This window comes from Bacillus sp. ok061 (genome assembly GCF_900108285.1).
Classification (GTDB): Bacteria; Bacillota; Bacilli; order Bacillales; family Bacillaceae_G; genus Bacillus_A; species Bacillus_A thuringiensis_S.
In genome coordinates this window covers 1-115,343 of record NZ_FNUW01000002.1, presented here as the reverse complement: position 1 = coordinate 115,343, position 115,343 = coordinate 1, and the positions used below count along the sequence as shown (strand labels likewise).

Here is a 115,343-nt window from a genome sequence, read left to right as displayed (position 1 = left end):
TTGAAAAGTAGATATGAAATTCCCTATCAAGAAACACCCTATCGCAATAATAATGCAAACCCAGAATACTCCTAACTTAATTTTTCTGGATAATATAGAATACAGTAGTGAGATAAATACAGTAGTTTCAACAACTAAAGATGATAGTCGGATATTAAAATCTGATACGAAATAAAGACTTGGAAAAACAAATATAAATATAAAGCAAAAGCTTATATAAGCTATTAAAGCCAATATCAATACATAAAATTGCATATATGCATGTTTGCGCAATGGACTCACCTTCTTGAGTTTTTTCTATACTTTTATTAAAAAATGTCTTGATAGTGGCACAACTCCTACTAAATTTAAATGTGTGCTACCTATTATCCATATTATGACCTTTTTAAAAGATTTCTTTCTACATACAACAGTCTTGTTAACTTTTTGTAGATGTTTACAATTATCAATACTGAGGATTCCAAAAAGGGTAAGCTGAAAAATGTAGTTTTTTAAGTATTTGCGCATCGTAAATTTGGCGGGTACAACTTATCTACTCTTTAAATATGAGATATAATCTAATCCTCTATTGGATTATAGTTAGTTGCTACCTGTCACACTTAAAAAGGAATGAAAATATACTATCATTAACATAGCAATTCGAATTAGTTTACGGAACCAACTGTAACTATTATAGTTACGACAAAGGTTGATGTCAATTTCATATCCTCCCTTTTTAACGGACAAAAGACATGACCTATTGAACAAAAATTTAATGTTTATAAAAAGAGAGGTAAAATTTTATCTCCTTACTCAAAGAATTATAAATGATCTAGGATTAGATGAAATTGAAGCTAATATTGCATCTCCCTAAAAAGAATGTTACTCTAAAAATAGAATTATGAAAGGAATGATGGATGAATAATGATTAACTAATTTATATTTTAAGTTGAATTTTATAACTTCAAACTACAAAATATAGGGTTAGTCTATCCATTTTTAAAATTCAGTTCATACTTTATTTGTCATGATTCAAATGATTAATAAGTACTTATTAAGTATAGACGAAAGACTAATCCTTCCGATTACAAATTGGGGGATTTTTTTATTCCCGTTTAGCTTAGTTGAAACTTACTAATTGTTAAATGTACTTCACAAATAAAGGAGCGAGAAAAATCAGTACTTCAGACACTATTGTTACACATGTAATGCTCTATATAAGTCGTTAATATCCATCAAACTTATATAGAGGAATTAAAAAATGGATGGATGTTCCGACTTTATATGAAACGTTTCGATATATAAAGGAGGAATTATTATGTCAATGATAAAGGTCCAAGACTTAACTTTTTCATACCCAGGTAGCTTTGATAATATTTTTAAAAGTGTAAACTTCCAAATAGATACGGATTGGAAGCTAGGATTTATTGGTAGAAACGGACGAGGTAAAACGACATTCTTTAATTTATTGTTAGGGAATTATGAGTATAGCGGGAAAATCCTTGCTTCGGTAGAATTCAATTACTTCCCCTACTCTGTTTCAGATAGGAACAAATTCACTCATGAAATCCTTGAAGAAATTTGCCCCCAAGCCGCAGATTGGGAATTTCTACGTGAGATATCCTATTTAAATGTTGATGCTGAGGTCATGTACAGACCATTTAAAACATTATCAAATGGGGAACAAACAAAGGTGTTGCTTGCTGCACTGTTTTTAAATGCGGGTCAATTCCTATTAATTGATGAACCAACAAATCACTTAGATACAGATGCACGAAAGATAGTCTCTAATTATCTAAGGAAGAAAAAAGGATTTATTTTAATTTCACATGACAGAATCTTTTTAGATGGGTGCGTTGACCATATCCTATCTATTAATAGAGCAAATATTGAAATTCAAAGTGGTAACTATTCTTCTTGGAAGTTAAATTTTGATAGACAGCAAGAGCACGAGAAGGCTACAAATGAGCGTCTACAAAAGGACATAGGGAGATTAAAACAGTCTTCCAAGCGTTCAGCAAGTTGGTCTCATGACGTGGAAGCTTCAAAAAATGGAACGAGGAATTCAGGCTCTAAGTTGGATAAGGGGTTTGTAGGACATAAAGCAGCCAAGATGATGAAAAGAGCAAAAAACCTTGAATCAAGGCAACAAAAAGCTATTGAGGAAAAGTCAAAATTACTAAAAAATGTGGAAAAAACTGAGTCATTAAAATTGGAACAATTGCAATTTAAATCAAATGAATTGGTTACTTTGGTTGACGTGTCCGTTAAGTACAATGACCAAATTGTGAATGAGCCGATTAGCTTCATAGTTGAACAAGGTAACCGAATTGTACTTGATGGAACGAATGGGAGCGGAAAAAGTAGTATCCTAAAACTAATTCTAGGACATCCGATACAGCATACAGGCTTAGTTACTTTAGGTACAGGACTCATCATTTCCTATGTTCAACAAGATACTTCTCATTTGAAGGGGTCGCTATCAGACTTCATTGAAGAGCACAAGATTGATGAAACCTTATTTAAATCCATCCTAAGTAAGATGGACTTTGACCGAATTCAATTTGAGAAAGATATATCTCATTATTCTGGTGGACAAAAGAAAAAACTGCTTATCGCTAAAAGTTTATGTGAAAAAGCCCATATATATATATGGGACGAACCACTAAATTTTATAGATATCTATTCCCGTATGCAGATTGAAGAACTTATTCAACAATTTAATCCCACAATGGTTATTGTTGAGCATGATAAAGCATTTCAACAAACAGTTGCAACAAAAACTATATCTATGTAGCTCAAAACGAATACTTGAAAATATAATCATTAACCTGAGTCCTTGAACTATAAAAACCTTAATAACGTGTTGAAAAAAGCCTAATTTCTCTACAATACATTGAGAAATTAGGCTTTAAATAGTAATAATAGAATTCGTAAATACTGAATAATTTACACGTTAGGTTTATCTGTTAATGCAGTAACAATTCTGTCCACTAAGTCTTCTGGCATCCATTCATGATTTGTATCGTTCGTTTCATTTGGCCCTAAAGAATCAATAAACTTTTTAAACTTGGGAAATAAAACAATAGAAGTGATCCAATGTATCGTATGATTTATAGAGAAGAAATGAAAAACTCCTTGCTTTTCACCCTCCTGTAATATTTCTTTTAACTGTTCAAAATTACCTATGAAATACGGTTTAATCTTTTCTAATCGTGCACTTTCCTTAATAATCTCCTCATATGCCAATGATCCAATTTCAGGGTTCTCTTTTATATGTGTAGTAAAAACCGTTAAATATTCTCTAAGGGCATCGATAGGTTTAAATTGATTCTTCTCAAGAAAATTGGGTAGCTCATTAGCAAGACCATATTTCTTAAATACCTCATAATATAGGTTTTCTTTCCCATTAAAATAGTAAGAAGCCATAGCAACATTCACTTTCGCTTCTTTTGCGATTTCTTGTATGCTCGTACCTTCGTAGCCACGCTCTCCAAATTTTTTCTTAGCAGCCTTTAAGATATTTTCCATCGTCTGCTCTCGAGATTTCCCCATTTCACACACCTCAAATAGTATATATTTCACTTCAAAAACCCAATAAGGACTTTGAATAGAGTATCTTTTTAATGAAATTTAATTATATATTTAAAGTGGTAACTTAACAACCGATGAAGTTCTGATTACTTTAAACAATATCCCCTTGTGTAGCATCAATAGCTTTCAAATACTTTACGCTCTTTTCTAATTGAGTAAAAGAATAGACAAAAAACATCTAATTTCATCTTAATTTCGTGTGCGAATAAAAACATAATAAGGACCAAAGTTTATCCATTTTATAGATAAACTTTGGTCCTTTCATTACATTATATAGATTTAAAATAAAGTGAAACTTTAATCAGTGGGGGTTTTGTTCATCACCCACTGATTATTAGTTGAACCAATCGGGCTGCCCGTTAATGCGGGATAAACTAGTATACTCGTATCTTGATGAGATAATTATCCATCAATCGTCCATCATTTTCTGACTAGATCTGTTTAATCTCGATATAAGGTCCTTTAATGTTTAATTTGTTAATATCATTAGATATATTGCCTACAGTTGATTTTTCATTAAAAGTATAGACCTTTTCACCATTTACAAAGATACCCCAATTTTTATCTTCATAACTGATACCATAACCAGCATTGCTAGACGTAGCTTTGAGTTGATTTCCATTCATTGAAAGAGATAATTTCCCTTTTCCTTTGTTAAGTTTATCATTCACGCTGTTGATACTATTCATTTGTTCTTCAAGGGCTTTTTGGTTATCAAGAGTAACTTGATGGTTTTTCCAGTCTAATTTATAGTGGTTCGTAAAGAATTCATTATATGTATCTTTATTATTTGTTCCCCACCATTTTGAACTTACCCACTCAATATTGTACTGATCTGAAATTCTACGATTTGTTATTTTTAAATCTGATGTAGTTTCTGTTTTATCAGCAGTAATAACCGCTACTACGTTTGGAGAAAAACCATATCCTGTTAAAGCTGGTACTGTATCTTTTGAAACAAAATTATTCGTTCCTTCATTATAACTACGTGATTTCATAAATAGTTGATTACCATAGAAAGTATTGAATGAATCACGATTATAAATTCCCCACTCTGGGAAATTAAATGATTGGAATCCTACTTTCCAATTTAATTTTTTATCTGTGTGAGTCTCTAATACCGTTTTATAATCTACTTGATCATAAGATACACTTTCTTTCCAAGCAAAGCTACCTGTGATACTTGCATCGGCATTTGGCCCTTTATCATTTACTCCTACTTTAACACTTCCACCAAGTGTATACCCTACCTCAGAAGTGACCTTTGCTGAAGTCATTGTATTAACTGGGGCAGCTTTATGGAATTGAGCACTATCACCACTTGTTATTTCTGCTTCAGTATGATAAGCTGATGGCCATTTTAAGCCTGCGTTATAGTACCCGCTATTAACTGTATATTTAGCATCTATATTACTACCATCAGTGGTAACAATTGCAATCTTTTTATCTGCGTAAGGATCCTCAATAAAAGAAACCTTTATCGAATTTTTGATATTCTGCTTCATGTCATAAGTAGTTTTAAAACTATTATAGACCTTCCCACCATTTTGAAGATTTTCTACAGTTCCTTTAGAATCTGCAAATGCAGATGTTGCTTGTAAACTAAATGATCCAGACATAATAACGGACGCTACCGCAACGCATTTAGCTATTTCTTTTGCTTTTTTCATACAGACAGCCACTCCTTCTTAAACATTTAAAAGATATAAATATATTATTTCTAGTTCACAAAAATAGAGATAGATTCATAGCCATACAATATAGAAATTCATTAACTTTTATGACACTAACTAAAAACACCTGTTTCACTAATCTTCCTCTCACTATTATTGATAACTATTATCAACATTATTTAAACATAAAATAACGATTTAAACAACAATTTTAAATACAAATTTAAAATTGTTGTTTAAAAAAACACAAAAAAATTATAGAATTCTTCATTTCGAGAATTACTATATTTTCAATTACTTATTACAGCCTATATTCAGATACATTATTTCCTTTCCATTCATAATAATCTAAAATTCCTTCATAAATGGCTTCTGCTGCAATTTGTCTGCCATCTTCCGTAGATAATTTACTGTAATCAATACCATTATCTATAAACGCCAGTTCCGTCAACACAGCTGGCATGTCATTTTCCCTTATTACATGAAGGTCTCCATGTTTAACTCCTCTGTCTCGTGTTTGAAGTGCCTCTACTAAACGTGTTTGAATTTTTTCTGCTAAAACACGACTTTCTTCCACATGAGGATTTGTTTTTTCGGATTTAGAAGATTTATAGTAATATGTTTCTGTCCCTTTTGCATTACCATTAAAAGCATTTGCATGTACGCTTATAAAGATATCACCCTGATTTTTCTTAGCAAATTTAACACGTTCCTGTAAAGAACTTTTTTGATCATGTCCTGGTCTATTATCAGATTGACGAGTTAATAAAACTGTAAATGGTGTATGCTTTTCAAGTAATTGTTGTAGACGTAAAGAAGTGTCTAGTACAATCTTACTTTCAGGTAATCCCTTTGTGGATTTCCCAGGATCTTCGCCACCATGTCCAGGATCAATAATGATTGTTTTACTTTCTAATGGATTTTTGGAACGATGTTGCATCATATCTGTTTTTGCAGTAAGTTGAGCAGCTTCAGCACGTGTTATAAATCTATTTGGTTGCCAACCGTTCTCAGTACCATTGGAAATTTTCAAACTGATTAAAATATTGGCATATTTTTCTCCCCAATGCCCTTTTAAATCTTCAAATTTAACCTGCTCATTATGATTTGCTGCGCTTTGTAGTTTATATGCATTTACTAGCATCGTAGCCATAGCAGCGCGAGTTACTTTTCCGGATGGATTGAAGATCCCATTGCCCTCACCTTTAACAATACCAGCTTTTTCAGCAGCAGCAATATACGGAGTAGCCCAGTGGTTTTGTGAATCTGTAAATGATGGTTTTGCATTAGAGTCAATTTGTATACCTAAAACTTTTGTCATAATTTTTGTAGCCGAAGCTCTGTCTAATGAGTCATTTGAACCGAACGTTCCGTCTGGATAGCCATTCAATACCTGTTTATTAACTAAATAATTAACGGATTTGTCCGCCCATGCAGGAACATCTGGGAACTTATGAGTATTTGCAAATGTATTAGATGAGTAGGATAATAGACTTCCAGCAAGAATTCCTGTAGCAATTAATTTGTATTTCAAAATGTAACACCTCTATCAAGTTATTACAATTTGGTAAATATATCATTTATAATTAATCTTTAAATAATACGACCTTGAATAAAGAATAGATTAAGTTGTTTATATTACTATATAGCAGATAATCAATTTAAAATCGGACTATTGCTCCAAAAATAATCCTCGGACATACACTTATAGATAAAGATTATTAAATATACTCACCAACATTGTGTAACCAGTATAGTTACTTATACATACGAGTGTCAATTAAAATAACCTTACAATTTTGTAAGATAACCACCTTAATAGTAAATCAAGTAATTATTAAATAATATAAATAGTTACTAGATATAATAAAATAACAATCTTAAATTTTGAACAAAGACTAATTGTTTTGATAGGAAAATAACTTATAACAACCACATTTTTAACAATGCTTTTGAATCCTACTTTACTCTATAATTCTCTGTTATAACCCAACGTGAATGCTCCTATAATATAGTCAATTGCTGCAATGAATACTACAACTTATAATATTGGATTCCCTCAAAAACATCTCTAGAAACCACCGAAAGTAGCCTTTATTAATACACCCACACAATCCATCTTTTCACTCTCTTAAGACATCCTCAAATTTTACAAGGAATGAAAAAAGAAGAGGGATACCTTCCCTCTTCACCAAAAAAATTTAAAAACACCTTAATTTATATCCCTGCCTTTTACAATCTCACGTCTATTGATAGCCCGTTTAATTCTTCAATTCTATTTTCATAGATTCATGTATTCTTCTAAAGTCTGCTTTTGTTCATATATATTTTCAGCAATATCTCCTACATAGCGAATATGCCAAGGTTCATATGCATAACCTGTAATACTTTCCTTCCCCTTAGGATAACGAATGATAAACCCTGCACGATGCGCGTTTTCTTTCAGCCATTTTCCTTCCTTCGTATTAGCAAAGGATAGCTCTAATTCATTGTTCGCACTTTTAGAAGAAACATCCATTGTTAACCCTGTTTGATGTTCGCTATGTCCTGGTTTTGCCGAGAAGCGATCTGCATGCTCTTGTCCTTTTCTTTTCACATTGTTTGCATACAGTCGTTGTTGATAGTCATAGGAACGAAATCCCGAAACAGCATTTAACTGAATCCCCTCCTGCTTTGCTAAATCAAATAACTTTTCCAGTGCTTCTGCCGCCTCTTTACGGAGGTGGCTCTTTTCTACCGTTCCACTAAATGCGAATGGTACATTTGGTACAACTAAATCCTCTGGTTTATAGTCTTCGGGTAATCCATATTCCTTATTAACTACAGCCTGTATACTAGCAAAAGAACTTTCATTGTATTTTGATTGCCCTTTTCCTCTACTATCTTTCTCTTTATTTATGGAGTTTTCACGAGATTCATAGTTCGTCTTATCTGGTTCTTTACCAATAGATTGATTGGTGTAAATTATAAAAATACCTAACATCATAATTACACAACTGAAAATCCCTACTAATTTAAGTCTCATTATTCATTTCCTTCCTGCAAATCTTACGGTTTCTCGTTCATAATATCTCAACCATATCAAATTCATATTAATTTGAAGTGAACTTTTGTTCTTAACATATTTCCTAATAGAAAGACTGTATATCCTTCTATTTGTTTGACATCATTAAGATGCTCACAAATATAAATAAATTCTATTCCTACATATAGATAAAAAATCTAAAAATTTATATAATAAGATTAAAAGTGTAGCATATTATTATTGAAGGGTCTTGGTATAATGCTAGGCATTAATGTAAAAAAAACAAATGAAGAGTTAATTATTTCATGGCAATTGGCGGAGATTACAATTCCATTACGTGATGTGATTGAGGTTACCGAAGATGCTACCTATGCTGGTGTTGAAGACGTAGATGTAATACGTATTGGAACAGCTTATGGGACAACAGACCGTATTTTAATTAAAACAGTAAAACAAAATTATGTATTATTTACTACAAATAAATTTGCTATTTTAAATGCCATTCAGACTTAAATATAGGAGTCTTCTTGGCTAAAATGATAAAAATAAGCACATCTTGTTATAAAAACAGATGTGCTTATTTTTAATTTCTATGCATTTTTACGTTTTAAGAAAATAACTCCACCCACAATTAACAGTAATGCGCCTGCAGCCATAGAGATCCAACTTGTAAGATTAGTACCTGTTTGCGGTAACCACCCAATTTGAGATTGAATTTCTTTCTTAGGTTGTGGTTGTTCCTTTACTTGCTCGTTAGGTTGCTCTGGTGTTGGAGTATTTTCATCCGAATTCGGCTGTTCTGGTTTAGGTTGTTCCGGCTTTACCTCCTTAAATTTCACTGTTTGTCCCTTATCTTCAATTTCAGCGTGAATAGCTACTAATATATTATCTTGATACAGTTCTTCAAATACTACTACTTCTTTACCTTGTAATGCAGAAGCATTACATGTGAAATCTAGTGTGATAGAACCATTCTTCTCTTTAGCAGTAAACTTAGATTCTACTGTTACTTCTTTACCATCAACTAATAATGGCTTGTTTGTTGCTTTATCCATTAGTTTACCTTTTACAACGTACTCTTTACCCACGATTAAGTCTTTGTATTCCACTTTATCTTGGATTGTTACAGATTTAGAAGCGTCTAACTCTTTAGAACCATCAGCTTTATTTGTAGCTGTCGTTTTAATAGAAGGTTCTACAAATCGAACTGTTTGACCTACATCGTTAATGTCAGCATGAGTTGCAATTACTTGCCCTTCATGTAATAAGTCTTCAAACACGACTACTTCTCTTCCTTGCTGTTCAGCACCAACAAAAGTAAAGTCTAATGTTACAAAACCGTTCTTTTCTTTTGCAGTAAACTTCGTTTCAGCTGTTACTTCTTTTCCATCAATTAATAATGGTTTGTTAATAGCTTTGTTCATAAGTTTACCTTTTACAGTGTACTCTTTACCTACAACTAAGTTAGTATACTCCACTTTGTCTTGAATAGTGATAGAATCCTTTGAATGAATCTCTTTTCCACCATCAGCTTTGTTTGTAGCCTTCGTTTTTACTGATGGCTTAACGAACTTAACTGTTTGACCTTTATCATTGATATCAGCATGTGTCGTAACAACTTTTCCGTCTTTCAGTAACTCTTCGAATACTACTACTTCTTTTTCTTCTAAACCAGTTGCATCAAAAGTGAAATCTAGTGTAATAGAACCATTTGCTTCTTTTGGTGTAAACTTCGTTTCAGCAGTTACTTCTTTACCATTTACAACTAATGGTTTATTAGTCTCTTTATTCATTAATTTCCCTTTTAAAGTGTACTCTTTACCTACTTGTAGATCTTTGTATTCCACTTTATCTTGGATTGTTACAGACTTAGACGTGTGCATTTCTTTTGTACCATCTGTTTTATCAGTAGCTGTTGTTTTTATTGAAGGAATCTTTTCATCTTTGACAATGTGTTTAATGATTTGACCATTCTCTTTAATTTCAAAAGAGAACGTTTCTTCATTTAATACATAACCTTTTGGTGCAACAGTTTCTTTATATGTGTATTTTCCAAATGGTAACTTTTCAAATTTAGCGATTCCTTTATCGTCTGTTTTTCCTTTTACTACTTCTTTTCCTGCTTCGTTATAAATCGTAAATTCTGCATTTGGAAGCTTGTTATTTCCATCAGCTACATCTACCTTTGTAATTTCTAGTTCACCTTTGATAAGATGATTAACTGCCAATAACTCAATAATCTTTCCATGCTCCTTTATTTCGAACATAATCGGTTCTTTAACAAGAACATAACCATTTGGAGAAGCCTTTTCTACAAATGAATATTTACCATACGCTAAATCTTTGACGTTAATTTCACCATTTTTATCTGTTTTATATTCACCAATTACTTTTCCACTTGCATCTTTTAGCTCGAATTCTGCACCTTCTAATTTTTTACTAATATCTTCATTATCTACTTTAAGTAATTTTACACTACCTTTTACTTCTGTATTTTCCACTGTAAAAGTAAGTGTTTTATTGTGCTCTTTAATTTCAAAAGGATACTTTGTTTTATTTCCAATATATCCATTAGGTGTTTGTGTCTCTAAGAAATAATATTTACCATACGTAAGACCTTCAACGTTTGCAATTCCATTTTCTTTTGTTACTACTTTTTTCACTTCTTTACCATCTTCAGTGAAGACTGTGAATTCAACATTTGGTAAAACCTTTCCTGAATCACTAAGCTTTTTAATTTCGATGTTACCTTTTACTTTGTTATTTACTATTTGGACAGCTCCTGTTTCTCCTGTCTTAACTTCAATAGTTTGTGGTTTATCATCTGAAACATAGCCTGTTGGTGCTTTAATTTCTTTTAATGTGTAAGTACCAATTGGTAAGTTGTTTAATTCTGCCATACCATCAGCACCAGTCGTGATTTTTCCAACTGATTCATTATTTGCATTAAAGACCTCAAATACTGCACCAGCTAAAACTTCTCCATTTTCTCCAACCTTTTTAATTTTTAAAGAACCAGCTGCTTCCCAGTTTACTGCAAGATCACTACTAAGCTTTTCTTCATTTCTTTCTAATAGTACTGTAGCATTCTGAACAGTATCCGTACCACGGTAAGCAATTGCTTGAACTTTAGTTAAATTAGCAGCAACACTTAAATTAAATTCACCCGTTTTTGTATTCTTAGGAATTTGGATACGAAATTTTTCTCCAACTGAAAGCTGATCTTTCACTTCTCCATTTTCACTAACAATTCTAACTCCATTAGGTGCATTTTTCGCTACTACCTTATAAGAACCACTCTTAGCATTTGTTTGTACTGTATATAGATTTGTTTCGAAGAATTCACCCTTTAATTCTGCTTGTTGCTTTTCAGCAGGAATCACATTCATAAAAACATCTTGAGTCTCTTCACTATTGTTAGCATTACTAATAATAGCCTTAGCTGCTTTTTCAACATTTTTATTCTCATGTTTTAATTCATTTACATCGAGTTGACCTAATGCATTCCAAACCGCAAGTTGCGTTGCATAATGCGCCTCATTTTTATTAGCTACTCCCAGCTGTTCTATACTTTTTTGCGGGAAACCATTTAATAAGACTCTATATACTACATTATCTGTTTCCCCCATTTCAGGAAGATCTTCACCATTTGGTGATTTTAATCCAAGAGTTAAGCAATAAGCAATTTGACCACTTGAATTTTTAATAAATTCAGTTCGAATGTACTTACCTAGACTATTACTATAACTCCAGTCCATTGAATATTTCTCATGCGTCATAACCTCTGCACTAGCCCTAGGTAAAAATACATTAAGGAATAATGCCAGTACTGATAATAATGTAAAAACTCTTATAATGACTCTCTTACCCAATTTTGTAACCTCCCTAGAATAAATTAATCCGAGTATATATCGCAATATCTAAAACATTCACGATCGACCCGATTATCATTATAAAACAATAAATTACAAATATTAAATAATTTTAATGAAATAGTCAAAAAATTTACACATTTTATTATTTATCAAGTTTTTTAACGAATTTACTATATACAAATTCTAAAACACGCCTACAATTTAAAATACAAATATGTATGTTAAATATATAAATAGCAATTCCTTTGCTCCAGTTATTAATCTTCTATTAAGCTTTCCCCTATTAAAAATAGCCTTTTCATTTTCTTGTTAATCTGCGTAATTTATACACCTCTTTTAATCTATTAATTCTCTATTACGCTCCTTCATTTAGATATAAGGGTGACTCTTCATTCAAAGAATAAAGTAAAACTTTATTCAGCCCGATCCCCACCTAACTTCTCTGCTTTCATTGATTTTTTTTTGGAGTCTTACTGCCCACAAATAGCGGGATACATTATGCAACATTGCATTTGATAATCATTTTCAATGTAACTATAATGATTACATGATTACTATTAACCCAATATTCTACATGGAGGTTTTATTATGTTCAAAAAAATTATTGTATCTTCTATGGCGCTTACTATGTTCGGTGGAGCTGCAACTATGCTAGAGGCACCTACTGCTCAAGCAGCTTCTTATAACTCGACATCATCCTCTTACTTTGATGTCACTCCTGAAGAGGCCGTGACTTTCTATCAATCTCAAGACTATAAAAAATTAAAAGTATTTTTAGATGACTTTGAAGCTAGAAACCCTTATACTCCAGGTGGAGGCTACGCTCAAGGTAGTGTACGTATGCAAAAATTCAACGATGCTCTTAGAGATGCCAAATTAACAAATGTCTACCAAGAATTTATTAGAATCTCATACTACAATCATTATCCAGAACCAAAATAATAACAACGGATAAAGTGAAACTTTAATCAGTGGGGGTTTTGTTCATCCCCCACTGATTATTAGTTGAACCAATCGGGCGTTTACTGGCAGTTGATCCCCACCTAACTTCTTTGCTTCCGCTAAATTTTGAGGTGGGGGTCTTACTGCCAGTTAATGCGGGATTAAATGTTTATTATTTCTATAACTTAGCCTAATTTTAAATGTATAACCTAAAAATAATTACTAAAAACCACTCATATAAGGGGGGTTTTTCTATTCCCCATATAATTTAGCTGAATGTTACATCATCTTTATTTTAATATCTTTTATAGTAGACATTCTCTCGTTAATACAAACTAGTAGATTAGCGATGGAAATATCAAAATATATTTAAAGGTGGTTGGAAGTAATTGTTTTCTGTTTAATAACAAAAAACGAGCACCCTCTCAAATTAGATAAGGTGCTCGTTTTCATTTTTATCGGTAATTCTCAATTCAATTTAGCTTCTTTCCGATAAGTAAAGATTAAATTAACTTAAAAGCAAAGCGTTTTAATTTTAATTCATAGCTCTTACTGAAACTTGGAATTTCCCCTTAGAACCATCATCATTTGAAACGTAAATTTTATATGTTCCAATCGGTAATGGAGATAAAGCATTCCGTACATTTGTAACATTAATTTGTTGTTCTCCAGGTTTTATATAACCACCAACAATTAGCTCTGTATTTGGACCTTTTACACTATATCCCATTGTATTTTGACCATTATTTTTCATAGAGAAGCTTAAGTCAGTACTCCCATCATATACGAAAGAAGTTACAGCCTCTCCACTATAATCCATTGTTTGGGTTAATAATAAGTCTGCAGAAACATGTTCAACTACATGAATTGGATCATTCGTTTTGTGTACTTCTTCAGCATAAGTATTATTCCCTAACACACCCAGTGTTAATGCTGAAACTACTCCACAACTAAGCACTAGTTTATTTAACTTCATTTTAAGTTCCCCCTTGATGTTTGTATTCTATTACAATCATACATCCTTTTTTAAGTGCGTTTTTATGTAATAATTCATATCTATAAATCTATATATCTTACCTTTCCACCTTAATGGTTATTGAGAAACCCACATAGATAAAGCTACAATATTACGCTTCATAAAAAAAATGTAAATTTTAAAGTCTTTTTCTAACAAAGTTTTATACGATTAAGTACCAAAATCCTCAAATAAATAGCATTTCTATTTCAGATAAAATGTACTAATAAAATTTTTCTAAAATTTCACTTTGTAATTTGATATATTCCATGTTAATATAACGAAGGCTACAAAACAGGAGTCACCACGCATATCATTTTCACAGAATATTCATACTTAAAAAAATCTTATATTATCAGTAACTAAATCCAAATTTCACCTATTAAAAAGTTAGTTTATAATTTCATATGTACATAAATTTAAATAGATTTTTTCTATTTTCCTTATCAATTTTAATACAAGTAATATAACAACACTTTTCAAGTACCCTTCCTTTTTAGATAAAAAGTCTACTAATACTAAACATCTATGTCCAACTCATACATAATTTTACTTACAAACTATCGGAGATGCAAAACTATGGGAATTTCTACTCTTTTATTAAATACCTTTATTATAATAATTTGTATCCTTAGCTATCACGTATTTTGGCTAGAATTTAAAGAAAAAACAACATGTAATAATATGTTATTTTCTATCCTTTCCTCCATTGCTATTATTTTTTGTATGACTTTTCCTTTTCATTTACATGTGGGATTTATTTATGATTTACGTTTTATTCCTATAATATTAGTTTTTCTATATGGAAATACAAAAAACATTGTTTTTATAGGAATTTTATATCTTTCTTATCGGTTTTACTTAGGCGGAAATGGCGTTCTTCCATCATTTATTATCTTTACTATTATTTTTGGTATAACAATGCTCTTTCGTTACTTATTACCTATGTATGTTAAAGAAAAAAAAGTATTATTAAGCTTACTCCTTATTTTAGTATGTACAGCTTCACTTTCTATTTGCGGTATTGTAACTCAAATAAATACAGGAGGGAAAATAGACTCTACTCTCATAGAATTTTTATTAAATTACATAATCATTAATATTTTCACAGTATTATTAGCAGTTTATTTAATAGAGGGAATGATCGAGAAATATAAAATGAAAGAAAAGCTACAACGGGCTGAAAAATTTTATATAGCTAGCGAACTAGCAGCGTCAATTGCACACGAAATCCACAATCCACTAACCACGGTACATGGATTCACTCAATTATTAAATGAAAAACATGCCTCTAAGCCATCTCAGGATCAGTACTTAGAAATCATGTTAATTGAAATGCAGCAAATACAATCTACTATTAATAACTATTTATCTTTAACCAAATCACAGAACACCCTAAAAGAGAAAATAGATATTAATCACATTTTAAATCAGGTGAAAGATACTATTTCACCACTCGCTCTATCATACAAAGTTGAAATCAAACAAAATAGTACAGATTCCTTTTATATAAATGGGGACCCCGAAAAATTCAAACTCTGTCTAAACAACATCATCCAAAACGGAATTGAGGCTATGAAAAATGGTGGATTATTACAAATAAATATACAAAAAGTAAAAGAAAATATCATAATTGATATTATTGATTCAGGAATTGGGATGTCATCTCAACAAATAAAACGAATTGCTTTGCCATTCTATTCAACAACAGAAAAAGGAACCGGGCTTGGTACTATGATTGCTTATAGTATTATTAAAGAATTAAACGGAGATATAGAGATAGAGAGTGAATTAGGTAAAGGGACACGCTTTTCTATTAGTATCCCTTGCTAATGTGATAAAAATTTTCTGTTTAGTTAATTACATAAATGAATTTTAAGAATCCCGCTAGTTAGCTTACTTATTAATTATCTTAAATTCATGTGCGTTAATTAAAAATAATAAGGATCAGAGCTTATCTATTGTTACAGATACACTCTGATCCTTTAGTTTAATTACATGAAACGCACTTAATATTTATAACTTTTCTTACATCGTGATGAAATAATAGTTCATCGATCTTATCTCATTTACTGATTAGATTGGTTTAATGTAAATATAATATCTCTCGATACTTAATTTGTTATTATCATTAGGGACATTTCCTGCAGTTGTTTTTTCATTAAAGTACAGACCTTGTGCCATTTATTGAAAAAGGCAACTCCCTTTTTACTACTTCACTTCCACCGTATAGTTCCCTGTCCCCCCACCATACTGATACACATGTAAATAATACTTACCTGGATACGTGTAGTAACTACCTACTAGTTTATTCCCTTGTTGCTGAGCATACGTAACATAATTATTTAAATCTGCTTCAGAATAAAGTATCCAGTTCATTCCGATATTATTTTCATTCGTTACGTTAATTTGAAGGTTTTTAGCAGTCTCCACATTAATTTCAAAGAAATCACTTGTATCGCCATTTCCTAAACTAGCACGTAAAACTTGATTTAACTGCAGTTTGTTTGCTGTTTGGAATGAGTTATTCGGTTCTTTTTCTACACTGTTATCTTCTTTCTTTTGAACAGTTACAGTCGCTGTAGCAGTATTAGTTGCTCCTTTATCGTCTGTTACTGTTAATTTCGCTGTATACGCTCCTTCTTTTGTATATACGTGAGTTGGATTTTGCTCATTACTTACAGTACCGTCTCCAAACTCCCATTTATATGAAGTAATTTTCCCGTCTTCATCTTTTGATCCGTCGCTTTTAAATGAAATTGCTTCATTTACATTTCCACTATACGGACCGTTTATAAACGCAACTGGTGCTTTATTCTCTGCACCTTCTTCTGTATTAATACCGTGGAACACAACATCATATTCAAATTGTCCTGATGCATTCACGCGATAATTTACGAAGTATGCTGTTACCGTTTTATAGCCTGTCCATTCTTTTGCACTTAAACGTTTTAACGTATCATTAACGTTTTGTGTAATTGTTTTCCAATCTTCATATTCTCCTTTTGCTGCAGTTCCTGTATATGTTCCTTGTAGTGTGAATGTGTTAAAGAACTGTGATTTATTTTTCTTCACTGATACATTTTTCAATTTTGCTTCCGTCGTTATTTCTGCCGCAATATCTGAAACTGGTTTCGATGAATGATTTGCTAAATAATCGTCTGATACTAATGGCACGTTATATTTCTCACGATTATCAACTAGCATTTGCATATAATCTTGATATTCTTTATTTAAATTCGCATCTTTACTTAATGTAGAGCGATATGCATCATATGCTGTTACATCATTTTTCCTAATAAGATCATGTATTTTATCAAACATATCATATCTCTTATTGTACATATACGATTGTAAAGCAAAGGAATAATTATAGAAATCCCATGTTCCATACTTTGCATTTAACGTTCGCTCTGCTGTATAACGCTCTACTGGATTTGAAGATAATCCTCCTATAATACTCTTTCTCGGTACAACATTATCCGTTCTCGTTGCCCCTGCAAAAAATTCAGCATTCCCTTCTTCAAACCAAGATAATCTTTCATTTTCATATATTTTCCCTTGTCCCCAAAGCCCTGGTACTTCATATCTACCTTGCAAGTAATGCGTGAACTCGTGTCGGAACAATTCTTCTAAACTATAAATACTTTCTTCTGGCGTACGTTCATAAGTAAAGAACGTACCTGTTCCTTCTATATAAAGACCACCGTTATTCGTTTCATATCCGTACAATTGACGATTAAATTGATATTCTGCTGGGCTATTATAAATAACCATCGTTAATACATCATCAGGATTTCCTTTTTCTAAAGGTTGATCACTTTCAACCGTACGATGGAATTGTGCCTTCACTTCTTTTGCCGCCCAATATAAACGTTTTACTTTTTCTTCTGTCACTTTATCTCCAGCTTTTAAAACAATTGCCCCATCATCAAACGTATACGTTTTTGGCAAATATTTTTTCTTTCCATCTTCTCTTATTTGATCTAAATTCACCACTTTACCATTTGCATCTTTTCCGCCATAATTCGTCGCGATTTGCTCAGCAGCTACGAAATATTGCTCCCCTAAATACGGATACATTTTCATCGCATCTGTTACAACTTGTAACCCTTTCGTTCCTGTACTATGGAACGTACCGAGTCTACCTGTATAATAAATGCCATTATTAATAAGCCAACCGTTTTTTGCTGTAATCGTTCCCATTAATGCAAAACGACTTAATTCATTAATATAACTATCTATTTTCTGATACCATACTGTATCTTTCGGTGCTTTCCTCGTATCGTACAAATACGATTGAATGTCGTAATCAACACCTTGCATAATATCGTAAATAGCATTTCCAGCTGAAACATTATCTACTAATGTAGAAAAATTATCATTATATTGTTTAAAAATCTTTGCAGCCGATGTTATCGTTTCCACATCACTCGAAGCGTTTCCTATTAACTTTCCGTATGATGATACCACTCTATTTTGCTCTAATGTACCCAGCTTGAAATTTGAATTGTTAGCTATCGCTTTTAATGCAGGTAAGCATTTATCATGATAATTCCGTTCATTTAATTTACTAAGTTCCGAATTATAAAATCCTAAATAAAATCCTGAACGTAATACCTCTACTAATGTCTCAATCCCTTTTGAATCATCCTTCGTATAGGCTTGTCCTTGCTGCTTCAATTTATCAATAATCGCCTGCACCCTATCATCATTTTGATAGAATGCCAGACTGTCTGTATTAAACTGAAATAGCCCCGTAATTTGCTCCCAATCAATTGTTACAAGTAAATCTACTAACTGCTGATTGCTTAATTGATTTAATTCAGCCATTGTATAAGTTTTCGCTACAGCTAATTGCTTACTTTCCTTTTTTACCTCAGGTGGTCTTTGTGATAAATCAGAGAATTGTAGCCTTTTCTCAAAAGACTTGCTTTCGAGCACTTTCGATGAATGAGCTAATTCTTGTACTGGTAGTTGCACACCGACTGGCTCCATTTTGAGCACATTTCGATAAGAAACTTGCTCTCCCTTAGTATCTTCTGCCAAACTTCCCCCTTGAAAACTCCCTAACATTAAACTAGCAAAACTTACCCCTACTAACATTTTTTTTGAATAGCCTTTCATGCTCTCCCCTACCTTACATTTTTAGTGTCCCGCTCCATTATTTTACTATTTTTACTTTTTGTCCTGTATTGAGAAAAAATAAGGGAACGTTCACATATGTATCCTTGCTGCGCAAAATTCGCACTTGACTTTATGTGCGTTTTATATCAAAAAAAAGATAGATAATAGCGAATTTCCTGCTACATCTATCCTCGTTTTCAACACTATGATTTTAACTTTATAAACGTAACTTCCGGTAATGTTTGTATATGCTGAATAAACGCATTCTTTTCTTCTGACGATATATTTTTCAGCTGCATCCTTACCTTATAAACAGTTTCTGTACCTTGCTGTGAAGCTTCCACCTCATATGAGAGTATTGGGATGCCTTTCACTTGTAGTGTTTCTAATATTTGTTGTACCGCTTCATGTTTATTTACAAACATTTGCACTGTTATATTTTGTGGAAATAAAAATTGCACCTTAAAAATACGACTTACAATTTCTAAACCAATTAAAACGAGAATCGTCGCTCCAATGCCTACTACATACATTCCCGCTCCAATTGCTAATCCTATGCCGGCAGTAGCCCATAAACCCGCCGCGGTCGTTAATCCTTTCACCACCTGCTTTTGAATAATAATTGTGCCTGCACCTAAAAAACCAACTCCACTAACGACTTGTGCTGCAATCCGACTTGGGTCTAGAGACGTATGCTCTTCAAACACAATATCTGAAAAGGCATATTTTGAAACAACCATTATTAACGCACTTCCTACCGCTACGAGAAAATGAGTCTTTAATCCAGCTTCTTTCGATCGAATTTCTCTTTCAATACCAATCATTGCTCCTAACAAGCCAGCAACACCGATTCGTATAATAAAATCAAAATCTACACTCACGGGCACTTCCCCCTTTCATTCATTATAGATAGATAAAACAAAAATTATCACAAACATCCATTTATCGATACGAAAGAATACCACTGAAATAAACTTAATAATCCGACCGTTTTATGTTAATATTTTAAATATTAACATAAAATAAATAACTTCTAATTTTAAACCTCCACTAGTTTTCTAAAAAAACAAAGGTGAATTACATAAAATTAGGTTGAGAAATTTAGAAAACGCTTTCATTTTGTGTCATAATTTTTATAAAAACTACATAACTAAAGGAGCTTACTAACAATGAACGTCTCATTACTTACACCTACTACTGATTTACAAGAAGAATACTTAGATTTCTATAACGAATGGAAAGATAGCGGTGAAACAATGATCCCGTGGGTTATCACAAAAAATCCTGCCAACTTCCCAGCTATGGTTCAAGAACTTCTCGATGCGCATAACGGAATAAATATCCCTGAAACTTGGGTACCAGATTCTACATATTGGCTCGTTACAGATAATAATAGAATTGTCGGCGCTGTTAATATACGTCATCGTTTAACTGAACATCTATTTAACGCTGGCGGTCATATCGGTTATGGAATTCGCCCTTCTGAAAGAAGAAAAGGTTATGCTACGAAATTACTAGCATTATCATTAGAAAAAACGAAGGAATTAGACATCACGAAAGTACTTGTCGTTTGCGACGCAGTGAATACCGCTTCTGAAAAAACGATTTTACATAACGGCGGGCTTCGTGATGATGATTTCACTGAGGAAGATGGGAATGTAGTAAGAAGATATTGGATTGAGCTATGAATGATCACAAAGAAGCGAGAAAGTGATTATACACTTTCTCGCTTCTTTTACACTGTTTCTATTTCAAACTGCACTGTAATACCACTTGGATCTACTACCGCAAACCCATTTGTAGTTTCATTTATTTCATGTTGTTTTTCTATTAATCTTTCTTTCACTTCATCTAACGCTTCTTTATGCGGTAATACAATCGCATATACCTTTAGTCCAGTTGCATGTACTGGTGGGTGTGGATTATTTACTCCGTTCCACGTATTTGCACCGATATGGTGATGATATCCTCCTGCAGAAATGAATAAGCAGTCATCTTCACGTTGTTGCACTTCAAACCCTACTGTCTCTACATAAAACTCGTGTGATTTCTCTACATCAGCTATTCGTAAATGTACGTGCCCAACGACAGTATTAGCAGGTAATCCATCAGCCTCATAATCAACGAGTGTTGCCAGCTCTTTTAAATCTAGTGGCGTACTTCCTCCTGGTCCTTCTCCCCATTGATCACGCGGACGGTCTGCATAAATTTCAATACCATTCCCCTCTAAATCTTGTAAATAAAACGCTTCGCTATATGTATGATCACTTGCACTATTAAACCTTGAAATTGGTAAAATTTCATTTGAATATGTATAACGCTCTTCTTGTTCAGCCGGGCTGTCAATTACATTCTTATTACGAAGAACCCCAAATAGCGCAGAAGCAAAAGCTTCACGAGTCGGAACTAAAAAGGCTACATGATATATACCAGTCGTACGCGGTTCTTGCAGTACCCCGTCCTCTAACTTTTCAAGAACAAGTAATGTATTCTTACTACCTTTTCCTGCTAAATATGCTTTATTCCCCTCTTGCTTAATTACCTCTAATCCTACAACATTCTCATAAAAAGCAATTTGACGCTCTAAATCTTTCACTTTAAATTCAACATGACCAATACGTGTTTTCGGATGAATTTGTACCATGAATAACTTCCTCTCTAGTTTTCTCTAATTTTTTATATCAGTTGATAGGCGATAACTCCATTCAACGAATACACCTTAATTTTGTTTTTTCGTAGCATCAACTTTTAGCCATTTTTTCGATATGTCACTTAATGTGCCATCTTGCTCTAATTCTTTCAATGCTTTATTTATATCTTCTAACTTTTCACTCTTTTTTGCAAATGGAAATGCAATCTCTCCCCATTCAAGTGGACCAAATCCTATTTTGACGTTGTCTAATTTCGCCTTTGTTATAGTTGTTTCCACTTGAACTTTATCATTATAATAGGCATCGACGCGTCCAAGTCCTACTTCATTCAATTCTGCTGTCGGATCCTCTGAGAACGTTTTAATTGTAAAAGCATTATTTTTATTTAATGCTTTTAATTCTTGCTCTCCAGCTGTACCAAGCCCAACACCTACAGTCTTACCTTTTAAATCTTCTAGCGATTTAATGGTATGATTATCTTTCTTCACCGCGAATACAGAGCCAGAATACACGTACGGAATTGAAAAATCATATTTCTTTTTTCTTTCCGGAGAAACTGATAGTTCATTTGCAATTGTATCAATTCGTCCTGAATCTAATAAGCCAAATAAGCCCTCAAAATCAGAAACATTCCATTCTACTTTATACCCAGCCTTTTTAGCAGCCGCTTCAATAATTTCAGCATCAAAGCCTTTTACTTTCTCACCCTCTTTAAAAATAAATGGACTACGACCGGCAGATGTCCCAACTTTTACTACTTTTTCATTTGTTTTTTCGCTTGCTGTATTTGAACCACAAGCTGATAAAAGTCCAACTGATACTGTTAATGCTAATGTTAGTAATAATGATGATTTCCTCACAATTCTTCCTCCTAAATAACGAAATGATTGCCTTCTTCTGAAGCATTCAATTGTCGTAAAAACTTTTTCGTACGTTCATTTTGTGGATTTCGGAAAATTTCTTCTGGCGTTCCCTGATCTACAATAATGCCATCAGCCATAAATATAACGCGATCCGCCACCTCTTTTGCAAAATTCATTTCATGTGTAACAACAACCATCGTTATGTGCTGTCTTGCCAAGTCTTTAATAACTTGCAATACCTCATTCACTAATTCTGGATCAAGTGCGGAAGTCGGTTCATCAAACAATAATACTGCGGGATTTAAAGCCATTGCCCTAGCAATCCCTATCCTTTGCTGTTGCCCTCCTGATAACATTGTTGGATAAAAATCTTCTTTATCAGCTAAGCCTACTTGTTTTAATATTTCTCTCGCTATTCCCTTTGCCTCTTCTTCACTTTTTTTCTGTACAACCGTTAATGCCGTTGTAATATTTTGCAATGCTGTTTTATTTTTAAATAAATTATAATTTTGAAAAACCATTGCCGTTTTTTGACGCAATTGTATTATTTCTTTTTTGTAAAGTTTCTTTGCATGAATCTCTAAATCTTCAATTCTAATACTGCCATCATTCGGTTGTTCTAATAAGTTTAAACACCTTAATAATGTCGATTTCCCCGAACCAGAAGGTCCAATAATGACTACTACTTCTCCTTTATTTACAGTTAGTGAAATTCCTTTTAGTACTTCATTATGTTTGTAAGACTTATACAAATCTCTTATCTCAATCATATATATCACCTCATTTCTGTTACAAATATGGTGCATCAAGTTTCTTTTCTAACTTTTTCTGTCCCCAGCTAATTACGATTGTAATAATCCAATATACTATCGCTACCGCTAAATAACTTTCCATATAACGATATGATTGTGCCGCTAGCATTTTCGCTTGTGCTAAGATTTCAGCCACCCCAAGTGCAAAAGATAACGAAGATTCTTTTAACAATCCAACAAAATTATTTCCAAGTGACGGTACTGCGACACGAATAGCTTGCGGAAAAATAATTTGTCGCATCGCTTGCGCCTTTGTCATTCCAACTGATAAACAGGCATCCATTTGCCCTGATTCCACAGCATTTAATGAACCTCGAATAATCTCTGATAAATAAGCAGCATTATTTAAACTTAGGCCAATTAAAGTTGCTTGCATAGCTGTAAGCACTGTAAATGTCGGAAAGATTTGTGGTAATCCGAAATATAAAACAAACAATTGAACTAATAACGGGGTTCCTCTAAAGAAAGAGATATACACTCTTGCAATTGAATATAAATATTTCGTTTTATTTTTCGTTATGATCGCCAAGCCGATGCCTATAAAGAAGGAAATAATCATTGAAACTACAGTAATCCCTAAAGTTATGTATACATATTTAAATAATTGCGGAAAACTTTCTAAAAAATACGTTAGATCAAACTTCACTCTATCCCCCCTCTCTAAACAAAAAACTCTTCTTACGCATATAAGAAGAGTTAAATGTGAATCCATTTCTCCTCATCTTTCAAACGCCTATTGCGTTCGCTGGAGTTAGCACAGTACTTTGATATAGCCTGTTGCTGAGATTTCATCGGGCCAGCCCCTCCATCTCTCTTGATAAGAAAACCAATAAATTTTTCCATTTATTTAGTTGTTATTATGAAGAATACACCTCATTACTAATAATGTCAATAAGAAAACTACGAATTAAATTCAATGCTTTTTTTAGACTGTCTTACTCCTATTCATTATATCTTGAGGTGTAATATTGATTGCACAAAAAAGCCATTAATTCTATCAAACTTAGAAATAATGGCTTTTTTATAAAGGTATTATACTTATCTCATTTTATGTACTTCAGCAACTAGCTTTCCACCCTGAATGCCCATATAAAGCTTCACAGGTGCATCATTCGTATTTTCAAATACTAAATCTAAATATGGATATGCAATTGTAGCATCTCTTCCTTGAGGAACATAACCTACCGTTTTAGAATGTGTAGTTCTCTCCACCATTTTCAGGCCAGCTTGATCTGCTGCATTGTATAAAGTTGAAGATGTTTGGCAAACACCACCACCGTATCCATCTACTAATTTACCATCAACTATTTCTTTCCCTAATTGATATCCTTTGTCTGGTGTTGTATCACCGATTAATGAATTAAAAGAGAAACGGTCTCCTTTTGCTAACACAACTCCATTTATGCTCGCTGCTGACAAACGAATATTCTCAATACGGCCACCTGTTGAACCGCCTAAGTTCGTTTCATATCTACCAATTACCGTACCATTTCCTTGCGCATCACTTAATGTTGCGACTGGTTTTTTCTCCACGATCGGCAACTGATACGTAGCATCCCACATACCAACATTTAACAATTTATCTACTAATTCTTTTTCCATTAATTCATAAGAAGGTTTTCCTTCTTGCCAACTTCCATCAGGTGCTATACGTGAAGGAACCATTTTTTTGTCGACGCTTTTTCCAACCTCACCAACAACCTTTGTTACAGACTTTTTAAATTTCGCTTCATCTTCAAAATAGCCTAAACCAGATAAATCTAATTTTTTCACTTCAGTACCAGTTCGACCATCAACTAAACTAATAGTATCCTGTACTTCTGCTTTAGCCTCTACAGTGTGCCCACCAATATCACTTACCAATGCAACATCACTTACTTTTGTACCACAGCCACTCACTACAGCTACACATAACACCCCAACTAATATACCCTTTACTTTACGGAACAATATACTCTCTCCCTTTCCCCAACATCACTATTATGTATTTATTTCATTTTTATGTATGTTTTGTTACAATCATTTTACAATATGTTTATAAAATGTTACAAGTTATTTTTCACTCTATATAAATTACTCTTTTCTTTTACAAATGTCTATACATATTTACATAAAAGTTTGAGTTTGATAGAATTGTAACTTTTATGTAAACTCTCCCTTTTATCCAGTATATACCATTAAGCAAAAGAAATACAAATCAAAAACCCTCAAGCTATTTTTTATAAAATGAAACTTTAATCAGTGGGGGTCTTACTGCCCGTTAATGCGGGATAAAGAGAAATCCCATCAACATAAATAGGTATTTGCCGTGCCACCGCTCCGCTTTTGCACATACATTATGGTGAATTCAACCTATTTTAAAGAAATGGAGGATGTTATTATGTATCCCTACAATCCATATGATCCATATAATCAATATGCGTACCAACAACCACAGTATGACTTACAAGCACAATATCAATCTTATATAGATCAAGCAGAGCAAACGAATCCATATGACCAAAATAGACAATTCCAACTTCCAATCTCTTTTCCTGGCACTGGAAATCGTCAATTAGAAAGACGCGTAAATGAGCTTGAACAAAGAGTACGTCAACTAGAAAATACAGTTGAGCGCCATACACGTAGACTAAACCGCTTAAACCAACGTTTACGCACAGTAGAAAACAGACTAAACATTCCATTCGCAGCATTAGAAGACGGATTTTAATCGAGAAAATAAAATTTATATAAGGAAGGGGCTCCCCCTTCCTTATATAAATTGACGAAAGTTTTTTCCATCTCTATACTGATAAGAGTTAATGAAATGAAACAAGGTGATAAATATGGATTTTGAAATAAATTATCTTTCCTTTTATGTTGTACAAGTAGAAGGAAAAGGTGAAGCAGTTGATAAACGCTACAAACATTTTCAAACTTTAGACGCTGAAGAATATGAAGATAGCTCCTTAAAAGAATTTTTGAATGGTGAGTTATTAAAAATATCGAAGCGAAAAGTAGAACGTCATGCAAAAACAGAACAAGCCCCAACAAAAATTGGTCGCTTTATTGTAGAGGAAGGGCACGAACTTGATTCAAACCCTCATTACAACCTTTTTAATCGTATTCGCTTTGCAGAAACAAAAGAAAACTTCAAAGATATGAGCGAACCTCTCGTTTATACATATCTTGACACAAGCGCTGTACGCGGTGGTGTATTTTTAATTGCTCAGGCAAAACTACGCAAATACTTTGATGATCCATTCGTATTCGTAATGAAATGCGACTTCGAGCCCAAGGTTGCTTCTATTTCTGATGAATCAACACTGATTCGTAACGTTGAAATGGCCATCACAACAAAGAATATGAAATCTATCCAATATCCGTACATGCCTGAAGAAGGTATGGTTGAAGTAGGCGAACTAAAAATACACCAAGCATCACATGCCCGCTACTTTGAAGACTTCTTAAAATTCGTCGAATATGAACGCTCTATTCCTGAAATTATGAAAACACAAGTAATGGACATGGTATACGACCAAATTGAAGATGTATTTGAAGAAGGTACGGAAGAACGCGAACAATTCGACCAAGCGATGGAAGTATGGGCTGCCAGTCCGAAACGCGAAATTATGGAACAATTTTCAACCGAAGAAGTAATGGAAGCAACCGCTCAAATCGTCGAGCACGCTCCTGAAGTGGAATTAAAACTAAAAGCAGATCATATCTCTGTGAAGGCCCTGCTTGCTGATTTCGGGGATCAAATACATATTGCGAAGGTAAATGACCGATATGTACTTATGATTGAAGCAGACACACTTACGTTTGAAAAAGGCTTCTCTCCTATTGAGTTTCTGAAGCCAGATGAGCTGCAAGATGTGATTGAGCGGATTGAGAATAAGCAGCAGTATAGCTATAGTCCAGAGGGAATTGAATAGAACAACTGCAAAAAAACCTACCTCTTTTATAGAGGTAGGGTTTTTCACATTAATCACGTATTTTCCTATTGCTATCATAAGACAACTTTCTAATGCTATATATTTGATTTAAGGAGGTAAATACATATGATCATTTACCATAATCCTCATTCTTTAACTGAAGTTAGCATGATTCCTATTGAAAAAATAAGTCTATTGTATAATCCACACATTACAAAATCTTATTCTAAAAAAATGAACAGTACTATTGAATATCTTGATATATTTGATTTACTCTTACCAGTCGAAAAGCATCCTCTAAAAGATGAATACATTTTAGTTGGAAAATACGATTGTTACAATTTCATAACTAATAATCCACATATAAAACAAATCCCCTGTATTATTGAAGATTTTACAGAAAAACCTTCACAATACCTCAAAATACTTCGTAGACTTCATAACAAAGGCGATTCTAATAAAACCAATAGACAATTTATTTTAAATAAACTTGAGGAAAATCATTTCCCTCTATTACAAGTTTTAAAACAGACAGGTTTTACTAAAAACGATTTACGGGATTACAATTATAGAGTAACCGTTCCAAAAAACTACATAAACAGCCATACCACTGAAAAAACTATGAATTGGATTAGTGATTTAAAGTTAAAAAGTAATACTAAACAATTTTTATATAAATGCGCAGGTCTTCCAATAGGAAATCATAAAAGATTAACTGAAGAGAAGAAAAAATTCCTACAACATTTCTTTGCACATGCAAAAGGATTTGAAAAATTAACTACTCCTCAACAGATTAACATTCTAACTAACGCCCTAAATTTCAAAGCAATAATGACTGCTCAATTACAGCAACAAATTAATTGCTATTTAATACGATGAATTTAAATTTATGTAGTTAGAAATAGAGGAGAATGTCATTTAACCTCTACATTCTCCTCCATCTCAGCCAAATACTTAATCTGCCGTTCTGCTTTTCGCACTGCCGTACGAAAATGTTTTTTCAGCAGTTCTACTGTATTTTCACTTATATAATATCTTTCCGTAATACTTTCCCACGTGTCACTACTTTCAAATGTACTCCATTCAAAAGAGCGTTCTGTATTTTTCTTTAGTTCTTTAAACACCCATTTTCGCATCTTTTTTTTCGCTTTTTCCGTTAGTTTCCCGTCCTTTACAAGTTCCAGTTCGCCATGTCTTTTGTATCGTTTATGAATATCTCTCTCGCTATATACTTTAAGAAGTATATTTGCTGTATTCTCAGCATCTGCTAGAGCACGGTGCTGTTTCCCTTCCCATGTTAAACCGAGCTGTTCTACTGCAAATTGTAAACTTGGCGTATGTTCAAATAATTCTTCATACGCTTGGAAAACAAATTTTTGCAAATCAATTCTATTTTCTTTTTCTATACTTGGGCATTCAACACCATGTAATGCACAATCATGAGATAGAAAGCGATAATCTTCTTTTCCCCATGAAACAAATATACAATCTTCGCCGATGAACTGAATAAATTTCTCTATAATTTGAGGGAATTTTTCTACACCAATTAAATCTTCCTTTGTAATTCCAGTCAATTTTGTCGTATGACGAGTTAATCGTGCACTTGGTTTTACTAACTCCGAAAACTCTTCAATTATCTTCATTGTACCTATTTCTATTTTTACAGCTCCGATATCAACTATTTCTGACGGATCTTCTGATTTATACGGTCTGAAATTCCTCTCAATATCAAACACAATAAAATGTGTAGCGTTTTTCAATTTATTTACCTCTTTCTAAATTCCTTTTCACACAAACACTCTATTTTCAGTATTTATTTATTCATGTACTTTATACAAAAATACTCCGAATAAATAAATGAAAATTCAGTCTTGTTATGATATGTAAGTAGGAGGACATCTATAAAAATGCAAAAAAAAGAAGGGCGAGCCCTTCTTTTTTCAAAAATTACTTCTTGTTTACGTTAGTAGCTTGAGGTCCACGGTTACCTTGTTCTACTTCGAAAGTAACTTCTTGACCTTCTTCTAAAGTTTTGAAGCCTTCGCCTTGGATAGCTGAGAAATGAACGAATACATCTTCTCCGCCTTCAACTTCGATGAAACCGAAACCTTTTTCTGAGTTAAACCATTTTACTTTACCGTTTTGCATGAAAAAAATCCTCCTACAATGTACCTATATGTACATATTCATTTTCAACCACCTTACAATAATAAGCCAGATATTAAAAAACTGCAACCCCTGAGGAGATTTAACATTGCTATCCTCCTCGGAAGTTACAGCTCATTTAAATCTCTATATTATTAAAAGTAAAATGGTTTAAACATACTATATCATATCAATATAATAAAAGTAAAGTTTTTTTCTTAAATTATTTTTTGTTCCCACTGCATTGCTTTTAATTCGCCTGATCCGGCTACTACATAACCATCTTTTTGATTAACAATGCGCCATCCGTGCCCTTTAACTGAATCACATACTGTAACAATACCTTCGTCAAGAAGCACACGGCACACACTACTAATACCCGCCTTATTTTGTGTTGAAGTTGTATATAAAACATGTTGATCTACACTTAAGTCTAAATAACTACTTGCTTTCTGCTCACTTTGACATGTATGCCAATATATTTTTTCACTCGCAATACTTTCATCTATTTTACAATAAGAAATATTCCCGCTAACTCCCTTGCACGATCCACTTGCCGCTACTAAATAAGAATTGTGTAAAGTCAACGCGGAGATCATTTGATTCATCGTAATTTTAATCCTCTTTAATTTACGTGTCTTCAAATCAAAGAGCCAAACACCACCATATTTAGCATGTATTTTCGTACCAATAAATAAGTAATGCTTATATAAAAATAACGATCGAATAGACGGTGCCGCACTGCCATACTCAAGAAACGGATGAATAGTCTCCCATGTCGAACCGAAATTATTAGAAAGATACAGCGTTTTTTCTCCATGAGCAATGACAGTTCCTTGTACATTGCTACATACATTCCAACTCGTTGCTTTTGTTGGAAAACGCTGAATTGTCCAGTTCTCTCCACCATTCATACTACGAATAAAAATCCCTTCGTCACCTACACCATAAACTACATTATCTTCGCTATGTAAATCCCTAATTCGTTTTTGAAAACCATTTAAAATTCGTTTCCATTCTCCGTCTTGTTCAATAAATAAGCCATTATATGTAGTAGCTAACAACAGTTTTCCATCTCTTAACTTTGTAATAGCAGTTGCACTTAACATTGTCTCCACGTTGACACTCCCATTCTTAGAACTTCTCAGCAAATGCAATTGCAAAATTACTGCATTTTTCAACATCCTCTTCATCTTCTGGAGCTAATTCAATTTTCAGCCCTTCTTGTACAAGCTCTGCACCGCGTTCTACAAGACGCTCTTCAAATATCGTTACCGCTTCACAAAATAGTTCATACGCCGTATCACCTGATCCGAATACCGCTACCTTTTTCCCAGCTAAATCTATATTTTCTAAGTCCTCATGAAAATCTTCCGCTTCAAATGGTAATTCACCATCGCCCCACGTATAAGATCCTAAAATGATTCCATCATAAGCTAATAATTCTTCAGCATCCATGCCTTCCATTTCTTGCAATACTACTTCATGATCAAAAGCATCTAAACTAACTTTAATTAAATCAGCAATACTCTCTGTATTTCCTGACATACTTGCATAAGCGATTAAAATTTTTGCCACTTTGGCATCCCCCTCTAACAATGAATGATTCTCATTCTCATTATATTAATAATGATAATCAATTTCAATTGATTTTTTCTACTTTTATTTACATTTCACATTACTTATTTCAAATAAAGTGAAACTTTAATGAGTGGGAGGTTTGTTCATCCCCCACTCATTATTAGTTGAACCAATCGGACTTTTACGGGCAGCAGGGCCCCCACCTAACTTCTTTGCTTCCGCTGAATTTTGAGGTGGGGGTCTTACTGCTCGGCAAATAGCGGGATAAATAAAAAAGCACAGATGACTATACAATCATCTGTGCTTTTTTATTACTTTTTAAAAATACCAAAAGGCTTTCCTACTGGTAAAACAACTTTTCCGAAGTGTGTATTTAACACTGCTGCTGCTGAACCATAGAACGATAATAATGAAATAAGAAGTTCAGAATATGCTGCTAAATTATGCATTGCGTGCGGCATAACACCTAAAGTACTTAATGAAAGACCAATAAATAAGAAATCAATAAGGACGAAGATCATAAATAATACTTTATGTGTTTCCATTGCACCAATCGTCATAAAGATTGTGAAAATCAAATATCCGATAAAGGCTACACCAAGCTGTTTTGAATCTGCAGCTTGTGCTAATTTTTCGCCAAATACTCCAAGTTGAATTAACCAAGTCATTCCAACACCTAACCAAAATAGGCCGTACGCACCAAATGCTGTCGTACCGAATGTATTGTTATGCTTTGCATCGTGAATGCAAGCAAAGATTTGTGCAAATCCTCCTAAAAAGATTGCCCATGGTAATACAAGTGAAACGCCATCTGTTAAGCCTAACTTTTGAGATGATGCTACAAGTGTTACCATCGCTAATCCAAATAGACCAATTCCAGATGGATCCGCTGTTGTCATTTTCACATGATGTGTAGTAGTTTGATTGCTCATATAAACCTCCTGATTATAAACATACTCGAATACAATACTTAAATCAGAAGCCTATGTCAATGGTTTTTTTTGTATGTTGTCAGACGTTATATTTTATAATGATTAAATATATTTCCGACTACTTCATAAGGTTTTATATTCACTTTTTCCAACTCTTTTATCGGTATCCATAACGGAATATAACTTCCTCTACCTTCCCGCTGAAATTCCTCAGCTGTTCCGTTTCCGAACACTCCGCCTGTAATATAGGCAGCATAATAATATTCATTTCCTTTATATTTTACCTTTGCAATAAGGTGCTCCACTTTTATATGTACCCCTAATTCTTCGTATACCTCTCTTTTCGTTGCTTCTTCAGGCGTTTCACCTTCCTCAATCCCTCCTCCAGGAAAAACATAATATGTTTCCTCTTCTCGAATACGTTTTATAAGAGCGATTTTTCCTTCCTGTACAATGATAGCCGCCCCGCGATTTCTTATCATGTTATTACCTCAATTCGAATCGCGACTGTTTCCCACTCTTTTTCTTGTTCTTTCGTATATATTTTGTATGTACTTTCTAACATTTCCTCTAAACTATCATTTTCACAATCCAATAATTTTTTATCGATTTGTTCATACATAGCTTTAAAGCTCTCGTATCGCTTTATTTCCGTTACTTTTACCGTCATCATTTCTGTTGTCGTAAGATTCGTAAATACGATTTCATCGCCTTTGTTTATTAGTTGACGTTTTTCATCGTATAGGCGTACTTCATATACTTTTTTTCCTGATTGAATTGACTGAAACGGTTTATTATATAAACCCATTTCGTATCGCATACATCCCACTCCCTTTTGTTCATTTCACCTATAAATACAGTTCACATTACTACATCTTGCATATAATATTCCATACGTATCGCTTAATTGAGAAAGGAGGCTGAAGAAGCGTGTTATATTTAAATCAAAAACCTGAATATAATAAATATGATATTGGTGATTATACTTATAGTAAAGTAGGGCCAACCATTTTTTCTTGGAACGATGAAACAAAATTAAAAATAGGTAAGTTTTGTTCATTAGCAGAAGAAGTCGTTTTCATACTTGGCGGTGAACATCGCGCAGACTGGATAACAACTTATCCATTTAATGCACTTTTTGATGAAGGAGCACATATTACTGGTCACCCTTCTTCAAAAGGTGATATCGTAGTCGGCAATGATGTATGGATTGGTTATCAATCCTGCATTTTATCTGGTGTTACAATTGGTAACGGGGCCATTATCGGCGCCAGAAGCGTTGTTACAAAAGACGTACCCCCGTATGCAATTGTAGCTGGTAATCCTGCAAAATTTGTTCGATATCGTTTCCCGCAAGAAACGATTGACAAACTAGAGAATCTCGCATGGTGGGACTGGGACATTTCTGTTATAAAAGGAGCCATTCCATTACTACTCTCCGACAAAATCGACGAATTTTTCACCTCGCCCGAAAAAGAATCTACATGATAAATACAGAAAGAGCATCCGGAAAAAAGGATGCTCTTTCTGTATTTATTTTTTATTTATTTTTTATTTATTTGCAAATGATTACACGGAGAACATTGAAATGGAATTTTATCTAAGCAATTAAAGTTTGTTTCGCAAATTTGTTCAATCGTTGGAACAAATGGAATGACAACTATGTTACTTTCTACTATTTGTGTAACAGGTGGCAATACTGTGCCTACTTGATGTTCAAAACGAATACTCGCTTGATTTATATAATTTCCTGAACCATTTGGCGCGCTCTGTACTGCTACTTGGAACGAAACTGTCCTTGCTTCACCAGGATTTAAACTTCCGATAAGAAACCCTACTGCCGGGCTTACATTCGGCACTGGCGTATTATCAACCGTTACACTTCCAGGAACAAATCGAACACTACTATCTAACATATCTTGAAAACGAATATTTTGCATTACAGTATCACCCGTATTTGTGATGACTGTCGTAAACGTAATGACATCTCCAATTGTTGCTGCCTGTAAATCTGCCGTTTTTACGACTGTCGTTGAGACATTTTGAGGAATAAACGGGATAACAACTGTATTACTATCACCTTCAACTACTACTGGCGGCTCATTCGGATTTACAGTTGCGAGCCCATTCGCTGTAGCAGTATTTGTAACTAAATTATTTACTTGCCCTCCTGTTATTACAACTTGGAAATTAATAATTGCTGCATCATTTGGCTGAAAATCACCTAACGGAATACCAGTATTCGGATTAGCAAATGGAAGAGGTACATCATTTACCGTTACCGTACCATTTATAAATAGCGTATTCGGATCAATGATATCTGTTAACACAATATTGGTCACAGGAACTGTACTATCATTTATAACAGCGATTCCGTAAGTGACAACATCCCCTATCATTGCTACTTCAAAGTTTGCTCCTTTTGCAACAAATAAGATTGCAGTATTTACCGTTACAATAACTGTATTGCTCGTGTCCATCACTGTAACTGGCGGCTCTCCTGGTACTAAAATATATTCTGCTAACGCTCCAGCAACGTTTACTACTGTTCCACCATCCGGAAAACTTGTAATCGTAGCTTCATATGTTACAAGTGCCGTCTCACCAACTGGTATATCAGGTATCGTAAATCCAATCTGCGGATTTAACCCCGGTTGCGGAACCCCATTTATCGTTACACTATTTGGGACGAAATCAGCTTCCTGAGATAGCACATCGATAAATTGAACATTCATTGCATCAGCAGTACCAGTATTTAATATACGAACAGTATACGTTACCTTTTCTCCTACGCCAACAACTGAATGATCTACTTCTTTTAGCATATCTAAGCTGCCTCTATTTACCGGCGTAACCGTCGTATTACTTGAATTTGTAATTGTAGACGGAGGTTCTCCTGGAATCAATTCGAAATCACCCGTTACTCTTGCTGTATTCATAATGCTACTAGAAGGCGGAACTGCGATTACATTTACTTCAAATGTAATTAATACGCTATCCCCTACTGCAAGATCAGGCAATGCAAAGCCTACAAATGGATCTAAACCTACTTGCGGAATCCCATTTATTTGTACACTTCCAGGAACGAATTCTAAACTAGGTGATGGAACATCGATAAACTGAACATTCGTTGCTGTTACCGTTCCCGTATTTGTAACTTGCACACTATACGTTAACGTATCTCCTAATCGTGTCGCTTCTTTATTTACAGATTTTATAACGCTGAATCGTCCTCTATTCACTCTAGTTATCGTCGTATTACTCGGCTCTGTTACTACAACCGGTGGCTCTCCTGGCACTAAAGTAAAGCTTCCTGTTATATTTGCAACGTTCGTAATTGTTCCTGATGACGGGATGTTTGTAACTGTCGCTTGAAACGTCACTATAACTGTTTCACCTACCGGTATATCTCCAACTCCAAATCCAGTAATCGGATTTAAGTTTGGTTGCGGGGCTCCATTTATCGTTACACTATTTGGTACAAATGACGCCCCTGCTGAAATGGTATCAACAAACTGAACATCATTAGCTGTTACTGTTCCTGTATTCGTTATTTGAATCGTATACGTTAATATATCTCCAACGAGAGTAGCAACCCTATTTACTTGTTTAATAACATTAAATTGCCCTCTATTTACAGTTGTAAGCGTTGTATTACTCGGTTGGTTTACTATAACTGGTGGTTCTCCTGGTACTAATACAAAACTTCCCGTTACATTTGCCGTATTGGCAATTGTTCCGTTTGTTGGCACACTAACAACAGTTACTTGGAATGTGACTTCTACACTTTCACCTGGATTTATATCTGGAAGCGGGAATCCATTATTCGGATTGAATCCAGGTTGTAACACACCGTCTATCGTTACACTGTTCGGCACGAATGCTATAGAGGAAGGTAATACATCACTATATTGAACATTCGTTGCTGGCACTGTCCCTGTATTTTGAACAACTGTTGTATATGTGATTGTATCGCCTACTGCAACAACCGGCTGACTTACTGATTTTAAAACATTCAAACCAGGCTCATTGATTTCTGTTAATGTCGTATTACTTGTCGTTGTTTCCGTAATAGGCGGTTCTGTTTCACTTACAGAAAAAGTAGCTGTAACGTCTACAAAGTTAACAATCGTTCCACCTTCTGGTATGCTTGTAACCACTTCCTGATATGTGACGAGTACAAAATCATCTACAGGTATATCTGGAACTGTAAAACCAATGAAAGGATCTAATCCTGGTGCTGGTACCCCGTTTATGCTCACGCTTCCTGGTACAAATGCTACACCGGTGGAAGTAGTATCGATAAATTGAACATTCATCGCTGGCACTGTTCCGAAATTAAAAATCAATACATCATACGTTAATATTTCTCCTACAGTCGCTACTTCTTTATCTACTAGTTTCAATGGAAAAATCGAAGCTATATTAATTGTCGTAACGACTAAATTCGTTAATATCGTTTCCGTAATCGGTGGTTCCTGCGGATTTGGTTGTGAAGTAAATGTAACGTCTGCATCATTTAATATGACTTCATTATCTGGAATTTCTGTAATCGTCACTTGGAATGTTACCTCAATACTTCCACCAGCAATTAATAATGGCGTAACTGCAAATCCTATTTCTGGATTTAAACCAAGTTGCTGCACTCCACCTATCGTTACACTATTTGCGACAAATGTTGTTCCTTCTGGAATGACATCTTGGAAGAACACATCTGTAACAGGGATAATCCCTACATTCGTTATTAGCACAGTATACGTTAATACATCCCCAACAGCCCCAGTTGCAACATCAACTGTTTTTGTTGCTGTTACTTCACCAGGAGGAGGTAATGGGATTGTAACTACCGTTGTATTACTTGAGTTCGTTGTTGTTACAGGTGGTTGTAAAGGATTTAATAAGAAAGTGGCTGTAGCAGATGCTGTATTTAATACTGCTCCACGTGTAGACGGTGCAACTACCGTAACTTGGAACGTTACTGTCAAGGATGTTCCAGCTACAATATTAGGAAGTGGGAAACCAACATTTGGGTCAAATCCAGGTTGTGGCGTTCCATTTATCGTTACACTATTTGCTACAAATGTTGTTTCTAACGCAATTGGATCAATAAAAGAGACATTCGTTGCTGTTACTGTACCGTTATTTCGAATGGCAACAGAATACGTGTAAGTTTCTCCAAGTGCTGCTTGTTGTACAGATGAAGATTTTTGTATATTTAACTGTGCTGTGTTTACTTGCGTCACTACAAAATTACTATTTGTAACAGTCGTTATTGGAGGGTTTGCTGGATTTATAAGAAAACTTGCAGTAACGTTCGATTGGTTTCTTATATTTCCACCGCTCGGAACACTCGTCACTGTAACTTGAAACGTAATCGTAGCCGTTTGCCCGACCGGAATATTTGGTACCGGGAAACCTGCCATAGGATCCGCGCCTTGCTGTACGACTCCATTTATCGTCACACTATTTGCTACAAAGGCAGTACCAGACGGAATTGGATCTTGAAAAACAATATTCGTTGCAGAAACAGTTCCTGTATTTTGAATAAGAATCATATACGTTAACGTATCTCCTACACCTGCTTGTGGTGTATTTACACTTTTTATTACATTAATTGATCCTACATTCACTCGTGTCACAACGGTATTACTAATTGTTACAATTGTAATTGGCGGCTGCAACGGGCTTACTTGAAAATCGGCAGTGACATTTGCATTATTCGGAAGCGCCCTATTTGGTGGTACACTCGTGATTGTCACTTGAAAAGTGACCGTCACCATACCTCCTACTGGAATATTAGCAAGTGGAAATCCAGTTGTTGGGTTTAAACCTGGTTGAGGTGTCCCGTTTATTGTTACACTATTCGCTACAAACGTTGTTCCAGATGGAATCGGATCAAGGAATGATACATTTGTCGCTACTACCGTTCCACTATTTTGTATAGCAACTGTATATGTTAGTGTATCTCCTACACCTGCTTCAGTAGCACTTACACTCTTCATTACATTTAGCCCTGAGGAATTCACAACTGTCATAACAGTATTACTTGGAACCGTCACAGTAATTGGTGGCTCTGTTGGATTTACAAGGAAATCTCCAGTGACATTCGCATTATTTACAACATTATTTCCTTGGGGAATTTCATCAATTAACACTTCAAACGTAACAATTAGATTCGTGCCAGTAGGCAAATCATTTAATGGGAATCCAAGTTCTGGATCTACTCCTTCTTGTAAAACACCATTAACAAATACACTGTTTTCAATAAATAATGTCCCTTGCGGAATTGAATCTTGGAAAAATACATTTGTAGCTGGTACACTACCTGCATTTATGATTTCAATTGTATATACTAAAACATCCCCTACCGTTGCAACATCCGTATTCACTGATTTCACAACTTCAAAGTTCCCTGATTGTACAGTTGTATTCACAATATTACTCGGAACATTGATTGTTACGGGTGGTTCACTCGGATTCACTTGAAAACTTGCTGTTACATTTGCTTGATTTAAAATATCTTCATTTTCTGGATCCTGTACAATTAATACGTCAAATGTGACTACAACTGTTTGAGCCGCAGGAATATTAGGAAGAGGAAATCCAGTATTCGGATTCAATCCACTTTGTGTTACTCCATTAATTGTTACAGAATTTGCAACAAATGAGACAGCGGTAGAAATGGCGTCTTGGAAAACCACATTTGTTAACGGAACGTTTCCTGTATTTTGAACGGCAATGGTATATGTTAAAGTGTCCCCTACTGCCGCTTGTGTTGTATTCACTTCTTTTATTACATTTAAACTTCCTGTATTAACTTGTGTCACAACCGTATTCGTTAGTCTATTAATCGTCACTGGCGGCTGGTTCGGAATAACGACGAAATTAGCAGACACATTTCCGCGATTCGCAATCGTACCGCCTGACGGCGTAGATGTTACTCGTACTTGAAATGTAACAGTCCTACTTCCAGCAGGAGATATATTGGCTACCGTAAACCCAGTCGCTGGATTTGCCCCAGGTTGTAAAACCCCGTCCACAGTCACACTATTTGCGATAAATGTCGTTCCAATTGGAATCGGATCTTGAAAAATAACGTTCGTCGCAAGTACATTTCCTGTATTTTCAATTGTAACAGTGTACGTAAGAACGTCATTCACTGTCGCAAAAGCTCTATCCACTGTTTTTCTCGTTCTTATATCAGCTATATTGATAGTCGTAACTACAGTATTACTTGTCGCTTGCCCTGAAACTGGTTGTTGACCAGGAACTGGAGTAAAGGTAAATGTTGCACTTGCACGATTGGGAATTGGATTGACAAGAGGATTAGATGTTACTCGAACTTGAAAGCGCACTACAGTCGTTTGCGAAGCATTAATACTTCCTAGATTAATACTACTTGCTGGATTCGCTCCTGGACGTGCTACGCCATTCACTGTAACGCTATTTGCGACAAATGTTGTTCCAGCAGGTATACTATCAACAAAAAGAACATTGTTTGCAGTAACGTTTCCATTATTTGTGACATTAACTGTGTACGTTAATACATCATTAATTGTTGCGGTCTGTAAATCTACAGATTTTTGCATACTTATAGTTGCTTGATTCACTGTCGTTTGTACTGTATTTGAAGAAGACATACTAGTAATAGGTGGACTACCTACAAAAGGACGGAATTGATATGACACCATTGCACGATTTGAAATAGGATTTGGGTTTGGGAACGATGTTATTCGCACTTGAAATGTAACAACTCTTTGCGTGTTATTTGGGAGTGTGCCTAAATTAATTCCATTAGCAGGGTTCGCATTCGGCTGTGTTACTCCACCTACTGTTACACTACCTGTAACAAACGTCGTTCCGTTCGGAATACTGTCTTGTAATATAACATTTTCTGCGCTTCCTGTACCTGTATTAGGAACTGTAATTGTGTAGGTAAGAATATCTCCAACTCCTGCAACTGTTCTATTGACCGATTTAACAGGATTAATAATTGGCCCCGTTGCATCAATTTGAACCCCAAAACCAGCTGCAGCATATCCATCTCCATTAGTAACGAATCGAACCGTTGCTGACGTTTGATTATTTACTAATGATGCAGAGGCATTTACATTTGTAATATCCCACCCTTGTCTTCGAACGGCTAAAGCTATCCCTAAAGGCTGATTCAAATCTCCAAACGTTCCAGTGGTATCTAACTCTCCAATGTCGTTACAAATTTGTGACTGAAAGAAATTATTTGCGGGGTTTCTCGGGCCGGATAATGCAACTGTAGCATTTGCATTCGGTCCAAAGCGAAGTTGATCTCCAACAATGTTAGAATCACCTTCTTGAGCAGTTACGAGCACTCGTCCTGTTACAGCTCCTGTAGCTGGAGTAGCAAATCCTGAAATAGTAGCATCAACTGGTGGTGATGAAGCATCAATAATTTCTTGACCTGCATATACTGACAAATTTCGAAGTGGTAAACTGGCATTTTGATACACAACCTCAAGCGTCCATCCAGCTGAACGACTGATTGTTGGGTCGGCTGAAGTTCTTGCAGCTGGCACAGCACCCGTTGTATATGTTCCTGCTCCACCTGCACTAACAAGATTCGTTACATTGGCAGAGCGAGCATAATAAAACTGATTTCCTACTGAACCTTGCTGCGCGGTAACAGGATCTGGCGTAACAGAAAACGTTCCTGCTGGCGTTGTAAATGTAATGTTATCATTTAAAAATGGTAACACATCTTCCGTATCAGTCCGGAAAGTACCAGCCCAAACTAATTCTGCATATAACACACTGCTTCCCGCTGGAAGATTTAAAATTGCACTTGAAGAATTCAATTGCCATTCATCTGTTGTCCCTGCTGGGAATCCTGGTACTTGTAGCGCTGTATTTACTGTCGTAAACACAGCAAGTGTACCAAAAATATTACCTGGTGCAGGTGATGTAGGGCTAAGTCCCAGCGTATTCCCAGTGAACGTGACGGCACCAGGTACTGTTGTCGTAAAACGATTTATAAAAGGCACACAATCATCTCATTTCATTTATAGTAAAAAGTGCTCTATACTATAAAATGTAGACAACCTATGGGATGTACGTTGTCCAACAAAATTCCGCACATATGAGAGGAGTTTATAAAACTATGCGCTACGTTATTATAACAGGAACTTCACAAGGTTTAGGGGAGGCTATTGCCACGCAATTGTTAGAAAAAAATACAACTGTCATCTCTATTTCTAGAAGAGAAAATAAAAAGCTTACTAAACTTGCAGAGCAATATAACAGCAATTGTATTTTTCATTCCCTAGATCTTCAAGATGTACATAACTTAGAAACTAACTTTAAAGAGATCATTTCATCTATTAAAAAAGACAATGTATCCTCTATTCATTTAATTAATAATGCGGGTACAGTTGCACCTATGAAGCCAATTGAAAAAGCTGAAAGCGAACAATTCATTACGAACGTTCACATTAATTTACTTGCACCTATGATTCTTACATCTACGTTTATGAAACATACGAAAGACTGGAAAGTAGCTAAACGTGTTATAAACATTTCATCTGGTGCAGGAAAAAATCCTTATTTTGGATGGGGCGCTTATTGTACAACGAAAGCTGGTGTAAATATGTTTACACAGTGCGTAGCAACCGAGGAAGCAGAAAAAGAATATCCAGTAAAAATCGTCGCTTTTGCACCTGGTGTTGTTGATACAAGTATGCAAGCACAAATTCGTGAAACAAATAAAGAAGATTTCATAAATTCGGACCGCTTCATTGCATTAAAAGAAGAAGGAAAACTATTATCACCTGAATATGTTGCGAAAGCTATTCGTAACTTACTAGAAACTGAGGACTTCCCTCAAGGCGAGGTTATTAGAATTGATGAATAACAAAAAGGCGTGCTATTTTAGCACGCCTTTTTGTTCTACTTTTCTAAAAATATGAGCACAGACTCCGCAATCTGTTCATAACCGATTTCTTGATAAATTTTATTAGATGTCGGATTCGCTAGATCAGTATATAACGTAGTCGTCTTGTAACCTTCATCTAACAAACGTTGACTAAGTGCCGCTACACACTTAGATGCGTATCCCTTTTTCCTTGCTTCTTTCGGCGTATATACAAAATTAACTGTTATATTATTTTTAGTTGGTCTCGTTTTTGCAGCTACAGAAACGAGTTTTCCGTCTACTTCTAGACCAAATAAACGATGAGTAATGATTAGTGTATGTGCCGTTTGTTTTGCTTCTTCTTTCGTAATAGGAAGATTCACATCTTCGCAAAATTGATAAATCCACTGTTCTATTAATAGTAGCTCATCACTACCTATTTCTCGAAAAGCCCCATCCTCGGTCCACTTCTTCTTAACTTGTTGTAATGCATACACACCTTGCTCCATTACAACATTCGTTTTCTTATTTTCTAACACGGCAATCTCTTCCGCTAATTTCTGTACAATTTTCTTATTACCAATCAATCCAGGAACATTTGAATATACTTTTGTTAATTTTTTTGCAAGTTCCACGATATCCTCTTCCTCAATTTCAGACGTAGCAACAATGATTTGTTTCTTTTCTTCTGTTTGAAGAAATACAACTACAATTTCTTCTCCTTGTTTCGCTATCCCCATAAATATCGGTTGTTGGACCATTTGTAATACACCTAATATGAGATTATTTTCCTGCTCATTCTTTTCTAAAAATGGTGTAACCTCTTCTTTAAAATTAAGAATCTCTTCGTATACATGTAATTGAATCATCGACAATCTCTTCCCTCTATTTATAGTTTCATTAAGTATTGGCGATTAATTCATTAAATCCCTCTTTTACGATTCAATACTATGCGAAGTTAACATATTCAAATCAGTTTCAGCTTGTAAAATTCTCTGTTTTTCTTTTTCAAATACCTCTTCTTCTTTTTGAAATGACTCTTTTCGATTTTTAATCATACGCTCCATTTCTTTTTTACTCGGTCCACCGTATACATTTCTTTTTTGAATAAATGCTTCTGGCGATATAATTTCATTCCACTCTTTTTCTAATAAATTTATTTTAAAATGTTCTTGCAAATACATATTTACCTCTTTGAAGTGTAATTCATGTAGTTCTTTTTTCTGCTCCAATGACATATTTGCAATAGCACTTGCTGCATGATGAGCATGCCGAAATGGAATTTCATAATTTTTTGTTAAAACATCGGCGAAATCCGTTATCGTTATTGCATGTTTATAGGAACGACTTTTTAACGTTTCTTCTTCTACTTTCATCGTTCGGATCACTGCATTCATCATACAAAAAACACGAATTGCCTTTTCAATCCCTTTATATAAATATGGCTGCAAGTCATCTTCCGTATCGACAATATCACCAAATGGTGTATTATGAATCATTTGAAATACTGTAAATGCTTCTCCTAAAGCGCTACTCGTAATCGCACGGGCATGTTCAATGGAAACTGGATTTCGCTTTTGCGGCATAATGCTACTTATTTGTACATATGGCTTTGCAATAGTAATACCGTCATATTCTTTCGTTGCTAACAACAAAAAGTCATGAATCCATCTACTCGTATTCGTCATCATTACCATAAGTAGCGAGCTAACTTCTAATAAATAATCTGCTCCGGCAACAGCATCATATGAGTTCTCAATTACATTTGTAAATCCAAGTAGATGAGCAACTCGTTCTCGTTTAATCGGGAAACTTGTTGTAGAGAGTGCAGCCGCCCCCATTGGAGACTGATTTAAAAGCTGGTACGTTTTTTTCATTCTTTCTAAATCTCTTTGCATCGTATCATAAATTGCTAAAGTATAATGACCAAATGTTGTTGGCTGTGCTGGTTGTGTATGTGTATAAGCTGGCATGATCGTTTCCTTATGATCAGCAGCAAGTTGCAGTACACTTTCTTGCAATACCAAATGATGTTCCATTAATCGTAATACATATCGCCTTAAACTCATGCGATACATCGTTACCCCCATATCATTTCTACTTCTACCAATATGCATATTGCTTACAAAATGGCATTTCGCTTCTTGAGAAATTAAATGTTCGACTAAAAAAAAGAGATCTTCATGCTGCTTTGTATATAGCAATTGATCTTTTGGAATTCCCTCTACCTTTTTAAGAGCGTTTAATATAACTTTAGCTTCTTCCTTTTTCATTAGACTTTCTTCAGTCAGCATCGTAATATGTGCTTTATGCACTTGAAACATATCTTTCAATAAGTAATTTCGTTGAAAATCAAATACATGTTGTAATACACAATCCACATATGTTTTTCCAGGGAAATCAGCGCCTTCACTCTTTATAAACTCTTCCTTACTCTGTTTCATCACCTTTTCCCCTCTCACCTAAGTATTACTACCCATCATACCCAGAGATAGGAAAAAAGTGCTTGTACATAAAGTGAAACTTTAATCAGTGGGGGTTTTCTTCATCCCCCACTGATTATTAGTTGAACCAATCGGACTTTTAGGGGCAGTTGATCCCCCACCTAACTTCTTTGCTTTCCCTGAATTTTGAGGTGGGGGTCTTACTGCCCATTAAAGCGGGATAAAAATAAACTCGGTGCTCTCTGCACCGAGTTTATTTAATAAAAGTTGCATCATACTTATCACTTTGCAACACTTGGAAATGTAAGTTTGCTAAATGTTTCCGTATTTCTGCACTGTCGTCCTCATTTAAATTATTGGCTAAAAACACTATTTCTGTACAGTTCCCGCGTTTATCCATCGCATAAACTGCTTTTGTAACTGTCCATGGCGTATAGCCATTTTTTTGCCCTGCATGTCTAAATGTTTTACGATATTTTTTAGCGCTCATATCTGTTTCAACGATATTCGCCCACACTTTTTCTTCAGCTTCTGTCAAGCCACCTTTATGGTTTGCCTTTTGAAGTAATACCATATAATCATTTGCAGAAGCTGCTGGTAATCTATCTGACCAAATTTTGTCGTAACGTTCCTCTAAATAAAGCGGAATTTCCTTCTGTAATAATGGTCCCTTCTTCTTTAAGCGTTCATGAATAATCATCGCATATTCACGATATTGCTCTTGAGACATTTCTTTTAACTTTTTCTCTATTTTATATTTTGGAACATGTAATTCTTTATGCAAATATCCTGGGATATACAAAGATGAAACGATTGGAAATAGTGGTTGATGTGCAGGAAGTGATAAACTTTGTAAATTTCGATTGATGTTATCTAATCCTAACAATTCCATTAAGTATTCAGCATTTGCATTCGAACTAAACTTAACCATTCCTTTTGCCACTTCTTCTAAAGAAACCGCTCCTTCAGTTATCTTGCCCGTCTTCTCCAAATACTTTTGCCATCTATCTTGTGCACCACCATCTGTATTCGGTACATAATAGCGATTCACATCATTAATCGACACGAAACTAGACGAATCAATTTTCCCTTCAGTAACTTGTTTCGTATATTCAAGCGCCACAATTAATTTCATCGTACTAGCAACTGGCAATACAACATTTGGGTTTACAGAATAAACAACTTTATCATTTCTCTTTACTAGAAGCGCACTATTTTTTTCATCTTTATGTTCTTCAATAAAAGATGCAATATACTGTGCATCATCATTATTTGAACTCCATACTTTTTTCACTAAAAAGTTACCCGATATTAGCAAAACAAAAATACCCACAATTACTGCGCATACTATAGTTTTTTTCAAGTAAAATTCCTCTCCTATTGTGTAACTCTTCTCTATTTATCATTTAAAAACAAAATAATGGAGATGGTCATTTAAATAACCATCTCCATTATTTTAACTTGTATGCTCCTATTATGTCTACGTCATAAATTTCACAAAATCCTCAAGAAACTTTTTATAGTGTAACGACCAACCAATTCGCACCCAATTTTTTAATGCTTTTGCATCAGGTTGAGGCCGAAAATCAGCAATACTCTCTCCTTTTGCAATTCCAGCTGTATCTACATCGACACGACGATATACATAATCTAAAAGGGATGGATTTGCCGCAACCATCATTGTAACGACGTCATGCACTGGACTTCCTTTTATTTTCGGATTTAACTTTCTATAAGCTTTATAATAATACGTAAATATCGGCTCGATTAACTTATTAAAACTCGTTTTAGAGTGTTTCGTAATATATTTTACCATTTCCGGCGTAATAATTGCTTCAGATGTAACGTTAAGTGGCACTAATGTCACATTTTTGGCATTTTGCATAACTAGTTGTGACGCAATGGGATCACCATGAAAATTCGCCTCTGCGACTGGTGTTACATTGCCAGGCATTAAGAAAGCACCGCCCATTATATAATATTCTTTCACATACTTCATCATCGGCTTTTCTAAAATAAATGCTGTCGCTAATGTTGTTGATCTACCAGCATCGACTATTATTAATTCTCCTTTATATTTTTCAAGAAGATCAAAAAATGTACAAAAAGGCTTTATATTTGGCGAAAAAGTTTTTGGAGGTTTAATTGGTCCTAAACCGTCTGCCCCATGAATTTCTGGATAATACGTTGTAACATCTCCGGATAAAGGAATTTTCGCACCATTAATAACAGGTATATCTTCCCGTCCTGCCATTTGCAATAAATATGCGGCATTACTTGTCGCCTTTTCTTGTGTTACATTCCCATATCCCGTTACTACCCCAACAATATCAATATCAGGATGCAACAATCCATACATAATCGCTAAAGAGTCATCAATTCCTGGGTCTCCTAAAAATAACACTTTTTTCATCGACCTCAACTCCATCTCCTCAGTTGTTATTAACTTATGAATAAACGTGGATATACAGAATAAAAAAGAACAAATTCATACGAAAAAACGCAGTCTTATAAGGACTACGTTTTTCAGCTAACCTATACTGTTTTTTTTACAGCACTCATACTTCCAATAACATAAGCGATAAATGCAAAACAAATTGGGAAGACAACTGTATGTATACCGAACGGATTTGGATAGAAAAGATGAATACACATATATGAACCTACTCCAACGAAAATGGAAGCAAGCGCTCCTGTAGCATTTCCTTTTCTCCAATATAACCCTAATACGATTGGCCAAATGAATGCTGCTTCTAATCCACCGAAAGAAAATAAATTTAGCCATATTAAAAAATCTGGTGGTTTAATCGCCGCTGCATAAACGAGTAGTCCTACAATACCAGTAATCCACAAACTTCCTTTTTTTATCGTACTGTCTGCTGCATCTTTATTTATGTAATTTACGTATATATCTTTAATAATTGACGAGCTTACAAGTAATAATAAAGAGTTTACTGTAGACATAATCGCTGCCATTGGTGCGGCTAAAAAAACTCCAGCTAACCACGGTGGTAACACTTCCATCGCAAGTAGCGGCATTACTTTATCTGGTACCGTTATACCTGGAAGTACTACTCTTGCAAATACACCTGTTAAATGCATACCGATCATAATTGTGCCAACGACAACGGTTCCAATTATTAAAGCTTGGTGCATAGCTTTTGAATTTTTATAAGACATGGCACGCACGCTAATTTGCGGTAAGCCTACAACGCCAATTCCAATTAAAATCCAAAATGATGTAACATATGATTTTGTTAAACTGCCATCTGCTCCGAATGGTGTAATTAACTTTGGATTAATTTGAACAAGTTCCTGCATAATCTTTTCAATTCCACCACCAGCAATGACAGTAGCAATTAAAATGATTGTTGTTCCAACTAACATAATGATTCCTAATAATGTATCTGATAGAGCAACTGCACGAAATCCACCAATTAATACGTACACAAGTACAGAAAAAGTAAATAAAAATAGTGCTGTTGTATACGATAGACCCGTTAGTGACTCGATTAATCGACCACCGCCGACCCACTGGGCTACTGTCGCTGAAAATAAAAAGATAATAATACATAACGCAGAGAGTATAACAACTGCTTTATTATTGTATCTCCCTTTTAAATAATCGATAAGAGTAATTGCTTCCATCTTCCTAGCGATAATTGCAAACTTTTTACCGATAACCGTTAAAACGATATACCCTGTTACAACTTGAATCGCAGATAACAGTACCCATCCAAGCCCCATATTGTAAGCAATACCAGGGCCACCAATAAAGCTACTTGCACTACCGTACGTAGCAATCATTGTCATCGCTAATAATAAACCGCCTAGCTCACGCCCACCAAGAAAATATTCTTGTAAAAATTTATTATGAGCAGTCGCTTGCACGCGTCTTGAAGCATATACACCAATTAAAAATACAACGATAAACGAAATTATCATTGGAATGATTACATACCAATTCATCTACTATTCCTCACTTTTTTCTTCCTCATCGAGTGAAATATCTTGAAATACAAAACGAACAACTAAACTAAGTAAAATAACCATAACGATAAATCCAACGATACAGCTATAAAAAAACCATGCGGGAAAACCTAATACATATGTATATTCATTCGGATTTTTACTACCAAGCCCATAAGCAAATCCGTACCATATTATAAAATTAATAATAGCAAGTCCAAGACCAATTAACGCTTCTCTATGGGCTATTCGAAAGCGTGGATCATCATGATAATCTTTCATTTTCACCCCTCCTCTCACGATGTATTATTGTACCATTGTTCTTCTAGTTTTTCCTACTAGAAAGCAAAAACAAGCAGGATTTTTTATAATCATATAGAAGATTCTCTTACATTACATATTTTTTACAATTGTAACACAAATGAAATTTGAATTTTCAGTATTTATTAATTATGATTTTAATTAGAGGCTTTCCATCTAGTTTCCGCATCCCTGATTTCGGAATAAGCGCCGTCTCGTACTGCGTTTACATTATATTTTCAAGGGGGTTATACAATGAGTCAACTAGCTGTAAATCTTCATGAAAAGGTAGAAAAGTTTCTTCAAGGTACAAAAAAGTTATATGTGAATGGATCTTTCATTGAAAGCGCTTCCGGAAAAACATTTAAAACACCTAACCCAGCAACTGGTGAAACACTTGCCGTCGTTTCTGAAGCTGGTCGCGAAGATATTCATAAAGCTGTAGTCGCAGCTCGTATGGCTTTTGACGAAGGTCCTTGGTCTCGTATGAGCACTGCTGAGCGAAGCCGTCTCATGTACAAGTTAGCTGATCTAATGGAAGAACATAAAGAAGAGCTTGCACAGCTCGAAACATTAGATAACGGAAAGCCAATCCGTGAAACAATGGCAGCAGACATACCACTTGCAATTGAGCATATGCGCTATTACGCTGGCTGGGCTACGAAAATCGTTGGTCAAACAATTCCTGTTTCCGGTGATTACTTTAACTATACACGCCATGAAGCTGTTGGTGTCGTTGGTCAAATTATCCCTTGGAACTTCCCGCTTCTTATGGCAATGTGGAAAATGGGAGCAGCGCTTGCTACAGGATGTACAATCGTTTTAAAACCTGCAGAACAAACTCCACTATCTGCTCTATACTTAGCTGAATTAATTGAAGAAGCTGGATTCCCGAAAGGTGTTATTAATATCGTACCTGGATTTGGTGAATCAGCTGGACAAGCTCTCGTTAATCATCCACTCGTTGATAAAATTGCATTTACCGGTTCTACTCCTGTCGGTAAACAAATTATGAGACAAGCATCCGAATCATTAAAACGAGTTACACTTGAGTTAGGCGGTAAATCACCAAATATCATCTTGCCAGATGCTGATTTATCTCGCGCGATTCCTGGTGCACTTTCTGGTGTTATGTTTAACCAAGGACAAGTATGCTCTGCTGGATCACGCTTATTTGTTCCGAAGAAAATGTATGATAATGTCATGGCTGATCTCGTCCTCTATTCTAAAAAACTAAATCAAGGTGTTGGTCTTAACCCTGAAACAACAATTGGTCCTCTCGTTTCCGAAGAACAACAAAAACGTGTAATGGGCTACATTGAAAAAGGGATTGAAGAAGGCGCTGAAGTACTTTGCGGAGGAAGTAATCCATTCGATCAAGGCTACTTCGTTTCTCCTACAGTATTCGCTGACGTAAATGATGAAATGACGATCGCAAAAGAAGAAATTTTCGGTCCAGTTATTTCTGCAATACCGTTTAACGATATTGATGAAGTAATTGAACGTGCGAATAAATCGCAATTTGGCTTAGCTGCTGGTGTATGGACAGAAAATGTTAAAACTGCACACTATGTTGCAAGTAAAGTACGTGCAGGTACAGTATGGGTAAACTGTTATAACGTCTTTGATGCAGCATCTCCATTTGGAGGATTTAAACAATCTGGCCTCGGCCGTGAAATGGGGTCTTACGCATTAAATAACTATACAGAAGTGAAGAGCGTTTGGCTTAACTTAAATTAATGAGAAAGAACCTGACTTACCTGGTCAGGTTCTTTTCATTATGTATTCCTTTAAACTTGCAGTCCTCCGCTCACATTTAATACTTCACCTGTAATATAGGATGCGTATTCTGATGCTAAAAAGGCTGCTGCGTTCGCAATATCTTCTGGCGTTCCAATTCTACCAACTGGAATAGCGCCAACCATCTTTTCTTTCACTTTATCTGGTATCGTTTTGGTCATATCTGTATCCATAAACCCCGGACAAATCGCATTACAAGTAATACCGAAACTTCCAACTTCTTTCGCTGCTGTTTTCGTTAAACCTACAACTCCTGCCTTTGTAGCCGCATAATTTGCTTGACCTATGTTTCCTTCTCTACTAATTGAAGATATATTAATAATGCGTCCATACCCTTGTTGTCTCATGTAAAGAAGCGCTGGTTGCATACAATAAAAAACTCCAGTTAAGTTCACTTGTAATACTTGTTCCCAAGCAGACTTCTCCATTTTATGTAACATTGCGTCTCTTGTAATTCCAGCATTATTCACCAAAATATGTAATGTACCAAATTTTTGAACCCCATATTCAATTAACGACTTTGCTTCATTTTGATTACTCACATCACATCGATATGAGCACACTTCATATCCTTCATCTGATAACTCACGTGTCGTTTTTTGTAGATTCTCTTCATTTACATCGCTAATTAATACTTTCGCCCCTAGTTTTGCATAAACCCTTGCAATCTCTTTTCCAATTCCCTGTGCAGCTCCTGTTACAACAGCTGTTTTCCCATTTAAAAACTCCATTCCTATCCCCCATTTCTATTACTTATACTGTATATTTCGGCTCCTTGCTTTCCATTTCCTCTTTGTATAAAAAAGTCTATTTGTGTCAAACTAACTTTGCAACGTCGCATAAAGTGAAACTTTAATCAGTGGGAAGTTTGTTCATCCCCACTGATTATCAGCCCTCACCAATCGGGCATTTACTGGCAGTTAATCTCCCACCTAGCTTCTTTGTTCCATCTGAATTTTGAGGTGGGAATTTTACTACCCGTTATGCGGGATAAAGTGCAAGGAGATTGTGTCGAATGAACAAAAAGAATTTCAAACAAAACAAAGCAACTGATGGCATTGATGTTGAGTTCTCTCGCGAACTCGCTGACCACAATGACTTAGAAGCAAACGCACGTGCAAATGCCGCTGATGCACGTCAAAAACGCCAATCAACCGAAAAATAAGGTACATCACAACCTTATTCTTTTCAAAAGGGACCTACTACCCAACAAAATAAACCGAGAGACATCTCTTGGTTTATTTTCTATATTTTTTTGCATAATGAGCCAAGGTAAGCAACGGATATATATGAGTATAACTATGATAACGAATATAAAACCCACCTGGTAAACCTGTTCCAGTAGGATATTTTTCATTTACATAAGGGTTGGAGAGCAAATATGAAATACCTTTGCGAATGACTGGTGTTTCTTTTTCATAGTACGAAATGAGAGCATCTAACGCCCATGCCGTTTGTGATGGTGTACTAAACGGCAAAGTAACAAATCTTTTTTCCACACTACTTTGGCAAGATTCTCCCCAGCCACCATCTTCATGCTGTATATGTTCAAGCCATAAAGCTGCTCGTTTTAATGATGGATCGCTAGATGGTATTCCTAGTGACCGTAAACCAGTCAACACTGCCCATGTACCATATATATAACAAATTCCCCATTTCCCATACCATGATCCATTTTCCTCTTGTATATTCATTAACCAATTTATCGCACTTTGTTTTTGTTTCTCGGGCAATTCATTTTGCGCATATGTCCCGAAAAACTCTAGCACTCTTCCTGTAATATCTGGTGTAGAAGGATCTGTAATCATATCACTTGCATTTTCGATTGGTAAATTTGCTAATATACGGCTCGTTACCCCTTTTTCAAAAGCCCCCCAACCACCATCATTATTTTGCAATCCTTTAACCCAATTAACCGCTCTCTTCCAAGAATTATCTACATTTTCGTTCCCTCTACTTCGCGCCAATGCTCTTAACACAGCAGTTGTATCATCAATATCTGGAATCGTCGTATTCACATCCGAAAAGCCCCAACCACCTGGGAATAGATCCGGTGCATGTACACTCCAATCTACTTTCTTCGTTTGCTGTTTTCTTAGTAAATACGCTGATGCATTTTGAATTCCTTTACTTGCTTTCGGAACTTGAGCTTCTTGCAAAGCATAACTGAGTAAAGCTGTATCCCATACAGTTGACGGAGAGTTTTGCAAATGGCTCCCTCTCTCCATCTTCCATATATAAGATGTGATTCCCGTTATAGCCTTCTGAATAATTGGTGATTGAATAGAATGCCCTAATGCAAGTAAAGCATAAATCATATAAAACGAGGCAGTTGCGTAACTATATAATGTTCCATTTTCATCAATACGCTCTTTCATAAAACGTTCTACTGCCTCATATCCTTTATGATGCAAAGAAAGTGGATACGTTATAATTTTCTTCACCTCACTTAATAACGTTTGAAAAACTGGAGATCGGTCCTCCCGAAACCATTCTCCGCCCCCGCCTGCAATGTGATTTAAATTTGGCAATAACTTTTTCCCTACTCGAAATCTTTTATTTAAACACAACATCATCGGAATTAAATGAATACGTGCTGAGCTACTCAATTCAAATATACTGAGGGGGGAATCATTCTGCAGAAACATAATTGGTGTTGGCAAATGAAAGAGAGAAGGATATTCATATTCTCCATGAACCGCTAATAAAAACTTCGTCATAAAATGAGCACGCGCCACCCCCCCGCGCTCATTTATAAACATTTCCGCTCGCTTCATATTCGCATCTTCTTTTGTATATTTTTCCGATGCAAGTAAGGCAGCATAAGATTGAATTGTAGCAGATAAATTACCACCCACTTCATCTTCATACAATTTCCATGTTCCTTCATTTGTTTGGAGTGATGCTAATCTTTTTACAAACGGTTCTATCTCTTTATCTCTACCTAATAATTTTAATAAAAAAATCATATGACAATCTGTTAGTGGCGCTCCTTCAAAACAAAACCGCCAAGTACCATCTTGCCGTTGCATCGTTTGAAGTGCAGTTGTTCTTCTCGCTATTTCTTCATGCACTTTTTCATATAATAACAAGTTACTCACCCACCCTTTCGAAATCCGTATAACGATATTCAAAAAGGTAGCTGAATATGTATAAAAACAAAGAAAAGCAGAACATATAAAATGTTCTGCTCATAAACAATATCCTACTCCGACAATAATCCCTAATAAAGCACCGACTACTACTTCATACGGTGTATGCCCAACAAGTTCGTTTAACTTCTTATATTCTGTTTCTCTACCATGAAAAAAGTCATTCAATATTTTTGCTTGTTTACTTACTGCAAGCCTTACTCCTGAAGCATCATACATAACAATAATGGCAAAAATAGCAGCAACCGCAAACATCGAGCTTTCCACACCTTCCACTACTCCAACTCCTGTAGCAAGCGCTGTAACTGTTGAAGCATGAGAACTTGGCATCCCACCTGAAGCAAAAAACTTTGCAAAATCAAATTCACCCGTTTTAACTAATTTAAAGACTACTTTCGTTAATTGTGCTAAAAACCATGAAATTACAGCTGCCATAAGCGGATCATTATGTAAAATTGTTTCCATGTTCTCAGCTCCTTACTGACTATAATGGAAATTCTATATAATATAAGTATAAAGAAAAATGCGTAGAAAATACTACGCATTATGATACTTTTGCTGATTTATTTTTTATAAATTTCGGTTGTTTCTGCACTAAAAACTTGGTTTTCGCTACCGAGAATACAAATAAAGCAACCCATATACAGAAAAATGCAATCATATGTGTAGATGTGAAATGTTCACCAAATACAAATACACCTAAAATTAAGCTAATTGTTGGCGCAATATATTGTAAAAATCCCACCATATAAAGCGGAATAAGTTGTGCTCCTTTTGCAAAATAAAATAGTGGTAATGCTGTTACAATACCTGCTCCTATTAAAAGTAACGTTGATAACATTGAAATAGATCCAAATGAGCCGAAACCATGTGCTCCTGTCATAACAAGGTAAATGATTGCAAACGGTGTCACTAACATCGTTTCCATCGTAAGTCCAATTGTAGCATCATAGTTTAACAGTTTTTTCGTTAATCCGTATAATCCAAATGAAAAGGCAAGTGAAAGAGAAACCCACGGAATAGATCCGAAACGTACTGTTAAAATGACAACCCCTACTCCTGCTAAACCAACTGCAACATATTGCCAAAAGTTTAACTTTTCCTTTAAAACGACTGTACCAAGTAAAATACTAATAAGCGGATTAATATAATAGCCAAGACTCGCTTCAATAACATGATTATGATTAACGGCCCATATGTAAACAAACCAGTTTCCGCTAATCAAGACTGAAGCTATTGTTAATGACATTAATAATTTAGGTCGTTTAAAAAGATTCACAAATTCCCCAATAAACTGGCGAAACCTCTTCGTAACACCTAATACAAGTAACATAAAAACAAACGCCCAAACGATGCGGTGTGCTAATATTTCATCTGCTGGAACTTCCTCAACCCATTTCCAATAAATCGGTAGAATTCCCCACATCGTATAAGCACCAGCCGCATATAGTATCCCTTTTTTTTGCTCTGCTGATTGACTCCCCATCTTCCTTTTTCTCCTCTTCTCATTTTTTCTCCATTATACGGTCTCACATACTCACTTTACCAATAATCAATCTGCATTTCTTTCGACATTTCTCATACAACGAATAATAAATATACCGTTATTACAACAAGTAACGGTATGCCGAAAACAAATTTCTTTTTATGAGTTTTATGATGAAACATATACATACCGATCCAAGCTCCAACTGCTCCCCCAGCTGCCGCTGATAAAAACAACGTACTTTCTGGCGTTCTCCACTGTTTCTTCTTTGCTTTTCGTTTATCAAGCCCCATAAGGCTAAAAGCTATAACGTTAATAATAAGAAAATAAATCCATTTCATCGCTTTCTCTCCTTATGAAAAATTCGCTTAATGGTAACACGAAAAAACGACGGAAACAACTGAAGAACTCTTTTTATTAAACTAGTTTCATTCCTTTTTCTTAATTAGTTACCTTCATATTTACATAACCAACTAAAATCGCAATTAAAGCATTTAAATAGAAAAATGTTATGAGCAAAATCTTATATTTCATTACATTCACCCACTACCATATCATCAAAAAAACTGCTCTCAATCACTTTCTCATCAAAATGAAGAACTACAATTAGCCCTACATATAAAGAAACAAAATTTAGAAAACATTCCCCATTCTCATCTTTCTTAGCTAAGCATTTAAATATCTCTTGAAATTGCATACGCTCGTCTGCAGCAACAACCGGACGCACACCAAAATATTTCAATACGAGATTCAGCTTCAGCTGCACGGATAATGATAAAATATATTTTAATAACTCTGTATACTCTGCACAATCTTTTTGACTATACAACTTCACAAGCTTTTGATGTAAAGTAGAAATCGATAATTCTTCGTCAGTCACTTTAGTTGCTTCTACCATTTCAATCATCTTTTTCATATTCATTACATTCACCCCTTCTGCAAAAAAACAAAAGCCAAAGCGTATTTATTTTATAATCAGCAATAATTTAGTATTTCTCGTCTCTCGTTCTTCTTCACTCACTAAGTCATACTTCTTTAGAAGATGAAAGACATCATTTAATATTTCCTGTGAATGATTCCCTTGCAAAAATCCCTTTAACTCTTTAAAAATCACTTCCGGTAAAAAATCCTTTTGACTTTCAAGCTTATTCATCACATCTTCAATAGAATGATCAATGTTACACGCCATACTAAACTTCCCCCTCTATCCTCTATAAATAATATCCTCAGCTAACGATGTAAACACTTCTCCAACAAGAGAATCTTCATCATATACAGATGAACCGTTATTTTCTTCACGTTTTGCAAAAGGTATTTTGGCAATTACTTCTGTTTGCAATTGTTCTGCAAGCATTTCGCCGCCACCTTTTCCGAAGAGATAGTTTTTCGATCCATCTTGCTCTTCATAATAAGCCATATTTTCTACAATCCCTAAAATCTTGTGTTTCGTATGCTTTGCCATAACACCTACTCTAGATGCTACGAACGAAGCTACATTGTGTGGTGTTGTAACGATAATTTCTTGCGCCTGCGGGATCATTGCTGCAACATCAATAGCAACATCTCCTGTACCAGGTGGTAAATCAAGAAGTAAATAATCTAATTCTCCCCAGTGCGTATTCGCAAGGAAATTTTGAATCCATTTATTTAACATCGGTCCGCGCCACATAACCGGGTTATTTCCTTCCGTAAAAAATCCCATCGACATAATTTTAACACCGTGACTAACGACCGGAATTGCTGTTTGATCAATCATCGTCGGTTTTTGATTCGTTTCCATCATAGCTGGAATGCTAAAACCATATATATCTGCATCTAATATCCCCACTTTTTTGCCCATACGAGCTAAAGCAGTTGCAAGATTAATTGTCACTGTTGATTTCCCAACTCCACCTTTACCACTCGTTACAGTAATAAATCGTACCCCTGAATCAAGGCGAAGCATGCTCGGCATACCAGTTTCTGTTCTACTATTTCTCTTTAACTTCTCTGTTAGCGCAGCTCGTTCTTCTTGTGTCATAGAACCAAATTTCAAATCTACCTTAGATGCACCAACTGCCTGAAGAGACTCTTCCACATCTTGTTGAATTTTTGCCTTTAATGGACAACCTTGAATCGTTAGCACTACTTCAAGTTTAACCTCTGTTCCATTCATTTGTATATTTCTAACCATATTTAATTCTACAATACTTTTGTGTAACTCCGGATCCTCTACATGTTTTAATGCATTCATTATTTGTTCTTGCGTAATCATAGCACTCATCCTTTCTCGTATTCGAATTTATATACAACATTTTCTTGGCGAAAAAGCTTATTATCCCCCGCTAACAGGCGGGATTAATGCGACTATATCTCCAGCTTTTATCATCTCTTCATTTGTTACAAACTCTTCATTCACAGCCACCATCACTTTATCAAGCGATTGTAAACTATAACTTGCTTTCAGCCATTCTTTTACTTGCTGAACTGTCATTTCTTGTTCTTCTAAAATTACGAATCGATCCGATCCGACTTCCTCACGCAAATTTGCGAACAATAAAATTGTAATCATCTTCTCATTCTTCCTTCTTCGGTTTTCCTTCTGGATATGCCGTATTTTCAAGCTGGTCTCCAATCCACATCGTTCCATCTTCCCAAAATTCTTTTTTCCAAATTGGGACGATTTGTTTTATACGTTCAATCGCGTATTCATTCACTTCATACGCTACTTTACGATGCGGTGATGAAACTGCAATGACTACCGCAATATCCATGATTTCTAGCCGCCCTACACGGTGCGTAATTGCTACTATTGCGTCCGGCCACTTTTCATTTATTTCTTTACCAATTCTTGTAAGTTGTTTTACTGCCATCGGTTTATATGCTTCGTACTCTAAATGTAGCGTTCGTTTTCCTTTTGTAAGTTCTCTCACGGTACCAATAAATGTTGTAATTGCACCTGCTTCTCTTCTTGCGACTTTATTCGTTACTGCTTCAACTAAAATCGGAATATCTACGATTTCAAATAGTGCTTGTCCCATTAGAAACACCTCTCACTTTATAAAATGTCCAAGGCCATTCACTACCTTCATTATCTTCCAGCAAGAGAATATCTACGAACATATCTTTTTTATAACCTCTCGTACCACCTGGAAGTACAATAAATATATTTGTCTCTGCTAGGGAAGAAACCGAGCTAGATTTATCAAACCCTGACGGATAAGCAATTAATTGCCCTTCTTTATATGTCAGTTTTGCTCGCACAAATCTTGTAAATGGATTTGGTTTTAGAAAATCTTCTCCTAATAACGCTTTTTCTCTTTTCATATGTGCTTTTTCACTAAACATATACGTCCGAACACAAGGCCTTACAAACAATTCAAATCCTACGTAACAAGCAGATGGATTTCCTGATAAACCAAATAATAACTTGCCATGTAATTGCGCTACAGTCGTAACACTTCCTGGCCGCATTGCAACTTTATTGAAAAGAACAGAGGCACCTAGCTTTTCGTAAATAGCTGGTAAATAATCGTAATCTCCTACTGATACACCGCCCGTTGTAATTAACATATCTACTTGGCCAAGCGCTTCTTTCACAGCTGTAAAACACGTATTAAAATCATCACTAAACTTCCCAAAACATTTTACTCTGCCGCCTGCTCTTCGAATTTGAGACAATATCATATACGTATTACTATTTCGGATTTTCCCTGGCTGTAATGAATCATTGACATCCAGTAATTCACTCCCAGTTGCTAACAGTCCAATTACAGGCTTTCTCGCAACTGGTACTTCACTATAACCGAATGTAGCAAGAAGAGCTGAAATACCTGGATTAATGTACGATCCTTTCTTTGCAAGAACCGTTCCTTTACGAGCATCTTCACCTTGAAAAGAAATATTGTCGCCTGTTTTGAATGATCGCTTCACTTCCATGTAATTGTTGCCTGCCTCCTCATATTGACGAGTCAGCTCTAACATAACGATTGCATCACACCCATTCGGAATTTGTGCTCCCGTCATAATTCGAACTGCTTGAAACGGACCTACTTTCTCATGGAATAGCGATCCTGCACCAATTTCACCCACTACTTCAAATACAATTGGCGTTTCATAACTTGCTAAATTAGTATCTTCTGCTCTAATAGCAAATCCATCATACGGCGAACGATTAAATGACGGTACATCATGGTCAGCTACTAAATCCTCTGCTAATATACGCCCATAAGCTAATTCAATCGGTAATAGCTCCTTTAAGCCTTTATCAGCAAATCCCATCACTTTACGAACAGCTTCTTCAACCGTAATTGCTACTCTTCTTTCCATTGTTGACAACCCTTTCTATTAGCCGAATACGCGATAATATAGTTGTTTCGCTTTCGAAATATCATTTGTACCATGAATAAAAACACGACCATCCCGAAAAACAACGATGCGGTAATCATCGAATTGGCAAGATAGTAAATACGGATTCCGATCTACTTTCCCCAGTTTTTGTAATACTTTTTCTATATCATCAAAATTGTATTTCCTATTGTCTACTGTTCTAATTTGAACTGTATTTCTTCCGCATAAAACAGCTGCTTTCGTTTGATTTTCGTATGATAAATAAGGATAAGTTCGATTCAAACCGCATGAGAGACAAGCGTCTGTTTTTATTTTCCCTAATTTTATAAAATGATTTTGATTACTCCATATATCAAACATGAAAAATGTTTTGCTAATTGCTGAGAAATCTTCCACTAAAATTTTGAGTGCTTCTGCCACTTGATATGCTGCGACGATTTGAACAGTCGGGCTAATAATTCCAGCGGTATCACATGTCACACCTGTAACAGGAATATTTTTCAGCATACAATGTAAACACGGTGTCTCTTGCGGAATAATTGTATAACTCATACCATACGATCCAACGCAAGAACCATATACCCAAGGAATATTATGTTTTTGTGATAAATCATTTATTACAAATCGAATATCAAAATTATCTGTTGCATCAATGATTACATCTACATTTTTTAATAGACCTTCCATATTTTCTGAAGTTGCATCCATTACGAAAGCATGTATTTGTACTTCCGAATTAATTTGTTCTAACCGATTTTTTGCAGCAATTGCTTTCGGCATTTTCTCTCTCGCATCTTGTTCAGAGTACAATTGTTGCCTTTGTAAATTACTCCATTCAACGTAGTCACGATCAATAATCGTCAACTTGCCAACACCTGCACGTACGAAACTTTCGGCACTTGCACTTCCTAATGCGCCTGCCCCTACAATTAACACATGTTTATTTCGAATTTTTTCTTGTCCTTTACTCCCAATTGGTTTGAACAACTGTTGTCGTGAATACCGATCAGCCATTACATACCCTTCCTCTCAAGAACTCTATTTCATATTAGAATGTTGTTTCTGATAACAAGCAAAGTAAGCAAAACCAACAAACCCAGCTCCTCCAATTACATTTCCAATAAAAACAGGAACAAAATTTTTAGCCAAATCCATCCACGTTAGATGACCAGCAAAAATAACAGCGGAAATGACAAACATATTTGCTACTACTTGCTGAAATCCAATCACTACAAATGCCATAATTGGAATCCAAATTCCGATGATTTTTCCGACAAAATCACTCGTCCCGTAAGCGAGCCAAAGAGCAAGACAAACGAGCCAATTACAACCAATTGCTAAAATTAAAGTTCTCCCAAATGATTCATGTAACTTCCCTTCCGCTATCGCTACCGTTTTATTTAAATACTCTCCCTCTGTTAATCCACCAAGATGTCCAAAGCAATACGCAACGAAAATTGCCCCAATAAAATTCATGAGAGTAATCCAAACCCAGTTATTCAGTACACTTATCAATGTAATTTTCTTTGCATAAAGCGCCATAGACAGTGACATCATATTTCCCGTAATTAATTCTCCTCCTGCTAATACTACGAGCATGAGTCCAACAGGAAATACTGCTCCTCCTAAAACATTCACTAGACTCCCCCAGCGCTCAGGTAAATTCCCTAAAACTCGAATGTTAAGTAAAAAACCTATCGCAATAAACGCTCCTCCTAAAAAACCGAGAATAAGCATCGCTGGCAATGTCTGTCTTACTTTTTGAACACCGGCCTCAATGACAAGCTCAGCAATTTGTTCCGGCTTATGAAATGCCATTACCCATTCCTCCATTTTCTCCAAATAAAAAAGCAGCTTCAAAAAACCTCCTCAAAATAAAGGTTTTTGAATGCTGCTTAATTTCTCTGCACATCTTTTACAGAGATATCAATCATCACTTTTACTATAAAATAGAAAATCCACAACTCTTGTAAATTTTCCATTTTTCACTATGACGCTAGCTTTATATATTAACCACCGATATGTGACATTTCAATTTTAGGTATTGTTTTCTTATTTGTATGATTTAAGCGTTCATCTGAATAACGATCTTCCCTATTATTCCATATATCGCGTACTACATCTGTAATGTCCTCATCTGTATGTTCAGAACGAAGCAATTCTCTTAAATCATTTCCTTTAGAAGCAAATAAGCAAGTATATAATTTTCCTTCTGCAGAAATACGAGCTCTCGTACATGATGAGCAAAAAGAATCTGTTACTGATGAAATAATACCTATTTCCTCATCGCTTCCTATATAACGATACCTAGTAGCCACTTCACCAGAATAATTTGCTTCTATCCGTTCTAACGGCATAACTTGATGAATCGTATCTACTATTTCTTGTTTAGAGACGACCTCTTTTAAATCCCACCCATTATAATTTCCAACGTCCATATACTCAATAAAACGAAGAATATGCTTGTTTTCCTTAAAATATTGCGCCATCTGCAAGATGTCCTGTTCGTTTTTTCCCTTTTGAACGACCATGTTTATTTTAATTTTCATTCCAACTTCAGCTGCAGCCTGTATTCCTTCCAGAACCCTTTGCACTTTGCTCCTATTACCATTTAAATAGAAAAACCGCTCTTCTTCCAGGGAATCTAAACTAACTGTTACACGTGATAGTCCCGCCTTATATAAATCAGGAGCAAACTTTTTCAGTAGTGAACCATTTGTTGTTAAACCGATATCTTCCACACCATCTATTTTATGAAGCCGCTCAATAAGCTGCGGAAGATCTCTTCGAAGTAACGGTTCCCCGCCAGTAATCCGTAATTTTCTCACACCTAAAGATACGAAAATACGAGTTATCCTTTCAATTTCATCAAAAGATAAAATTTTGTCATTAGACAAAAACGAGTAATCAGGACCAAATATTTCTTCTGGCATACAATACCGACAACGAAAATTACAGCGGTCAGTAACTGAAATACGTAAATCCTTTAACGGACGTTGCAACTTGTCTAATGTAACTGATTTCATCTTCATTGCCTCACTTTTATTTTATATTTAAAACACGTTCTGAATGGGTATATACATTTAAGGCGTGATTACGAATAAATCCTATTGCCGTAATACCTAAATCTTCCGCTAGTTGCAAAGCTAACTCAGTTGGAGCTGATTTTGATAGTATAATTTCACAACCGATTTTTGCAACTTTCAATAATATTTCCGAAGAAATACGACCACTAAAAACAATGATTTTATCTTTTATAGAAATATCGTTTCTTAAACAATAACCGTAAATTTTGTCTAGTGCATTATGCCTACCAATATCCATTCGGCTTAAAATAATACCATTCACATCACATAAAGCTGCATTATGAACCCCGCCAGTATGATGAAACGTATCCGCAGATTGCTGCATTTCTTTCATTAACCGAAAACAATCCTCTGCCGCAACCTGTACATGGACACCCTGCATTTTTTTTGCACTTAGTGCATCATTGGCAAAAACAAATCCTTGCCTACTCATACCACAACAAGACGTAATATATCGTTTATTCTGCATTTGTTCATAATACGGATTTACTTTTGTCGTTGTTACATGTACAAATCCTTCTTTTTCCTGTACCCATATGCTATCAATATCCTCATACTTCCGAATGATTCCTTCAGACGCTAAGAAGCCTATCACCATATCTTCTATATATTCTGGAGTACTAACCATTGTAACAAACTCCTGTCCGTTCATTTTAATGGTGACAGGAAACTCTGTTACAATGCTGTCCTCTATATGTTTAAATGCCCCTTGTTCATAACGAAAGATTTCTCTTTCTACCTGTATCGGTTTCACGATCAGTATCCTTCTCTCACGTTATATTTTTATCAAAAACAAATACCGAAACTGCAATATCTTCTTCTACTTTCATATCTGAAAACAAATTCACTAATTTCGCTCCAACAAGTTCCTCCAAATGTTCACGGGAATTCGCAGCATACACTTCTTGAATCATTTTCGTTCTAGCCATATGAACCATTTCCGCACCGTCCATCGTACTTGAAATGAATTTTTCAGTAGGTGTTAAGTTTCCATAAAGAGTCGCTATAGCCATATTTTCTGCAAAAACAGTATGAATTCGTTCTGGTCCTTTTCCGAAAAGTTCCTTTCGAAGTTTTCGTATCATATCATTAAATTCATGTACTTTTTTTGACATACAATCATACCTCCCAAAAGCCTCATTTTACTTTATTATATATTTTACCAAAATGAGCCTTCCGCCCAAACTATTTCGTACAAATATTTGGGCGAAAAGGTTCACTTCATGAAGTTTATTCGTCTTTTAACCCTTTCCCCATACCTTTTAAGAAATGAAGCCCAAACCCGATAGCACGGTTAATATCTGGGTCTTTCAATACTTTCATAAGATCGAATACCCCTACTTTTTTATTACTTTCTAGATGTTCATTACCTTCTTCTAGCCCGACTAATAAACTACCTATAAGCTTTTTCGTAAGTTCTGGGTCAAGTTCAGTTAACGCACCTGCAGCGCCCATCATATTATTAATTAAATTTGTAACAGGCTCACGAGTTACTTGACCTAGAACAATCTTTGCAATTGGTTCTTTCGCTTTTAGCATAGAATTTGCAGCTTCTAGCATTCCAATGTCATTTAATTCCCCTACTATATTAAACATCTGATTTAGAGCTTCTTCATTATTAGTTAGAAGCTCTTTTAAATCATCTAATTTTTGCTGTTTTATTTCTTCCTCAGTTAATTCTTGTTTTTGAATCATTTTTATAGGTGCAGCCATAGTTTTCTCCTCCTACTTATCCGTTAAATGCACATACCCTGGACGTGCCCACTTACGATGTACCTCAATGCCAGCTTGAGGGTGACGTTTTTTATTGCGTGGGTTCGCTTTTGGCATCGGATTTTCGCCATCAACTTCTAACACTTCCATACGTACTTTCGTTTGTTTATACGCAGGTGTATTCGTACGTACGTCCACAGCAGGACCTGTTAAGAAATTAATTGCTGTTTCGTTATCTGTAGAGTTCATCGGTAAATATAACTCATTCGCTTTTACACGATCTGTAACGAGTGCACGTAATTTTAATGCTCCAAAAGGAGAGACAAGACGAACTAACGAACCTGTTTTTACGCCACGTTCTTTTGCAAGGTCTGGAGAGATTTCAACGAAAACACCAGGTACTTTCGTTTGAATACCTGTTGATTTATTTGTCATATTCCCTTCATGGAAATGCTCAAGCATACGACCGTTGTTAATGTGAAGGTCAAACTCGGCTGGAAATTCAGCTGGACGTACCCAGTCAGCAATCGCAAAACGAGCTTTTTTATCTGGGAAGTTAAATCCATCTTGGAACAGAAGTGGTGTATTCGTTCCATCAAAACTTCCCCAATGGAAACTGTTCCATCCTTCAAGCACTTCATAGCTCGCTTGCGAGAACAATGGTGATAAACTTGCCATTTCAGCAAAGATTTCACTTGGGTGGCTATAATTCCAGTTTGCACCTAGTTTATTCGCAACTTCCTGGACGATCCACCAGTCTGGTTTCGCGTCTCCTAGCGTAGGAAGAACTTGATATAATCTTTGGACACGGCGCTCTGTATTTGTGAAAGTACCTTCTTTCTCAAGAGATGGCGCTGCTGGTAATACAACATCTGCATACTGAGCAGTTTTAGAAAGGAAAACATCTTGCACAACGAAGAAATCAAGGCTCGATAACACTTCATGTACATGATTTGCATTAGAATCTACAAGAGCCATATCTTCTCCGACAAGATACATTGCTTTCATTTTTCCTTCGTCAATTGCGTGAAGCATTTCAATATTATTAAGACCTGGTTCACTATCAATTTTCACTCCGTAAGCAGTTTCAAATTTCGCACGTTCCATTTCGTTAGTAACGTGCTGATATCCTGGAAGCCATCCTGGTAAAGTACCCATATCACAAGCACCTTGTACATTATTGTGACCTCGAAGTGGGTATGCACCTGCTCCTGAACGACGATAGTTCCCTGTCGCAAGAAGTAAGTTTGAAATTGCAGCGGAAGTATCAGAACCACCTGTATTTTGCGTTACCCCCATACCCCAAAGGATACATGTACCATCTGCATCACGAATCATTTCAGCCATTTGAATAAGTGTTTCTTTTGAAATACCTGTTACTTCTTCTGCATATTCAAGTGTATATTCTTCTAGGCTTTCTTTGAAATCTTCAAAGAAGTTTACATTCTCATTAATAAATTCCTGATCATGCCAACCTTGATCAATCATATATTTCGTAACAGCCATTAACCAAACTTGATCTGTTCCTTGTTTTGGACTAATAAAGACATCTGATCGCTCTGCCATTTCGGTTTTACGAAGATCAGCTACAATTAACTTTTGTCCGTGTAATTTATGTGAACGTTTAATACGTGTAGCTAGAACAGGATGACCTTCCGTTGGATTACATCCTACAATAATAACAAGACCAGATTGCGCAATATCTTTAATCGTTCCGGCATCACCGCCCATACCAATTGTACGGAACAAACCATCCGTTGCTGGTGATTGGCAATAACGTGAGCAGTTATCAATATTATTCGTTCCAAATACTTGTCGAGCTAATTTTTGAATTACATAATTGTCTTCATTTGTAATTTTAGAGGAAGAAATAAATCCGATAGAACCTTTACCGTACTCTTCTTTAATAGCGCCTAATTTATTTGCAACTACATTCAGTGCTTCTTCCCATGTAGATTCAACAAACGTTCCATTTTTACGAATTAAAGGTTTTGTAATTCGTTCTTTAGAATTTACGAAATCCCAACCAAATTTCCCTTTTACACAAGTGGAAATTGCGTTAACTGGTGCATCTGAAGATGGCTGTACTTTAAGGATTTTACGCCCCTTCGTCCACACTTCAAATGAACAACCTACACCACAAAATGTACATACTGTTTTCGTTTTCTTCGTACGAGTATCACGCATAGCCGCTTCCACTTCTGATACCGCAAAAATACCGCTATACCCAGGCTCAACTTCTTTAATTAAATCTACCATCGGTTCAAGAATATCTGGCTTTAATCCCGTCATAAATCCAGCTTCACCGAGCATCGTTTTCTCCATTAAAGCGTTACAAGGGCAAATCGTTACACATTGACCACAGCTAACGCATGAAGAATCATTAATATTTACTCCTTCATCCCAAATAACTCGTGGGCGTTCCGCTTCCCAGTCTATCGATAACGTTTCATTTACTTGTAAGTTTTGACACACCTCAACGCATTGACCACATGCAATACATTGATTAGGGTCATAGCGATAAAACGGATGCGTCATATCAACTTCACTTACATCAACTTTCGGTTCATAAGGATATTTTTGATGTTCGATTTCCATTAATTCTGCTGTATTATGCAGTTTACAGTTCCCATTGTTGTTGTCACATACTGTACAGTATAATAAATGATTTTCTAGTAACCGATCCATCGCCTCTGTTTGTGCTTCTTTTGCGCCAACAGAAGCACGTTCAATGTTCATACCTTCCGTTGCTATCGTCGAACAAGAACGCATTAACTTTCCGTCAACTTCTACAATACAAGTGTCACATGTTTGAATAGGATCTACTTCTGGCACGTAACAAATTTGCGGATGTTCAATCCCGTTCTCATTAATAACACCCAATATCGTCGAACCAGGCTCCGCTGTATACTTTTTTCCGTCAATTGTAATATGAACCATGTTGTCATTCATGGTCTTTCCCCCTTTTTGAGAATAAAAAAACTCCACCACGAAAATATACGCACCATATTTTTGGCACGCTATCATCATGGTGGAGTAGTTTATTAGCACATCTTGCTAAAATACCAATCCATTTATTCATAAATAAAACGATAGATTCATAACAGGTCATATCACGATTCCATCTTTAACACTATAATTATAGCGTTAAATGTACAAATATACAATATAAATTTTAAACTGCGCATATGTCTGTATGTAACTATCCATAATAACCCATATAAAGTTCAACGAGGAATAAGGTGAATATATGGGATCTTTTCGAAAATGGATAAAGGGCGAAAAATCTTTCTCTACACACGAGCAATCTGAAACTGTATTAAATAAAGAAATTTCTTCCTCCATGCCGCTTAATCTTAAACACTTATCCAAATTATTTAGTGGTATTCCAGAATTAATTACACGCACTTTCCCGTTAAAAAACGGAAAAGAAGCTGCTCTTATATATATGGAAGGACTTGTAGATAAAACTGTTATTAATGTAGATATTCTTCGGCCTCTCTTATTTAAAGAATGGAATGAAGATGATTTTTGGGAATCTTCTGTTTCTATAGGGAATATTAAAAAAGTTCAGAAGTGGATAGACATTGAGCAATCTCTCTTACATGGCAAAAGTATTTTATTTATAAACGGTCAATTATCAGCTTTAGAACTAGATACACAAGCGGCGCCAAAAAGGAGTATTGAAGAACCTACAACAGAGACTTCCATAAAAAGCTCACACGAAGGATTTAATGAAGTGGCAAGTGATAGTATCGCACTTATTCGTCGCTATATTCCAAATCGCGAATTAAAAGTGAAAGAATTCACTGTTGGCGAACGAGCAACCTCTAAAGTTTTTTTACTTTATCTTGCAGATGTTGCAAACGAAGATATTGTACAAGATATGGCATGCCGCATCGAATCAATCAAAGTAGATGCTATTCTTACTACCGGTGAATTAGAAGGATTTGTTGAAGATAATTCTTATACTCTCTTCCCACAATTGTCTATCACTGAACGTCCTGACACAACGGCACATCATATTTTGAATGGGAGAATTGCTGTTGTTGTAGATCGCTCACCAGGCGTATTAATAGGACCTATGACCTTTTCATCCTTTTTCCAGACGATAGATGATTACAGCTTCAGACCTATGATTCCATCTTTTATACGACTCCTTCGTTTCACTGGGCTATTTATTGCAATATTTGCTCCAGCTCTTTATATTGCTATGATTTCCTTCCATTATGAAGTGATTCCGCTCAAATTGTTGTTAACGATTGGAGAATCTCGAGCCAAAATTCCTTTTCCCCCCATATTAGAAGCTTTATTAATGGAATTAGTTCTCGAAATGCTCCGAGAAGCAGCGATTCGGCTTCCTGGGCCTGTTGGACAAACAATCGGCGTCGTAGGAGGAATTGTAATTGGACAAGCTGCGGTTCAAGCTGGGATTGTTAGTAACGTTATGGTTATCGTCGTATCAATTACTGCGGTTGCCTCCTTCATTATTCCCAACTTAGAAATGTCAGCAGGAATTCGGCTTCTTCGATTCCCAATGATGATAGCCGCCTCTTTATTTGGCGTCATTGGAATTATGGTTGGAATGGCAATTATTATCATCCATATTCTTTCTATGGAATCACTTGGTGTGCCATATGGTAGTCCTTTTTCTCCGTCATATGCTTCGGATTTAAAAGATACCCTTGTACGTTTCCCATGGAAAATTATGAAGAAACGGCCACTATCTCTACAATTAAAACAAGATAACCGGCAAAGAGATGTTGAGGAAAAGGAGGAGAATAAGTGACAAAACGTGCAAAGAGGGAGATCACTTTATTTCAATACATTTTAACTATTAGTGGTGTTCAAGTCGGGTTCGGCGTACTTACACTTCCGCGTGAAGTTGCACAAGGAGCGAATACAGATGGCTGGATGTCTATTATTATCGGATGTGTCATTACTACTTTAGTCAGTCTATGTATTGTAAAAATCATGGAAAAACATCCAGGATATACTTTACTTGATGTGCTGATACGCTATCTTGGAAAATGGCTAGGAAGAGTAGTAATGATTTTTTGGATTTTATATGCCGTACTCGCAGCTGTTTCCTTAATTTTTTCCCTCTTATACGTTATTCATATTTGGATTTTACCTAGATCTCCTATGTCTTTAATTATGATTTTGTTATCTATTCCAATGCTTATGCTTGCATGTAAAGGGGCACTTATTATTAGTCGTTTTGCTGTTTTTACTGTCATCTTTACACTTTGGATGCCATTATTATTATTTATTCCTCTTAAAGATGGGTATTTCATATATCTTCTTCCTCTCATCAAGGAAGGATGGCTACCAATTCTAAACACCGTGAAATCAACTATCATTGCGTTTCTCGGATTCGAGTTTGCATTTGTCCTTTATCCTTATTTAACTAACAAAGCATCTGCAAAAAAAGGAATTATTATTGCGAATTTGATTACGTTATTTATTTATCTTCAAATCACGTTCGTTTCTTTTATTTATTTTAGTCCAGATGGTATAACAAAGTTTTTATGGCCGACTCTTTCTCTTGTTACACCGTTTCATTTCTCATTTCTTGAGCGATTTGAAATTATCTTTTTGTCATTTTATCTCTTTATTATTTTTGATTCCTGTATTCCTTATATTTTCACTGCTTCAGATGGAATTAATCAATTACTTAACAAAAAAGGGAGTTCATTACCTATTTATTTTTTATTATTCGGGTGTATTTTCATCTTATTCTTTTATATCCCTTCTTCTTATCAGATAAGTGCGTTGCGGGAATTTTGGGGAACTGCTAGTTATTTTATCGTTTTTCTATTCCCAGTTGTATTTCTCTTATACATGACACTTTATCAGCATTGGAAAAGGAGAAAAGTTTAAATGAGACGCTTTATTCATTTTATTATATTTTGTTTTCTCATAATTTTTTTAGTAGGTTGTGAAGATCGGCTTGATTTAGAAAAACAATCCATCTCATTAATTTACGGTTTTGACGCAAAAGCAAAAGGAAAATTAATTGTGTATCACGTAAATCCTATTTTTAATGAAGATGTAGAGAAAAAGTACGAAATTCATGAAGCGAAAGTACATACACCTCGAGAAGCAAAAGATACGTTTAACAGTTCAAGCAGCGGTTTAGTGTCCACAGAAAAGTTACAGCTCATATTGTTTAGCACGAATTTTTTAAAACAAGAAGGAGCTATGCCTTATCTGGATGTTTGGTATCGCGACCCTAAAAATACAGGAAATATGCGCATGGTTGCAGTAGATGGCCCCATTTCTTCTGTTATATATAATAATTTCAAAGATAAGCCTGCTCTTCCTGAATATTTAACAGATTTAATTAATACGAATAAACTATACAATCGGACCGTGTTTACGACATTCCATGAATTTCATAGACAAACTTTTAATAAAGGTATAACACCTGCTATCTCAGAAATAAAAAAAGGAAAGAAAGATATTATCGTTACCGGTTCCGCACTATTAACTTCTCGCGGAATCTATAAGATGTCTTTAAATCGATATGAAAGTGCCCTCCTTCTTCTATTACAAAAGAAGGCCAATACACCAGTTTCTCTTACAATGAAGATCCCTTCTACTCAAGTTGAAAATAATAGTGATTTAAAAGATACAGACGGCAAAGATTTCGCAACAATAAATGTTCTTAGCATGAATCGTGACATTCACACAGGCTATAACGATAAACACTTCAAATTTAATATTGCAATGGATTTTAAAGTTTCCGTATCTGAACTTACATTCAACATGGATATAGACAAAGATAGAAAGAAATTAACTTCTCTTATTACAAAACAGCTAAACAAAGATTTAAACGATCTAATCCACAACATTCAAAAACAGCAACTTGATCCATTTGGATTTGGTGATTATGCGAGAGCATTTCACTATAAAGAATGGAAACAAGTTGAAGATGATTGGCCGAGTGCCTTTTCAAAAGCTAATGTGAAAGTCGCACCAACTATTAAAATTTTAGAAAATGGGATTATTAAATAGCAAAAACACGCTACTTGTTCTTATATGAATAAGTAGCGTGTTTGCATTTCCATTACAAGTATTATTTCAATGGACTATACTTTATTTCTATTTCTAACATTACTATGTTTTTTAGCATATACAAAATATATGAAAACACCTATTATAATCCATGCAACAAAACTAATTAAAGTAAGCTTAGAAAGATTCAAAGCTAAATATATACAACTTACTATCGAAACGATAGGTAAAAAAGGTACTAGAGGAGCACGGAATGGCCTCTTCATATTAGGATGTGTCTTTCTTAATACAATGACAGCTATAGATACAAACACAAACGCTGTTATCGTTCCCATATTCACTAAATTAGCTAATAAATTCAAATCCACTAATCCTGCTAATAAAGCTGCTAGTATACCTGTAACCCACGTATTAAAAAATGGAGTTTGTAAACGTTTATGGACACTTGAAAGTCTTTGTGGTAACAATCCATCTCGACTCATCGAGTAAGATACACGAACAAATGCAAACATAGCTACTAACAGAACTGTTGTTAGCCCTGCTATCGCTCCCACCGATAACAACCCAGCAATTCTATCTTCTCCTACAGTGCGCAACGCATATGCAACCGGATCAGCAACATTTAATTCCGTAAACGGAACCATTCCAGTTAACACGAATGAAACACCTACATATAGAACGGTACAAATGAACAAGGAAACAAGTAGCCCAATTGGCACGTTACGTTGTGGACGCTTCACTTCTTCTGCGGCTGTTGCAACTGCATCAAATCCTAAAAAAGCAAAAAATACAGTAGCAGCGCCCCCTACCACACCGTGAAAACCAAACGGTAGAAATGGTTGCCAATTCTCTGGTCTTACATATTGTGTCCCTACAACAATAAATCCTACAATAACAGCCAGTTTAATAATAACCATTATATTATTTATTCGTGCACTTTCTTTTGCACCACGGCTTAATAAAAATGTAACAACTAAAATAATAAGAACTGCTGGTAAATCAATGATTCCACCCTTCCCCATTCCTGGTGCCGAAGCAAAAATCGTAGGAATGTGAATATTAAAACCTAGTAGCAATGACTGAAAATATGCTGACCAGCCTGCTGCAACCGCAGAAGTCGCTAATAAATACTCCAGCATAACACACCAGCCAACTATAAATGCAAAAATCTCACCTAGTGTCATATATGTATATGAATATACACTTCCCGAAACTGGAACTGTAGATGCAAATTCAGCATAACAGAAAGCCACACATGCACATATAATTGCCGCTAATACAAAAGATAATACAATCGCCGGACCAGCATGTTTCGCTGCTACAATACCAGTTAATACGAAAATACCTGTACCAATAATTGCTCCAATACCTAAAAGAGTTAGATCAATCGCTCCTAAAGTTTGATTCAATACTTTTTTCTTTTCTTCATCCATTGCTTTCTTTATGAAAAGACTCATTCTTTAAAACCTCTTTTTCAAGTTTATCTCTTACTTGTTACATTCTTTATTACTGTTCTATTTTAAAAATAAAAATATACATAGTTCACTTCCCCTATAGACTTAGTAACCACCTCAAAAAAACAGAAAAATCAATCTTTTTATGTCGTATTGAATTTTCAAAATATTAATCGTACCAAAAAACCATTAAGAATGCTGATTGAATTTATCATACAATTAATTATATTGTCAATAATAAATCACTCAAAAATAATCAGTTAATTATGTATCAAATGTTATTTTTATACATAATTATTTTCTCGAAAACATTGTTGTTTTCCAACTTAATATTCATACGCATTTTATTACATTGATTTTCATACAATTTTCATTACATACAATGCAATAAAAATCATAATAACCCCAAACGAATTATTATTTAAAAATAATAATTCGTTTGGGGTTATGTCACCATTTTAATACTAACAAAAAAGTGCAGATTTTCATCTGCACTTTTTTTATTCTTCCACTTCAGCTTCTGCACTACTATTTTCAAGATGCTCCTTCTGAGCTTCCTCTTGCAGCTCCGCTGAAATCATCCCATAATAAAGTTCCGGATATAACCCAAATATTTGATATACACTTCCTAAAAACGGCATCAGAATCCCTCTTTTCTAAAGTTGTATTACCACTTTTAAGGATTCCCTTTTCATTCATTATACATTCGTTTTTGGCGTTTCTTCTTCATCTTGAACACTTAATAAATTTTGCCATTTTTTATACGGAGCGCTATTTGGATCTACATATCCTTTCGCATGCGAGCGATCCCACAATTGTTTAATAAACATTTCTTTTTCTTTCTTTGCCACCATATCAGCACCTGTACCGTAATAGTTCTGGAAATACAACTCGATTTCATCAAGGAATAGTCTTAATAATTCATCTGATGTTTCTTCTAACGTCGGATCATACTTCGCTTCACGGTCATACATTAAAATCATATCTAAAAGATTGTGGACATGTTCTTTTCTAAGCCATCTTACATCTTGGGCTCCTAATACGAACGGATGTGTATATAAATGTCCACCTTGTATCATCGCCTTTTCTTGCTCTTCTTCAAATCGTGACAAGATGTTTTCATAAATAAACGGATTATGAAGCAACGCTCTGTGTAATTTATAACTTTCGCTTGAAATATTTTTCCCCATCGACTGAATTAAAAAGCTACGTCCTACACCGTTATATTGATACACAAACTGTCCATCAACAGCAACTAAACTAATCCAGCGATACATATATGCGTATAGTAATGCACGATTACATTTATCATAATCTAATTTTGTTTGAGTCGCGTTTAAATCTGGCATAAAGGCTGGTAAGTGCCAATACTTATCCAAATGCGGCGTTAAACTAGATTTTTTACTATTTAATTTGTTTACACGGCGATAATACGATTGGAAATAGTCACCTTTATCATTCATAAATCCGTTTGAAATATGTCCTGATGATAATTTAGGAAAGTCTTGCAGCGATAAGCCATAATGCGCTCGATAACAGATCACTTCAAATGGTGAAAAGGCTTCATGTACTGTATCTTTTTCTTTAAACATTTCTTGAATTAATTCCTCTTGCAGCTCTTTCTTTAAAGAAGGATGTATACCCCAATATTGTAATTCCCTATGATGAGCAACTTTCGGAACGAATGGACTCGCTAAATGGAACAGGTCTTCAATTTTTTCACGAACGTATTCATCGCGATCACGTTTCTTATAATCTGCTTCTTTTCGCAACGCTTCAATAATATTCAGTTCTAATTTATCACGATAGCGTACTTGCAGTTCGTCATAACAATAGCTCAGTATATGTTCGCGGTAGAAATCCTCTACCTTTTTCGACTGAATCTCTTCTGTTTTCGCATCACGACAATATTCCCCGTACAAACTCATATAAATTTCCGCTGATATATCTTTCGGTAATACACCTAAATTTAAATGTTGCTGCATATCTTGCCATATCTTTTCTTGCAGCTGTTCCTCAGCTAATACATATACATTCGTCGGGTTTGTTTTTCCTTCAAATTCCTTACTGCGCTTTTGGATTTCGAACAGTAAATTTTCACGTGTTTCATGTAAATTATCAAAAAATCTTTCCCAATATTGAATCATTTTATTCACTGCTTGATATAGCGATTGATATACAAGTTCTAATAGCATTTCTTTTCGATATTCATTTAATTTGTGTACATATTGCGTTACGATGTCTTCAAATTCTCTTTTGAATAAACGTTGCTGATTATTAATCATTTTTCCAAACCAGCCTTGTTGTTGAGCAATTTCCACTCGGCGTACAGCCGTTACCGTCCCATCAATATTACCCACATTAAATTTTTTATCGTAGTTTTGAATTACATTACGCTTTTGTTCATTATTTTCATGTAGTCGATTCATTTTTTCTACTAACTGCTTTCGAATTTCATATAACATAAAACGTGCTGCTACTGGGTGAACTGGATCTGTTTTTTTTAAAAACCATGTATTTAATTGATAGGACTGCCCTTCAGAACCACTTGGTGAAAAGCGATCTGATTCAATCATGTCATATAAAAGTGTCGTTACATGTTCATGTACACGGCTCGGAATCGCATAGGCATATAAACGAACCGCATGATCCACTCTTGCTACTTCACCTTTCATTTGTTCCATCATTTTCAGTTTCGCAGCTGAAATTTTACACTCATGTTGCAGACGATTTAATTCCTCATCTTTTTGCACCGTACGTTGTACATAACTTTCTACTGCCTCTAAAAATAGTTTTGATTTCGCAACTCCAAGCTTACCACCCTCTGCTCCTTCACGCGTTTCATTATACATTTGTCTATAGAAAATATGCGCTTGCTCTGGACGGGTAGCAAGATGTTCCAAATCCTCTAAATAACTTTTGCCACGTTCAGGTTTTTCACGCTGCATACCACGTTTTACATCTTGGTCATATCTTTGCTTCTTCTCTTGAAATAGTTGATCTAAATGTAGCCACGATTCATCTAAACCTTGCACAGCCCATTTTAAAGCACAATATTTTAACACGTGTTCATATGGATAAATGAGCTTTGCCGTTCCTGCTCCGCAATATCGCCCTTTTCCGCTCGATTCTGCCAATTGCTGAATTTGATTGTCTTCCTGCGCAAAATGACTTGTGGACATCGGGCTAAATAACTGTAAATAAATCGTATTTGCCATCTGTTCCATATAGTCTGATAAATTGTGTAAATGGTGTCCATGTAGGTTTTCGTAATCGTATAAGAAACAATAATTGTACGGTAAATGATGTTGTTTAATTGTATGATTCGTTCTTCCGTCTTCATCTACTTGATCAGGGCGATACTCTAATTCAATTGTTACACCGCCGCGTTTTGATAATTCCCCAGTAGAACCGAGTGTAATAGCATGTAATTCTTTTAACGATGCATAGCCGTTCGCTTGCACCGTTTCAAACTCTTTCGCACTAACTGTTCTCGTCTTTACTAAAACATCCGGCATTAAAAACGCACCGCGTATTAAAATGTTATGATGCTGCAATTTCTTCCGAAGCATTTCACGTAAATATAATGCAATTTGCAGAAACATCCCCGAACCTGTTCCGCCTGCTAGTGATGTTACTATAATGACACGCACACCATATTCTGTTTGATCACTTGTAACCGGAAAAATTTTCTCAATTTCTTGCCAAAAGGACGTTAATTTATCTTCTTTCATCGCAGCACGTAACGCTAAACGTGAAATGACGCGTAACTGTCCTGCTCCTTCTGTTAATGGTTTATCAAGTATAGTCGGATCCATCGGAAACCACTCTGGGATTGTTGGATCTCCTGCAATATACTCCCTGGGCGTTTTACTAGAACTCGTTTGTGTCTTAAACTTTCGAATATGATCAAATTTACTCAATGTATTCACATCTGTATCAAATACGTGCATTGCTACCTTTTTCCGGCGCTCTTCAGGCAATTTTTCATATATTTGATGCGTCACAGTACTACCGATTCCACCTAAACCAATTAATATTGTTGGAACTTGTAATGTCATGTGAACCACCTTCCTATTCTTGCTTGTTTGAAAAAAGGGAAAGAGAATCAATACTCCATCCCCTTCTTTTCCCTATCTACTATTCACATTCGTACTTGTAAATCTCCTTACCATATCCCCTATCAATTAGTAAAAGTTCATTTGGATATAGTGTCTTATGTTCCATTCCTACTTCATCCTTTGTTATAAACATCCCATCAATAATCATTCCAACTACTTGTGATTCTTTCGCTACAAAGACAGATTTCGAACCTTTCTTCGCTATAAACGTAACGGATTGCACTGTTTTTCTTTCTGCTCTAAATGGGATACCAAAATAATGGTTCCACCATTTATTTCGAAGTAATTCTGGTTCAGATTGATATAGCCAATCTTTCGCTACCTCTTGATCCCATTCATAATACAGTAGTGCTTTCCGGTGAAATCTTGGCCGAACAATCCATCCTAAAACAATGATTCCTACTACTAGTAGTAATAAAGTGATAGGAATGACAAACTTAAAAATAAGCGCATATTTTTCATAAAACGGAGCATCTTGAATATGGAATATTATGTTTTTCTTTACTTCTTGTAATTTTGAATCCTGCATTACGATGGTAGCTTCTACGGTGCCGGTATCTGTAAAATTAAATGTGTCGGAGTAATAGGGACGAGGATAAACATAGATCTGATTTCCATGTTGCGTTATTTCATAATTGATTGATTGTTTAGATGTGACACCAGTAGATTTTAATAGTTTTTTTACAGCTTCTTCTGTCATCGGCTTACCATCTAACTGTGGCTGCAAAACAAATGGTTTACTATTCTCTAAATTTGTCACTTTTTCTTCATAATCTTTTGTAACAGTTTGAAGTGATAATTTTGGTTTCTCAGCTGTTTCAATTTTAAATTCTTTCGTCTGTCTATAAAACCCCTTTATATTCATATGAACTTTCCCGCGTACTAACCCTTTACCAAGCTTAGTTTCGTAATAAAACACATGCCTTTTATCATCCCACTTCATCGGATATTGTTTTCCGTCTATTTCTACTTCTGCCTGAAAGTAAGAAGACTGAACTGGCAACTCCGTAGGCTTCGCTTCAATAACAGCAGTAACACCTTCGTACATTTCCTCTACATTTTTTTGACTACTATCATCTTTGTCATAAGTAGAAACCGTATAATTAAGCGCCGGTTCAACTAGTACTTGTAGTCCTTCTTTCTCAATGTCCTGGTCCACTTCTATCGTATAAGTTCCTGGTTTAATAACTTCCTGATTTTCCGTACTTATATGAACTATATTTCCGAACAATTTTGCTTCTCCTGGTGCATGTATGGAAAAAGAAGATTGTAATTGTAATGGTTTAGAAATTTGTGTGACCTGATAATCGGGCAGAGAAGGCGATTGTCGTACAAGCGTCATACGCTTTAATGGAAACGGTGTTGTAATCTCTACTCTTTTCCCCACTACTTTCGTTTTTACAATCGATTCAACAGAGGAGAATGGATCACGATTTGCAACTAATGCTGCCACTTGATTTACACTTTTTACAATGCCATCTTCTCCGCTTGACGGCATCGTAACACCATTTATCTCTTTCTTCCATATTTCTTTGAACGTGTTTAATTGTTCTTTTTCTTGTTGTCCTAAATCTTCTTCCATCGTAATTAAGACTGGATGTAACGATATTTTTTTTGCATCCATTTCTTTCTTAAACTGGGCTAATTTCTGCAAAATTTGTTCTTTTCCGCCAACCTTATCTTTCTCTAAATCATTAAATGCCCCGTCAGTTAATACAATAAGCCAAAATTCACGTTTTCCATCTATATCTGCTTCCTTTTTTATAGATTGCATCGCCGTTTCTACCGCGCTAAATGGAGTATTTAAATACGTTTTCCACGCTCCAATTCCCTCAATTTCTGTTTGCCTTTTATCCTTCGTTAACGAAATGTTTAATGGATCATTCGGCTTACTCATTGGAACGTAAGAAAATTTATCTTTTTCATCTAATAGCGCAACTAAACTTTGCAAAGCATAATTGGCATATTTCCAGCGATCGTTATTTCTCATGCTGCCCGAATCGTCATATACAAGTGAAACGACCCTTTCCTTTGCCTCCTCTCCTTTTGCAAAAGCTGATAAAGGTAAACATATAAATAGAAACAACATGAACGTGGCACAAATTCGGATTTTCATGATGAGGCTTCGCCACCTTTGTAGACAAATTCCTATGTTTAAATTTATGAGAGGAAACAAGATATATGACTTGTATTTTAGGACAACTAACCCACCATAACTTTATTATGTAAACAGATCAGACACTTGGTAATATTCCTTCTAGCATTCTCTATCCAATTATATAAGTAAAAAAGCCTGTTTAAGCTCCACACTTAAAACAGACTTTTCCTACTTTTTATTTTAAAAACACATAACAAAAAGTTTGATTTTTGACTTAACACATCACTTCTATTGTAAATCCACCAGGTGCTTCAACGTAAAACGTATACGCATGGGCATGCTTAGGAGGCTCGACCAAAAATCCATCTTCCTTCAATCTTTGATTTATCTTATCTACTTGTTCTTCACTTTCTTGTGGAAATCCTACATGAAATGTTTTTGGATACTGAACTTCTTTTCCTTTCATTAACGTTAGTATAAATCCATCATTATCACGCATAACTGTAAAGGCATTCCCCCTTGTTCCACTACAAATTAAACCAAAATACCTCTCTAAAAACTCTCTAGCTGCTGTTACATCTGTAACTGTTAAATTAAGATGTTTAATTCCCAATCCTTCACCTTCTTTCTCAATTTTCTAATATTTTATCATATAAAGTGAAACTTGAATCAATGGGGTTTTGTTCATCCCCCACTGATTATTAGCCTTCACCAATCGGGCATTTACGGGCAGTAGATCCCCTACCTAACTTCTTTGCTTCCGCTGAATTTTGAGGTGGGGGTCTTACTGCCCACAAATAGCGTGACAAATAAAAAACACGCCTTTCACAGCGTGTTTCATTGCTTTACATACACTTCAACAATCGGATTCTCTTTATTATCCGCATGCAAGCGTATATTCTCTTCACCTGTATTATAAATACTAGCTAATAACATTATCGTTAACACATTAGGTGTCTTCGCATCACTTCCGTATTTGCTCTCAAGCGCTTCCTTATATTCAAAATCTAAATCCCCCTGCACATATGTATACACTTCAAAACCATCTTCTAAATTGCAAACTACTGTATCAATAATATCTGCCCCTACTTGCTTCTTCATTTCCTCTCGTAACGCTTCAATAAAATCTTCCCATGGTACTTCGTATGTCTGAAACTGATCTGTAGATTTCATGCCTTTTCCTCCTTATATATCCTCTTCTTATATTTCCCCTTTCCTATAACAATTATGATAGATAGGGCATTCGTACAAGCCGCACTTGTCCCCCTTACATATCGTATTACTGTAATGCGGAAGGAGGAAAGAATATGCATAGACAAAAATGTTATGATACATGCCAACGTTATTTCGGAAAAGTTGTTCGGATTGAAGACCGTGATGGCCGTATACATTTAGGTAAAATAATCGATTTGACACAAAACTCTGTATGGATCGAACCGGTGCAACAGCGCTCATCTTTTGATTCAGGATTCGGATACTATGATGCTTATGCAAACGGTGGTTGTGACCTTTGCGGCGGCCTTAGCAGATGTGATAGTTGCGGATTTGGATGCGGTGGTGGATTCAGCAGTTGCGGATGTGGTGGCCGTGGTTGCGGTAGTTGTGGTGGCGGCGGCTGGGGTGGCGGCGGTTGTGGCTGGGGTGTTGAACTCGGATTTGGTTTCATCTTCGGAATTACATTAGCTGCATTATTTTTCATTTAACATAGTAAAGAGTTGACTACCTTTAGCCAACTCTTTTTCTTTATTTTTCACATATAAAAATACGATACCCTAAAATGTGTTGGTACATAAGCCGTACATTTTCATGCTGTACCCACGCCTCATATAACTCATTCGGAATATGTGAGGATACATTCCATTCTGGCTCTTCTACATAGCCAGAGATCGTTTCTGCAATCGTGCCACCGCCAGCAATTGTGATTCTTTTAAAATTTGCTTTCTGAAATAATTGTACCCACTCATTCTCAGTTAATAGTTCTTTCATGCCATATAATTGGACGATTTTTTCTTCCTCACCCTTATCAATGTGCCTATCAATAATCATTTCAATGACAACAAGCTTACCATCCTGCTGTAATACACGATAACACTCCGAGATAACCCTTTCTTTGTCTGTAAAAGCGATGATTGATTCTCCAAGTACGAACTCAAATGAGTTATTCAAACACGGTAAATTCTCTATATTTCCTTCAATTAATTGTATATCTAACCCTTCAAACAACCATCTATCTTTTGCCTTTTGAATCATAATTTCATTCTTTTCAACCGTTGTTACTTTATAACCAAATTCCCTTGTCATATACGCTGCTGTTTTCCCCGTACCGCAACCTATCTCAAGGACATTCGCTCCATATTTAAAAGGCAGGTGTGCTAACAATTGTTTTGTTAACGTAAAGCCACCAGGATGAGCACTTCCTATTCCGTAATAAGCTAGGAAATCGATGTATGTGTTTCGCTTCATGGGATTCTCCTTCAAGTTTTCTATAATACATATATTCATCCAGAAAAAAATAGTGCACAGAAAAAAAGCATTTTCAAGTGCAATGTTGCAACTTGAAAACGCTTTTTCCTTTTACTATTTCTCTTCTACATACGCCCATTTGAAACTATATTCCGGACTAATATTATGTTTCACAATTCCCTTTACATTTGGTTTCATAACATACGATCTACCACTTTGATATAAAGGTACGAGCGCTACATCTTCTTCAAGTAACAATTTTTCTGCTTTCCCTAACTCTGTCCAACGTTTTTTTGCATCAGCCATCCATTCCGTCTTACTTTTATTAATAATGTCATCATATTTTGAATTTGAGTAGCTCATCTGGTTCTGCGAATTTTTTGTCTCAAACATATCAAGATATGTCATCGGATCCGCATAATCTGGATTCCAGCCGCCATATGAGAAATCATAATCTTGGTCTGATTCTAATTTTAGCTTTTGCTTAAATGGCTGAAGTTTAATATTTACTGTTACACCCTTTAAATTCTTTTCAACTTGATCTTTTACATACTCCCCAACTTTTTTCGCATTACCAGTATCATAATTTAATAGCTCTATTGTTACTTGATCTTTTCCAAGTTCTTTTTTCGCTTCTTCCCAGGCTGCCGCTGCCTTTTTAGAGTCTTGTTTTAAACCATTTTTAAACGTTTCTGCGAAATCTTTACCGTCTGGTCCAGCTGCTAAACCTTTTGGTACTAAATAATCCACTGGTTTTGAGCCATCATTTAAAATGACATTCGTTAAAGCTTTCTTATCAATTGATAAAGCAATTGCTTCACGTAATTTTTTGCTCTTTAACGGTGTATCTTGCCCACCTCGTTTTTGATTTAAACGTAAGTAAAACGTACTTGTTTCTGAATATGCTCCAAACTCCTCTTTATTGTTTCTATATTTATCAACAAATTCTCCTGATAAAAGTGCGAAATCAATTGCACCTGTATCATATAAATTTACTCTAGTAGCCCCTTCTTTTACTACACTATAATTGATTTCATCCAGTTTCACTGTCTTTTTATCCCAATACTGATCATTTTTCTTTAATTTCCATCCTTGCTCATGCTTCCAATCAGTAAGTACAAACGGTCCATTATAAACTGTCGTATCAGACTCTAAACCGTATTTATCTCCTTTTTCTTTTACGAACTTTTCATTTAATGGATAGTATGACGCGAATGCCATTAAATTTAAGAAATATGGTACTGGTCTTTCTAATTCGACTTCAAGTGTATAATCATCTACTGCTTTTACACCTAATGTAGAAACTTCTGCTTTCCCTTGATTTATTGCCTCTGCATTTTTAAGATAGTAAGCAATAAACGCATACTCAGCAGCTGTTTTTGGATCTACTAGACGTTGCCATGCAAATACGAAATCTTTCGCTGTTACAGGGTCACCGTTTGACCATTTTGCATCTTTTCGTAATTTGAATGTATATTTTTTGCCATCCTCGCTTTTCGTACTAGATTCTGCCGCTGCTGGAATTGGCTTGTTATCTTTATCTAGACGATATAACCCTTCCATCGTGTTTCCTAAAATTTGAGAACCTAACGTATCTGTATTTTTAGAAGTATCCATCGTCGGAATTTCATTCGTTTCTGTACGATTCATTACTTGCTTTGCCGCATATTTAATATCGGATTTTTTCTCTTCCCCACCACTATTAGACGTCGTAGTCGTTTTCTTCTCCCCACCAGAAGATCCAGAACATGCTGTTAACGCCACACTCATTGCTAATACTGGCGCTACAACCGCCGTAAACTTTTTCATCTTTTTCTTCATTTTTGTACCCTCCCCAATTATATGTACGAAACTAACTTTGAGAGATTTCTATTTTAAATTATCAGAAAATTATCACTAATTATTATTCTACTAATTTTTCTCGAATTGTAAAGTATTTTTAATAATATTCATAATAATTAATTCATTTACTTCAATAACAATCTATTACTACTATACGAATTCTCCCACATCTACTATATGTAAGTACCACTTTTCTTATTCTTCTCTATTTAATTCAATAGTAAAAGAGCGTTCTAAAAATCATTTATCTACCTTTAAAACGCTCTTTTTTATTATTTCCCTTCCGTTACATAAGCCCACTTAAAGCTATATTCTGGACTAATATTGTGTTTCACAATTCCTTTAACATTCGGTTTCATTACATACGCTCTTCCTGTTTGATATAAAGGAACTAACCCAGCATCTTCTTCAAGGAATAGTTTTTCAGCTTTCCCTAACGTTTCCCAACGCTTCTTCGCATCACCCATTAATTCATTACCTGCTTTTGATACCATATCATCATATTTGGCATTTGAGTAACTCATTTGGTTATATGGGCTCTTCGACTCGAACATATCAATAAACGTCATTGGATCCGCGTAGTCTGGACTCCAACCTGCATAAGAGATTTCATAATCTTGTGCAGTCTCTAATTTTAATTTTTGTTTAAACGGCTGAATCTTTGTATTAATCGTTACACCTTTTAAGTTTTTCTCAATTTGATCTTTAACATAATCAGCAATCTTTTTCGCAGTTCCATCATCATAACTTAGTAATTCAATTGTCACTTGATCTTTTCCAAGTTCTTTTTTCGCTGCTTCCCAAGCTGCTGCACCTTTTTTCGGATCATATTTCAAACCATTTTTAAATGTATCTTGGTAATCTTTACCATCTGGTCCTGTCGCAAGTCCTTTTGGAACCAATTGATCAGTTGCTTTTGATCCATTATTTAAAATTACATTTGCCAATCCTTTTTTATCAACTGATAAAGCAATTGCTTCACGAAGTTTTTTACTCTTTAACGGTGTATCTTGTCCGTTACGCTTTTGATTTAAACGTAAGAAGAATGTACTTGCTTCTGAATACTCACCGTACTCATCTTTGTTCGATTTATATTTATCTACAAATTCTCCTGATAGTAATGTAAAGTCAATTGATCCTGTATCATATAAGTTTACTTTCGTCGCAACTTCTTTTACTACACTATAATTAATTTCTTCTAATTTCACAGTTTTATTATCCCAATATTTATCATTTTTCTTTAGCTGCCATCCTTGTTCATGTTTCCATGAAGCCATAACGAATGGCCCGTTATACACTGTCGTGTCAGCTTCTAAACCGTATTTATCTCCTTTTTCTTTTACGAATTTTTCATTTAGCGGATAGTATGACGGGAATGCTAATAAGTTTAAGAAATACGGTACTGGTTTTTCTAATTCTACTTCTAGCGTATAATCATCTAACGCTTTTGCGCCTAATTCTGTTACAGGTTTTTCACCTTTATTAATTGCCTCTGCATTTTTAATATAGTAGGCAATAAACGCATATTCTGCCGCTGTATTTTTATCAAGTAAGCGCTGCCATGCGAATACGAAATCTTTCGCTGTTACAGGATCACCATTTGACCATTTTGCATCTTTACGTAGTTTAAATGTATATTTTTTGCCATCCTCGCTTTTCGTACTAGATTCTGCCGCAGCCGGGATTGGCTTATTATCTTTATCAAGACGATATAATCCTTCCATCGTGTTTCCTAAAATTTGTGCCCCTAACGTATCTGTAGACTTAGAAGTATCCATTGTCGGAATTTCTTGATTCTCTGTACGATTTAACACTTGCTTCGCTGCATATTTAATATCAGACTTTTTATCTTCCCCACCACTAGACGTCGTAGTTGTTTTCTTTTCTCCACCAGATCCAGAACACGCTGTCAACGCCATACTCATCGCTAAAACTGGCGCTACAACCGCCGTGAACTTTTTCATCTTTTTCTTCATTTTTGTACCCTCCCCCAATTATATGTACGAAACTCATTTTGAGAGATTTTCTGATAAATATTTATCAGAAAATTCTTATTAATTAATATTCTACTGTTTTTTCTAGTTTTGTAAAGTTATTTTTAAAATATTTAGAAAATTTATTTTACTTAACATTAACAGTCTGTTTTCTATGACCATACTACAGATATCCCCCATCTACTACCTTTCGTTTTTTCTCTACTCTTCCATTTTCGCATTGAATTGTACAATAAAAAAAGTGCTTCAAAGCAGGTAGACTGCTTTGAAGCACTTTCACAACTGTTATTATTTTTCAGTAACATATGCCCACTTATAGCTGTATTCTGGGCTAATATTATGCTTAACAACACCTTTTACATGCGGTTTCATAACATAAGATCTAGCACTTTGATATAAAGGTACAAGGGCTACATCTTCTTCAAGAAGTAATTTCTCTGCTTTTCCTAGCTCCTCCCAACGTTTCTTCGCATCAGTCATTAATTCCCCACCAGCTTTTTTAATTATTTCATCATATTTCTGATCAGAGAAACTCATTTGGTTATGAGAGTGCTTACTTTCAAACATATCTAAATATGTCATTGGATCCGCATAATCTGGGCTCCATCCACCATATGAAATATCATAATCTTGATCTGATTCTAATTTAAGTTTTTGTTTAAACGGTTGAAGTTTAATATTTACTGTTACACCTTTTAAGTTTTTCTCAATTTGATCTTTTACATATTCCCCAACTTTTTTCGCATTACCAGTATCATAGTTTAAAAACTCAATTGTAACTTGATCTTTTCCAAGTTCTTTTTTCGCTTCTTCCCATGCAGCAGCTGCTTTTTTCGCATCTGGTTTAATGCCGTTTTTAAACGTTCCTTGGAAGTCTTTCCCATCAGGTCCAGCTGCTAAGCCTTTCGGCACTAAATAATCTGCAGGTTTTGATCCATCATTTAAAATAACATTTGTTAAATTCTTTTTATCAATTGATAGGGCAATTGCTTCACGTAATTTTTTACTCTTTAATGGTGTATCTTGTCCACCACGTTTTTGGTTTAAACGTATAAAGAACGTACTTGGTTCGTTATACACCCCATATTCCTCTTTATTATTTCTAAATTTATCAACAAATTCACCTGTTAATAAAGCGAAATCAATTTGACCACTATCATATAAATTCACATTAGTTGCTGGCTCTTTTACAACACTATAGTTAATTTCATCTAATTTTACAGTCTTTTTATCCCAATATTGATCATTCTTCTTCAGTTTCCAACCTTGCTCATGCTTCCAATCAGTAAGAACGAACGGTCCATTATATACAGTTGTATCAGATTCTAAACCGTATTTATCCCCTTTTTCTTTTACGAATTTCTCATTTAATGGATAGTACGATGGGAATGCTACTAAATTCAAGAAGTATGGTACTGCTTGTTCTAATTCAACTTCTAACGTATAATCGTCTACTGCCTTAACCCCTAGTTCAGTTACAGGTTTTTCTCCTTTATTAATTACTTCTGCATTTTTAATTGGGAATGCGATAAATGCATACTCAGCAGCTGTTTTTGGATCTAATAAACGTTGCCATGCAAATACGAAATCTTTCGCTGTTACAGGATCACCATTTGACCATTTTGCATCTTTACGTAATTTAAATGTATATTTTTTACCATCCTCACTCTTCGTACTTGATTCTGCCGCAGCTGGGATTGGTTTATTCTCTTTATCTAAACGGTATAAGCCTTCCATTGTATTCCCTAAAATTTGAGAACCCAAAGTATCTGTACTCTTTGAAGTATCCATTGTTGGAATTTCCTGATTTTCTGTTTTATTGAACACTTGTTTCGCTGCTAATTTCCCCTCTGATTTGCTATCTCCGCCAGAGCTAGAATTTGTACTTGTCTTCTTATCTCCACCTGATGTAGAACATGCTGTTAATGCCATACTCATTGCTAAAACTGGTGCTACAACTGCTGTTAGTTTTTTCATTTTTTTCTTTTTCACTTTCTGTACCCTCCCTAATTCTTAACGCTCTCACTTAAGAATTTTCTGATAATTCTGTTTTTCTTTATATATTTATCAGAAGATTCTTATTAACTATTATTCTACTAATTTTTTGAGTTTTGTAAAGTGTTATTATTGAAAATTTTTAAAAAATTATTTTTTTACAGTAATATTCATAAAAATTCCATAACCTTTCGAAACACTATACCTCATGGAATTCTATGTATTGATTTAATAGTCTTTATATCCCTCCGCTATAAAACACTTGTAAATTATTGTTAATAAATAATGTATATCGTAACAAACCTCTTTTCTACAAAAATAAAAAATCAGCAAAGCTGACTTTTTTACCCGGCTATTTTTTCTCTTTTCATCTCCTCTATTACTCTCGTATACTTCTCATCATCAAATTCATTTTCACTTTTTGCAACAACTACAGTCGCAATACCGTTACCAATTAAATTAACGATAGCACGTGCCTCTGACATGAAACGATCTACACCAAGTAATAGCGCTAACCCTTCTAACGGGATAACATTCATTGCAGACAACGTAGATGCTAATACAATAAATCCTCCACCTGTTACTGCTGCTGCTCCTTTAGATGTAACTAACAAAATAGCTATTATAGTTAATTGTTGACCTAGTGAAAGATCGACGTGAAAGACTTGAGCTAAAAATATAGTAGCCATCGATAAATAAATCGTTGTTCCATCTAAGTTAAAAGAATATCCCGTCGGAATGACTAAACCTACTACCGGCTTCGAACATCCGAAGTCTTCCATCTTTGTCATCATTCGCGGCAGTACTGATTCTGATGATGATGTCCCTAGAACAATGAGTAATTCTTCTTTAATATGCGCTAAATATTTCCACAAACTAAATTTATACAGTTTACAAATAAAATTTAAAACAATAAAAACAAATAATGCCATTGTCGCATATACACAAATCATTAATTTACCAAGTGGTATGAGTGTACTTAAACCATATTTACCAATTGTAAATGCCATTCCGCCGAATGCTCCAACCGGTGCTAACTTCATAACAATGGATAAAATATTAAAAAATACTTTCGATAATCTTTCAAAAAAGTCAATAATCGGTTGTCCATTTTTCCCTAACATCGTTAACCCTGCGCCGAATAAAATGGAGAAAAATAACACTTGTAAAATATCACCTTTTGCAAATGCTTCAAACATGTTAGACGGCACAATATGTAAAAAGAAATCCATCCATTTCATTTCTTGCCCGCTTTGTACATATTGTGAAACATCTCCGCCTTTTAGTTTTGAGGGATCTAATCCATCTCCTGGACGTACAACATTCGCTACGATGATACCAATAATTAAAGCCGCTGTTGTAACAATTTCAAAATATAATAGTGCCTTCCCACCAACACGGCCTACCTTTTTCATACTTCCCATACTTGCAATACCGAGCACAATCGTTAAAAAGATAATCGGTGCAATAACCATTTTAATCATATTGATGAATGTTTCACCAATTGGCTTCATTTGTTGTCCAACACTCGGCCAAATTGCTCCTACTGCAATACCACAAATAATTGCCACGATAACTTGGAATGTTAAATTCTTTACAATTCTCATTTTTAATACTCCCCTGTTTTTTCATTTCTCCCAAACTATTATAATTAATACCATTTATTCTATGTAATAGCCCCCTTGCTATCTAACTTGAACCTTAACATTAGGTTACACTATTATCTCTAATTTTAAAATAGTATATAACATTCAAGAGTAAACGACATACTATTTAACATAATAAAAAAGCAGACGTTTCGCCTGCTTCAATTCTCCTCAATTTGCTTTTCACTTAACCCTAGATGTGTTCTAAGAGTATTACTCAAACTCTGTAGATCTTTTTTATTAGGATTATAATAATATACACGTTGCCCATTTGGACCATTAGGTAAATATAAATCATCACCAGCTAGTTGTATTTTTTCAACTGAACCGTTTAAACCGTATTTATAAAAAGATAAAATATCATCCATTACTAAGTTTGTTTTAAAATCGCCGTCAACCGCCTCAACCATTTTTTCTAGCTTCGTAATCGAGCCTACACTTTTTAATTTACTTAAAATCGATTCAATAACAAGTTGTTGCCTCTGACCTCTCATTGCATCACTATCAATATGGCGCGTTCTTGCTAGTGCAAGTGCTTCTTCCCCATTTAATTTTTGCAATCCTTTTTTCAAATGAATCGCATCAGGTTCATCTTTACTATTTTGCTCCGTAAATTCAACTGGGACATCTACTTCAATACCATCTAACCCATCAACAATTTTAGTAAAGGAACCAAAATTAAATTTCACAAAATAATCAACAGGAACCTGTAACAATTTTTCTACCGCTTCTACAGAAGCTTGTGGTCCTCCATCTTTACCATTTTTAACGAAACCACTTCCATATGCATGGGTGATTTTATCTTTTTTCTTTTCAACTGGAACATATGTATATGTATCACGCGGTATGCTCGTTAATTTCACTGTTTTATCGTCTTTATTAAAAGTCGCTAACAATAATGCATCTGTATGAAATGCACCATTATACTCCTTTTGTCGTTCTTGATTTTCATCAATTCCCATAATTAAAAGTGAAACATGATTTGCAATTGGCTTTACAGATTTCTCACGTAAATTAGATTTTTCACCTCGTGCTAAATTCAAATTAGATTTTTGTACGAGACTAGAAGTTTTCATATATACATAGGCTCCATAGCCAATTCCACCAAATAGCAATACCGCTAGTAGTAAACTTATTATCGTTTTCTTTTTATATTTTTGCTTGTTTTTCTCTTCTCTTAAAGATGAATGATTCCCCATTTACTCTCCTCCTGTTTCTATTCATCCAATATGTTTTTCATTCTTTCATATTTAGCGCTATCCTTTTGAAACATACTTTCTTTCAATCCCTTATCTATTTGTATCCATTCAGTCGTAAGTGAATATTGAATCAAGCCTTCTTGAAAACTAAGAAATTTCAATATAATCCCTGTATTTTTCTCCACAACCATTTCGAATTTCCCTCTTATATCTTCAGAGGTGCTAACAGGCATCTCTATATTGATGACTCCTTCAATTTTGTAACAATCTAATCCAAGATATTTCGTTTCTTTATAATTCCAATCTTTATATCGAATTAACAAATCTGCGAATTCTGATTGAATACTATATTTAGCTAGTCCTACATATTCATCATCATATCGCTTTTTTTCACCTGATTTTCTCAATAACCTTTCCGTAGGATTTAATTTTAATAGTTCATTGTTTCTTTCTTTCGGGTTCCATTTTGTCTCTTTATAGGTATACTTCTCATCATCAAACTCTTTTTTCTTGCCCTCGTTATATATAATTGTTCGTTTTTTCGCTAGTTTATCTTCTTTCGAAGAGATACCTCTTTGTTTTTCCGTATCAATCGCATACTTATATGTTGTAGCAATTCTTGATGAGCTAGAATATTCCTCAAATTGTCCTGAAATATTTTTAAAATAATCAATAGAATCTAGCATCTTTTGATGAATCTTTTCTTTATCTGGATAATGTACATTCGATTTTATTTCTTCTTCATTTTCATAATCAGAAAGCGCTTTTTTCTTTACATATTCAAATACTCCACCGTTTTGCGCAAAACTTTGGATAGAAAACTCAGACATAGATACCACTGAAAGTATACAAACCGCTGCACTAATTATCATCATATGAATTTTGTAACTCTTCTTTTTTACCTGAAGATTATGTAGTGTGCCATTAATCTTTTCATTTAACTCTGGAGGTACTATAACATTTTCATCTTTTATTCTCTTTTTTAATTTCTCATCAAATAATTTTTCATTATCCACCCTTCCCCCCCCTATTCCATCTTTAATTGTTTTTGTAGTTGTTCCCTCGCGCGTGACAATCTTGATTTCACTGTTCCTTTCGGTATTTCTAACAGCTTTGCTATACTCTCTTGATTCATATCTTCATAATAATAAAGCACCGTAACAGCTCTTAATTCTTCATGTAACGATTGAATCGCATTACACAAATCTATATCTTCATACTGATCACACGCACTCATATTGTAATCATTCTCTTCTGTCACAATTACATTTTTATACGCTCTAATAATATTGTTACACTCATTTATTAGTATTCGAATTAACCAAGTTTGAAAAAATTCTTCTTTTTTTAATTTTTTTATATTTTCATAGGCCTTTAAAATTGTTGTCTGTATCGCATCCTCTATATTTGTCTCATCACGTAACATCGCCTTTGCTATTCGATACATCTTCACTTTTTCTGTATGTATAAGCGCTATAAAGGCTTCATGATCACCTTTTTTCGCCAAAGAAACATCCGTTTCTTCTTTTATAATCATTTTATATAAAGGGATTACTTTCACCATTGCTCCTCCTGTTTCATCCTCACTTCATCACTTCCAATTTAACTTTACATGTATTAGACGTATGAACCTAGAAAAAGGTTCATTTTTTTGAATATTTTTGTAATTAAAAAGATAAATATCCTTTATAAGTGTTATGCGATAAACATACTAGTTTTAATTTACAAATAAAAAAGCCCACTTTCTAGTGGACTTTCTACTTTATAACGGTAAATCCCTCTTCTTAAACACTACAATTGCTACTATGAAAATACAAAGTGCTCCGGCAATTAACCCTATACTTACCGGCCATATATTATACGCTCCTTCAGCAATTTCTTTCGGACGAAACAGCGTGAATAATGATAGGTTTTTCATCCATTCTAACTTATCACTTAACTTCCCTACCATATCCAATACGAAAAATAAGATAGTTAAACTCGCTGAATAACTTAGTGCTTTTCTTTCGTCATTACATATACAAGAAAAGAAAAATGAATACGCACTAACGACTAAAAATATGAGCCCTCCGACTACATTTATCTTCAAAAATAATTCTTTATTTAAGTTATTATCTTGTAAAAACCATTCTGCACCTACTAACCCAGCTACATACGTAACAGATACAATAATCAGAAGTCCCAATATGAGAACAGTAGCTTGTGTAATAGCAATTTGCACTCTAGATACAGGTGTTGCTAGCAAGTATGCCATTGCTCCTTTATCTACATGACGAGCAATTAAATGTGTCGCAACTGTTACGCAAAAAATTGTTAAAATGATAATAAACAATAGACTATAGTATTCGCCCGCTAGAAAATCCATTACGTTTTGAATCGGACTTTCCATACCAACGATTTTTTTCACACTATCAGGCATGGCAGCTATTAATTCATTTAGCCCTTTCGCTGATACCATTGACGGGAATATCCAAATTAATAACCACAAATATAAAGCCGCGCCAGACGCATAACTCAAAATACTTTTTTGTGTTTCTTTCAAACTAGCTAAAAACAATTGCTTATTCATGCGTTACCCCTTCTTTCTTATCGTAATAATGCATAAATAAATGTTCTAAATCCATCGCTCTCGTTTGAAGTGCCGTTACATTATAGTTTGAAAGTGTTTGTAAAACAGTTTGATAATTTCCTTGTACAATGATAGATGCCTCTCTGCCTTTTACCGCTTCAAATTGCAAATTACACTTTGTAAGGGACTCAATCTCTTCTTGTGATGATACTGTTACATCTATCACCTGTCTTCTCATTCCTTGTAAATCGTGAATATTTTCAACCGTTACGAGTCGACCATCTTTAATAATAGCTACTCTGTCACAAGTTCTCTCAATTTCAGTAAAAATATGTGATGACATTAGGATTGTTTTTCCTCTTTGCTTTTCCTCTAATATTAAATCTATAAATACTTGTTGCATAAGTGGATCAAGTCCAGATGTTGGTTCATCTAAAATTAACACCTCTGGATCGTGCATAAATGCAGCGACTATCCCTACTTTTTGCTTCATTCCTTTAGACATTTTGCGAATCGGTGTTTTCACATCAAATTGCAGGCGCTCTATCAGTTCATCTCGTCTTTTCGTATCCTTTAACCCACGCATTCCTTGCATTAATTTTAAAAACTCTAATCCGTTCATTCCTTCAATAAAAGAAATTTCACCCGGTAAATAACCAACTTCCCTTTGAATTTTCGCTGCTTCATTCCAACAATCTAATCCAAAAATTGTCGCTTTACCAGCTGTCGGTTTTATAAATCCCATTAAATTACGAATCGTCGTTGATTTCCCGGCACCATTCGGTCCTAAATAACCAAATACTTCTCCCTTTTTTACATCAAATGTAATATGAAACAAACCTTTTCCATTCGAAAACTGTTTTGTGACATCTTGAACTGAAATCATAATTCCACCTCATTTTTTGAAATATTTAATATGTGATATTTCAAAAATATTGTACTCCTCATCTTTCATATTCGCAACAACTTTTTGAAATATTTATTAGTCCATATTTCAAAATTATTGTTTTCCATTATTTTTTCTTGTATATTTTAAGTGAGGTGATTGCATTGAACGGCTTTGAAAGAGTAAAAGAAAAGAAAAAGCGTGCCATTAAAGAAGCAGCATTCGTATTATTTTCAGAACGTGGATTTAATGAAGTGAAAATAGAACATATCGCAAAAGAAGCAAACGTTTCTCAAGTTACAATTTATAATCATTTCGGAAGTAAAGATGCTTTATTTAGGGAGCTTATACAAGAATTTATCATATCTGAATTTCAATATTATAAAGAGCTTGCAGAAGAAAAATTACCTTTTCATGATATGATGCAAAAAATGATTGTAAGAAAAATGAATACTGGCGGGTTATTTCAACCTGATATGTTATTACAAATGATGCAAAGGGACGAAGAACTCCGTAAGTTTATTTATAGTTATCAAAATGAAAAAATCCTGCCCTGGTATTTAGAAATATTAGAACAAGCTCAGCGCAAAAACGAAATTAATCCACACCTTACTAAAGAAATGATGTTACTTTACATTCAAATGTTTACTAAATTAGGTGATGATTTTGGGGCACAACTTCTTGAAGGAGATCGTGAAAAACATATACAAGATATCGTTACGATGTTCTTTTATGGACTCTCCGTCCCAGAAAAATAATTTTTCTAAAGAACAAATAGAATCACCAAAAAGCCCTTTGGATATTTAAATCGCAAGGGCTTTTTCATATCAAAAAATGACTAAAACTAACTTTATCTTAAAGAAGTTAAATGCTGCTTTATAGATAACACCTTATTATAGATTAACTCTTTTAGCATAACAGGCTGAATTGAGATAATCGTTTCACCGAAATTCAGAAAATAATTTGAAATAAAATCAAATTCTTGCTTGTTAAAATAGCCTGTTATAATGTAATTTTCATTTTCCTTTTGCATCCTCATGGAAGGATAATTCTCTTTATCAAAAATGTCCTTTCCTTTTTGATTAACAATGACGCTAAAATCAATTGCATCAGGCTTTCTGTGAAAAGTAGTAAGATAACTTAATAATTCTTCAAGATTTTTTGGATTAATATTGCTCGTTTCCACAATAGAAAGAATTTTATCACATCTAATTATTTGAACATTATTTGTCTCAAAATTAAAGATTTTAGCATACCACTGGCCAAATTTAGATTCTACTCGAATAAATTGGGCAACCAATGCTTGCTCCTCACCTTTTTTTAAATATGTTAAATGATAAACTCGCTCAGCAAAAATTCCCTGTAAAATTTCTTTTAAGAACGGACTAAAATTACTATGATTTGTTACTTCAAAGGAAAGCGTTCGTTCCATGATTGAAATATTTTTACTCACATTATCAGGTAATACATGTTTAAATTTATTTTCAAGCGCAATACTTTCTACATTAAATGGTTTTGTCTTGTATCCATTTAGCGTAAGAATTGAAAAGTATAACGCATACATTTCATCCACACTAAAATAAATTGGCGATAACACACTATTTTCTATAATTTTATAACTTCCATTTCTACCTAGTTCAGAATATATGGGTACACCTATTTCTTCCAATGATTGAATATCTCGCAACGCGGTACTTTTAGAAATATCATATCTAGCCATTAAATCTTTTAAATTAAAATATCTTTTATTATTTAAGAAAATAAGCATATCATTTATTCGTTCAGTTTTTTTCATATTTCCCTCCAAAAAAGGTGTCATGTATTGAAACCTTTTTAATCTATATTATAATTATCAACTAATAAAGGAGTTATATATTTATGACATTAGAAATAGCTATTTTTCTTTCAATGAATGGGCAAGCAAAGGAGGTGATTAACTTTTATACACGTCATTTAGAAGCCAAAAAGTTAATGATTGTTACGTATGAAGAACTGGCGAAAAGAGATAGTTCTTTTAAAATTACAAGTGAAAATAAAGATCATATTGCTCACTCTGTTTTACAAATTGGGAATACAAAGCTAATGATAGCAGAAGATACAATGAAGTCTAATGAACGTTATAACGTTGGAAATAACATGTCACTTTGCATTCAAAGCGCTAATTTAGAAGAAATACAAAGGTTTTATAATAATTTAATTTCCGATAAGCATGTGAAAATAATCTCTCCGCTAGAAAAAAATATATTTAGTGAAGCATATGGTATTATTGAAGATCCTTATGGCATACAAATCCAATTAATGTATGATAAACGACTAGACTAAATAATTAATCATATTCACATATTCCTAATAAAAAAGACACGAATTTCGTGTCTTTTTATTTTATAGAAATGACTCTACCCTTTTCACTACTTTCAATCGCTAATTGAATCAGTTTAATAACATCTAAACCTTCTTGTGCTGTTACAGGTAGTTTCTCACCATTTAATATACTATCTCGTACCCCTTTATAATAATTGTCATAACAACCGATTTCTGTTGGAATACGATCTAAGCTTCCTTCTGTTTCTAAAGTAGCAAAATTCTCTTCATCGTCTACTCCATAACCGTTATCACCTGGCTTCATTCCATTTTTTAATTGCTCTTCCTGCGAATCCATACCGTACTTCACGATAGAACCTTTCTCTCCATGCACTATAAAATGCGGTCCAGCTTTCTTCACATAACTGCTACTACGTAAAATGACACGTTTAGCTCCGTAATGAAGTACTATGTGGAAATAATCATCCACCTCTGCACCTGGTCGTTGTTTTATTACATCTGCACTTATCTCATCTGGTTTCCCGAATATTGATAACGCTTGGTCAATTAAATGCGATCCTAAATCGTATAATATACCGGAGCCTGGTAGATTTTTTTCTCTCCATCGATCACGTACATGTGGACGGAAACGATCAAAATTCGATTCATATGCGTATACATTCCCTACTCTGTTTTCTCCTAACAATTTCTTAATTGTTAAGAAATCATTATCAAAACGACGATTATGATATACGCTTAACGTTACATTATGCTGCTCTGCTAATGAAATAAGCTCTTCCCCTTCTTCAATTGAAACAACAAATGGTTTTTCTACAACAGCATGCTTACCGTTTAAAATTGCTTCTTTTACATATGGAAAATGAGTTGTATTAGGTGATGTAATAACAACTAAATCAACATCAGCTCGCTTCACCAATTCATCAATTGTACTAACAACATTAGCGTTTGGTAATGTTTCTTTTACTACCTCTTCTTTTGAGGATAATACAGCACGAATATCATATTTTTCTATCGTTTGTAATAGTGGGATATGAAATGTCGTACTAGAAAAACCAAATCCTACAATCCCTACACCTATTTTTTTCATGTTGCCCCTCCATTTGTCCCGCTTTAACGGGCAGTAAGATTCCTAACTCAAAATTTAGCGAAAGCTAAGGAATTAGGTGAGGAATCAACTGCTTGTTAAAGCCCGATTGGTTCAACTAATAATCAGTGGGGATGAAGAAACTCCCCATTGATTAAAGTTTCACTTTATGAGAACGATTTCATTCAGTTATTATAACAAGATTATTATTATTTACATAATAAATTGCCTAGAAAAAAGCATCTTGCTATGAATAATAGCAAGATGCTTTTTTACTCCGGTCGTTTTTTCGTCCACGTTTCTACTACTTCACCAGTATCATTAACATCTAGCACTAGGCTACCATTACTATACCGATCTTTATTTCGATACGCTTTCGGATCAATCTCTTCTACAATGTTTTTCTCTGTCTTCATGTAAACTAGTTCATCGTCCCGAACAATTTCAATACCGACAATGCGGTACGGATTACGTTTTAATTCTTTGAAAATAACAAGACCTCGTTTCGCCCTCGTTGATTTTTCAATTTCTGATGCTTTTAGACGTTTTACAGCACCGCGCTGTGTTACGAGAATAAGTTGATCTTTGTCACCATTTAACGGTTTACCAGAAGCGACATAGTCATCTTCTTTTAAATTAATTGCTTTCACACCAGCAGCTCTTACACCGACTGGACTTACTTCATCTTCATGGAAAATAAGTGCATATGCACCGTGTGTAGCAAGAACGATATCACTCGTTCCATCTGTCGCAAATATATCGACAACTTCATCATCTTTTTTCAAGTTTACAGCAACGAATGCCCTTGAATAACGCTGAACTTTATATTGATTTAATTCTGTTTTCTTTATCATACCATTTCGTGTTACAAATACGATAAATCGTTTTTCTTCCTCAAAGTTCGGTACAACCGTTGCCCAAATGATTGTTTCATCTCGGTCGAGTGAAACGATATTTGCAACGTGCTGACCTAAATCTTTCCAACGAATATCTGGCATTTCGTATACTGGAAGATATATATAGTTTCCTTTACTTGTGAATAAAAGAACTGTTTCAGTCGTATTCGTATCGAATCGTTCAAGTAAGATGTCACCCTCTTTCATACCGAAGTCTTTGCCATTTGATGCATTATGTGAGCGCCATCCAGTACGTTTCACATATCCTTCTTTCGTTACAGTAACGATGACATCTTCTTGTGGAATCATCACTTCTACGTCTATTTTAATTTCTTCAATTTGTTCTTCAATAATAGCGCGACGATCATCACTATATGTTTTCTTAACTCTCTTCAAATCAGTTTTAATGACTTGAAGTAATCTTTTTTCACTTTGTAAAATTGACTGTAGCTCTAGAATTTTCTTATTAAGCTCATCTGCTTCTTCTTGTAACGCCGTAATGTCTGTATTCGTTAAGCGATATAATTGCAAGGAAACAATTGCTTCCGCCTGTGCTTCTGTAAAGCCAAATTTTGCACTTAAATTATCTTTCGCATTACGCTTATCTTTTGAAGCTCGAATTGTCTCGATTACTTGGTCTAAAATCGATAATGCTTTCTTTAAACCTTCTACAATATGTTGACGATTTTCTGCTTTTCTTAATTCATATTGCGAACGTCTCGTAATAACCTCTTTTTGATGTCCAATATAAGCATCCAAAATTTTCGGTAATGTCATAAGTGTTGGACGGCGATTATTGATTGCTACCATATTAAAGTTATATGGAATTTGCAAATCTGTATTTTTATATAAATAATTTAAAATACCTTCGGCGTTTGCTTCTTTCTTTAATTCAACAACAATTCGCAAACCAGTACGATCTGTCTCATCACGCACTTCAGCAATGCCATCTAACTTTTTATCTAGACGTAATTCATCCATTTTCTTTACAAGGTTTGCCTTATTCACTTCGTAAGGAATTTCAGTGATTACAATTTGTTGTTTCCCACCACGCACTGTTTCAACTTCCGCTTTTCCACGAATAATAATTTTACCTTTACCTGTTTCATACGCCTTTTTAATACCATCAATCCCCTGAATAATACCGCCTGTTGGGAAATCTGGTCCTTTCATAACTGTTAATAAATCATCAACAGTACTATTTGGCTTATCAATACGCATCATTGTAGCGTCAATAACTTCTCCAAGATGATGCGGAGGAATTTCTGTTGCATAACCAGCGGAAATCCCTGTAGATCCGTTCACTAATAAATTCGGGAACGCTGCTGGTAATACAACCGGTTCTTCACTCGTATCATCAAAGTTTGACACAAATTCAACTGTTTCTTTATCAAGATCACGTAATAATTCAGATGCGATTGGTGATAAACGAGCTTCCGTATAACGCATCGCTGCCGCTGGGTCCCCATCAACACTACCGTTATTACCATGCATTTCAACTAAAACATTACGTACTTTCCAAGTTTGGCTTAAGCGTACCATTGCCTCATATACAGAGGAATCTCCATGTGGATGATAATTACCAATAACGTTACCTACTGTTTTAGCTGATTTACGAAACGCTTTATCATGTACATTACCTTCTACATACATAGAATATAAAATACGTCTTTGTACTGGCTTTAAGCCATCACGTGCATCTGGAAGTGCACGATCTTGAATAATATATTTACTATAACGTGCAAAGCGGTCACCTAACACGTCTTCAAGCGGGAGGTCATGAAACTTCTCTGCTTGCATGTTATTCCACCTCCGTCTCCATAATCATTTCATTTTCTAAAATATTTCCTTCTTCTTGCATACCAAACTGTACATTACGTTCAATCCATTTACGGCGCGGTTCTACTTTATCGCCCATTAACGTTGTAACACGACGCTCTGCTCTTGCTGCATCATCAATTTTCACGCGAATTAATGTACGCGTTTCAGGATTCATTGTTGTTTCCCATAATTGATCCGCATTCATTTCACCAAGCCCTTTATAACGTTGTAACATATAGCCTTTTCCAACTTTTTTCGTTACACCGTCTAATTCCTCATCTGACCAAGCGTATTCAATTACCTCACTCTTACCTTTTCCTTTACTTACTTTGTATAAAGGAGGAAGTGCGATAAACACTTTACCAGCTTCGATAAGTGGCTTCATATATCTGTAGAAGAACGTTAATAACAATACTTGAATATGAGCTCCATCCGTATCGGCATCGGTCATAATTACAACTTTATCGTAGTTAATATCTTCAACATCAAATTCATTTCCTACACCGCCGCCAATCGCATAAATGATTGTATTAATCTCTTCATTTTTAAAGATATCAGCAAGCTTTGCTTTCTCTGTATTAATTACTTTACCACGTAACGGTAATACGGCCTGGAAACGACGGTCTCGTCCTTGTTTCGCTGAACCACCGGCAGAGTCACCCTCTACTAAATACAATTCGTTTTTCTGAGGATTACGTGATTGTGCAGGTGTTAACTTCCCACTTAACGTACCTTCTGATTTTTTCTTCTTCTTACCACTACGTGCTTCTTCTCTCGCTTTACGAGCAGCCTCACGTGCTTGCGCTGCTTTAACTGCCTTTCTCACAAGAAGTGTAGCTACATCCGGGTTTTCCTCTAAAAAGTAAGCTAGATGCTCTGATACAATGGCATCAATAGAAGAACGAGCTTCACTTGTACCAAGTTTCCCTTTCGTTTGTCCTTCAAACTGAAGTACTTCTTCTGGTACACGTACAGAAACGATAGCCGCTACACCTTCACGAATATCTGTACCTTCTAAATTTTTATCTTTTTCTTTTAATAATGAAACTTTACGAGCATACTCATTGAACACACGCGTCATTGCTGTTTTAAATCCAGCTTCGTGTGTTCCACCATCTTTTGTACGTACGTTATTTACAAACGAAAGAATATTTTCTGAGTAACCATCATTAAACTGGAATGCTAGTTCTGCTTCAATCCCGTTTTGTTCACCAGTGAAATATACAACTGGGTGAATTGAATCTTTTTCTTCGTTTAAATATGAAACGAAAGCTTCAATTCCTGTTTCATAATGAAATATATCTTCTAAATCATTACGTTCGTCTTTTATCGAGATTTTCATTCCTTTTAATAAGAATGCAGATTCACGTAATCTCTCACATAATGTTTCATAATTGTAATTTGTCGTACTAAAAATCGTTGTATCTGGTTTGAAATGCATTGTTGTACCAGACTCTTTTGTTTTCCCGATTTTCTCTAACGTTGTTGCAGGAATGCCACCATTTTCAAAGCGTTGTTCATAAATGTTACCATCACGTTTAATTGTTACTACTAACCATTCTGACAAGGCGTTTACAACTGATGCCCCAACGCCGTGTAAACCACCACTCGTTTTATAGCCACCTTGGCCAAACTTACCACCTGCATGAAGTACAGTTAAAATAACTTCAGGTGTAGGTTTCCCAAGTTTATGCATTCCCGTAGGCATTCCTCGCCCTTTATCTATAACGCTAATACTATTATCTTTATGTATTACGACAGAAATTTCGTCGCCAAATCCCGCTAACGCCTCGTCAACGGAGTTATCTACTATTTCATATACTAAATGATGCAATCCACGGCTATCCGTACTCCCGATATACATACCCGGGCGTTTTCGAACGGCTTCAAGTCCTTCTAACACTTGAATCGCATCTTCATTATATTGGAACTGATGCTTCGCCAAACTCCTTGCCCCTTTCCTAATCCAAAATCAGAACATATGTTTCTATTATAGAATAACGCCTCGACTATAGTTTTGGCAAGTTATCTTATCTCTTTTATACACCATTTTCAATAGAAAAATCCTTGTTTTCTCACAAGGATTCCTCTAGGCTACTATTTCAGAAAAATAATCGTTTGTCAACGAGAAATGGATATGTATTCCAAGATTACACATTCCAAACCTTTATTATGATCCAAATGATCAAAATCCAAAATGGGATTACAAATAACAATCCCCAAAAACAGCCTTTAAAAAATCTCATGATGAACACCTCGTTCATCGGCCCTACTTATCTATAATGAGGGCTGAATCAATCTTTCTAACTTTAAGTCTATACTATTTTGTCATCGCATGTTCTACTTTAATACAACGATCCATTATTACAGTATAGTCTTTTTCTTTTAAAAGTTTATATGTATCTTCATCTTGTACTCCTAATTGTGCCCAAAAAACATCTGCATCAATCTCGACAAATTCTTTTGCAACATCCTTTAAAAACTCTGAGCGACGAAATACATTTACAATGTCAACGTGTTCCTTAATATCCTTTAGTGAAGAAACTGCCTTTTCTCCAAGCACCTCATTTACTGTTGGATTAACTGGAATAATGCGGTATCCAGCATCTTGCATTGCTTTTGAAACCATATACGATGTACGTTCTGGCTTATCTGATAATCCAACAACCGCAATTGTTTTGCTTTTCTTTAACACTTCACCAATTTCCGTACGAGTTGGGTTTTCAATTGTCATAATTAATCCCTCCTATTCCTTTAGTATAGCCGATAAAGAAAGTCTCTTTCAATATGAAAGAGACTTTCTTTTATTTCGATTATTGATTCTTTGTAGCTGAATTATCTGCTAAAGTAGCTGTTTTCGTCATTTTTTGACCGTTACGGTAGAATGTAACTTCTACTTTCTCGCCTACTTTTTTCTTTTCATATAAATATTTACGGAATTGAAGTGAATTTTCTACTTTTTGATCATCTAATGCTACTACAATATCATATTGCTCTAAACCAGCTTTTTCAGCTGGTGATATTGGGTAAATTTTACCTAATACAACACCATTAGTTACTTCTTTCGGTACTTTCAATTGATTGACTGCATAAGCTTGCACATCTTCTAACGAAACAACACCTACTCCAAGAGCTGGACGTTTTACTACTCCATCTTTTTCAAGAGATTCAATAACGGGCTTTGCAATATTAATTGGAATAGCAAATCCAATTCCTTCAACTTCTTGTTGTGCAATTTTACTTGAATTAATCCCAATTATTTCACCGTTTTGGTTAAATAATGCACCACCACTGTTACCAGGGTTAATCGCTGCATCTGTTTGAATAACTTGTGCTTGCCAATCTGGGCGTTTATCCCCATCAATATCAACTGGGATTTCACGTTCTTTACTACTGATTATACCTTCCGTTACACTTCCGTCAAATCCAAGTGGGTTACCGATTGCAATCGCTTTTTCACCCGCACGAAGTTTACTTGAGTCACCTAAAGTTGCAACTTTATTCACATTAGCCCCATCAATTTCAACAACAGCTAAGTCTAACCAAGGATCTTTCCCTACTAACTTTGCATCTACCTTTTTACCATCACTTAGTTTTACAGCAAGTTTATTCGCTCCATCTACTACGTGGTTGTTTGTTACAATATATGCTTTATTTCCTGCTTTTTTATAAATAACACCTGATCCTGAACCAGCTTGTTGTTCTTGACCTGTCGGTTGCATTGCAAATGGATCAACGCTTTGTTGCATATTAATAACACCTACAACAACATCTTTCGCTCCTTCAATCATACCAGGTAAATCAGTTTCATTTTTCGCTTTATTTACAACAGGAACTACAGTACCTTCTACTTTTGAATCCGAACTAAATGATGATACTGGTGCTCCATTATTTTGAGCCCATGGCATATATGGTGCTGCAAAACTAATCGAAACCGCTCCGACTACAGCTCCCACTAAACCTGTGAAGAAATAGCCTTTTTTACTACCTGATTTTCTCACTTCTCTCGTTTCACTATGCTCTTCATTTAAATTTGGTCCGTCGTAATATCCCATGTTTTATTTCCCCTCTCTGGTGAATTCGTATTTTCAGTATAGTCACGTTTTGTGTCCTTCTTGTGAACTCATCGTGAAATCCAATTAAAAAAATACTCCTATCTAACATTGTAGACAAGAAAAGTATTTTTTGTACATTCTACCTTCAAAAGAGAGTATAAAATCGCCATTTTCCTAGGCTAAATTACACAAATCGTTCTAGATTATTCTTCAAATTTATAACCAACTCGAATAACAGTACTGATATGCTTCGCTTTATCTCCTAACTTATTTCGAAGTTTTTTAATATGGGTATCAACCGTTCGGTCATCACCGTAATAGTCATATCCCCATAACTGGTCTAATAAATGTTGACGTGATAATACGATTCCTTTGTTCTCCATTAAATAAACGAGAAGTTCAAATTCTTTATGTGTCAATATAATTTCTTCTCCATCTACTAAAACAGTTCTAGATAGACGATTCACTTCTATTCCAGCTAAAGACATAGCATTTTCTTCCGCTACTCCTACCGCGCCATCCGCACGTTTCAATAACGTCTTTGCACGAGCTACTAACACTTTCGGGCTAAATGGTTTCGTTACATACTCGTCTGCACCTAATTCGAAACCTAGCAATGTATCATCCTCATCCGAACGCGCTGTCAACATAATAATTGGTACTGCTGATTCTTTTCTAATTCGTCTACAAACAGACCATCCATCTATTTCCGGTAACATAATATCTAACATAATTAAATCAATTTCATGCTCTGCAAATAACTCTAACGCTTTTTTTCCATCTTCTGCTTCGATTACTTCAAAGCCTTCATTACGAAAATAATCACTAACAATTTCACGTAATCTTCTTTCATCTTCAACAAGCAATACTGTTTTATTCATATAATCTATCCCGCCTTTTTACTCTTTCAATCGAATAATACGTTGATTGGAGCTTCCGCGAAATGGAAGTGTTAAATCTTTTTTCTCAATTTCAAACCTTCCATCGACTAAAACATCCCCATAATGTAACAACTCTATCATATCATTATTTTGAGAACTCTGTATCTCTTCTAACGTATAACCTGTATACATCCATAGGTTTTTTTTCAAATCTTTCACGATTTTTGCTACCTTTTTCACTTCAGCAGCTTGAAAAAATGGATCTCCACCTGAAAATGTTACATCAGTTAATGGATTACTTGCAATCTCTTTCACAATTTCTTCTACTGTCATTTCCGTCCCGTTGCAAATATTCCACGATTTTGGATTGTGGCAACCGACACAACGATGCGGACAGCCCGCAAAAAACACGACTGTCCGCAATCCTTCTCCATCTACTACACTATCATGAATAATATTCAGCACTTTCATTTATGTTTCACCCGATCTATCTCTTCACTACGTTTCGCACTATTCCACTTCGACATATCTCCTACAAGATAGCCTGTTATACGGCGAATTCTTTCTATATTAGCCTCATCTTCATTCCCGCAACTTGGACATTCATTTCCAATAACCCCGTGATAACTACAGCACTTACAACGGTCAACAGGATGATTAATTGAACCGTATCCAACGCCATGTTCTGCCATGGCTTGTACAATTTGTTTTAATGCCTTTTTGTTATGCATCGCTGCTCCGTCTAGTTCAATATACGTAATGTGTCCTCCATTACAGAGAGCATGGAACGGGCCTTCTAAACGGATTTTATTTATCGCTTGAATGTTATAATAAACTGGAATATGGAATGAATTGGTATAGTAATTATGGTTCGTTATACCGCTAATCACGCCAAATTCTTCTCTATCTTTTTTCACAAACTTTCCTGATAATCCTTCTGCTGGAGTTGCAATTATCGAGAAATTCAGTTGATGTTCTTCTGTCGCTTTATCCATTCTATCTCTCATAAAGGAAATAATTTCATACCCAAGTTTCCATGATTCTTCATCTTCCCCATGATGCTTTCCTGTTAAAGCTACTAAACATTCCGCAAGACCGATAAAACCAATACTTAACGTCCCTTGTTTTAAAATCGAAGCTACGGAGTCTTCAGGCTGCAACGTTTCTCCACCACGCCATACACCTTGTGAATATAAAAACTGAAAATCTCTTGCTCGCTTCGTACATTGATACACAAATCTTTCTAATAGCTGCTTAATTCCTAAATCTAAATAGTAGTTTAGCGCTTCAAAAAATGCTTCTTTTGAACCACTAATTAACGCTAATTTCACTAAATTAATAGACGTAAATGATAAATTCCCTCTACCAATCGCTGTTTCTTCTCCATGTATATTAGACATAACACGGGTACGACATCCCATGTAACATACTTCACTTTCTGGTCTTCCATCATAATGCACTGCATTAAACGGAGCATCTAAAAATGAAAAGTTAGGGAATAATCGCTCTGCAGTTGTCTCTAATGCTAATTCAAATAAATCGTAATTCGGATCACTTTCTTCAAAATTTACACCTTTTTTCATCTTGAAAATTTGAATCGGAAAAATCGGTGTCTCGCCTTTACCAAGTCCAGCTTGTGTCGCTTTTAATAGTTGTTTAATTAACATTCTTCCTTCTTTTGATGTATCTGTTCCGTAATTAATAGAAATAAACGGTACTTGTCCTCCGCCCCTACTATGCATACTATTCGAATTATGAACGAAAGCCTCACACGCTTGATACGTATCATTTTCCGTTTCTTTCCATGCGAATTCTTCTATTTGTTCTTTCGTAAGTGGATATGATTGTAATCGTTTTTTATGTCTCTCAATTGTTTTTCGTACATAAGGCGCTAAATCAATATCAAAGAGTGCAAACGATTGACCGCCATGCTGCATATTTTGATTCGCTTGAAAAATAATAGACGAAAGAGCCAATGCACTTTTAATGTCTTGTGGTTGTCTCATATGTCCATGTCCAGTATGAAAACCGTTAGCAAGCATTTGCGCTAACGGAATTTGCGAACAAGTCGTCGTTCCTGTCGCATAAAAATCTAAATCATGTGGATATAATATATTTTCATTTATCGCTTTTTTCACTTGATCTGACAATAAATTCTCAACAGCATAATATTTTGCACTCTCAGATGCGAACGTTCCCATTACACCCATTGGAGAGCGGCCGTCTACATTTGCATTTTCTTGCATTAAATCTTGTTCATTGCCGTGGACTATCGTCTCGAACACTTTCATTAATTCTTCTCCACGTGTATTATTTTGTAACATTTATAACCCTCCACCAATATGTTGTTGTCTTTTGATTAAAATGTTACTACATATAGTCTTGCTGTTTCTGTGAGAAATGTAACATTACTGTGAAATTTTTTTCACGAAATAATGAATTTTTCATTTACAAAAAAGAAATGTGCTCTTTACAAATGTATGGTACAATATACGGGAAAAACTCTTTTTACCCTTTATCAACACATTTGAATAAAGGAGACTGAACTTATGGTTACTACATATCTTTTATTTATCGTTGCCTACTTGCTTGGCTCGATTCCATTTGCACTAGTTGTTGGAAAAATTGGCTACGGAATCGATATTCGTGAGCATGGGAGCGGTAATCTAGGCGGAACAAACACATTCCGTACATTAGGGAAAAAAGCAGGTTTTACCGTTACAATTGCTGACATTTTAAAAGGGACATTAGCAACAAGTCTACCAATGATTTTCGGATTAGATATTCACCCACTATGGTTCGGGTTAGCGGCTGTTCTTGGACATGTCTACCCGATTTTCGCGAAATTCCGTGGTGGTAAAGCAGTTGCAACTTCTGCTGGGGTGCTATTATGCTATTCACCAGTTGTTTTTGCAATATTGGCTGTTGTATTTTTCACCCTTTTATTTACAACAAGATACGTATCACTTTCTTCTATGGTAACAGCAGTTGTTGCTGTTATTGCATCCATTGTTAGCGGGGATAAAATCTTCATTATTGCGATGTGTTTATTAGCAGGTATGGTTATTTATAAACACCGTGCAAATATCGGACGAATTATAAATAAAACTGAACCAAAAGCAAACTTTTCAAAAAAGCAAAAATAAGATCGTAACCCACATAACGCAAAAAGAAAACGTGAAGCATATTAATAGCGTCTTTTTGCGTTATTTTTTATACTAAAGAAAAAGCAACATAACTTGGAGGAACTATACATGAATCTTTCCGTAACAAAAGAAGCAGCACAATGGTATAAAAATGAATTAAACTTACAATTAAATGAAACACTACGCTTTTTCGTACAATACGGTGGTTGCAGTACTGTGCAAAAAGGACTTTCTTTAGGTATTCGTAAAGATGATCCTGCACACCCTGCTGTTCAAATTCAAGAAGAAGGTATTAATTTCTTTATTGAAGGCGATGATGAATGGTTCTTCGATGGACATAATTTATCTGTTACACTTGACGAAGGTGACGACTTCCCACAATTTAATTATGAAAAATAAAAAAGCGCGGCTTCTGCCACGCTTTTTTATTTTTTCTTAATTTCCTCATATTTCGCATACCACTCAGGATATAACTTTTTAAATGATACAGGGCGGAACCCTTCTTTTTTCGCACAAATATTCGTCGTACTTGCAGTAATACAAAGATCACCATCACCATTATATATTTCATATCCATATACAACGCGAAGTGGGCTCACAGTATCTACCCATGTTTTTACGATTGCCTTTTCTCCATAACGCATCGCTTTACGATATGAAATTTGTAAATCTAACACAGGAGAAATAATTCCTTCTTTCTCCATTTCAACATATGAAAAACCTAAATCTTGTATAAGTTTCGTGCGACCTAACTCAAGCCACACTAAGTAGTTTGAATGGTAAACAACACCCATTTGATCTGTTTCCGCATAACGGATTTCAACTTCATGTTCTGCTACAAACATATGTATTCGCCTTCTTTCACTTCTGCTACCTTGCATACATTTAATCATAATACAGTAACATCAAAAATAAAATAAAAACAGTGAATCTTTTACTGAAAGGAGCCAGCATATGATTCAAATTGTAACTGTCCGTAGTGGTGATAGCGTATATAGCTTGGCATCAAAATATGGATCAACACCTGACGAAATAGTAAAAGACAATGGACTAAATCCAGCTGAAACGCTCGTTGTTGGTCAGGCACTTATCGTTAATACGAAAGGAAATAATTATTATGTACAGCCTGGTGACAGCCTATATCGAATTTCTCAAACATATAATGTCCCCCTCGCTAGTTTAGCTAAAGTTAATAATTTATCTTTAAAATCTATTCTCCATGTCGGACAACAATTATATGTACCAAAAGGCACAAAACGAGCTGTAGAATCCATCGCTTATTTACAACCTTCAACTATACCGATTAAAGAGAGTTTAGTTAATGCTACACGTGCCATCAATCCATTTTTAACATACTTAGCTTATTTTAGTTTTGAAGCAAAAAGAGATGGCACATTAAAAGAACCTACTGAAACAGCTAAAATCGCTAATATTGCAACGCAAGGTAAAACAATCCCTATGCTCGTTATTACAAATATTGAAAATGGTAATTTCAGTGCCGATCTAACATCGGTTATTTTACGCGACGCAACGATTCAAAACAAATTTATTACTAACATTTTGCAAACAGCTGAAAAATATGGCATGCGAGACATTCATTTCGATTTCGAGAGTGTAGCACCTGAAGACCGCGAGGCGTATAATCGCTTTTTACGAAATGTAAAAACACGCTTACCTAGCGGGTACACATTGAGCACAACTCTCGTACCGAAAACAAGTTCAAATCAAAAGGGAAAATTTTTCGAAGCTCACGATTATAAAGCGCAAGGGCAAATTGTTGATTTCGTCGTCATTATGACCTATGACTGGGGATGGCAAGGCGGGCCACCGATGGCGATTTCTCCTATCGGTCCGGTGAAAGAAGTACTTCAATATGCAAAATCTCAAATGCCTCCACAAAAAATTATGATGGGGCAAAATTTATACGGGTTTGATTGGAAACTTCCATTTAAACAAGGAAATCCGCCCGCAAAAGCAATTAGCTCCGTCGCAGCTGTTGCACTAGCTCGTAAATATAATGTTCCTATTCGTTATGATTTCACAGCCCAAGCTCCTCATTTTAATTATTTTGATGAAAACGGCGTGCAACACGAAGTTTGGTTTGAAGATTCACGGTCTGTTCAAAGTAAATTCAATTTAATGAAAGAACAAGGTATAGGTGGTATTAGTTACTGGAAAATCGGTTTACCATTCCCACAAAATTGGCGTTTACTCGTTGAAAATTTTACGATTACGAAAAAGGGCTGACAAAAGTCAGCCCTTTTTTTCATATTACTGCTAAAAACTCATCTTTCATTTCCTCACAAAAAAGAAGAATGATAACATTCTCCTTTTTAACCGTTATCAACAATCGGTTGTTTACCTGTTTGATCTTGCATTTGCTTTCCTTTATTTCCACCAGCTTTTTTCGATTGTGTTCCAATATGATTTGGTGCAAAGTCTTTTGAATTTTTTTTCGGATTACCCATTACTATCGCCTCCTTAACACTAGTATCGTACTAGTGTTAAGAATTATTCAGCTTGCTTAAAAAGTTTCATTTCATAACGTTTTTCAATGCGCTCTTCAATGCGATCAATTGCATCACGATCGCTTAATAATTGTTGTTTATTTTCATTTACAAGTTCTTCAAACGATTTACGGCGACTTCTTCTCATGTTGTTCACCCTCTCTCCTTCGCTTTCTTATTACATAGTATGAGCAAACGAAAAACTCTTTAATCAGATTTGTAAGAAAATTTTATGTTTTAGTACTCCTAAAAAAACTCCGTGTACAATATATTGCACACGGAGTTTTTATACCATAACGTTTAAATACTCTTTCAACTTTTCATCTGCATTCATTTCATTTTCTTTATAATCATGAAGCGCCTGTAATACAAAATCATACTGTTCTAAAATATAACTTTCTAATTTCATAACATCCTCTAAGCTATTAAGCATAATTCTCGTATTACCAACTTCACTTTTTAACGCTGGTTCGCATTTTAAGCTTGTACATATTTCTTTCACACCATCTTCTAATATCTCTGTTAATACATATTTTTTTCGCCCTTTTACCTTTACTCTCATAACTGGATAAAAAGCTTTTATATCTAAATAACTTCCTACGTTCATACAACGTAGCCATTCTACATTACGTTTATTACATACAAGCATTTCTTTCACCGCTTCGTATACCGCAGTTTCATCAAGCACAGCCTTATTTACTTTTCGGTTCCCTTTTTCTTCAATAGCTGCACACTTTTGATAAACAGCAGCACACGTAATGCAATCGTCAAATGCATTATGAGAACTTAAACGAATTCCAAGGATTCGTTTTAACGTTTCAAGTTTATGATTAGGCGCATGCTTCATGTATTTCTTCGCTAAAAATACAGTATCAATTACTTTATTTTTAGGTTCAGGCAGCCCCAGCATATTTACATTACTTTTCAAAAAACGCATATCAAAAGAAGCATTATGGGCCACAATAACATTTGTATGTAAAAATGCTAAAAATAAAGGTAACACTTCTTCAATCGTCGGTGCATCTGAAACACGATAATTAGTAATGCCTGTTAAACTCGTTATTCGGTCCGGAATTGGCCGCTCTGGATTCACGTATGAAACAAATTGATCTACCAGTTCATGATTACGATATTTCACCGCTGCAACTTGAATAATTTTATCATTATAAGGGTTAAATCCTGTTGTTTCAAAATCAATTACAACATAATCTAACGGTAAGGATACATTCCCCACTCCATACACTCCTTTATCTCTAAACGATTATATTTCTTACATCATATCATGAAGTTATTACTACTTGAAAAAGAAAAGGCAGAAATGGGAACTCTCCACCTCTACCTTTTCACCATTATTTTAATTTAGCAACCCTTTTCTCCATCTCTTTTTGCGTCATCGGCCCAATAAACTTATCTTGAATGACACCTTTTGTATCTATAAAATACGAAGTTGGAATCGTAATTACTTTATACGCTGTTGTCACATCAATGTTCTTGTCCAATAAAATAGGAAAAGTAATTCCTTTTTCTTTAGCAAAATTGCTTACCTTTTCTTCCCCCCCACCTTTTTCTGAAGGCGTATAGTTGATTGCTAAAATTTCTACGTTTTCTTTATGTTCTTTATAGAAAGCCTCCATATCCGGCATTTCTTGTTGGCAAGGTCCACACCACGTTGCCCAAAAGTTTAAAATCACTTTCTTTCCTTTTAAATCTGATAGCTTTACATTCGTTCCATCTAACTTCGTTAATTCGAAGTCTGGCGCACTCTTCCCTATTTCAATACCATTACTTGCAATCATCTCTTTCATAGCAGCTTCACTTTGTTCTTGCTCCCCTTGTACCACCTGCTCTTTTTTACCAAACTGTTCATAAGCTGCATATCCCGCTAAACAAAGTAACACTACAATAATCGTAAGCTTCCGCCACATGTTATATCACCCTAACGTATTTATCTTCTTATAACTTAATCACTAAAATACTCTATACCTTATTTTAGCTTATACGGACAAGCTTGGAAATATTCACAGTCTAAATAATCAAAATATTCGTAATTCGCATGAAATATTTTCCTTTTTACCATATAATTAGAAATACATATGAAACCGGCGAGGTGATATGTATTTTACAATTGCTAATCAACCCGTTCACTTTACTATTACTATGTATTTGTTTGAGCAGTTTGCTATACAAATTTAAATTGGCTGCTATTATTATTTCTTTTACTGTCCCTTTTATATTTTTCATTATCGTCTCTGAATTTGACATACACCTAGCTTTACAAAGCTTTGATGCTTGGATCGTTTCTAGTACTGTTTATTCTGTACTTTCCTACATAACGGCAGCTTTAATAAGAAGAAAACGGCACATATAGAAATGTCAAAAAGGAGGATGTTTTTATGAATTTATTTGAAAAAATACTATTATATATTCTTAGTTTTATATTTTCCCCAATCGGCATTATCACTTGGATCATCTCGCTCTTCAGTAAAGATCCTGAAAAAAGGCGAGTGGGACGTATTTGCCTCTATATCGCTTTAATCTCATTTATCCTATTAGCTGGCCTTGGTGTTCTTACTTTCTTCACGACGACTACTACCACTACTATACAGTAGTTATAGAAAGGATGATTATGTTGGGAGAACATCCTATAAGTAAAGAACTTCGTTATATACGAATATCCTTAGTTGTTTTAGTAATCGTTCTTTTATTTTTCAACAGTGAAAAAGTCGTTGAAATTTCTACAAATCATGATTCCATAGAAAATATTCCCACCAGTAATATGACACAAATTGCGGAAAATACATTCGCTATTCAAGAATATAATCCATCACTAAGTAGTGAACATACAATTAAGATTTTCAAATATAATCCAGATACAAATCAACTTACTCTAGTCAAAGAGTTTAGCGCTAACGATACTGAGTCCTACACGGACCAACTTAATAATACTGAATAAAGATAAGAGCACTACATAGCTCTTATCTTTTTATTAGCATTTCTTTAAACAATGAATTACAATTTAATAACTCTTTAGGATCGCCACATTCCATAATAACTCCATTCTTCATTACAACAACTCGATCTGCTCTCATTGCCCTCTTCACATCATGCGTAGTCACAACTCTCGTTACATCTCTTCCTAGCCCTTCAATCATATTCCAAATCAATTCTTGATTGTCCGGATCTAACCCTGCAGTCGGTTCATCTAAAATAATAAGATTTGGGTTTGAAACAATCACTCGTAATAGTGCGAGACGTTTTCTTTCTCCTCCCGAAAACTCTTCACCGCTTTTATGTAGTACAGTTTGAATCCCTTCTGCTAATCCTCTAATAAGCCGCTTCACATTTACAAGTTCCATGTTTTTTTCTAACTGATTTCCTAAACCCTCTCCCCCGAAATACATATTCTCATTTACCGTCGTTCGGAAAAAACGTGGTTCTTGCCACACTGTAGTCATACGAGCTTCATTCCCATAATAAGCAATGCTACCATTAGATGGTTTATACAAACTCGTTATTAACTTTAAAAGCGTTGTTTTTCCTGCACCGCTTTCTCCCACAATAATAACGAGTTCACCAGGACGAATGTGCAAATCAATATTATGAATTCTAAATTTCTCTCCATCATTCTCCTGAAATGAAACATTTGCTATCCTCATCCCCATTGCTCTTTCTACATTACTATCTGCCGCTCGTTTATCTAAAAAACAAAAAACTCTATTTGCCGAAGCGACTGCTACTTGTGTCATCATTAACAAATCACCCACATAACGGACAGGGAAAAATAGCATCTCAATTGTCGCTAACACTGCCACAAGTGAACCAACTTCTATTTCTCCCCTCATTATTTTTTGCGCGCCTACAATGAGAACAACAATATATGCTCCTGTTTCAATCACTGTTCCAACTACTCCAATGCTATGTTGCATCATCGTCTTCTTTACTTCCGATTTATAAGATTGTGCCGTTACTCCTTTAAATAAGCGAATGGCCCATTTTTCTTTTTGTAAACTACGTAGATCTTGTATACCCTTTACAAACTGTGACACCATCTCTACAACACTCGATTGATTGTTTTGAGCAATGCTTGCAATATCCCTTACCTTTTCTCCCATCAGTATTGGAACAATTGCACTTAAAAATAAAAACGGAGTTACCCACAATATAAACTGTATATCTATATGTTGTAGTGCTATGAAAGCTCCAATAAATTGGGCAATAGCGTGTATATACTCTATTAATATAGAGCCATATAATCTGACCAAGTTCGGAATATCAGATACGACCCAAGTTTCTAACTCCCCTTGCTTGATCTTCTCACTCTCTTCAAACGGTAATGAGAAATAGTGACGCAATAATTCTATATGTTTCGTTTGTAATATATGTTGACTCGCTTTTGAACTTATATAATCAAATAGAAGATTGTTCGTCCACATTAAAAAGCGACTACCCGCAAACAAAGCTGTATATAAATAGGCACTTTTTAACTCCCTTTGAATAAGATTGTCTACAATTACCCCCATGAAGATTGGACGCGACAAGTTTAAAATAGCAGCTATAATTCCACTACAAATGGCTGCTATAACTAATATTTTCTCCTGTCGTAATGGTAACAATATTCTTTTATATTCTTTCATGATGTTCCCTCCATTTTTATAGTAAAAAGAAAGGGATGAAACCATATGGTTTCATCCCTTTCCATAAAATAAGGAAGCTAACTATTGTTAGCTTCCTTCAGGCTGTGGAGAAAGTCTTCTCCACAGCCTGTTTTTGTGTCTGAACCTCTTTTTATGTGTCAACACTGATAAAAAGAGGTAAAGGAGAGATTTTTTATGATGGGTGCTTTAAAAAATCATCGTGATGAACGTGTATCTGTTTCTGTAGAAGAGTTGGTTCCACAAGATCATTTCCTTCGTGCGATCGAAGCGACAATTAGTTTTGATTTTATTGAAGAGAAGTTACGCCCTTATTACTGTGAAAACAATGGACGTCCGTCAATCCATCCTATCGTTTTATTTAAAATGATGTTTATTGGATATTTTTACGGTATTCGT

Annotated in this window: 101 protein-coding genes and 1 riboswitch (1 of these 102 running past the window's edge); of the genes, 24 read left to right on the top strand and 77 right to left on the bottom strand. The window is 35.1% G+C overall.

Annotation, left to right across the window (positions count from 1 at the left end; all coding sequences use genetic code 11):
- Window positions 1-273: the 5' portion of an EAL domain-containing protein gene (locus C4S65_RS03170; protein WP_142391520.1), read on the bottom strand. It extends 2,457 nt beyond the left edge of the window; 273 of the gene's 2,730 nt are visible here — the first part of the coding sequence; its start codon is at window positions 271-273; its stop codon lies off the left edge, out of view.
- Window positions 274-1,297: 1,024 nt separating this feature from the next.
- On the opposite strand from C4S65_RS03170, the gene C4S65_RS03165 reads away from it, so the two are divergent.
- Complete coding sequence (locus tag C4S65_RS03165) at window positions 1,298-2,776, top strand: Lsa family ABC-F type ribosomal protection protein (RefSeq protein WP_086407527.1); 1,479 nt, start codon at window positions 1,298-1,300, stop codon at window positions 2,774-2,776.
- Between the two features lie 152 nt (window positions 2,777-2,928).
- Here the strand turns inward: C4S65_RS03165 and hlyIIR are convergent, their stop codons facing one another.
- From hlyIIR to C4S65_RS03145, 4 genes are all read right to left on the bottom strand, one after another.
- Window positions 2,929-3,534: a hemolysin II regulator HlyIIR gene (gene hlyIIR, locus C4S65_RS03160; RefSeq protein WP_000520486.1), complete on the bottom strand. Its 606-nt coding sequence runs from the start codon at window positions 3,532-3,534 to the stop codon at window positions 2,929-2,931.
- Between the two features lie 470 nt (window positions 3,535-4,004).
- A complete protein-coding gene (gene hlyII / locus C4S65_RS03155) occupies window positions 4,005-5,243 on the bottom strand; it encodes a hemolysin II HlyII (RefSeq protein ID WP_061667739.1) in 1,239 nt (412 codons plus the stop codon).
- Between the two features lie 304 nt (window positions 5,244-5,547).
- On the bottom strand, window positions 5,548-6,780 hold the full coding sequence (locus tag C4S65_RS03150) for an N-acetylmuramoyl-L-alanine amidase (RefSeq protein ID WP_061667738.1): 1,233 nt from the start codon (window positions 6,778-6,780) through the stop codon (window positions 5,548-5,550).
- Window positions 6,781-7,527: 747 nt separating this feature from the next.
- Window positions 7,528-8,271, bottom strand: a complete 744-nt coding sequence (locus tag C4S65_RS03145; protein WP_086407528.1) for a M15 family metallopeptidase — start codon at window positions 8,269-8,271, stop codon at window positions 7,528-7,530.
- Between the two features lie 258 nt (window positions 8,272-8,529).
- Here C4S65_RS03145 and C4S65_RS03140 point away from each other — a divergent pair, with 258 nt between their 5' ends.
- A complete protein-coding gene (locus C4S65_RS03140; RefSeq protein ID WP_000900692.1) occupies window positions 8,530-8,784 on the top strand; it encodes a hypothetical protein in 255 nt (84 codons plus the stop codon).
- A 77-nt stretch (window positions 8,785-8,861) separates the two neighbouring features.
- Here the strand turns inward: C4S65_RS03140 and C4S65_RS03135 are convergent, their stop codons facing one another.
- The gene (locus C4S65_RS03135) at window positions 8,862-12,143 is read right to left on the bottom strand and encodes a VaFE repeat-containing surface-anchored protein (protein WP_000520152.1); all 3,282 of its coding nucleotides are present in this window, start codon (window positions 12,141-12,143) and stop codon (window positions 8,862-8,864) included.
- Window positions 12,144-12,734: 591 nt separating this feature from the next.
- Here C4S65_RS03135 and C4S65_RS03130 point away from each other — a divergent pair.
- Window positions 12,735-13,088, top strand: coding sequence for a hypothetical protein (locus tag C4S65_RS03130; protein ID WP_086407529.1), 354 nt, complete (start codon window positions 12,735-12,737; stop codon window positions 13,086-13,088).
- A gap of 535 nt (window positions 13,089-13,623) precedes the next feature.
- On the opposite strand, the gene C4S65_RS03125 is transcribed toward C4S65_RS03130, so the two are convergent.
- Window positions 13,624-14,064 carry a hypothetical protein gene (locus tag C4S65_RS03125; protein WP_000773521.1) on the bottom strand — a complete coding sequence of 147 codons (441 nt, stop codon included), beginning with the start codon at window positions 14,062-14,064 and terminating at the stop codon, window positions 13,624-13,626.
- A gap of 618 nt (window positions 14,065-14,682) precedes the next feature.
- Between C4S65_RS03125 and C4S65_RS03120 the strand changes: the two genes are divergently transcribed.
- Window positions 14,683-15,936 (top strand): HAMP domain-containing sensor histidine kinase, encoded by a 1,254-nt coding sequence (locus C4S65_RS03120; protein WP_000513026.1) that lies wholly within the window; start codon window positions 14,683-14,685, stop codon window positions 15,934-15,936.
- A gap of 378 nt (window positions 15,937-16,314) precedes the next feature.
- Here the strand turns inward: C4S65_RS03120 and colA are convergent, their stop codons facing one another.
- Both colA and C4S65_RS03110 read right to left on the bottom strand, forming a co-directional pair.
- Window positions 16,315-19,230 (bottom strand): collagenase ColA, encoded by a 2,916-nt coding sequence (gene colA / locus C4S65_RS03115; RefSeq protein ID WP_000679511.1) that lies wholly within the window; start codon window positions 19,228-19,230, stop codon window positions 16,315-16,317.
- A 203-nt stretch (window positions 19,231-19,433) separates the two neighbouring features.
- Window positions 19,434-20,111, bottom strand: coding sequence for an MgtC/SapB family protein (locus tag C4S65_RS03110; protein ID WP_000109723.1), 678 nt, complete (start codon window positions 20,109-20,111; stop codon window positions 19,434-19,436).
- 288 nt (window positions 20,112-20,399) lie between these two features.
- On the opposite strand from C4S65_RS03110, the gene C4S65_RS03105 reads away from it, so the two are divergent.
- Window positions 20,400-20,918 (top strand): GNAT family N-acetyltransferase, encoded by a 519-nt coding sequence (locus C4S65_RS03105; RefSeq protein ID WP_061665753.1) that lies wholly within the window; start codon window positions 20,400-20,402, stop codon window positions 20,916-20,918.
- A gap of 47 nt (window positions 20,919-20,965) precedes the next feature.
- On the opposite strand, the gene C4S65_RS03100 is transcribed toward C4S65_RS03105, so the two are convergent.
- From C4S65_RS03100 to C4S65_RS03080, 5 genes are all read right to left on the bottom strand, one after another.
- Window positions 20,966-21,874 (bottom strand): VOC family protein, encoded by a 909-nt coding sequence (locus tag C4S65_RS03100; protein WP_061665754.1) that lies wholly within the window; start codon window positions 21,872-21,874, stop codon window positions 20,966-20,968.
- A gap of 75 nt (window positions 21,875-21,949) precedes the next feature.
- Complete coding sequence (locus tag C4S65_RS03095; RefSeq protein WP_001232344.1) at window positions 21,950-22,741, bottom strand: amino acid ABC transporter substrate-binding protein; 792 nt, start codon at window positions 22,739-22,741, stop codon at window positions 21,950-21,952.
- 11 nt (window positions 22,742-22,752) lie between these two features.
- The gene (locus C4S65_RS03090) at window positions 22,753-23,514 is read right to left on the bottom strand and encodes an amino acid ABC transporter ATP-binding protein (protein ID WP_000570166.1); all 762 of its coding nucleotides are present in this window, start codon (window positions 23,512-23,514) and stop codon (window positions 22,753-22,755) included.
- 19 nt (window positions 23,515-23,533) lie between these two features.
- The gene (locus C4S65_RS03085) at window positions 23,534-24,202 is read right to left on the bottom strand and encodes an amino acid ABC transporter permease (RefSeq protein WP_086407530.1); all 669 of its coding nucleotides are present in this window, start codon (window positions 24,200-24,202) and stop codon (window positions 23,534-23,536) included.
- A gap of 69 nt (window positions 24,203-24,271) precedes the next feature.
- A riboswitch (SAM riboswitch) is annotated at window positions 24,272-24,380 on the bottom strand.
- A gap of 214 nt (window positions 24,381-24,594) precedes the next feature.
- Window positions 24,595-25,506 (bottom strand): VanW family protein, encoded by a 912-nt coding sequence (locus C4S65_RS03080; RefSeq protein WP_000488994.1) that lies wholly within the window; start codon window positions 25,504-25,506, stop codon window positions 24,595-24,597.
- 430 nt (window positions 25,507-25,936) lie between these two features.
- Between C4S65_RS03080 and C4S65_RS03075 the strand changes: the two genes are divergently transcribed.
- The 3 genes from C4S65_RS03075 (at window position 25,937) to C4S65_RS03065 (ending at window position 28,352) form a co-directional block, all read left to right on the top strand.
- On the top strand, window positions 25,937-26,266 hold the full coding sequence (locus C4S65_RS03075) for a hypothetical protein (protein WP_000283711.1): 330 nt from the start codon (window positions 25,937-25,939) through the stop codon (window positions 26,264-26,266).
- A 115-nt stretch (window positions 26,267-26,381) separates the two neighbouring features.
- A complete protein-coding gene (locus tag C4S65_RS03070; protein WP_061665755.1) occupies window positions 26,382-27,473 on the top strand; it encodes a DUF3900 domain-containing protein in 1,092 nt (363 codons plus the stop codon).
- A gap of 126 nt (window positions 27,474-27,599) precedes the next feature.
- A complete protein-coding gene (locus tag C4S65_RS03065) occupies window positions 27,600-28,352 on the top strand; it encodes a hypothetical protein (RefSeq protein WP_061665756.1) in 753 nt (250 codons plus the stop codon).
- A gap of 35 nt (window positions 28,353-28,387) precedes the next feature.
- On the opposite strand, the gene C4S65_RS03060 is transcribed toward C4S65_RS03065, so the two are convergent.
- From C4S65_RS03060 to C4S65_RS03025, 7 genes are all read right to left on the bottom strand, one after another.
- Entirely contained in the window at window positions 28,388-29,233 is an 846-nt protein-coding gene (locus C4S65_RS03060) for an exonuclease (RefSeq protein WP_000786411.1), read from the bottom strand.
- A gap of 187 nt (window positions 29,234-29,420) precedes the next feature.
- Window positions 29,421-29,621, bottom strand: coding sequence for a cold shock-like protein CspB (gene cspB / locus C4S65_RS03055; protein WP_001179150.1), 201 nt, complete (start codon window positions 29,619-29,621; stop codon window positions 29,421-29,423).
- A 215-nt stretch (window positions 29,622-29,836) separates the two neighbouring features.
- On the bottom strand, window positions 29,837-30,736 hold the full coding sequence (locus tag C4S65_RS03050; protein WP_000449490.1) for a hypothetical protein: 900 nt from the start codon (window positions 30,734-30,736) through the stop codon (window positions 29,837-29,839).
- Window positions 30,737-30,752: 16 nt separating this feature from the next.
- Window positions 30,753-31,196, bottom strand: a complete 444-nt coding sequence (locus C4S65_RS03045; protein ID WP_001062758.1) for a flavodoxin — start codon at window positions 31,194-31,196, stop codon at window positions 30,753-30,755.
- A gap of 314 nt (window positions 31,197-31,510) precedes the next feature.
- Window positions 31,511-32,131: a GPR1/FUN34/YaaH family transporter gene (locus C4S65_RS03035; RefSeq protein ID WP_000070938.1), complete on the bottom strand. Its 621-nt coding sequence runs from the start codon at window positions 32,129-32,131 to the stop codon at window positions 31,511-31,513.
- 86 nt (window positions 32,132-32,217) lie between these two features.
- Window positions 32,218-32,613, bottom strand: coding sequence for an NUDIX domain-containing protein (locus C4S65_RS03030; RefSeq protein ID WP_000620828.1), 396 nt, complete (start codon window positions 32,611-32,613; stop codon window positions 32,218-32,220).
- Window positions 32,610-32,951: an ASCH domain-containing protein gene (locus C4S65_RS03025; protein WP_086407532.1), complete on the bottom strand. Its 342-nt coding sequence runs from the start codon at window positions 32,949-32,951 to the stop codon at window positions 32,610-32,612. The genes C4S65_RS03030 and C4S65_RS03025 overlap by 4 nt, the downstream gene beginning before the upstream one ends.
- 110 nt (window positions 32,952-33,061) lie before the next feature.
- Here C4S65_RS03025 and C4S65_RS03020 point away from each other — a divergent pair, with 110 nt between their 5' ends.
- The gene (locus tag C4S65_RS03020) at window positions 33,062-33,619 is read left to right on the top strand and encodes a CatB-related O-acetyltransferase (protein WP_000966307.1); all 558 of its coding nucleotides are present in this window, start codon (window positions 33,062-33,064) and stop codon (window positions 33,617-33,619) included.
- Window positions 33,620-33,675: 56 nt separating this feature from the next.
- Here C4S65_RS03020 and C4S65_RS03015 read toward each other — a convergent pair whose 3' ends face one another.
- Window positions 33,676-41,148 carry a DUF11 domain-containing protein gene (locus C4S65_RS03015; RefSeq protein WP_086407533.1) on the bottom strand — a complete coding sequence of 2,491 codons (7,473 nt, stop codon included), beginning with the start codon at window positions 41,146-41,148 and terminating at the stop codon, window positions 33,676-33,678.
- 116 nt (window positions 41,149-41,264) lie between these two features.
- Here C4S65_RS03015 and C4S65_RS03010 point away from each other — a divergent pair, with 116 nt between their 5' ends.
- Window positions 41,265-42,014, top strand: a complete 750-nt coding sequence (locus C4S65_RS03010) for a (S)-benzoin forming benzil reductase (protein WP_098838348.1) — start codon at window positions 41,265-41,267, stop codon at window positions 42,012-42,014.
- A 35-nt stretch (window positions 42,015-42,049) separates the two neighbouring features.
- Here C4S65_RS03010 and C4S65_RS03005 read toward each other — a convergent pair whose 3' ends face one another.
- From C4S65_RS03005 to C4S65_RS02975, 6 genes are all read right to left on the bottom strand, one after another.
- The gene (locus C4S65_RS03005; protein WP_000615388.1) at window positions 42,050-42,883 is read right to left on the bottom strand and encodes a GNAT family N-acetyltransferase; all 834 of its coding nucleotides are present in this window, start codon (window positions 42,881-42,883) and stop codon (window positions 42,050-42,052) included.
- Window positions 42,884-42,949: 66 nt separating this feature from the next.
- Complete coding sequence (gene argH / locus C4S65_RS03000; protein WP_000813975.1) at window positions 42,950-44,458, bottom strand: argininosuccinate lyase; 1,509 nt, start codon at window positions 44,456-44,458, stop codon at window positions 42,950-42,952.
- Between the two features lie 253 nt (window positions 44,459-44,711).
- Window positions 44,712-45,821, bottom strand: coding sequence for a serine hydrolase (locus C4S65_RS02990; RefSeq protein WP_000751366.1), 1,110 nt, complete (start codon window positions 45,819-45,821; stop codon window positions 44,712-44,714).
- A 117-nt stretch (window positions 45,822-45,938) separates the two neighbouring features.
- Window positions 45,939-46,871 (bottom strand): nucleoside hydrolase, encoded by a 933-nt coding sequence (locus C4S65_RS02985; protein ID WP_000756466.1) that lies wholly within the window; start codon window positions 46,869-46,871, stop codon window positions 45,939-45,941.
- A gap of 122 nt (window positions 46,872-46,993) precedes the next feature.
- Window positions 46,994-48,427: a sodium/pantothenate symporter gene (panF, locus tag C4S65_RS02980; RefSeq protein ID WP_001104816.1), complete on the bottom strand. Its 1,434-nt coding sequence runs from the start codon at window positions 48,425-48,427 to the stop codon at window positions 46,994-46,996.
- Window positions 48,428-48,430: 3 nt separating this feature from the next.
- Entirely contained in the window at window positions 48,431-48,709 is a 279-nt protein-coding gene (locus C4S65_RS02975) for a YhdT family protein (RefSeq protein WP_000656239.1), read from the bottom strand.
- Between the two features lie 273 nt (window positions 48,710-48,982).
- Between C4S65_RS02975 and dhaS the strand changes: the two genes are divergently transcribed.
- The gene (gene dhaS, locus C4S65_RS02970; RefSeq protein ID WP_000080279.1) at window positions 48,983-50,467 is read left to right on the top strand and encodes an aldehyde dehydrogenase DhaS; all 1,485 of its coding nucleotides are present in this window, start codon (window positions 48,983-48,985) and stop codon (window positions 50,465-50,467) included.
- 50 nt (window positions 50,468-50,517) lie between these two features.
- Here dhaS and fabG read toward each other — a convergent pair whose 3' ends face one another.
- Complete coding sequence (gene fabG / locus C4S65_RS02965; RefSeq protein ID WP_000395040.1) at window positions 50,518-51,258, bottom strand: 3-oxoacyl-ACP reductase FabG; 741 nt, start codon at window positions 51,256-51,258, stop codon at window positions 50,518-50,520.
- 284 nt (window positions 51,259-51,542) lie between these two features.
- On the opposite strand from fabG, the gene C4S65_RS02960 reads away from it, so the two are divergent.
- Window positions 51,543-51,692, top strand: coding sequence for a YfhD family protein (locus C4S65_RS02960; protein WP_001035808.1), 150 nt, complete (start codon window positions 51,543-51,545; stop codon window positions 51,690-51,692).
- Window positions 51,693-51,765: 73 nt separating this feature from the next.
- On the opposite strand, the gene C4S65_RS02955 is transcribed toward C4S65_RS02960, so the two are convergent.
- The 17 genes from C4S65_RS02955 to fdhF all read right to left on the bottom strand — a co-directional run bounded on the left by C4S65_RS02955 (window position 51,766) and on the right by fdhF (window position 67,245).
- Window positions 51,766-53,619, bottom strand: coding sequence for a prenyltransferase/squalene oxidase repeat-containing protein (locus tag C4S65_RS02955; RefSeq protein ID WP_061665760.1), 1,854 nt, complete (start codon window positions 53,617-53,619; stop codon window positions 51,766-51,768).
- Window positions 53,620-53,718: 99 nt separating this feature from the next.
- Window positions 53,719-54,144 (bottom strand): divergent PAP2 family protein, encoded by a 426-nt coding sequence (locus tag C4S65_RS02950; RefSeq protein WP_000447819.1) that lies wholly within the window; start codon window positions 54,142-54,144, stop codon window positions 53,719-53,721.
- Window positions 54,145-54,223: 79 nt separating this feature from the next.
- Window positions 54,224-55,165 carry an EamA family transporter RarD gene (gene rarD, locus C4S65_RS02945; protein WP_000535541.1) on the bottom strand — a complete coding sequence of 314 codons (942 nt, stop codon included), beginning with the start codon at window positions 55,163-55,165 and terminating at the stop codon, window positions 54,224-54,226.
- A gap of 92 nt (window positions 55,166-55,257) precedes the next feature.
- Window positions 55,258-55,506 carry a DUF1294 domain-containing protein gene (locus C4S65_RS02940; RefSeq protein WP_000871350.1) on the bottom strand — a complete coding sequence of 83 codons (249 nt, stop codon included), beginning with the start codon at window positions 55,504-55,506 and terminating at the stop codon, window positions 55,258-55,260.
- Window positions 55,507-55,688: 182 nt separating this feature from the next.
- Window positions 55,689-56,087: a hypothetical protein gene (locus tag C4S65_RS02935; RefSeq protein WP_061665761.1), complete on the bottom strand. Its 399-nt coding sequence runs from the start codon at window positions 56,085-56,087 to the stop codon at window positions 55,689-55,691.
- A 42-nt stretch (window positions 56,088-56,129) separates the two neighbouring features.
- The gene (locus C4S65_RS02930) at window positions 56,130-56,354 is read right to left on the bottom strand and encodes a hypothetical protein (protein WP_000752367.1); all 225 of its coding nucleotides are present in this window, start codon (window positions 56,352-56,354) and stop codon (window positions 56,130-56,132) included.
- Window positions 56,355-56,369: 15 nt separating this feature from the next.
- Complete coding sequence (locus C4S65_RS02925) at window positions 56,370-57,419, bottom strand: P-loop NTPase (RefSeq protein WP_086407537.1); 1,050 nt, start codon at window positions 57,417-57,419, stop codon at window positions 56,370-56,372.
- Between the two features lie 60 nt (window positions 57,420-57,479).
- On the bottom strand, window positions 57,480-57,716 hold the full coding sequence (moaD, locus tag C4S65_RS02920; protein WP_000628493.1) for a molybdopterin converting factor subunit 1: 237 nt from the start codon (window positions 57,714-57,716) through the stop codon (window positions 57,480-57,482).
- A 4-nt stretch (window positions 57,717-57,720) separates the two neighbouring features.
- Window positions 57,721-58,185 carry a molybdopterin synthase catalytic subunit MoaE gene (gene moaE / locus C4S65_RS02915; protein WP_098838347.1) on the bottom strand — a complete coding sequence of 155 codons (465 nt, stop codon included), beginning with the start codon at window positions 58,183-58,185 and terminating at the stop codon, window positions 57,721-57,723.
- Window positions 58,166-59,473, bottom strand: coding sequence for a molybdopterin molybdotransferase MoeA (gene moeA / locus C4S65_RS02910; protein ID WP_086407539.1), 1,308 nt, complete (start codon window positions 59,471-59,473; stop codon window positions 58,166-58,168). The genes moaE and moeA overlap by 20 nt, the downstream gene beginning before the upstream one ends.
- 18 nt (window positions 59,474-59,491) lie before the next feature.
- Window positions 59,492-60,508: a molybdopterin-synthase adenylyltransferase MoeB gene (locus C4S65_RS02905; protein ID WP_000785265.1), complete on the bottom strand. Its 1,017-nt coding sequence runs from the start codon at window positions 60,506-60,508 to the stop codon at window positions 59,492-59,494.
- A 24-nt stretch (window positions 60,509-60,532) separates the two neighbouring features.
- Window positions 60,533-61,312, bottom strand: a complete 780-nt coding sequence (locus C4S65_RS02900) for a formate/nitrite transporter family protein (RefSeq protein ID WP_000863998.1) — start codon at window positions 61,310-61,312, stop codon at window positions 60,533-60,535.
- 191 nt (window positions 61,313-61,503) lie between these two features.
- Window positions 61,504-62,520 carry a GTP 3',8-cyclase MoaA gene (moaA, locus tag C4S65_RS02890; RefSeq protein WP_000844113.1) on the bottom strand — a complete coding sequence of 339 codons (1,017 nt, stop codon included), beginning with the start codon at window positions 62,518-62,520 and terminating at the stop codon, window positions 61,504-61,506.
- A gap of 16 nt (window positions 62,521-62,536) precedes the next feature.
- Window positions 62,537-63,334 carry a formate dehydrogenase accessory sulfurtransferase FdhD gene (fdhD, locus tag C4S65_RS02885; protein WP_086407540.1) on the bottom strand — a complete coding sequence of 266 codons (798 nt, stop codon included), beginning with the start codon at window positions 63,332-63,334 and terminating at the stop codon, window positions 62,537-62,539.
- 16 nt (window positions 63,335-63,350) lie between these two features.
- The gene (locus C4S65_RS02880; protein WP_000039582.1) at window positions 63,351-63,695 is read right to left on the bottom strand and encodes a DUF2294 domain-containing protein; all 345 of its coding nucleotides are present in this window, start codon (window positions 63,693-63,695) and stop codon (window positions 63,351-63,353) included.
- A gap of 115 nt (window positions 63,696-63,810) precedes the next feature.
- Window positions 63,811-64,293, bottom strand: a complete 483-nt coding sequence (locus C4S65_RS02875; protein WP_000729897.1) for a DUF1641 domain-containing protein — start codon at window positions 64,291-64,293, stop codon at window positions 63,811-63,813.
- A 12-nt stretch (window positions 64,294-64,305) separates the two neighbouring features.
- The gene (gene fdhF, locus C4S65_RS02870) at window positions 64,306-67,245 is read right to left on the bottom strand and encodes a formate dehydrogenase subunit alpha (RefSeq protein WP_061665764.1); all 2,940 of its coding nucleotides are present in this window, start codon (window positions 67,243-67,245) and stop codon (window positions 64,306-64,308) included.
- A 298-nt stretch (window positions 67,246-67,543) separates the two neighbouring features.
- Here fdhF and C4S65_RS02860 point away from each other — a divergent pair, with 298 nt between their 5' ends.
- From C4S65_RS02860 to C4S65_RS02850, 3 genes are read left to right on the top strand one after another with little or no spacing between them, the layout of a single operon-like run.
- A complete protein-coding gene (locus tag C4S65_RS02860) occupies window positions 67,544-69,082 on the top strand; it encodes a spore germination protein (RefSeq protein WP_000534544.1) in 1,539 nt (512 codons plus the stop codon).
- The gene (locus C4S65_RS02855; RefSeq protein WP_000166529.1) at window positions 69,079-70,176 is read left to right on the top strand and encodes an endospore germination permease; all 1,098 of its coding nucleotides are present in this window, start codon (window positions 69,079-69,081) and stop codon (window positions 70,174-70,176) included. The genes C4S65_RS02860 and C4S65_RS02855 overlap by 4 nt, the downstream gene beginning before the upstream one ends.
- Entirely contained in the window at window positions 70,177-71,313 is a 1,137-nt protein-coding gene (locus C4S65_RS02850) for a Ger(x)C family spore germination protein (RefSeq protein WP_098838346.1), read from the top strand.
- A 74-nt stretch (window positions 71,314-71,387) separates the two neighbouring features.
- Here C4S65_RS02850 and C4S65_RS02845 read toward each other — a convergent pair whose 3' ends face one another.
- The 6 genes from C4S65_RS02845 to C4S65_RS02820 all read right to left on the bottom strand — a co-directional run bounded on the left by C4S65_RS02845 (window position 71,388) and on the right by C4S65_RS02820 (window position 80,159).
- A complete protein-coding gene (locus C4S65_RS02845) occupies window positions 71,388-72,770 on the bottom strand; it encodes an amino acid permease (protein ID WP_061665765.1) in 1,383 nt (460 codons plus the stop codon).
- Between the two features lie 497 nt (window positions 72,771-73,267).
- Complete coding sequence (locus C4S65_RS02840) at window positions 73,268-73,408, bottom strand: hypothetical protein (protein ID WP_001116193.1); 141 nt, start codon at window positions 73,406-73,408, stop codon at window positions 73,268-73,270.
- Window positions 73,409-73,465: 57 nt separating this feature from the next.
- Entirely contained in the window at window positions 73,466-76,828 is a 3,363-nt protein-coding gene (locus tag C4S65_RS02835) for a tubulin-like doman-containing protein (protein ID WP_061665766.1), read from the bottom strand.
- Window positions 76,829-76,907: 79 nt separating this feature from the next.
- Window positions 76,908-79,004 (bottom strand): vWA domain-containing protein, encoded by a 2,097-nt coding sequence (locus tag C4S65_RS02830; protein ID WP_000702066.1) that lies wholly within the window; start codon window positions 79,002-79,004, stop codon window positions 76,908-76,910.
- 256 nt (window positions 79,005-79,260) lie between these two features.
- Window positions 79,261-79,599 carry a VOC family protein gene (locus C4S65_RS02825; protein ID WP_061665768.1) on the bottom strand — a complete coding sequence of 113 codons (339 nt, stop codon included), beginning with the start codon at window positions 79,597-79,599 and terminating at the stop codon, window positions 79,261-79,263.
- Between the two features lie 224 nt (window positions 79,600-79,823).
- Entirely contained in the window at window positions 79,824-80,159 is a 336-nt protein-coding gene (locus C4S65_RS02820; protein WP_000842886.1) for a hypothetical protein, read from the bottom strand.
- 134 nt (window positions 80,160-80,293) lie between these two features.
- Between C4S65_RS02820 and C4S65_RS02815 the strand changes: the two genes are divergently transcribed.
- Window positions 80,294-80,689, top strand: coding sequence for a hypothetical protein (locus C4S65_RS02815; RefSeq protein ID WP_000554969.1), 396 nt, complete (start codon window positions 80,294-80,296; stop codon window positions 80,687-80,689).
- A 40-nt stretch (window positions 80,690-80,729) separates the two neighbouring features.
- Here the strand turns inward: C4S65_RS02815 and C4S65_RS02810 are convergent, their stop codons facing one another.
- The 10 genes from C4S65_RS02810 to C4S65_RS02765 form a co-directional block, all read right to left on the bottom strand.
- Window positions 80,730-81,449, bottom strand: coding sequence for a class I SAM-dependent methyltransferase (locus tag C4S65_RS02810; protein WP_098838345.1), 720 nt, complete (start codon window positions 81,447-81,449; stop codon window positions 80,730-80,732).
- A 114-nt stretch (window positions 81,450-81,563) separates the two neighbouring features.
- On the bottom strand, window positions 81,564-83,270 hold the full coding sequence (locus C4S65_RS02805) for a peptide ABC transporter substrate-binding protein (RefSeq protein WP_000728480.1): 1,707 nt from the start codon (window positions 83,268-83,270) through the stop codon (window positions 81,564-81,566).
- 293 nt (window positions 83,271-83,563) lie between these two features.
- Window positions 83,564-85,267 carry a peptide ABC transporter substrate-binding protein gene (locus C4S65_RS02800; protein ID WP_086407543.1) on the bottom strand — a complete coding sequence of 568 codons (1,704 nt, stop codon included), beginning with the start codon at window positions 85,265-85,267 and terminating at the stop codon, window positions 83,564-83,566.
- A gap of 306 nt (window positions 85,268-85,573) precedes the next feature.
- Window positions 85,574-87,277 carry a peptide ABC transporter substrate-binding protein gene (locus tag C4S65_RS02795; RefSeq protein WP_000727527.1) on the bottom strand — a complete coding sequence of 568 codons (1,704 nt, stop codon included), beginning with the start codon at window positions 87,275-87,277 and terminating at the stop codon, window positions 85,574-85,576.
- A 347-nt stretch (window positions 87,278-87,624) separates the two neighbouring features.
- Entirely contained in the window at window positions 87,625-88,887 is a 1,263-nt protein-coding gene (locus C4S65_RS02790; protein ID WP_001223627.1) for a dicarboxylate/amino acid:cation symporter, read from the bottom strand.
- A gap of 200 nt (window positions 88,888-89,087) precedes the next feature.
- Window positions 89,088-90,125 carry an LCP family protein gene (locus tag C4S65_RS02785; protein ID WP_000526732.1) on the bottom strand — a complete coding sequence of 346 codons (1,038 nt, stop codon included), beginning with the start codon at window positions 90,123-90,125 and terminating at the stop codon, window positions 89,088-89,090.
- A 17-nt stretch (window positions 90,126-90,142) separates the two neighbouring features.
- Window positions 90,143-91,141, bottom strand: coding sequence for an anti-sigma factor (locus C4S65_RS02780; protein ID WP_086407544.1), 999 nt, complete (start codon window positions 91,139-91,141; stop codon window positions 90,143-90,145).
- A gap of 11 nt (window positions 91,142-91,152) precedes the next feature.
- Window positions 91,153-91,686, bottom strand: a complete 534-nt coding sequence (locus C4S65_RS02775) for a sigma-70 family RNA polymerase sigma factor (protein ID WP_086407652.1) — start codon at window positions 91,684-91,686, stop codon at window positions 91,153-91,155.
- 201 nt (window positions 91,687-91,887) lie between these two features.
- Window positions 91,888-92,694 (bottom strand): ABC transporter permease subunit, encoded by an 807-nt coding sequence (locus C4S65_RS02770; protein ID WP_001041433.1) that lies wholly within the window; start codon window positions 92,692-92,694, stop codon window positions 91,888-91,890.
- The gene (locus C4S65_RS02765; RefSeq protein WP_061665774.1) at window positions 92,687-93,580 is read right to left on the bottom strand and encodes an ATP-binding cassette domain-containing protein; all 894 of its coding nucleotides are present in this window, start codon (window positions 93,578-93,580) and stop codon (window positions 92,687-92,689) included. The genes C4S65_RS02770 and C4S65_RS02765 overlap by 8 nt, the downstream gene beginning before the upstream one ends.
- A gap of 155 nt (window positions 93,581-93,735) precedes the next feature.
- Here C4S65_RS02765 and C4S65_RS02760 point away from each other — a divergent pair, with 155 nt between their 5' ends.
- Window positions 93,736-94,338: a TetR/AcrR family transcriptional regulator gene (locus C4S65_RS02760; protein ID WP_003291871.1), complete on the top strand. Its 603-nt coding sequence runs from the start codon at window positions 93,736-93,738 to the stop codon at window positions 94,336-94,338.
- Between the two features lie 92 nt (window positions 94,339-94,430).
- Here the strand turns inward: C4S65_RS02760 and C4S65_RS02755 are convergent, their stop codons facing one another.
- On the bottom strand, window positions 94,431-95,399 hold the full coding sequence (locus C4S65_RS02755; protein WP_003307614.1) for a WYL domain-containing protein: 969 nt from the start codon (window positions 95,397-95,399) through the stop codon (window positions 94,431-94,433).
- Window positions 95,400-95,458: 59 nt separating this feature from the next.
- Between C4S65_RS02755 and C4S65_RS02750 the strand changes: the two genes are divergently transcribed.
- Window positions 95,459-95,902 (top strand): VOC family protein, encoded by a 444-nt coding sequence (locus C4S65_RS02750; RefSeq protein ID WP_061665775.1) that lies wholly within the window; start codon window positions 95,459-95,461, stop codon window positions 95,900-95,902.
- 55 nt (window positions 95,903-95,957) lie between these two features.
- On the opposite strand, the gene C4S65_RS02745 is transcribed toward C4S65_RS02750, so the two are convergent.
- The 8 genes from C4S65_RS02745 to C4S65_RS02705 all read right to left on the bottom strand — a co-directional run bounded on the left by C4S65_RS02745 (window position 95,958) and on the right by C4S65_RS02705 (window position 106,963).
- Window positions 95,958-96,989, bottom strand: a complete 1,032-nt coding sequence (locus C4S65_RS02745; protein WP_086407545.1) for an oxidoreductase — start codon at window positions 96,987-96,989, stop codon at window positions 95,958-95,960.
- 269 nt (window positions 96,990-97,258) lie between these two features.
- Window positions 97,259-99,682 carry a DNA topoisomerase IV subunit A gene (gene parC, locus C4S65_RS02740; RefSeq protein ID WP_001147467.1) on the bottom strand — a complete coding sequence of 808 codons (2,424 nt, stop codon included), beginning with the start codon at window positions 99,680-99,682 and terminating at the stop codon, window positions 97,259-97,261.
- A 1-nt stretch (window position 99,683) separates the two neighbouring features.
- On the bottom strand, window positions 99,684-101,648 hold the full coding sequence (gene parE, locus C4S65_RS02735) for a DNA topoisomerase IV subunit B (protein WP_001062191.1): 1,965 nt from the start codon (window positions 101,646-101,648) through the stop codon (window positions 99,684-99,686).
- A gap of 375 nt (window positions 101,649-102,023) precedes the next feature.
- A complete protein-coding gene (locus tag C4S65_RS02725; RefSeq protein ID WP_086407546.1) occupies window positions 102,024-102,437 on the bottom strand; it encodes a CoA-binding protein in 414 nt (137 codons plus the stop codon).
- A gap of 79 nt (window positions 102,438-102,516) precedes the next feature.
- Window positions 102,517-103,758, bottom strand: a complete 1,242-nt coding sequence (locus C4S65_RS02720) for a trypsin-like peptidase domain-containing protein (RefSeq protein WP_000542642.1) — start codon at window positions 103,756-103,758, stop codon at window positions 102,517-102,519.
- Window positions 103,759-103,961: 203 nt separating this feature from the next.
- Window positions 103,962-104,639, bottom strand: a complete 678-nt coding sequence (locus C4S65_RS02715; protein WP_001044680.1) for a response regulator transcription factor — start codon at window positions 104,637-104,639, stop codon at window positions 103,962-103,964.
- A gap of 18 nt (window positions 104,640-104,657) precedes the next feature.
- Window positions 104,658-105,110 (bottom strand): anaerobic ribonucleoside-triphosphate reductase activating protein, encoded by a 453-nt coding sequence (gene nrdG, locus C4S65_RS02710; RefSeq protein ID WP_000866404.1) that lies wholly within the window; start codon window positions 105,108-105,110, stop codon window positions 104,658-104,660.
- Window positions 105,107-106,963, bottom strand: coding sequence for an anaerobic ribonucleoside triphosphate reductase (locus C4S65_RS02705; RefSeq protein WP_061665778.1), 1,857 nt, complete (start codon window positions 106,961-106,963; stop codon window positions 105,107-105,109). Before C4S65_RS02705 ends, nrdG begins: the two co-directional genes overlap by 4 nt.
- A 225-nt stretch (window positions 106,964-107,188) precedes the next feature.
- On the opposite strand from C4S65_RS02705, the gene plsY reads away from it, so the two are divergent.
- Window positions 107,189-107,785, top strand: coding sequence for a glycerol-3-phosphate 1-O-acyltransferase PlsY (gene plsY / locus C4S65_RS02700; RefSeq protein ID WP_000258974.1), 597 nt, complete (start codon window positions 107,189-107,191; stop codon window positions 107,783-107,785).
- Between the two features lie 108 nt (window positions 107,786-107,893).
- Entirely contained in the window at window positions 107,894-108,184 is a 291-nt protein-coding gene (locus tag C4S65_RS02695; RefSeq protein ID WP_001054441.1) for a HesB/YadR/YfhF family protein, read from the top strand.
- Window positions 108,185-108,210: 26 nt separating this feature from the next.
- On the opposite strand, the gene C4S65_RS02690 is transcribed toward C4S65_RS02695, so the two are convergent.
- A complete protein-coding gene (locus C4S65_RS02690) occupies window positions 108,211-108,630 on the bottom strand; it encodes a thioesterase family protein (protein WP_000495808.1) in 420 nt (139 codons plus the stop codon).
- A gap of 109 nt (window positions 108,631-108,739) precedes the next feature.
- Here C4S65_RS02690 and C4S65_RS02685 point away from each other — a divergent pair, with 109 nt between their 5' ends.
- Window positions 108,740-110,032, top strand: coding sequence for a glycosyl hydrolase family 18 protein (locus C4S65_RS02685; protein WP_000614855.1), 1,293 nt, complete (start codon window positions 108,740-108,742; stop codon window positions 110,030-110,032).
- A gap of 86 nt (window positions 110,033-110,118) precedes the next feature.
- Here the strand turns inward: C4S65_RS02685 and sspN are convergent, their stop codons facing one another.
- The 4 genes from sspN to C4S65_RS02665 form a co-directional block, all read right to left on the bottom strand.
- Window positions 110,119-110,253 (bottom strand): acid-soluble spore protein SspN, encoded by a 135-nt coding sequence (gene sspN, locus C4S65_RS02680; RefSeq protein WP_000527987.1) that lies wholly within the window; start codon window positions 110,251-110,253, stop codon window positions 110,119-110,121.
- 43 nt (window positions 110,254-110,296) lie between these two features.
- Window positions 110,297-110,440 (bottom strand): FbpB family small basic protein, encoded by a 144-nt coding sequence (locus tag C4S65_RS02675; RefSeq protein WP_001254699.1) that lies wholly within the window; start codon window positions 110,438-110,440, stop codon window positions 110,297-110,299.
- 138 nt (window positions 110,441-110,578) lie between these two features.
- Window positions 110,579-111,526 carry a 3'-5' exonuclease gene (locus C4S65_RS02670; RefSeq protein WP_000528752.1) on the bottom strand — a complete coding sequence of 316 codons (948 nt, stop codon included), beginning with the start codon at window positions 111,524-111,526 and terminating at the stop codon, window positions 110,579-110,581.
- A 115-nt stretch (window positions 111,527-111,641) separates the two neighbouring features.
- The gene (locus C4S65_RS02665; protein WP_000269065.1) at window positions 111,642-112,217 is read right to left on the bottom strand and encodes a redoxin domain-containing protein; all 576 of its coding nucleotides are present in this window, start codon (window positions 112,215-112,217) and stop codon (window positions 111,642-111,644) included.
- A gap of 468 nt (window positions 112,218-112,685) precedes the next feature.
- Between C4S65_RS02665 and C4S65_RS02660 the strand changes: the two genes are divergently transcribed.
- Together C4S65_RS02660 and C4S65_RS02655 are read left to right on the top strand one after the other, a co-directional pair.
- Window positions 112,686-112,901, top strand: a complete 216-nt coding sequence (locus tag C4S65_RS02660) for a hypothetical protein (protein WP_001047913.1) — start codon at window positions 112,686-112,688, stop codon at window positions 112,899-112,901.
- 11 nt (window positions 112,902-112,912) lie between these two features.
- Entirely contained in the window at window positions 112,913-113,245 is a 333-nt protein-coding gene (locus C4S65_RS02655) for a YmzC family protein (RefSeq protein ID WP_080546860.1), read from the top strand.
- 22 nt (window positions 113,246-113,267) lie between these two features.
- Here the strand turns inward: C4S65_RS02655 and C4S65_RS02650 are convergent, their stop codons facing one another.
- Window positions 113,268-114,926 carry an ABC transporter ATP-binding protein gene (locus C4S65_RS02650; protein ID WP_000666384.1) on the bottom strand — a complete coding sequence of 553 codons (1,659 nt, stop codon included), beginning with the start codon at window positions 114,924-114,926 and terminating at the stop codon, window positions 113,268-113,270.
- Between the two features lie 195 nt (window positions 114,927-115,121).
- Between C4S65_RS02650 and C4S65_RS02645 the strand changes: the two genes are divergently transcribed.
- On the top strand, window positions 115,122-115,343 hold a 222-nt coding region (locus tag C4S65_RS02645; RefSeq protein ID WP_181032126.1), incomplete at its 3' end, for a transposase.

What these genes read in the sequence shown, in the direction of transcription:
- C4S65_RS02935 (WP_061665761.1), bottom strand. Translation starts at nt 56,087, where the DNA reads ATGAATATGAAAAAGATGATTGAAATGGTAGAAGCAACTAAAGTGACT.
- moaD (WP_000628493.1), bottom strand. Translation starts at nt 57,716, where the DNA reads ATGATTACAATTTTATTGTTCGCAAATTTGCGTGAGGAAGTCGGATCG.
- hlyII (WP_061667739.1), bottom strand. Translation starts at nt 5,243, where the DNA reads ATGAAAAAAGCAAAAGAAATAGCTAAATGCGTTGCGGTAGCGTCCGTT.
- C4S65_RS03165 (WP_086407527.1), top strand. Translation starts at nt 1,298, where the DNA reads ATGTCAATGATAAAGGTCCAAGACTTAACTTTTTCATACCCAGGTAGC.
- C4S65_RS02785 (WP_000526732.1), bottom strand. Translation starts at nt 90,125, where the DNA reads ATGGGGAATCATTCATCTTTAAGAGAAGAGAAAAACAAGCAAAAATAT.
- C4S65_RS02835 (WP_061665766.1), bottom strand. Translation starts at nt 76,828, where the DNA reads ATGACATTACAAGTTCCAACAATATTAATTGGTTTAGGTGGAATCGGT.
- C4S65_RS02800 (WP_086407543.1), bottom strand. Translation starts at nt 85,267, where the DNA reads ATGAAGAAAAAGATGAAAAAGTTCACGGCGGTTGTAGCGCCAGTTTTA.
- C4S65_RS03010 (WP_098838348.1), top strand. Translation starts at nt 41,265, where the DNA reads ATGCGCTACGTTATTATAACAGGAACTTCACAAGGTTTAGGGGAGGCT.
- C4S65_RS02690 (WP_000495808.1), bottom strand. Translation starts at nt 108,630, where the DNA reads ATGTTTGTAGCAGAACATGAAGTTGAAATCCGTTATGCGGAAACAGAT.
- C4S65_RS03090 (WP_000570166.1), bottom strand. Translation starts at nt 23,514, where the DNA reads ATGATTGAGATAAGAGATTTGTATAAGTCTTACAAACATAATGAAGTA.
- C4S65_RS02765 (WP_061665774.1), bottom strand. Translation starts at nt 93,580, where the DNA reads ATGATTTCAGTTCAAGATGTCACAAAACAGTTTTCGAATGGAAAAGGT.
- C4S65_RS03030 (WP_000620828.1), bottom strand. Translation starts at nt 32,613, where the DNA reads ATGATAAGAAATCGCGGGGCGGCTATCATTGTACAGGAAGGAAAAATC.
- C4S65_RS02695 (WP_001054441.1), top strand. Translation starts at nt 107,894, where the DNA reads ATGAATCTTTCCGTAACAAAAGAAGCAGCACAATGGTATAAAAATGAA.
- C4S65_RS02830 (WP_000702066.1), bottom strand. Translation starts at nt 79,004, where the DNA reads ATGAAAATCCGAATTTGTGCCACGTTCATGTTGTTTCTATTTATATGT.
- C4S65_RS03075 (WP_000283711.1), top strand. Translation starts at nt 25,937, where the DNA reads ATGTATCCCTACAATCCATATGATCCATATAATCAATATGCGTACCAA.
- C4S65_RS03120 (WP_000513026.1), top strand. Translation starts at nt 14,683, where the DNA reads ATGGGAATTTCTACTCTTTTATTAAATACCTTTATTATAATAATTTGT.
- C4S65_RS02810 (WP_098838345.1), bottom strand. Translation starts at nt 81,449, where the DNA reads ATGAAGCGAAACACATACATCGATTTCCTAGCTTATTACGGAATAGGA.
- cspB (WP_001179150.1), bottom strand. Translation starts at nt 29,621, where the DNA reads ATGCAAAACGGTAAAGTAAAATGGTTTAACTCAGAAAAAGGTTTCGGT.
- moeA (WP_086407539.1), bottom strand. Translation starts at nt 59,473, where the DNA reads ATGGAAAGAAGAGTAGCAATTACGGTTGAAGAAGCTGTTCGTAAAGTG.
- C4S65_RS03070 (WP_061665755.1), top strand. Translation starts at nt 26,382, where the DNA reads ATGGATTTTGAAATAAATTATCTTTCCTTTTATGTTGTACAAGTAGAA.
- C4S65_RS02725 (WP_086407546.1), bottom strand. Translation starts at nt 102,437, where the DNA reads ATGACAATTGAAAACCCAACTCGTACGGAAATTGGTGAAGTGTTAAAG.
- C4S65_RS02960 (WP_001035808.1), top strand. Translation starts at nt 51,543, where the DNA reads ATGAACAAAAAGAATTTCAAACAAAACAAAGCAACTGATGGCATTGAT.
- C4S65_RS02950 (WP_000447819.1), bottom strand. Translation starts at nt 54,144, where the DNA reads ATGGAAACAATTTTACATAATGATCCGCTTATGGCAGCTGTAATTTCA.
- C4S65_RS02815 (WP_000554969.1), top strand. Translation starts at nt 80,294, where the DNA reads ATGCATAGACAAAAATGTTATGATACATGCCAACGTTATTTCGGAAAA.
- C4S65_RS02925 (WP_086407537.1), bottom strand. Translation starts at nt 57,419, where the DNA reads ATGATTACGCAAGAACAAATAATGAATGCATTAAAACATGTAGAGGAT.
- plsY (WP_000258974.1), top strand. Translation starts at nt 107,189, where the DNA reads ATGGTTACTACATATCTTTTATTTATCGTTGCCTACTTGCTTGGCTCG.
- moaA (WP_000844113.1), bottom strand. Translation starts at nt 62,520, where the DNA reads ATGAAATCAGTTACATTAGACAAGTTGCAACGTCCGTTAAAGGATTTA.
- C4S65_RS02845 (WP_061665765.1), bottom strand. Translation starts at nt 72,770, where the DNA reads ATGAGTCTTTTCATAAAGAAAGCAATGGATGAAGAAAAGAAAAAAGTA.
- C4S65_RS03005 (WP_000615388.1), bottom strand. Translation starts at nt 42,883, where the DNA reads ATGATTCAATTACATGTATACGAAGAGATTCTTAATTTTAAAGAAGAG.
- C4S65_RS03065 (WP_061665756.1), top strand. Translation starts at nt 27,600, where the DNA reads ATGATCATTTACCATAATCCTCATTCTTTAACTGAAGTTAGCATGATT.
- C4S65_RS02805 (WP_000728480.1), bottom strand. Translation starts at nt 83,270, where the DNA reads ATGAAGAAAAAGATGAAAAAGTTTACGGCGGTTGTAGCGCCAGTATTA.
- C4S65_RS02720 (WP_000542642.1), bottom strand. Translation starts at nt 103,758, where the DNA reads ATGGGATATTACGACGGACCAAATTTAAATGAAGAGCATAGTGAAACG.
- C4S65_RS02820 (WP_000842886.1), bottom strand. Translation starts at nt 80,159, where the DNA reads ATGAAATCTACAGATCAGTTTCAGACATACGAAGTACCATGGGAAGAT.
- argH (WP_000813975.1), bottom strand. Translation starts at nt 44,458, where the DNA reads ATGAAACAGAGTAAGGAAGAGTTTATAAAGAGTGAAGGCGCTGATTTC.
- moaE (WP_098838347.1), bottom strand. Translation starts at nt 58,185, where the DNA reads ATGGGACAAGCACTATTTGAAATCGTAGATATTCCGATTTTAGTTGAA.
- nrdG (WP_000866404.1), bottom strand. Translation starts at nt 105,110, where the DNA reads ATGAAAGTGCTGAATATTATTCATGATAGTGTAGTAGATGGAGAAGGA.
- C4S65_RS03130 (WP_086407529.1), top strand. Translation starts at nt 12,735, where the DNA reads ATGTTCAAAAAAATTATTGTATCTTCTATGGCGCTTACTATGTTCGGT.
- C4S65_RS03105 (WP_061665753.1), top strand. Translation starts at nt 20,400, where the DNA reads ATGAACGTCTCATTACTTACACCTACTACTGATTTACAAGAAGAATAC.
- C4S65_RS02655 (WP_080546860.1), top strand. Translation starts at nt 112,913, where the DNA reads ATGATTATGTTGGGAGAACATCCTATAAGTAAAGAACTTCGTTATATA.
- C4S65_RS02650 (WP_000666384.1), bottom strand. Translation starts at nt 114,926, where the DNA reads ATGAAAGAATATAAAAGAATATTGTTACCATTACGACAGGAGAAAATA.
- C4S65_RS02705 (WP_061665778.1), bottom strand. Translation starts at nt 106,963, where the DNA reads ATGTTACAAAATAATACACGTGGAGAAGAATTAATGAAAGTGTTCGAG.
- fdhF (WP_061665764.1), bottom strand. Translation starts at nt 67,245, where the DNA reads ATGAATGACAACATGGTTCATATTACAATTGACGGAAAAAAGTATACA.
- C4S65_RS02930 (WP_000752367.1), bottom strand. Translation starts at nt 56,354, where the DNA reads ATGGCGTGTAACATTGATCATTCTATTGAAGATGTGATGAATAAGCTT.
- sspN (WP_000527987.1), bottom strand. Translation starts at nt 110,253, where the DNA reads ATGGGTAATCCGAAAAAAAATTCAAAAGACTTTGCACCAAATCATATT.
- C4S65_RS02750 (WP_061665775.1), top strand. Translation starts at nt 95,459, where the DNA reads ATGACATTAGAAATAGCTATTTTTCTTTCAATGAATGGGCAAGCAAAG.
- C4S65_RS02715 (WP_001044680.1), bottom strand. Translation starts at nt 104,639, where the DNA reads ATGAATAAAACAGTATTGCTTGTTGAAGATGAAAGAAGATTACGTGAA.
- C4S65_RS02840 (WP_001116193.1), bottom strand. Translation starts at nt 73,408, where the DNA reads ATGCCGTTTTTAGGAAGTGTATATCAAATATTTGGGTTATATCCGGAA.
- C4S65_RS02790 (WP_001223627.1), bottom strand. Translation starts at nt 88,887, where the DNA reads ATGAGAATTGTAAAGAATTTAACATTCCAAGTTATCGTGGCAATTATT.
- C4S65_RS02685 (WP_000614855.1), top strand. Translation starts at nt 108,740, where the DNA reads ATGATTCAAATTGTAACTGTCCGTAGTGGTGATAGCGTATATAGCTTG.
- C4S65_RS02675 (WP_001254699.1), bottom strand. Translation starts at nt 110,440, where the DNA reads ATGAGAAGAAGTCGCCGTAAATCGTTTGAAGAACTTGTAAATGAAAAT.
- C4S65_RS02770 (WP_001041433.1), bottom strand. Translation starts at nt 92,694, where the DNA reads ATGAATAAGCAATTGTTTTTAGCTAGTTTGAAAGAAACACAAAAAAGT.
- C4S65_RS02665 (WP_000269065.1), bottom strand. Translation starts at nt 112,217, where the DNA reads ATGTGGCGGAAGCTTACGATTATTGTAGTGTTACTTTGTTTAGCGGGA.
- hlyIIR (WP_000520486.1), bottom strand. Translation starts at nt 3,534, where the DNA reads ATGGGGAAATCTCGAGAGCAGACGATGGAAAATATCTTAAAGGCTGCT.
- dhaS (WP_000080279.1), top strand. Translation starts at nt 48,983, where the DNA reads ATGAGTCAACTAGCTGTAAATCTTCATGAAAAGGTAGAAAAGTTTCTT.
- C4S65_RS03025 (WP_086407532.1), bottom strand. Translation starts at nt 32,951, where the DNA reads ATGCGATACGAAATGGGTTTATATAATAAACCGTTTCAGTCAATTCAA.
- C4S65_RS03100 (WP_061665754.1), bottom strand. Translation starts at nt 21,874, where the DNA reads ATGGTACAAATTCATCCGAAAACACGTATTGGTCATGTTGAATTTAAA.
- C4S65_RS02660 (WP_001047913.1), top strand. Translation starts at nt 112,686, where the DNA reads ATGAATTTATTTGAAAAAATACTATTATATATTCTTAGTTTTATATTT.
- C4S65_RS03145 (WP_086407528.1), bottom strand. Translation starts at nt 8,271, where the DNA reads ATGAGACTTAAATTAGTAGGGATTTTCAGTTGTGTAATTATGATGTTA.
- C4S65_RS02905 (WP_000785265.1), bottom strand. Translation starts at nt 60,508, where the DNA reads ATGGCTGATCGGTATTCACGACAACAGTTGTTCAAACCAATTGGGAGT.
- C4S65_RS02880 (WP_000039582.1), bottom strand. Translation starts at nt 63,695, where the DNA reads ATGTCAAAAAAAGTACATGAATTTAATGATATGATACGAAAACTTCGA.
- fabG (WP_000395040.1), bottom strand. Translation starts at nt 51,258, where the DNA reads ATGGAGTTTTTAAATGGGAAAACAGCTGTTGTAACAGGAGCTGCACAG.
- C4S65_RS02745 (WP_086407545.1), bottom strand. Translation starts at nt 96,989, where the DNA reads ATGAAAAAAATAGGTGTAGGGATTGTAGGATTTGGTTTTTCTAGTACG.
- C4S65_RS02900 (WP_000863998.1), bottom strand. Translation starts at nt 61,312, where the DNA reads ATGGCATTTCATAAGCCGGAACAAATTGCTGAGCTTGTCATTGAGGCC.
- panF (WP_001104816.1), bottom strand. Translation starts at nt 48,427, where the DNA reads ATGAATTGGTATGTAATCATTCCAATGATAATTTCGTTTATCGTTGTA.
- C4S65_RS02940 (WP_000871350.1), bottom strand. Translation starts at nt 55,506, where the DNA reads ATGAAATGGATTTATTTTCTTATTATTAACGTTATAGCTTTTAGCCTT.
- C4S65_RS02875 (WP_000729897.1), bottom strand. Translation starts at nt 64,293, where the DNA reads ATGGCTGCACCTATAAAAATGATTCAAAAACAAGAATTAACTGAGGAA.
- C4S65_RS02755 (WP_003307614.1), bottom strand. Translation starts at nt 95,399, where the DNA reads ATGACACCTTTTTTGGAGGGAAATATGAAAAAAACTGAACGAATAAAT.
- C4S65_RS02850 (WP_098838346.1), top strand. Translation starts at nt 70,177, where the DNA reads ATGAGACGCTTTATTCATTTTATTATATTTTGTTTTCTCATAATTTTT.
- C4S65_RS03140 (WP_000900692.1), top strand. Translation starts at nt 8,530, where the DNA reads ATGCTAGGCATTAATGTAAAAAAAACAAATGAAGAGTTAATTATTTCA.
- C4S65_RS02975 (WP_000656239.1), bottom strand. Translation starts at nt 48,709, where the DNA reads ATGAAAGATTATCATGATGATCCACGCTTTCGAATAGCCCATAGAGAA.
- C4S65_RS02985 (WP_000756466.1), bottom strand. Translation starts at nt 46,871, where the DNA reads ATGAAAAAAGTGTTATTTTTAGGAGACCCAGGAATTGATGACTCTTTA.
- colA (WP_000679511.1), bottom strand. Translation starts at nt 19,230, where the DNA reads ATGAAAGGCTATTCAAAAAAAATGTTAGTAGGGGTAAGTTTTGCTAGT.
- C4S65_RS02860 (WP_000534544.1), top strand. Translation starts at nt 67,544, where the DNA reads ATGGGATCTTTTCGAAAATGGATAAAGGGCGAAAAATCTTTCTCTACA.
- C4S65_RS03125 (WP_000773521.1), bottom strand. Translation starts at nt 14,064, where the DNA reads ATGAAGTTAAATAAACTAGTGCTTAGTTGTGGAGTAGTTTCAGCATTA.
- C4S65_RS03035 (WP_000070938.1), bottom strand. Translation starts at nt 32,131, where the DNA reads ATGAGCAATCAAACTACTACACATCATGTGAAAATGACAACAGCGGAT.
- parC (WP_001147467.1), bottom strand. Translation starts at nt 99,682, where the DNA reads ATGCAAGCAGAGAAGTTTCATGACCTCCCGCTTGAAGACGTGTTAGGT.
- rarD (WP_000535541.1), bottom strand. Translation starts at nt 55,165, where the DNA reads ATGGGGAGTCAATCAGCAGAGCAAAAAAAAGGGATACTATATGCGGCT.